This is a genomic window from Haloechinothrix aidingensis, from assembly GCF_013450155.1.
In the GTDB taxonomy this organism is placed as follows: Bacteria; Actinomycetota; Actinomycetes; order Mycobacteriales; family Pseudonocardiaceae; genus Haloechinothrix; species Haloechinothrix aidingensis.
In genome coordinates, this window is record NZ_JACCKD010000010.1 from 1 (window position 1) to 115,343 (window position 115,343).

Annotated in this window: 104 protein-coding genes, 1 tRNA gene and 1 pseudogene; 32 read left to right on the plus strand and 74 right to left on the minus strand. The window is 69.2% G+C overall.

Annotation, left to right across the window (positions count from 1 at the left end; genetic code table 11):
- Nucleotides 1-609: 609 nt before the first annotated feature.
- The 11 genes from H0B56_RS21595 to argC all read right to left on the minus strand — a co-directional run bounded on the left by H0B56_RS21595 (nucleotide 610) and on the right by argC (nucleotide 13,366).
- A complete protein-coding gene (locus tag H0B56_RS21595) occupies nucleotides 610-2,544 on the minus strand; it encodes an acyl-CoA dehydrogenase family protein (RefSeq protein ID WP_180894963.1) in 1,935 nt (644 codons plus the stop codon).
- Between the two features lie 216 nt (nucleotides 2,545-2,760).
- On the minus strand, nucleotides 2,761-4,032 hold the full coding sequence (gene tyrS, locus H0B56_RS21600; protein WP_180894964.1) for a tyrosine--tRNA ligase: 1,272 nt from the start codon (nucleotides 4,030-4,032) through the stop codon (nucleotides 2,761-2,763).
- A gap of 5 nt (nucleotides 4,033-4,037) precedes the next feature.
- A complete protein-coding gene (locus H0B56_RS21605; RefSeq protein ID WP_180894965.1) occupies nucleotides 4,038-4,715 on the minus strand; it encodes a DNA-3-methyladenine glycosylase in 678 nt (225 codons plus the stop codon).
- Nucleotides 4,712-6,157, minus strand: coding sequence for an argininosuccinate lyase (argH, locus tag H0B56_RS21610; RefSeq protein WP_180894966.1), 1,446 nt, complete (start codon nucleotides 6,155-6,157; stop codon nucleotides 4,712-4,714). Before argH ends, H0B56_RS21605 begins: the two co-directional genes overlap by 4 nt.
- Nucleotides 6,158-6,212: 55 nt before the next feature.
- On the minus strand, nucleotides 6,213-7,409 hold the full coding sequence (locus H0B56_RS21615) for an argininosuccinate synthase (protein WP_180894967.1): 1,197 nt from the start codon (nucleotides 7,407-7,409) through the stop codon (nucleotides 6,213-6,215).
- 47 nt (nucleotides 7,410-7,456) lie between these two features.
- A complete protein-coding gene (locus H0B56_RS21620) occupies nucleotides 7,457-8,053 on the minus strand; it encodes an arginine repressor (RefSeq protein WP_180894968.1) in 597 nt (198 codons plus the stop codon).
- Between the two features lies 1 nt (nucleotide 8,054).
- Nucleotides 8,055-8,990 (minus strand): ornithine carbamoyltransferase, encoded by a 936-nt coding sequence (argF, locus tag H0B56_RS21625; protein WP_180894969.1) that lies wholly within the window; start codon nucleotides 8,988-8,990, stop codon nucleotides 8,055-8,057.
- Nucleotides 8,990-10,177, minus strand: a complete 1,188-nt coding sequence (locus tag H0B56_RS21630) for an acetylornithine transaminase (RefSeq protein ID WP_180894970.1) — start codon at nucleotides 10,175-10,177, stop codon at nucleotides 8,990-8,992. Before H0B56_RS21630 ends, argF begins: the two co-directional genes overlap by 1 nt.
- On the minus strand, nucleotides 10,177-11,103 hold the full coding sequence (gene argB, locus H0B56_RS21635) for an acetylglutamate kinase (RefSeq protein ID WP_180894971.1): 927 nt from the start codon (nucleotides 11,101-11,103) through the stop codon (nucleotides 10,177-10,179). Before argB ends, H0B56_RS21630 begins: the two co-directional genes overlap by 1 nt.
- Nucleotides 11,100-12,305, minus strand: coding sequence for a bifunctional glutamate N-acetyltransferase/amino-acid acetyltransferase ArgJ (gene argJ, locus H0B56_RS21640; RefSeq protein ID WP_180894972.1), 1,206 nt, complete (start codon nucleotides 12,303-12,305; stop codon nucleotides 11,100-11,102). The genes argB and argJ overlap by 4 nt, the downstream gene beginning before the upstream one ends.
- Nucleotides 12,306-12,322: 17 nt before the next feature.
- Complete coding sequence (argC, locus tag H0B56_RS21645; protein ID WP_180894973.1) at nucleotides 12,323-13,366, minus strand: N-acetyl-gamma-glutamyl-phosphate reductase; 1,044 nt, start codon at nucleotides 13,364-13,366, stop codon at nucleotides 12,323-12,325.
- A 175-nt stretch (nucleotides 13,367-13,541) separates the two neighbouring features.
- On the opposite strand from argC, the gene H0B56_RS21650 reads away from it, so the two are divergent.
- Nucleotides 13,542-14,036, plus strand: coding sequence for a GNAT family N-acetyltransferase (locus tag H0B56_RS21650; protein WP_180894974.1), 495 nt, complete (start codon nucleotides 13,542-13,544; stop codon nucleotides 14,034-14,036).
- A gap of 153 nt (nucleotides 14,037-14,189) precedes the next feature.
- On the opposite strand, the gene H0B56_RS21655 is transcribed toward H0B56_RS21650, so the two are convergent.
- The 7 genes from H0B56_RS21655 to infC all read right to left on the minus strand — a co-directional run bounded on the left by H0B56_RS21655 (nucleotide 14,190) and on the right by infC (nucleotide 21,358).
- Nucleotides 14,190-15,143 carry a type IV toxin-antitoxin system AbiEi family antitoxin gene (locus H0B56_RS21655; RefSeq protein WP_246361422.1) on the minus strand — a complete coding sequence of 318 codons (954 nt, stop codon included), beginning with the start codon at nucleotides 15,141-15,143 and terminating at the stop codon, nucleotides 14,190-14,192.
- Between the two features lie 167 nt (nucleotides 15,144-15,310).
- Nucleotides 15,311-17,851, minus strand: a complete 2,541-nt coding sequence (gene pheT, locus H0B56_RS21660; protein WP_180894975.1) for a phenylalanine--tRNA ligase subunit beta — start codon at nucleotides 17,849-17,851, stop codon at nucleotides 15,311-15,313.
- Nucleotides 17,852-18,919 carry a phenylalanine--tRNA ligase subunit alpha gene (gene pheS, locus H0B56_RS21665; RefSeq protein ID WP_180894976.1) on the minus strand — a complete coding sequence of 356 codons (1,068 nt, stop codon included), beginning with the start codon at nucleotides 18,917-18,919 and terminating at the stop codon, nucleotides 17,852-17,854.
- 68 nt (nucleotides 18,920-18,987) lie between these two features.
- Entirely contained in the window at nucleotides 18,988-19,824 is an 837-nt protein-coding gene (locus tag H0B56_RS21670; protein ID WP_343063998.1) for a TrmH family RNA methyltransferase, read from the minus strand.
- Between the two features lie 7 nt (nucleotides 19,825-19,831).
- Nucleotides 19,832-20,212 (minus strand): 50S ribosomal protein L20, encoded by a 381-nt coding sequence (gene rplT, locus H0B56_RS21675; RefSeq protein ID WP_180894977.1) that lies wholly within the window; start codon nucleotides 20,210-20,212, stop codon nucleotides 19,832-19,834.
- 76 nt (nucleotides 20,213-20,288) lie between these two features.
- Nucleotides 20,289-20,483, minus strand: coding sequence for a 50S ribosomal protein L35 (gene rpmI, locus H0B56_RS21680; protein ID WP_180894978.1), 195 nt, complete (start codon nucleotides 20,481-20,483; stop codon nucleotides 20,289-20,291).
- A gap of 206 nt (nucleotides 20,484-20,689) precedes the next feature.
- Nucleotides 20,690-21,358 (minus strand): translation initiation factor IF-3, encoded by a 669-nt coding sequence (gene infC / locus H0B56_RS21685; protein ID WP_246361423.1) that lies wholly within the window; start codon nucleotides 21,356-21,358, stop codon nucleotides 20,690-20,692.
- Between the two features lie 175 nt (nucleotides 21,359-21,533).
- On the opposite strand from infC, the gene H0B56_RS21690 reads away from it, so the two are divergent.
- Nucleotides 21,534-21,935 (plus strand): DUF1844 domain-containing protein, encoded by a 402-nt coding sequence (locus H0B56_RS21690; RefSeq protein ID WP_180894979.1) that lies wholly within the window; start codon nucleotides 21,534-21,536, stop codon nucleotides 21,933-21,935.
- Nucleotides 21,936-21,947: 12 nt separating this feature from the next.
- Here H0B56_RS21690 and H0B56_RS21695 read toward each other — a convergent pair whose 3' ends face one another.
- Together H0B56_RS21695 and uvrA are read right to left on the minus strand one after the other, a co-directional pair.
- Nucleotides 21,948-22,406, minus strand: a complete 459-nt coding sequence (locus H0B56_RS21695) for an SRPBCC family protein (protein ID WP_180894980.1) — start codon at nucleotides 22,404-22,406, stop codon at nucleotides 21,948-21,950.
- A gap of 62 nt (nucleotides 22,407-22,468) precedes the next feature.
- On the minus strand, nucleotides 22,469-25,324 hold the full coding sequence (gene uvrA, locus H0B56_RS21700) for an excinuclease ABC subunit UvrA (protein ID WP_180894981.1): 2,856 nt from the start codon (nucleotides 25,322-25,324) through the stop codon (nucleotides 22,469-22,471).
- A 167-nt stretch (nucleotides 25,325-25,491) separates the two neighbouring features.
- On the opposite strand from uvrA, the gene H0B56_RS21705 reads away from it, so the two are divergent.
- From H0B56_RS21705 to H0B56_RS21725, 5 genes are all read left to right on the plus strand, one after another.
- Nucleotides 25,492-26,169: an MBL fold metallo-hydrolase gene (locus H0B56_RS21705; RefSeq protein WP_180894982.1), complete on the plus strand. Its 678-nt coding sequence runs from the start codon at nucleotides 25,492-25,494 to the stop codon at nucleotides 26,167-26,169.
- A 205-nt stretch (nucleotides 26,170-26,374) separates the two neighbouring features.
- Nucleotides 26,375-27,658 (plus strand): serpin family protein, encoded by a 1,284-nt coding sequence (locus H0B56_RS21710; protein WP_180894983.1) that lies wholly within the window; start codon nucleotides 26,375-26,377, stop codon nucleotides 27,656-27,658.
- A 116-nt stretch (nucleotides 27,659-27,774) separates the two neighbouring features.
- Nucleotides 27,775-28,638 (plus strand): SCO6745 family protein, encoded by an 864-nt coding sequence (locus H0B56_RS21715; RefSeq protein WP_180894984.1) that lies wholly within the window; start codon nucleotides 27,775-27,777, stop codon nucleotides 28,636-28,638.
- A gap of 133 nt (nucleotides 28,639-28,771) precedes the next feature.
- Nucleotides 28,772-29,353 (plus strand): DNA-binding protein, encoded by a 582-nt coding sequence (locus H0B56_RS21720; protein WP_180894985.1) that lies wholly within the window; start codon nucleotides 28,772-28,774, stop codon nucleotides 29,351-29,353.
- A gap of 15 nt (nucleotides 29,354-29,368) precedes the next feature.
- Complete coding sequence (locus tag H0B56_RS21725) at nucleotides 29,369-30,025, plus strand: RES family NAD+ phosphorylase (protein WP_180894986.1); 657 nt, start codon at nucleotides 29,369-29,371, stop codon at nucleotides 30,023-30,025.
- A 169-nt stretch (nucleotides 30,026-30,194) separates the two neighbouring features.
- On the opposite strand, the gene H0B56_RS21730 is transcribed toward H0B56_RS21725, so the two are convergent.
- Nucleotides 30,195-31,169: a TerC family protein gene (locus tag H0B56_RS21730; protein ID WP_180894987.1), complete on the minus strand. Its 975-nt coding sequence runs from the start codon at nucleotides 31,167-31,169 to the stop codon at nucleotides 30,195-30,197.
- 244 nt (nucleotides 31,170-31,413) lie between these two features.
- Here H0B56_RS21730 and H0B56_RS21735 point away from each other — a divergent pair, with 244 nt between their 5' ends.
- Complete coding sequence (locus H0B56_RS21735; RefSeq protein WP_180894988.1) at nucleotides 31,414-34,371, plus strand: alpha/beta fold hydrolase; 2,958 nt, start codon at nucleotides 31,414-31,416, stop codon at nucleotides 34,369-34,371.
- On the plus strand, nucleotides 34,368-35,336 hold the full coding sequence (locus tag H0B56_RS21740; RefSeq protein WP_180894989.1) for an ABC transporter permease: 969 nt from the start codon (nucleotides 34,368-34,370) through the stop codon (nucleotides 35,334-35,336). Before H0B56_RS21735 ends, H0B56_RS21740 begins: the two co-directional genes overlap by 4 nt.
- A 2-nt stretch (nucleotides 35,337-35,338) precedes the next feature.
- Here H0B56_RS21740 and uvrB read toward each other — a convergent pair whose 3' ends face one another.
- Nucleotides 35,339-37,498 carry an excinuclease ABC subunit UvrB gene (uvrB, locus tag H0B56_RS21745; RefSeq protein WP_343063999.1) on the minus strand — a complete coding sequence of 720 codons (2,160 nt, stop codon included), beginning with the start codon at nucleotides 37,496-37,498 and terminating at the stop codon, nucleotides 35,339-35,341.
- A gap of 58 nt (nucleotides 37,499-37,556) precedes the next feature.
- On the opposite strand from uvrB, the gene H0B56_RS21750 reads away from it, so the two are divergent.
- Nucleotides 37,557-38,084, plus strand: a complete 528-nt coding sequence (locus tag H0B56_RS21750; protein WP_246361424.1) for a ribonuclease FAU-1 family protein — start codon at nucleotides 37,557-37,559, stop codon at nucleotides 38,082-38,084.
- Between the two features lie 60 nt (nucleotides 38,085-38,144).
- Here the strand turns inward: H0B56_RS21750 and coaE are convergent, their stop codons facing one another.
- Nucleotides 38,145-39,338, minus strand: coding sequence for a dephospho-CoA kinase (gene coaE / locus H0B56_RS21755; protein ID WP_180894990.1), 1,194 nt, complete (start codon nucleotides 39,336-39,338; stop codon nucleotides 38,145-38,147).
- Nucleotides 39,339-39,507: 169 nt separating this feature from the next.
- On the opposite strand from coaE, the gene H0B56_RS21760 reads away from it, so the two are divergent.
- Entirely contained in the window at nucleotides 39,508-39,717 is a 210-nt protein-coding gene (locus H0B56_RS21760) for a hypothetical protein (RefSeq protein WP_089303081.1), read from the plus strand.
- Between the two features lie 296 nt (nucleotides 39,718-40,013).
- On the opposite strand, the gene rpsA is transcribed toward H0B56_RS21760, so the two are convergent.
- A complete protein-coding gene (rpsA, locus tag H0B56_RS21765; RefSeq protein WP_180894991.1) occupies nucleotides 40,014-41,534 on the minus strand; it encodes a 30S ribosomal protein S1 in 1,521 nt (506 codons plus the stop codon).
- 281 nt (nucleotides 41,535-41,815) lie between these two features.
- Between rpsA and H0B56_RS21770 the strand changes: the two genes are divergently transcribed.
- From H0B56_RS21770 to H0B56_RS21785, 4 genes and pseudogenes are all read left to right on the plus strand, one after another.
- Nucleotides 41,816-42,709, plus strand: coding sequence for a methyltransferase domain-containing protein (locus H0B56_RS21770; protein WP_180894992.1), 894 nt, complete (start codon nucleotides 41,816-41,818; stop codon nucleotides 42,707-42,709).
- Nucleotides 42,710-42,735: 26 nt separating this feature from the next.
- Nucleotides 42,736-43,707 carry a GNAT family N-acetyltransferase gene (locus tag H0B56_RS23565; RefSeq protein ID WP_180894993.1) on the plus strand — a complete coding sequence of 324 codons (972 nt, stop codon included), beginning with the start codon at nucleotides 42,736-42,738 and terminating at the stop codon, nucleotides 43,705-43,707.
- Nucleotides 43,708-43,816: 109 nt separating this feature from the next.
- Entirely contained in the window at nucleotides 43,817-44,596 is a 780-nt protein-coding gene (locus tag H0B56_RS21780; RefSeq protein WP_180894994.1) for an ABC transporter ATP-binding protein, read from the plus strand.
- Nucleotides 44,597-44,604: 8 nt separating this feature from the next.
- Nucleotides 44,605-46,500, plus strand: a pseudogene (locus H0B56_RS21785) (YhgE/Pip family protein).
- An 80-nt stretch (nucleotides 46,501-46,580) separates the two neighbouring features.
- On the opposite strand, the gene polA reads toward H0B56_RS21785, so the two are convergent.
- A complete protein-coding gene (polA, locus tag H0B56_RS21790) occupies nucleotides 46,581-49,316 on the minus strand; it encodes a DNA polymerase I (protein ID WP_180894995.1) in 2,736 nt (911 codons plus the stop codon).
- A gap of 81 nt (nucleotides 49,317-49,397) precedes the next feature.
- On the opposite strand from polA, the gene H0B56_RS21795 reads away from it, so the two are divergent.
- Together H0B56_RS21795 and H0B56_RS21800 are read left to right on the plus strand one after the other, a co-directional pair.
- Nucleotides 49,398-49,853: a hotdog fold thioesterase gene (locus H0B56_RS21795; protein WP_425484571.1), complete on the plus strand. Its 456-nt coding sequence runs from the start codon at nucleotides 49,398-49,400 to the stop codon at nucleotides 49,851-49,853.
- A 202-nt stretch (nucleotides 49,854-50,055) separates the two neighbouring features.
- Nucleotides 50,056-51,297 (plus strand): ABC transporter substrate-binding protein, encoded by a 1,242-nt coding sequence (locus H0B56_RS21800; RefSeq protein WP_180894996.1) that lies wholly within the window; start codon nucleotides 50,056-50,058, stop codon nucleotides 51,295-51,297.
- Nucleotides 51,298-51,464: 167 nt separating this feature from the next.
- Here H0B56_RS21800 and H0B56_RS21805 read toward each other — a convergent pair whose 3' ends face one another.
- The 5 genes from H0B56_RS21805 to H0B56_RS21825 all read right to left on the minus strand — a co-directional run bounded on the left by H0B56_RS21805 (nucleotide 51,465) and on the right by H0B56_RS21825 (nucleotide 56,417).
- A complete protein-coding gene (locus H0B56_RS21805) occupies nucleotides 51,465-52,277 on the minus strand; it encodes an ABC transporter ATP-binding protein (RefSeq protein ID WP_180894997.1) in 813 nt (270 codons plus the stop codon).
- On the minus strand, nucleotides 52,274-53,131 hold the full coding sequence (locus H0B56_RS21810) for an ABC transporter ATP-binding protein (protein ID WP_180894998.1): 858 nt from the start codon (nucleotides 53,129-53,131) through the stop codon (nucleotides 52,274-52,276). Before H0B56_RS21810 ends, H0B56_RS21805 begins: the two co-directional genes overlap by 4 nt.
- The gene (locus H0B56_RS21815) at nucleotides 53,121-54,113 is read right to left on the minus strand and encodes a branched-chain amino acid ABC transporter permease (protein WP_180894999.1); all 993 of its coding nucleotides are present in this window, start codon (nucleotides 54,111-54,113) and stop codon (nucleotides 53,121-53,123) included. Before H0B56_RS21815 ends, H0B56_RS21810 begins: the two co-directional genes overlap by 11 nt.
- A 10-nt stretch (nucleotides 54,114-54,123) precedes the next feature.
- Entirely contained in the window at nucleotides 54,124-55,518 is a 1,395-nt protein-coding gene (locus H0B56_RS21820; protein WP_219633051.1) for a branched-chain amino acid ABC transporter permease, read from the minus strand.
- 305 nt (nucleotides 55,519-55,823) lie between these two features.
- Nucleotides 55,824-56,417, minus strand: coding sequence for a response regulator (locus H0B56_RS21825; RefSeq protein ID WP_180895000.1), 594 nt, complete (start codon nucleotides 56,415-56,417; stop codon nucleotides 55,824-55,826).
- Between the two features lie 186 nt (nucleotides 56,418-56,603).
- Here H0B56_RS21825 and H0B56_RS21830 point away from each other — a divergent pair.
- Nucleotides 56,604-56,680, plus strand: a tRNA-Leu gene (locus H0B56_RS21830).
- A 189-nt stretch (nucleotides 56,681-56,869) separates the two neighbouring features.
- Here H0B56_RS21830 and H0B56_RS23720 read toward each other — a convergent pair.
- The 4 genes from H0B56_RS23720 to H0B56_RS21850 form a co-directional block, all read right to left on the minus strand.
- Nucleotides 56,870-57,205, minus strand: a complete 336-nt coding sequence (locus H0B56_RS23720) for a leucine zipper domain-containing protein (protein ID WP_180895001.1) — start codon at nucleotides 57,203-57,205, stop codon at nucleotides 56,870-56,872.
- Nucleotides 57,206-57,227: 22 nt separating this feature from the next.
- Nucleotides 57,228-58,493, minus strand: a complete 1,266-nt coding sequence (locus H0B56_RS21840) for an ATP-grasp domain-containing protein (RefSeq protein WP_343064000.1) — start codon at nucleotides 58,491-58,493, stop codon at nucleotides 57,228-57,230.
- A gap of 292 nt (nucleotides 58,494-58,785) precedes the next feature.
- Nucleotides 58,786-60,225 (minus strand): MFS transporter, encoded by a 1,440-nt coding sequence (locus tag H0B56_RS21845; protein ID WP_180895003.1) that lies wholly within the window; start codon nucleotides 60,223-60,225, stop codon nucleotides 58,786-58,788.
- Nucleotides 60,226-60,669: 444 nt separating this feature from the next.
- Complete coding sequence (locus tag H0B56_RS21850) at nucleotides 60,670-62,124, minus strand: PhoX family protein (RefSeq protein WP_180895004.1); 1,455 nt, start codon at nucleotides 62,122-62,124, stop codon at nucleotides 60,670-60,672.
- A gap of 355 nt (nucleotides 62,125-62,479) precedes the next feature.
- Between H0B56_RS21850 and H0B56_RS21855 the strand changes: the two genes are divergently transcribed.
- Entirely contained in the window at nucleotides 62,480-63,526 is a 1,047-nt protein-coding gene (locus tag H0B56_RS21855; RefSeq protein ID WP_180895005.1) for a sugar-binding transcriptional regulator, read from the plus strand.
- A 26-nt stretch (nucleotides 63,527-63,552) separates the two neighbouring features.
- Here the strand turns inward: H0B56_RS21855 and H0B56_RS21860 are convergent, their stop codons facing one another.
- Entirely contained in the window at nucleotides 63,553-64,068 is a 516-nt protein-coding gene (locus H0B56_RS21860; RefSeq protein WP_180895006.1) for a VOC family protein, read from the minus strand.
- Nucleotides 64,069-64,171: 103 nt separating this feature from the next.
- Nucleotides 64,172-64,516, minus strand: a complete 345-nt coding sequence (locus tag H0B56_RS21865) for a hypothetical protein (RefSeq protein ID WP_180895007.1) — start codon at nucleotides 64,514-64,516, stop codon at nucleotides 64,172-64,174.
- A 240-nt stretch (nucleotides 64,517-64,756) separates the two neighbouring features.
- Between H0B56_RS21865 and H0B56_RS21870 the strand changes: the two genes are divergently transcribed.
- Both H0B56_RS21870 and H0B56_RS21875 read left to right on the plus strand, forming a co-directional pair.
- Complete coding sequence (locus H0B56_RS21870; RefSeq protein ID WP_246361432.1) at nucleotides 64,757-66,736, plus strand: Stk1 family PASTA domain-containing Ser/Thr kinase; 1,980 nt, start codon at nucleotides 64,757-64,759, stop codon at nucleotides 66,734-66,736.
- Between the two features lie 68 nt (nucleotides 66,737-66,804).
- Entirely contained in the window at nucleotides 66,805-67,692 is an 888-nt protein-coding gene (locus H0B56_RS21875) for a transglycosylase SLT domain-containing protein (RefSeq protein WP_180895009.1), read from the plus strand.
- Between the two features lie 40 nt (nucleotides 67,693-67,732).
- Here the strand turns inward: H0B56_RS21875 and H0B56_RS21880 are convergent, their stop codons facing one another.
- The 4 genes from H0B56_RS21880 to H0B56_RS21895 all read right to left on the minus strand — a co-directional run bounded on the left by H0B56_RS21880 (nucleotide 67,733) and on the right by H0B56_RS21895 (nucleotide 71,413).
- Entirely contained in the window at nucleotides 67,733-68,887 is a 1,155-nt protein-coding gene (locus H0B56_RS21880; protein ID WP_180895010.1) for a sulfotransferase family protein, read from the minus strand.
- Nucleotides 68,888-68,908: 21 nt separating this feature from the next.
- Entirely contained in the window at nucleotides 68,909-69,685 is a 777-nt protein-coding gene (locus tag H0B56_RS21885) for an SDR family oxidoreductase (protein ID WP_180895011.1), read from the minus strand.
- A gap of 6 nt (nucleotides 69,686-69,691) precedes the next feature.
- Entirely contained in the window at nucleotides 69,692-70,870 is a 1,179-nt protein-coding gene (locus tag H0B56_RS21890) for a DUF1214 domain-containing protein (protein WP_180895012.1), read from the minus strand.
- 63 nt (nucleotides 70,871-70,933) lie between these two features.
- Entirely contained in the window at nucleotides 70,934-71,413 is a 480-nt protein-coding gene (locus H0B56_RS21895; protein ID WP_180895013.1) for a nuclear transport factor 2 family protein, read from the minus strand.
- A gap of 129 nt (nucleotides 71,414-71,542) precedes the next feature.
- Between H0B56_RS21895 and cysD the strand changes: the two genes are divergently transcribed.
- Genes cysD through H0B56_RS21910 form a run of 3 tightly spaced genes read left to right on the plus strand, consistent with a single transcriptional unit; the run spans nucleotide 71,543 to nucleotide 75,014 of the window.
- A complete protein-coding gene (cysD, locus tag H0B56_RS21900; protein ID WP_343064001.1) occupies nucleotides 71,543-72,457 on the plus strand; it encodes a sulfate adenylyltransferase subunit CysD in 915 nt (304 codons plus the stop codon).
- The gene (gene cysC, locus H0B56_RS21905; protein WP_180895015.1) at nucleotides 72,457-74,280 is read left to right on the plus strand and encodes an adenylyl-sulfate kinase; all 1,824 of its coding nucleotides are present in this window, start codon (nucleotides 72,457-72,459) and stop codon (nucleotides 74,278-74,280) included. Before cysD ends, cysC begins: the two co-directional genes overlap by 1 nt.
- Nucleotides 74,277-75,014 (plus strand): 3'(2'),5'-bisphosphate nucleotidase CysQ, encoded by a 738-nt coding sequence (locus tag H0B56_RS21910; RefSeq protein WP_180895016.1) that lies wholly within the window; start codon nucleotides 74,277-74,279, stop codon nucleotides 75,012-75,014. Before cysC ends, H0B56_RS21910 begins: the two co-directional genes overlap by 4 nt.
- 48 nt (nucleotides 75,015-75,062) lie before the next feature.
- Here H0B56_RS21910 and H0B56_RS21915 read toward each other — a convergent pair whose 3' ends face one another.
- Nucleotides 75,063-75,560 (minus strand): COG4315 family predicted lipoprotein, encoded by a 498-nt coding sequence (locus H0B56_RS21915; RefSeq protein WP_180895017.1) that lies wholly within the window; start codon nucleotides 75,558-75,560, stop codon nucleotides 75,063-75,065.
- Between the two features lie 486 nt (nucleotides 75,561-76,046).
- On the opposite strand from H0B56_RS21915, the gene H0B56_RS21920 reads away from it, so the two are divergent.
- The 5 genes from H0B56_RS21920 (at nucleotide 76,047) to H0B56_RS21940 (ending at nucleotide 80,423) form a co-directional block, all read left to right on the plus strand.
- A complete protein-coding gene (locus H0B56_RS21920; RefSeq protein WP_180895018.1) occupies nucleotides 76,047-76,556 on the plus strand; it encodes a mycothiol transferase in 510 nt (169 codons plus the stop codon).
- A 208-nt stretch (nucleotides 76,557-76,764) separates the two neighbouring features.
- The gene (locus tag H0B56_RS21925; RefSeq protein WP_180895019.1) at nucleotides 76,765-76,938 is read left to right on the plus strand and encodes a hypothetical protein; all 174 of its coding nucleotides are present in this window, start codon (nucleotides 76,765-76,767) and stop codon (nucleotides 76,936-76,938) included.
- Nucleotides 76,939-77,014: 76 nt separating this feature from the next.
- A complete protein-coding gene (locus tag H0B56_RS21930) occupies nucleotides 77,015-78,193 on the plus strand; it encodes an NAD(P)/FAD-dependent oxidoreductase (protein WP_180895020.1) in 1,179 nt (392 codons plus the stop codon).
- A 123-nt stretch (nucleotides 78,194-78,316) separates the two neighbouring features.
- Nucleotides 78,317-78,751: a DUF6319 family protein gene (locus H0B56_RS21935; protein WP_180895021.1), complete on the plus strand. Its 435-nt coding sequence runs from the start codon at nucleotides 78,317-78,319 to the stop codon at nucleotides 78,749-78,751.
- Nucleotides 78,752-79,025: 274 nt separating this feature from the next.
- The gene (locus H0B56_RS21940; RefSeq protein WP_180895022.1) at nucleotides 79,026-80,423 is read left to right on the plus strand and encodes a mycothione reductase; all 1,398 of its coding nucleotides are present in this window, start codon (nucleotides 79,026-79,028) and stop codon (nucleotides 80,421-80,423) included.
- 39 nt (nucleotides 80,424-80,462) lie between these two features.
- Here H0B56_RS21940 and map read toward each other — a convergent pair whose 3' ends face one another.
- The 8 genes from map to dxr all read right to left on the minus strand — a co-directional run bounded on the left by map (nucleotide 80,463) and on the right by dxr (nucleotide 89,436).
- Nucleotides 80,463-81,320, minus strand: a complete 858-nt coding sequence (gene map / locus H0B56_RS21945; RefSeq protein WP_180895023.1) for a type I methionyl aminopeptidase — start codon at nucleotides 81,318-81,320, stop codon at nucleotides 80,463-80,465.
- Between the two features lie 65 nt (nucleotides 81,321-81,385).
- Nucleotides 81,386-83,200, minus strand: a complete 1,815-nt coding sequence (locus tag H0B56_RS21950; protein WP_180895024.1) for a penicillin-binding transpeptidase domain-containing protein — start codon at nucleotides 83,198-83,200, stop codon at nucleotides 81,386-81,388.
- Nucleotides 83,201-83,273: 73 nt separating this feature from the next.
- A complete protein-coding gene (locus H0B56_RS21955) occupies nucleotides 83,274-84,128 on the minus strand; it encodes a GNAT family N-acetyltransferase (RefSeq protein ID WP_180895025.1) in 855 nt (284 codons plus the stop codon).
- 134 nt (nucleotides 84,129-84,262) lie between these two features.
- Nucleotides 84,263-84,664, minus strand: coding sequence for a VOC family protein (locus H0B56_RS21960; RefSeq protein ID WP_180895026.1), 402 nt, complete (start codon nucleotides 84,662-84,664; stop codon nucleotides 84,263-84,265).
- Between the two features lie 2 nt (nucleotides 84,665-84,666).
- Nucleotides 84,667-85,503: a helix-turn-helix domain-containing protein gene (locus H0B56_RS21965; protein ID WP_180895027.1), complete on the minus strand. Its 837-nt coding sequence runs from the start codon at nucleotides 85,501-85,503 to the stop codon at nucleotides 84,667-84,669.
- Nucleotides 85,504-85,595: 92 nt separating this feature from the next.
- Complete coding sequence (gene ispG, locus H0B56_RS21970; protein WP_089302404.1) at nucleotides 85,596-86,750, minus strand: flavodoxin-dependent (E)-4-hydroxy-3-methylbut-2-enyl-diphosphate synthase; 1,155 nt, start codon at nucleotides 86,748-86,750, stop codon at nucleotides 85,596-85,598.
- A 206-nt stretch (nucleotides 86,751-86,956) separates the two neighbouring features.
- A complete protein-coding gene (locus H0B56_RS21975) occupies nucleotides 86,957-88,195 on the minus strand; it encodes a M50 family metallopeptidase (protein ID WP_343064002.1) in 1,239 nt (412 codons plus the stop codon).
- Between the two features lie 2 nt (nucleotides 88,196-88,197).
- Nucleotides 88,198-89,436, minus strand: coding sequence for a 1-deoxy-D-xylulose-5-phosphate reductoisomerase (gene dxr, locus H0B56_RS21980; RefSeq protein WP_180895029.1), 1,239 nt, complete (start codon nucleotides 89,434-89,436; stop codon nucleotides 88,198-88,200).
- A gap of 109 nt (nucleotides 89,437-89,545) precedes the next feature.
- Between dxr and H0B56_RS21985 the strand changes: the two genes are divergently transcribed.
- Nucleotides 89,546-89,815, plus strand: coding sequence for a DUF2631 domain-containing protein (locus tag H0B56_RS21985; RefSeq protein WP_343064003.1), 270 nt, complete (start codon nucleotides 89,546-89,548; stop codon nucleotides 89,813-89,815).
- 58 nt (nucleotides 89,816-89,873) lie between these two features.
- Here the strand turns inward: H0B56_RS21985 and H0B56_RS21990 are convergent, their stop codons facing one another.
- From H0B56_RS21990 to rpsB, 7 genes are all read right to left on the minus strand, one after another.
- A complete protein-coding gene (locus H0B56_RS21990) occupies nucleotides 89,874-90,032 on the minus strand; it encodes a hypothetical protein (protein ID WP_180895031.1) in 159 nt (52 codons plus the stop codon).
- Between the two features lie 70 nt (nucleotides 90,033-90,102).
- Nucleotides 90,103-91,227: a dual-specificity RNA methyltransferase RlmN gene (gene rlmN, locus H0B56_RS21995; protein ID WP_180895032.1), complete on the minus strand. Its 1,125-nt coding sequence runs from the start codon at nucleotides 91,225-91,227 to the stop codon at nucleotides 90,103-90,105.
- A 34-nt stretch (nucleotides 91,228-91,261) separates the two neighbouring features.
- Nucleotides 91,262-92,101, minus strand: coding sequence for a phosphatidate cytidylyltransferase (locus H0B56_RS22000; RefSeq protein WP_343064004.1), 840 nt, complete (start codon nucleotides 92,099-92,101; stop codon nucleotides 91,262-91,264).
- A 49-nt stretch (nucleotides 92,102-92,150) separates the two neighbouring features.
- Nucleotides 92,151-92,708 (minus strand): ribosome recycling factor, encoded by a 558-nt coding sequence (gene frr / locus H0B56_RS22005; protein ID WP_089302409.1) that lies wholly within the window; start codon nucleotides 92,706-92,708, stop codon nucleotides 92,151-92,153.
- 68 nt (nucleotides 92,709-92,776) lie between these two features.
- Complete coding sequence (pyrH, locus tag H0B56_RS22010; protein WP_180895062.1) at nucleotides 92,777-93,520, minus strand: UMP kinase; 744 nt, start codon at nucleotides 93,518-93,520, stop codon at nucleotides 92,777-92,779.
- Between the two features lie 201 nt (nucleotides 93,521-93,721).
- On the minus strand, nucleotides 93,722-94,546 hold the full coding sequence (tsf, locus tag H0B56_RS22015) for a translation elongation factor Ts (protein ID WP_089302411.1): 825 nt from the start codon (nucleotides 94,544-94,546) through the stop codon (nucleotides 93,722-93,724).
- 94 nt (nucleotides 94,547-94,640) lie between these two features.
- Nucleotides 94,641-95,522, minus strand: a complete 882-nt coding sequence (rpsB, locus tag H0B56_RS22020) for a 30S ribosomal protein S2 (RefSeq protein ID WP_180895034.1) — start codon at nucleotides 95,520-95,522, stop codon at nucleotides 94,641-94,643.
- 463 nt (nucleotides 95,523-95,985) lie between these two features.
- On the opposite strand from rpsB, the gene H0B56_RS23115 reads away from it, so the two are divergent.
- Entirely contained in the window at nucleotides 95,986-96,534 is a 549-nt protein-coding gene (locus H0B56_RS23115) for a M23 family metallopeptidase (RefSeq protein WP_343064005.1), read from the plus strand.
- A gap of 85 nt (nucleotides 96,535-96,619) precedes the next feature.
- Here H0B56_RS23115 and H0B56_RS23365 read toward each other — a convergent pair whose 3' ends face one another.
- The 3 genes from H0B56_RS23365 to H0B56_RS22040 all read right to left on the minus strand — a co-directional run bounded on the left by H0B56_RS23365 (nucleotide 96,620) and on the right by H0B56_RS22040 (nucleotide 101,425).
- Nucleotides 96,620-99,304, minus strand: coding sequence for a S8 family serine peptidase (locus tag H0B56_RS23365; RefSeq protein WP_219633054.1), 2,685 nt, complete (start codon nucleotides 99,302-99,304; stop codon nucleotides 96,620-96,622).
- 209 nt (nucleotides 99,305-99,513) lie between these two features.
- Nucleotides 99,514-100,410: a FliA/WhiG family RNA polymerase sigma factor gene (locus tag H0B56_RS22035; protein WP_180895036.1), complete on the minus strand. Its 897-nt coding sequence runs from the start codon at nucleotides 100,408-100,410 to the stop codon at nucleotides 99,514-99,516.
- On the minus strand, nucleotides 100,385-101,425 hold the full coding sequence (locus H0B56_RS22040; protein ID WP_180895037.1) for a tyrosine recombinase XerC: 1,041 nt from the start codon (nucleotides 101,423-101,425) through the stop codon (nucleotides 100,385-100,387). Before H0B56_RS22040 ends, H0B56_RS22035 begins: the two co-directional genes overlap by 26 nt.
- A gap of 293 nt (nucleotides 101,426-101,718) precedes the next feature.
- Between H0B56_RS22040 and H0B56_RS22045 the strand changes: the two genes are divergently transcribed.
- Nucleotides 101,719-102,474 (plus strand): hypothetical protein, encoded by a 756-nt coding sequence (locus tag H0B56_RS22045; protein WP_180895038.1) that lies wholly within the window; start codon nucleotides 101,719-101,721, stop codon nucleotides 102,472-102,474.
- A gap of 11 nt (nucleotides 102,475-102,485) precedes the next feature.
- Here the strand turns inward: H0B56_RS22045 and dprA are convergent, their stop codons facing one another.
- The 15 genes from dprA to ffh form a co-directional block, all read right to left on the minus strand.
- A complete protein-coding gene (dprA, locus tag H0B56_RS22050; protein WP_180895064.1) occupies nucleotides 102,486-103,634 on the minus strand; it encodes a DNA-processing protein DprA in 1,149 nt (382 codons plus the stop codon).
- Nucleotides 103,634-105,145, minus strand: coding sequence for a YifB family Mg chelatase-like AAA ATPase (locus tag H0B56_RS22055; RefSeq protein ID WP_180895039.1), 1,512 nt, complete (start codon nucleotides 105,143-105,145; stop codon nucleotides 103,634-103,636). Before H0B56_RS22055 ends, dprA begins: the two co-directional genes overlap by 1 nt.
- Nucleotides 105,146-105,502, minus strand: a complete 357-nt coding sequence (locus tag H0B56_RS22060) for a YraN family protein (protein ID WP_180895040.1) — start codon at nucleotides 105,500-105,502, stop codon at nucleotides 105,146-105,148.
- Nucleotides 105,503-105,679: 177 nt separating this feature from the next.
- On the minus strand, nucleotides 105,680-106,003 hold the full coding sequence (locus tag H0B56_RS22065; RefSeq protein WP_089302420.1) for a DUF2469 domain-containing protein: 324 nt from the start codon (nucleotides 106,001-106,003) through the stop codon (nucleotides 105,680-105,682).
- 214 nt (nucleotides 106,004-106,217) lie between these two features.
- Complete coding sequence (locus tag H0B56_RS22070; RefSeq protein WP_425484572.1) at nucleotides 106,218-106,853, minus strand: ribonuclease HII; 636 nt, start codon at nucleotides 106,851-106,853, stop codon at nucleotides 106,218-106,220.
- Nucleotides 106,854-106,928: 75 nt separating this feature from the next.
- On the minus strand, nucleotides 106,929-107,720 hold the full coding sequence (lepB, locus tag H0B56_RS22075) for a signal peptidase I (RefSeq protein ID WP_180895041.1): 792 nt from the start codon (nucleotides 107,718-107,720) through the stop codon (nucleotides 106,929-106,931).
- Between the two features lie 42 nt (nucleotides 107,721-107,762).
- On the minus strand, nucleotides 107,763-108,125 hold the full coding sequence (gene rplS / locus H0B56_RS22080; RefSeq protein ID WP_089302421.1) for a 50S ribosomal protein L19: 363 nt from the start codon (nucleotides 108,123-108,125) through the stop codon (nucleotides 107,763-107,765).
- A gap of 335 nt (nucleotides 108,126-108,460) precedes the next feature.
- The gene (gene trmD, locus H0B56_RS22085) at nucleotides 108,461-109,255 is read right to left on the minus strand and encodes a tRNA (guanosine(37)-N1)-methyltransferase TrmD (RefSeq protein WP_180895042.1); all 795 of its coding nucleotides are present in this window, start codon (nucleotides 109,253-109,255) and stop codon (nucleotides 108,461-108,463) included.
- 9 nt (nucleotides 109,256-109,264) lie between these two features.
- Nucleotides 109,265-109,774: a ribosome maturation factor RimM gene (gene rimM / locus H0B56_RS22090; protein WP_180895043.1), complete on the minus strand. Its 510-nt coding sequence runs from the start codon at nucleotides 109,772-109,774 to the stop codon at nucleotides 109,265-109,267.
- 67 nt (nucleotides 109,775-109,841) lie between these two features.
- Complete coding sequence (locus tag H0B56_RS22095; RefSeq protein WP_089302424.1) at nucleotides 109,842-110,081, minus strand: RNA-binding protein; 240 nt, start codon at nucleotides 110,079-110,081, stop codon at nucleotides 109,842-109,844.
- Complete coding sequence (gene rpsP, locus H0B56_RS22100) at nucleotides 110,078-110,572, minus strand: 30S ribosomal protein S16 (RefSeq protein ID WP_180895044.1); 495 nt, start codon at nucleotides 110,570-110,572, stop codon at nucleotides 110,078-110,080. The genes H0B56_RS22095 and rpsP overlap by 4 nt, the downstream gene beginning before the upstream one ends.
- 331 nt (nucleotides 110,573-110,903) lie before the next feature.
- Nucleotides 110,904-111,650, minus strand: coding sequence for a CPBP family intramembrane glutamic endopeptidase (locus tag H0B56_RS22105; protein WP_180895045.1), 747 nt, complete (start codon nucleotides 111,648-111,650; stop codon nucleotides 110,904-110,906).
- Nucleotides 111,650-112,348 (minus strand): CPBP family intramembrane glutamic endopeptidase, encoded by a 699-nt coding sequence (locus tag H0B56_RS22110; RefSeq protein WP_343064007.1) that lies wholly within the window; start codon nucleotides 112,346-112,348, stop codon nucleotides 111,650-111,652. Before H0B56_RS22110 ends, H0B56_RS22105 begins: the two co-directional genes overlap by 1 nt.
- Before the next feature lie 74 nt (nucleotides 112,349-112,422).
- Nucleotides 112,423-113,550 carry an amidohydrolase family protein gene (locus H0B56_RS22115; protein ID WP_180895047.1) on the minus strand — a complete coding sequence of 376 codons (1,128 nt, stop codon included), beginning with the start codon at nucleotides 113,548-113,550 and terminating at the stop codon, nucleotides 112,423-112,425.
- 18 nt (nucleotides 113,551-113,568) lie between these two features.
- Nucleotides 113,569-115,107, minus strand: a complete 1,539-nt coding sequence (ffh, locus tag H0B56_RS22120) for a signal recognition particle protein (protein WP_180895048.1) — start codon at nucleotides 115,105-115,107, stop codon at nucleotides 113,569-113,571.
- Nucleotides 115,108-115,343 lie beyond the last annotated feature (236 nt).

Genomic DNA, 115,343 nt, shown 5'->3' on the forward strand with positions numbered 1-115,343 from the left:
CAAGCACACACTAGCTCAAAAAACTTAGAGCAAACACAAGCACACTGTTGAGTTCTCAAACAACACACCGGAGCGTGACTTCACCAGCCATTTTCCAGCATTTTTTCTGTTCACGAAGCCAGTCCGCTTTCCCGCGCTTGACCGCAACCCTTTCCGGGCTGTGTCGCTCGGGAATCGACTCAACTTCCTGAAACTGCCGAAACAGTCTATCGGTCCGTTTCGCGGTTTACCGCTCGGCCCGTTCCCTGCCTGGCTCGTTCTAGCTTAGCAGGCCGGTCAGTGGCTTCTTTCAGGGGGGTTAACCCCTGGCCGCTGGCCAACCCTGCGTCCGCTCGATCAAGCTTAGCAGCATCGCCGCCGTCCTGGCCAGGTCCGGGTCGCGTTACCGCTCTGCCACCCGGGCCTCACCGCTGTTGCGGCGATGAGGAGAACACTACACGGCTCGGAAAGGGCCGCACACAGGGGGGTCAGTTGGTCTCGTCGTTCCAGTTCACGGACCTACACGGTGCCGGGAACCGGGAACCGCGGTCACCCGCGGCGCGATCACCGGTACCGGGCCTCCATCCCGCGAGTGTCACCGCACCCCGCCCGCCTTCGGGTTGCCGTCCTTCAGCGGGTGCTCGGCAGATACCGCCGGGCGAGGTTGTCCTCGGTGGACTCTCCGGCCTGCCACGTGGTGATCCACGGCCCGGTTCCCTCACTGATATCGAGCACCCCGCCCTCCAGCCAGGTGTACTCACCGGACAGAGCGGACTTGGCGATGCGCCGATCGACGTCGTCGGTGTTGTCCCACAGCCGGTGGAACAGGCTCTCGATCCGCCCCCTGGCCTGCTCGCAGAACGCATCCGCGAGGTCGTACGCCTGCGCACCCGCGGCCGGATCCTCGTTGCGCTGCATCTCCGCGCGCACGCAGGATGCCGACATCGCGAACAGCTCCGCGCCGATATCGACCACGCGCGCCAGGAAGTTCTGGCGAACCTCCAGCGCGGCCTGCCACCGTGCCATGCCGTAGAACGTGCTCCTGGCGAGCTTGCGCGCCGACCGCTCGACGTACCGCATGTGCTTGGCCAGCGAGCCGAACTCGGTGAACGAGCTCGGTACCTGCCCCTTGCCGGTCACCAGCTGGGGCAGCCACCTGGCATAGAAGCCGCTCGCCTTGGCCGCGGCCTTGGCCTTGCTCTGCAGATCCGACTCCGGGTCCGCGAGCTCGCCCGCGGCACTGAGATGCGCGTCGACGGCCTCCCTCGCCACCAGCAGGTGCATGATCTCCGTCGACCCCTCGAAGATGCGGTTGATACGAAGATCACGGAACAGCTGCTCGACCGGAGCGGCCCGCTCGCCGCGTGCGGCGAGCGAGTCGGCGGTCTCGTATCCCCTGCCGCCGCGGATCTGTACCAGCTCGTCGGCGATCTGACATGCCATCTCGCTGGCCCACAGCTTCGCGAGTGCCGCCTCGATACGGATGTCGTTGCGGTTCTCGTCACTCATCTGCGCGGACAGGTCGAGCACGCTCTCCAGCGCGTAGGTGGTGGAGGCGATGAACGAGATCTTGCTGCCGACCGCGGAGTGCTCACCGACCGGCTTTCCCCACTGCACCCGCTCGGCCGACCACTCCCGTGCGATCTTGAGCGCCCACTTGCCCGCACCGGCGCACATCGCGGGTACGGACAGCCGACCGGTGTTCAACGTACCCAGCGCGATCTTGAGGCCGTCCCCCTCCCGGCCGACCACGTTCTCCTTCGGTACCCGCACCTTGTTGAAGCGCGTGACACCGTTCTCGATCCCCCGCAGCCCCATGAACGCGTTCCTGCGCTCGACGGTGATGCCCGGCGAGTCGGCCTCGATGACGAACGCCGTCACCCCGCCTCGACGCCCTTCGCTCTTGGGTACCCGCGCCATCACCACGAGCAGCTCGGCCACGACACCGTTCGTGGTCCAGAGCTTGACGCCGTCGATCTCGTAGGCCTCGCCGTCCTCGGTGGGCACGGCAGATGCGGCGAGGCGAGCAGGATCCGACCCCACGTCCGGCTCGGTGAGCAGGAATGCCGATACCGCACCCTTGGCGCAGCGGGGCAGGAAACGCTGCTTCTGCTCCTCGCTGCCCGCGAGCTTCAGCGGCTCAGGCACGCCGATCGACTGGTGCGCCGACAGCAGCACGCCCAGGGTCGAGTGCACCGAGCCCACCAGCATCAGCGCCTTGTTGTAGGCGACCTGGGACAGCCCGAGCCCGCCGTAGGACTCCGGAATCTTGATACCGAAGCACCCGAGCTCGGCCAGTCCCTTGACGTACTCGTCCGGGATCCGGGACTCGCGCTCGATGAGCCCGCCGTCCAGCGTCCGGCAGTAGTCGCGCAGCTGCTGGAGGAACCGTTCGGACTTCGCGGTGGCCTCCGCGGTCGGCTGCGGGTACGGGTGAATCAGGTCGGTACGGAACTTCCCGAGAAACAGCTCCTTGGCGAACGACGGCTTCGTCCAGCCGCTCTCGCGCGCCTCCTCGGCGACCTCACGTGCTTCCTGTTCGGTGACGTTCGCCTGCTGGACCACGGGTACCTCCTCGTCGACGGCTGGCAGGAGTACTGGGTAGGTGCGCGTACCGCAGAACTGTGACGTACGTTACCCATCAGTAAGGTTCCTGCAAAGCCCCCGGCCCCGAGATTCCCCGATGTGAGGCCACCGCTCAACGAGCGAGGGCGAGCCGAAGGACCCCATCGGTACACATGTGGTACGCGAGGAGTCCTTCGGCTCGCCCCGGAGTGACGGCTAGCGCAGCTGGACACCCGCGAGGTTGCGCTTGCCCCTGCGCACCACCAGCCACCGGCCGTGAAGCGCGTCGGTGGAGCCCGGCTGCCACGTATCGTCGGTGATCTTGACGTTGTTCACGTAGGCGCCGCCCTCGGCGACGGTGCGGCGCGCGGCACCCTTGCTCTGCACGAGGCCCGCGGCCAGGAGCAGCTCCACGATCGACGGCTCCTCGGTCAACCGGACCTCCCCCGTCGGCACCTCGGCCATCACCGCGTCGAGGGTCCGCGCGTCGAGGTCGGCGAAGTCGCCCTTGCCGAACAGCGCGTCGCTGGCCGCGGTGACCTTCCGGGTCTGCTCCGCCCCGTGCACGAGTGTCGTGAGCTCCTCCGCGAGCCTGCGCTGGGCGGCCCGGAGCTGCGGTTTGTCCGCGGTGAGCTGCTCGTACTCGGAGATCTCCTCGCGGGTGAGGAACGTGAGCATCTTGAGGTAGTCGATGACGTGCGAGTCGGGCGTGTTGACGAAGTACTGGTACCAGGCGTATGGCGAGGTCAGTTCAGGGTCGAGCCAGACGTTGCCACCACCGGTCGACTTGCCGAGCTTCTGCCCATCGGCATCGGTGACCAGCGGCGTGGTCAGCCCGTGCACGCCCGCGCCGTCGACCTTGCGGACGTACTCCACACCACCGACGATGTTCCCCCACTGATCCGAGCCGCCGACCTGCAGCTTCGTGCCGTACCGCCGGTACAGCTGCAGGTAGTCGTAGGACTGCAGCAGCAGGTAGCTGAACTCCGTGTAGGACATCCCGTCCGAGGCCAGCCTCCTGCGCACGGTATCCCGCGCGAGCAGGACGTTCATCGAGAAGTGCTTGCCGACGTCGCGGAGGAAGTCCAGCGAGCCCAGATCGCGGAACCAGTTGAGGTTGTTCTCCAGCACCGCACCGCTCGGCGAGTCGTCGAAGGTCACGAGCTTCTCCAGCTGGACGCTGATCGACGCCAGCCGCTCGGCGACCACGTCGGCGCTGACGAGGCTGCGCTCCCCTACCTCACGCGGATCACCGATCTGCCCGGTCGCCCCGCCCGCGAGCAGCACGGGCCGGTGCCCGGCGCGCTGGAACCGGGTGAGCGTGAGCAGCTGCACCAGGTGCCCCGCGTGCAGGCTCTCGGCGGTCGGGTCGAATCCCGCGTACAGCGTGACGGGTCCGCTCGCGAGGTCGGCGTGCAGGGCTTGCCGGTCGGTCGACTGCGTGATCAGACCACGCCAGGACAGCTCGTCAAGAATGTGCTCGCTCACGACACTCATCCTTCCAGCCTGCTCGTCGCTACCGGATCCGGGCCGTTCGCGCCGCCCCGCCCGCCGGGGCGGTACCGCGAGACCGCACGCGAGCCCGGCAGCCAGAACCGCCACGGCACGTCCCCTGCTGCCGCGACTCCCACCCGGGGGCCGCGTTCGACCTCGCCGGGCTCGACCTGCTCGCCGGCACGCAACCGCACCGGCGAGTCCGGGGCGGTGAGATCGACACCGTCGTGCTCGCGGGTCAGCCCCAGCGCCGCGGTCAGGCGTGCCGGGCCGCGCGCGAGGTCGCGTGCCGTGCGCGCCGCCGGTCGGCGTGCCGCGGCGAGGTCCTGCCCGTCGGTGATCTCCGCCGCGCGCAGCAGGACGGCTCCTGCCTGCCCGTCGCCCGCGCACACCACGTTCGCGCAGAAGTGCATGCCGTAGACGAAGTAGACGTACAGGTGTCCCGCCGGTCCCCACATCACCGCGTTGCGCGCGGTCCTGCCCCGGTACGCGTGCGAGGCGGGGTCGTCCGCACCACGGTAGGCCTCGACCTCGACGATGCGCGCCGTCACGGTCCCGTCGGTGCTCGTGGCCTCCAGCACGCCACCGAGCAGCACGGGGCACGCCGCTACGGGGTCGATACCCAGGTCCGCGCGACCGAACTGGCGCCAACCGGCCGCCTGCCCCCGCTGGTTCACGAGTCACCGCCCGCCCACGCGCGCGCCCCGGCCGACCGCCTGCGTACCCCGTCGAGCTGCTCGGCGACGCGCGTCGGGGCGGTGCCGCCGCGCGCGTCGCGGGAGGCGATCGACCCAGCCACTGTCAGCACCTCGCGTACGTCGGGTGTCAGCCGGGGATCGATCGCACCGAGCTCCTCGTCGGTGAGCTCGGCGAGCCCCACCCCGTTGCGCTCCGCGACACGCACGCACTCCCCGGAGATCTCGTGGGCCCTGCGGAACGCGACACCCTGCCGCACGAGCCACTCGGCGATGTCGGTCGCCAGCGTGAACCCCGCGGGCGCCAGCTCTGCCATCCGCTCGGTGTGGAAGGCCACGGTGTCGATCATGCCGGCGATCGCGGGCAGCAGCAGCTCCAGCTGCTCGACCGAGTCGAACAGCGGTTCCTTGTCCTCCTGCAGGTCCCGGTTGTAGGCCAGCGTCTGTGCCTTCAACGTGGCTAGCAGGCCGCTGAGGTTGCCGATGAGCCTGCCTGCCTTGCCCCTGGCGAGCTCGGCGACGTCGGGGTTCTTCTTCTGCGGCATGATGGAGCTGCCGGTCGCCCACGCGTCGTCCAGCGTGACGTACCCGAACTCGGCCGTGTTCCAGATGATCACTTCCTCGGCGATGCGTGACAGGTTCACCCCGAGCATCGCCACCGCGAAGGCGAACTCCGCTGCGAAGTCCCTGCTGGCGACACCGTCGATGGAGTTGTCCACGGCGCGCGCGAACCCGAGCTCGGCGGCCACGGCGTCCGGGTCCAGGTCGAGCGAGGAGCCGGCGAGCGCCCCGGAACCGTACGGGGACTCGTCCGTCCTGCGGTCCCAGTCGCGCAGCCGGTCCACGTCACGCAACAGTGCCTGCGCGTGCGCGAGAAGGTGATGTGCCAGCAACACCGGCTGCGCGTGCTGGAGATGCGTACGGCCGGGCAGTACCGCGTCCGGGTGCCGTTCCGCCTGGGCGGTCAGGGCGTCGACGACAGCGAGGGTGCCCCGCGCGACGCCCCGTGCGGCGTCGCGCAGCCACATGCGCATCTGCGTGGCCACCTGGTCGTTGCGTGATCGGCCCGCGCGCAGCTTGCCGCCGAGGTCGGAGCCCGCACGCTCCAGCAGGCCACGTTCCAGCGCGGTGTGCACGTCCTCGTCGGCGACCGTCGGGGTGAACGTCCCGCTGACCACATCGGACTCGAGCCGGTCCAGCGCGGCGAGCAGTCCCGCCAGCTCCTCCTCGGTCAGCAGCCCCGCCGAGCGGAGCACGCGTGCGTGCGCGCGCGAGCCCGCGATGTCGTGCCTGGCGAGCCGCCAATCGAAATGCGTTGACGCGCTCAGCGCCGCCATCGCCTCCGCAGGGCCGCTCGCGAACCGGCCGCCCCACAGCTGGACCGGACCCACCTCGCCCGACCCTGCCGAACCGGACCCTGTCACCTGCTCACTCCCGTTCTCGCGGTCGATACCTCCGGCCACAGCGCGTGACCGGGCATCACGCCTGGTCCCGCCGGGCCGCGATCTTGCTGGGCAGACCCCACAGGTGCACGAAACCCTTGGCCTGCGACTGGTCGAACGAGTCGCCCTCGTCGTAGGTCGCCAGGTTGAAGTCGTACAGCGACTGCGCGCTGCGGCGCCCGTTCACCGTGGCCGCGCCGCCGTGCAGCACCATCCGGATGTCGCCGGTCACATGCTCCTGGGTGCTCGCGATGAAGTCGTCCAGCGCGTACTTCAGCGGGGAGAACCACAGGCCGTCGTAGACGAGCTCACCCCAGCGCTGCTCGACCTGACGCTTGAAGCGTGCGAGGTCGCGCTCCACCGTGACCGCCTCCAGCTCCTGGTGCGCGGTGATCAGCGCGATCGCTCCAGGGGCCTCGTAGACTTCCCTGCTCTTGATCCCGACCAGCCGGTCCTCGACCATGTCGAGCCTGCCGACACCGTGCTCCCCTGCACGCTTGTTGAGCTGCTCGATCGCCTCCAGCACCGTCACCGGCGTGCCGTCGATCGCCACCGGAACGCCCCGCTCGAAGCTGATGACGACCTCGTCCGGCTTGCCGGCGTTCAGCGCGGGATCCGAGGTGTAGGAGTAGACGTCCTTGGTCGGCGCGTTCCAGAGGTCCTCGAGGAAGCCGGTCTCCACGGCGCGACCGAACACGTTCTGGTCGACCGAGAACGGCGAGGACTTGGTGACGTCGATCGGCAGGTCCCGCTGCTCGGCGTAGGCGATCGCCTTCTCCCGCGTCCAGGCGAAGTCCCGCACCGGAGCGATGACGTCCAGGTCCGGCGCGAGCGCGCCGATACCGACCTCGAACCGGACCTGGTCGTTGCCCTTGCCGGTGCAGCCGTGCGCCACGGTGCTGGCCCCGTGCTGCTTGGCGGCGTCCACAAGGTGTTTGACGATCAGGGGCCGGGACAGCGCGGACACCAGGGGGTAGCGATCCATGTAGAGGGCATTGGCCTGCACGGCAGGCAGGCAGTACTGCTCGGTGAACTCCTGGCGCACATCGGCGACGACCGCCTCGGCCGCCCCGCAGTCCAGCGCGCGCTTGCGGATCGTCTCCAGGTCCTCGCCACCCTGGCCGACGTCCGCGGCCACGGCGATCACCTCGGCACCGGTCTCCTCGGCGATCCATCCGATCGCGACCGAGGTGTCGAGCCCACCCGAGTAGGCGAGCACCACACGCTTCGTCATTGACTGTCCTCCTCGCGTCTCGTTGCGCTGCGCGTGTCGTGGTTGTCTCACGCGCGGTTCGCTGATTCCGCATCAGCGTCGTCCGTGTTCTGCCCGGAGCTCGCCTCGGCGCCGTCCGGGCCTGTCGCGGTCCTCGCGAGCGCCCTGAAGCGTTCGGCCAGGTCAGCTCCCCGTAGCGGCTCCCGCGCGATCACCATGACCGTGTCGTCCCCGGCGATCGTCCCGACGACCTCGTACAACGCTGCCCTATCGATCGCGCTGGCCAGGAACTGGGCCGCCCCCGGCGGCGTACGCAGCACCACGAGGTTGGCGGACCCCTCCGCCGAGACGAGCAACTCGCTGAGCAACCGGGACAGCCGCGTGGTCCCGCCTTGCACGCCCTTGACCGGGCTCCCGTCCTCGGGAATGACGTAGACCGGGGCGCCACCGTCGGCGCCACGGAGCTTCACTGCCCCGAGCTCGTCGAGGTCCCTGGACAGCGTAGCCTGCGTGGCCTCGATGCCCTCCGCGACGAGCATCCGGGCGAGCTCGGACTGGCTGCGGATACCCATGCTGGACACGAGTTCGGCGATGCGTGCCTGGCGCGCGGCACGGGTGATCGCATGTCCGGTGGCCGGGCCCGCGTGGTGATCGGGCTCATTCATCTCATGCAGCCTCCTGCTTTCCGAGCAACCACACGAGTAATGCCTTCTGCGCGTGGAGACGGTTCTCCGCCTCGTCCCACACAGCACTGGCCGGCCCGTCGATGACCTCGTCGGTGATCTCCCACCCGCGATGGGCAGGCAGGTCGTGCAGCACGATCGTGTCATCCTTGCCTGTCTTGCCCAGCAGCTGCGTACTCACCTGGAACGGCCGGAACGGTCCCACCCTGTCCTTGCCGTCGGTCTCCTGGCCCATGGACGTCCACGAGTCGGTGGCGAGTACATCGGCGCCGTCCACCGCCTCGACCGGGTCGCTGAACACACCGACCGAGCCCCCGGTCTCCGCGGCACGCCGCCGCACCAGATCGAGCACCCACGGCACCGGATGGAACCCCTCCGGCGCGGCGATCCGCACGTGCAGGCCCGCGGTCACGCCGCCGAGCAACAGCGAGTGGGCCATGTTGTTCGCGCCGTCGCCGAGGTAGGTCAGCGTCTGCCCGCTCAGCGTGCCCTTACGTTCCCGGATCGTCTGCAGGTCGGCGAGCACCTGGCAGGGGTGGAACTCGTCGGTGAGCGCGTTGACGACGGGCACCCGCGAGACGCTTGCGAAAGAGTCCATGCGCGCCTGCGCGAACGTCCGCCACACGACGGCGTCGGCGTAGCCGGACAGCACGCGCGAGGTGTCCTCGAGCGTCTCCTCCCGACCGAGCTGCATCGAGCGCCCGTCCACCACCATGGCGTGGCCGCCCAGCTGGGCGACGCCTGCCTCGAACGAGAACCGGGTGCGCGTGGAGTTCTTCTCGAAGATCACCGCTACCAGGCGGGGACCGGCGAGCGCGTCGCTGCCGAGCGGGTCGGCCTTGAGCTGGTCTGCCAGGTCGAGAACGGCCTCCTGCTCGGCGGGATCCAGGTCGTCATCCCGGAGAAAGTGTCGTGGCATCACACGTCCTTCGCAGCGTCGTCGAGAATCTGTGGCAGGTCGGACACGAACCGGTGCGCGTCGTCGGCGGCCAGCACCAGCGGCGGCGCCAGCCGCAGCGTGTCCGGTGTGACCGGGTTGACCAGGTAGCCTGCCCGCCGCGCCGCGCCTGCGACCGCGGCGGAGGACTGCTCGCGCAGGGCGATGCCGAGCAGCAGCCCCGCACCGCGCACCCCCGCGATCGACGGGTGCCGCAACGCCTCGACGCTCGCGGCGATGTCCTTACCCACGGTGCGGGCGTGCTCGGCGAGCGACTCGGACTCGATGGTGCGCAGCACGGCCAGGCCCGCCGCACAGCACACCGGGTTACCGCCGAACGTCACCCCGTGCTGGCCCGGCCGCAGCAGGTCGGCCGCGCCGCCGACGCCGATCACCGCACCCAGCGGGAGCCCCCCGCCCAGCCCCTTGGCGAGGGTGACCACGTCGGGAACGATCCCCGCCTGCTGGAACGCGAACCAGCTGCCGGTTCGGCCGATGCCGGTCTGCACCTCGTCGAGGACCAGCAGCGCACCGTGCTGTTCGGTGATCTCCCGCGCGGCCCGCAGGTACCCGTCGGGGGCGGGAATCACACCGGCCTCGCCCTGGATGGGCTCGACGAAGACCGCGGCGGTGTCACCGTCCACGGCCGCGCGCAGCGCGTCGATATCGCCGAACGGCACGTGGTGGATGCCGGGAACGAGCGGCGCGAAGGGTTCCTGCTTGGCAGGCTGCCCGGTCAGCGTCAGGGCGCCCATGGTACGGCCGTGGAACCCGGACTCGCAGGCGACGACGGAGCCGCGCCCGGTCAGCCTGCTGATCTTCAACGCGACCTCGTTGGCTTCGGAGCCGGAGTTGACGAGGAGCACCTTGCCATCGCCTGCCAGCCCGGCCACCTCGAGCAACGTCTCGGACAGTTCCAGCGCCATCGGGTTGGCGACCAGGTTCGAGGTGTGCCCGAGCGTGGCGACCTGGCGGCTCACCGCGTCGACGACAGCGGGGTGAGCGTGCCCGAGGGCGTTCACCGCGATACCGGCCAGCAGGTCGAGGTAGGTGTTGCCGTCGGCGTCCCACACCCGGGTGCCATCCCCGCGCACCACCTCGACGGGCGGGGTGCCGTAGTTGTTCATCAACGCCGACTCCCACCGGAGCCGGGCCTGCTCGTTGGACATCACGCGCCCCCCTCGGGCTCCTCGGCCAGCACCATCGTCCCGATCCCGCTGGAGGTGAACACTTCCAGCAGCACCGAGTGCGCCAGCCTGCCGTCGATCACATGCGCTCGTGGCACTCCGCCCCGGACGGCACGGACGCAGGCCTCCATCTTCGGGATCATGCCGCTGTCCAGGCCCGGGAGCATGTCCTCGAGCCGGTTCACGCTCACCTGGTCGACGAGTGAGGCGCGGTCCGGCCAGTCCGCGTACAGGCCCTCCACATCGGTCAGGACGACCAGCTTCTCCGCCCGCAACGCTGCGGCGAGCGCCCCCGCTGCGGTGTCGGCGTTGACGTTGTGCACGACGCCGTCGGCGTCCGGAGCGACCGTCGACACCACGGGTATCCGGCCGGCGTTCATGATGTCCAGCACGGCATCCGGGTCGACGTCCGACACCTCGCCGACCAGTCCGATGTCGACGGACTCACCATCCACGGTGGCGTGCTTGCGGGAGGCGGTGAACAGCCTGGCGTCCTCGCCGGAGATGCCGACGGCGTAGGGACCGTAGGCGTTGATCAGACCGACGAGCTCCCGGCTGACCTGCCCGGTCAGCACCATACGGACGACGTCCATCGTCTCCGGAGTGGTCACGCGCAGCCCACCGCGGAACTCCCCCTCCATGCCGAGCCGGGTCAGCATCGTGGTGATCTGCGGGCCACCGCCGTGCACCACGACAGGCTTGAGCCCAGCGAGCCGCAGGAAGACCATGTCCTGCGCGAATGCCTGCTTGAGGGTGTCGTCGACCATGGCGTTGCCGCCGTACTTCAACACCACGCAGGCACCGTGGAACCGCTGCAGCCAGGGCAGCGCCTCGATCAGCACGCCCGCCTTCTCCGCCGCGGTGGCCAGACGCTCGTCCGCGGAGATCTTCCGCTCGGTAGAACTCATGAGGAGTACGCGCTGTTCTCTTCGACGTAGCCGTGGGACAGGTCGGTGCTGTAGATGGTCGCCTGGTCGGTACCGGCGCCGAGATCGATGGTGATCTCGACTCGCGCTCCGGACAGGTCGGCCTCCGAGCGGTCCCGGCTCGCGAGCCCGTCCCGCATCAGCTCGACGCCGTTCACGGTGATGCCGAGCCGGTCCGGGTCGGCGGCGAACTGGCTGCGGCCCACCGCCATCGCGATACGGCCCCAGTTGGGGTCCGAGCCGAACAGGGCGGTCTTGACCAGGTTGTCCTCGGCCACCGTCCGGCCGACCTGGATCGCGTCCGTCTCGCTCGGCGCTCCCCGAACGGTGATGTCGACCAGCTTCGTCGCACCCTCCGAGTCGGCCTGAAGCTGCCGTACGAGGCTCAGTGACATGTCCGAGAGCAGGTTGGTGAACTCCTCGACGGACGGCACGATCCCGCTCGCGCCGGAGGACAGCAGGAGCACCGTGTCGTTGGTGGACGTACCCCCGTCGACATCCAGGCGGTCGAAGGTGACGCGACTCGCCGCACGCAGCACGGTGTCGAGTGCTTCGCCGCCGAGGACGGCGTCGGTCGTGATCACCGAGAGCATGGTCGCCATGTTGGGCGCGAGCATGCCGGCGCCCTTGGCGAAACCGCCGATACTCCACCCGTCGGCGTGCGTCACCGCCGCCTGCTTGGGCCTGCTGTCGGTGGTCAGCACGGCGGTGGCCGCGTCGGTCGCAGCGGAGGGGCTCGCCGACAACGACGCGGCGCACGTATCGATACCCGGCAGCACCGCCTGCATCGGAAGGCGCTCGCCGATCAGCCCCGTGGAACACACGGCGATCTCGATCGCCCCGGTCCCGAGCACCGCGGCGGCCTTCTCGGCCGTGGCGTGCGCGTCCTGGAACCCGGGTGGACCCGTGGCGGCGTTCGCGCTTCCGGAGTTGAGTACCACCGCGCGCAGCCTGCGCTCGGTCAGTACCTGTTTCGACCACAGCACGGGGGCGGCCTTGACCACGTTGCGGGTGAACACACCGGCCGCGTCCACGTTGGGGCCGTCGTTGACCACCAGCGCCAGGTCCGGTTTGCCGCCACCCTTGATCCCGGCGGGAATCCCCGCGGCACGGAACCCGCGCGCGGCGGTCACGCCCGCGGAGACGTCGACGCCGTCCACGGTCACCGGCGTGAGCCCGCTCATCGCTCCTCCTCCCGCGTTCACGGCGCCACCCCCGCCACGGGCAGTCCCACCGTCTCCTCCAGACCGAGTGCGAGGTTCATGCACTGCACCGCCCCGCCCGCGGTGCCCTTCGTGAGGTTGTCGATCGCGCCGATCACCACGAGCACCCGTGCATCAGGGTCCACTGTGACCTGCAAGTGCACGTGGTTGGACCCGAGCGTGGCCGCCGTGGCGGGCCAGGATCCCTCCGGCAGCAGCCGCACGAACGGCTCGTTCTTGTAGGTATCCTCGTACACCGACCGCGCCGTCGCCGCGTCCACCTCACCCCGCAGGGGGGCCGTCGCGGTCGTCAGGATGCCGCGCGGCATCGGTGCCAGGACGGGCGTGAACGAGACGCCGACGGTGTCACCGGCCGCCGCGCCGAGGTTCTGCACGAACTCGGGTGTGTGCCTGTGCGCACCACCCACGCCGTACGCGCTCGTCGATCCCATCACCTCGGAGCCGAGCAGGTGTGGCTTCAGGCTCTTACCCGCTCCGGAGGTGCCGGTGACCGAGGTGACCGTGACGTGGCGCTCGACGAGGCCGGCCCGCAGTGCCGGAGCCAGCGCCAGCGAACCCCCTGTGGGGTAGCAGCCGGGCACCGCCACCTGGCCGGCGTGGCGTAGCCGGTCCCGCTGCCTGGTGTCCCCGGCGAGCGGCAGCTCGGGAAGGCCGTAGGGCCACGTGCCCGGATGGGTGCCGCCGTACCACCGCTGCCACGCGTCCGGGTCGGTCAGCCGGTGATCGGCCCCCATGTCGATCACCACGGTGCTCTCGCCGAGGCTGCCTGCCAGCTCGGCCGAATGCCCGTGCGGCAGTGCCAGGAAGACCACGTCGTGGCCCGCCAGCACGTCGGCGCGCGTCTCCTCGAGACTCCGGTCGGCGAGCGGAACCAGATGCGGATGGTGCTCACCGAGAAGGGACCCCGCGTTCCCGCCTGCGGTGAGCGCACCGATCCGCACGTCCGGATGCGACAGCAGCAGGCGCAGGAGCTCACCTCCCGCGTACCCGCTGGCCCCGGCCACAGCCACATCGATCGTCATGCGAATGATTATGCACCACCCTGCAACCTCACTCAACTTGGGGGTGGGGCCCAATGTCACGTTCGGCTCCATAGAAGGAACCAAGGTCACCTTCGGCTCCCCGGCTTGGCGTCACACATCCGCACGACCGGGGAGTGACGGAAAATTTCCTGGACGAACGTGCCATGCTGATGCAATGGGTACCAGCCTTGCCGAGATCGATGTGCGACACACGGCAGTCGACAACCCCGAGGCCGCCGAGCTGCTACGCGAGTACGTCACCGACCTCGTGCGGCGATCCAACGGCAGCGAGCCAACCGCCGCCGAGGTCGACGCGGCGCAGGCGGAGCAGCCGAACGACGACCTCAGCCCGCCGGACGGCGCCTTCCTGTTGGCGTACACCGCGGGACGGGCAGCGGGCTGCGTCGGCATCCGCCGTCTCGACACGCACACCTGGGAGCTCAAGCGCATGTTCGTCCGCCCGTCGGGTCGCGGGCTCGGCATCGGCCGCGCCCTGCTCGAGGCGGCAGAGGAGCGCGCCCGCGAGTCCGGTGCCCACACGATGGTGCTGGATACGCGCAGCGACCTGATCGAGGCTCGCACGCTGTACGCCGCGCACGGCTACGCCGAGGTCAGCGACTACAACAGCAATGTCCACGCCGACCACTGGTTCGCCAAGCTCCTTACCTGACCTTCCGCACCCCGAACCGGTACCCGGGGTCGGCATGCCGCACGACTCCGCGCCCCGGGCGCGTTGCCGTCCGGTGTGGGGAGCCCGATGTCACATTCGGCTCCATAGAAGAACCCGCTGTCACCTTGGGCTCCCTCCCCGCACCGATACCGCTCACCGCCGGTCGACGTACACGTCCGGGGCCGGGCACCGGGCGGCATGTTCGTAGGCCGCTCGCAGCTCCACGATCACCGCACCCGGTTCGCTGCGCAAGCGCGCGGGAAGGGTGTGCAGCACGACGATCCCGGCACCGGTCATGGCGGCATGGCGTTCCAGCGTTCGCGCGTAGTCGGCCGGGCTGAGATGCCACTGGTACGAATCGATCTCCCACGCAAGGCCGACGTCGGCGAACCACGCGTCGGGCACGAGCGGCGTGTCACGGCCGGGCAACCGCACCCGCACGTTCCACGCCGGCTGCGGGAGGTGGGCCCGGGCGACCAGCCGAACGGCATCCGCCTCGGGAACGGAACGCGCGCCGCGCGTGATCGCGCGCAGCACGGCACGCGGCAGCGCCGAACCCCGGTCGGATCCGGCTTCGAGCTCGGTGGACAACCGCCGGGGCGTGGTCAGTCCACGCTGTACCGACTCGGCGAGCACGGCCTCGACGGCATCCTTGCCGGACATCCGGCGTGCCGCATCGAGAACGGCCCGGGTCACCTCGGCTGCGGGGATACCGTCACGGTAGACGACGCGGGGCATCCGCGTCGTTCGCTCGACCAGGACGTACCCGCAGGTGTTGGGCTGGACACCGTGCGGGACGAGCAAGTGCACCTGATCGGTCTCCGGAACCTGCCGGAGACCGTGCAACCGGGATGCGCTGGCACCGGTGACGACGGCGTCGGCTCCGCCGTAGCGCAGCGCCGCGCACAGGCGCTGCCTGCGCGTCGGTACCCCGCTGCGGAGCATGATCACCCCGGGCAGCACCCCGCGCCACGGCCCGCCGGCACGCGTGCGTGCCCAGATCATCTTTTGCGTGACGCCGAGCGAGTGCAGCTCGTGCCGCGTGAGGATGTCCTGCTCCGCGGCGGCGGCTACGGCGTCCCAGTCGACTGCTGATCGGCGAGGCATGCCTGCACGATGCCCACGCCACACCGGACCGCACCAGCACGTCCTGCGTCGCCTGTGGAACACCGGCAGGATGTGGACAAACCCGATGGGAGCCGAAGGTGACCTTGGCTCCGTCTAGGGAGCCGGACGTGACATTCGGCTCTCACCCCACGGGTGGGGTGCGGGGGTTACTGGCGCAGGGTGGCGCCGCACTGCTCGGCTGCCGCTGCGATGGCGGAGTCGCGGGCCCCGGTGGCCTCTTCAGCCGTCAGCGTCCGGTCAGGTGCGCGGAACCGCAGGCTGTAGGCCAGTGACCGGTTGCCGGCACCCACCTGCTCGCCGGTGTAGACGTCGAACAGCGCCACGTCCTCGAGCAGGTCACCACCGCCGCTGCGCAGCGCGGCAGCCACGTCAGCCGACGGGACCTCCGCGTCGACCACCAGTGCCACGTCCATCAGCACCGGCGGGTACGGGGACAGCTCCGGCGCGGGCCGCCTGCGCCGCATCGGCACCGCATCGAGGTCCAGCTCCATCGCTACCGCGCGCTTGGGCAGACCCATCGCCTCGAGAACCTTCGGGTGCAGCTCACCGGCATGCCCCACGCAGGTGCCCTCGACACGCAGCTCGGCACAGCGGCCAGGATGCCACGGCATCATCTCGGCCGAACGCACCTCGAGCTCGGCCCCGGCGGCCGCCGCGACGGTACGTGCCGCCTCAACGGCGTCGCTCCAGGTCGCGGGCTCCCCGCGACCCCACCATCCGGAACGCATGCGCTGACCGGTGAGTACCACGGCCACGTGCAGTGGCTGGTCCGGAACGGCCTGTTCCAGGGCATCGACCTCCGCGTCGCTGGGGCGCTGCCGCACACCGGGATCCGGCGCGGACGGCTCCCCGGGCGTCGGGGCGACAATCTGACCAATGTGGAACAGCGAGAGGTCCCGGAAGCCCCGCGAGATGTTGCGGTGCACGGTCTCCAGCAGCCCCGGCAGCAGCATCGTCGCGAGCTGGTCCTTCTCCGCCTCCAGCGGGTTGAGCACCCGCACCGCGTCGCGCCGCTCGTCGTCGGCTGCCAGGCCGAAGTCGTCCCACACCGAGGCCGCCGTGAACGGGAACGGCAACACCTCGACGTAGCCCGACTCGGCCAGTGCCCGCGATACCGCCCTACGCCTACGCTGCACCTCGGTCAGGCCGGTGCCCGCCGACGCCGCAGGCAGCTCGGACGGGATGCTGTCGTAGCCTTCCAGGCGGAGGACTTCCTCGACCAGATCGGCAGGCTGGTTCAGGTCCGCGCGCCAGCTGGGCGGCTCCGCGGTGACCTCGGCGGTCCCATCGGCGCCGGTACCGATGCTGACCTTGCAGCCGATCTGGGTCAGCCGGCGGGCGGTCACACCCCGTGCGTAGCGCACACCGGCCGTGCGGTCCGGCAGATCGATCGGCATGGTGACCGCCCGGGCGGGGGTGACCTCACCCTCGTCGGTACGCCCTCGCTCGACCGTGCCGCCGCCGTACTGCTGCAGCAGCGTAGCGGCCAGCTCGACCGCCACGGGGGGAAGGGCCGGGTCGGTGAAACGTTCGAACCGTTTCGCCGCCTCGGAGAACAGCCGGTGGCGCCGCGCGGTCCTGCTGATCGACGCCGGGTCCCAGTGCGCGCCTTCGAGTAGCACGTCGGCGCTGCTGTCACTGATCTCGGTGCTGGCTCCGCCCATGGTGCCCGCAAGGGACACCACACCCGTGTCGTCGGCGATGACCATGTCGTCCGGGTCGAGCTCACGCTCGACCTCGTCCAGTGTGGTGAGGGTCTCGCCGTTCTTGGCGCGGCGCACGACCAGGCCGCCGCTGACGCTTGCCGTGTCGAAGGCGTGCAGCGGCTGGCCGAGCTCCAGCATCACGTAGTTGGTGACGTCGACCGCCAGCGAGATCGGCCGCATCCCTGCCAGCATCAGCCTGCGCCGCATCCACCACGGTGCGACCGCGCGTGTGTCCACACCGGTCAGTCGCCGGAGCACGAAACGGCTGCAACCGTCGCGATCCTCGATACGCACCGGCCACGCGTCCTCGCCGACCTGTTCCAGCTCGCGCGTACCCGGGTCGCCGAACGGAGCCGCGTAGGCACAGGCGAGCTCGCGCGCCAGCCCGCGGATCGACATCGCGTGCCCCATGTCGGGCGTCGGCTCCACGTCCAGTACCGCGTCGTCCAACCCGAGGATCGTCCGCGCGTCGTCGCCCGGCAGGGCACTGCCCGGGTCCAGAACCAGGATGCCGGAGTGGTCGTCACCGAGGCCGAGCTCGCGGGCCGAGCACATCATGCCTTCGCTGACGTGGCCGTAAGTCTTGCGCTCGCTGATCGTGAACTCACCCGGCAGCACCGTGCCGGGCAGCGCGACGACGACGAGGTCGCCCTCCACGAAGTTGGTCGCGCCCGCCACGATCCCCCGGGTTCGCTGCTCCTCGTCGTAGCTGCGTTCGGTGACGGCGAAACCGAGACTCGTGTTGGTCTCGGGCTCGGACCCACCGGTGTCGACCTTGCAGTACCGGATCGGCTTGGCGAACTCGGTCAGCTCGGTGATCTCGGTGACCCTGCCGACCACCAACTCCCCACGGACGGCATCGAGCGAGTGCACATCCTCGACCTCGATACCGACCCCCAGCAAGGCGTCGGTCAGTTCCTGCGCACCGACGCCCTCACTCAGCTCGAGATGCTCGGTCAGCCAGCTGACGGGAACTCGCACTCACGCCTCCGTTCCGAAAGGCAGGGTGAACCTGATGTCACCTTCGACCATGTCGCGCATATCCGGGATGCCGTTGCGGAACTGCAGGGTGCGCTCCAACCCCATACCGAACGCGAACCCGGAGTAGACGTCGGTGTCGACCCCGCACGCGCGGAGCACATGGGGATTGACCATGCCGCAGCCACCCCACTCGACCCAGCCCGGGCCGCCCTTGCGTTCCTCGAACCAGACGTCGACCTCCGCGGACGGCTCGGTGAACGGGAAGAAGTGTGGCCGCAAGCGGGTCACGGCACTCTCGCCGAACATCGCGCGCGCGAACGCGTCCAACGTCCCCTTCAGGTGGGCCATCGTGATGCCCTTGTCCACCGCCAGTCCTTCGACCTGGTGGAACACGGGCGTGTGGGTGGCATCGAGCTCATCTGTCCGGTAGGTCCGACCTGGACAGACCACATACACCGGAGGCGCGGTATGCAGCAAGGTGCGCGCCTGCACCGGCGAGGTATGGGTACGCAGCACCAGCCCGGAGTCCTCCGGGGCGATGTAGAAGGTGTCCTGCATCAGGCGAGCCGGGTGGTCCTTGCCGAAGTTCAACGCATCGAAGTTGAACCACTCGGCTTCCAGCTCCGGGCCCTCGGCGACCTCGTACCCCATCCCGATGAACACGTCACCGATGCGCTCGGCCAGGGTCGTCATCGGGTGGCGCGCGCCGCGCGGCACCCGGCCCCACGGCAGCGTGACGTCCACGGCCTCCTCACGCAGCACGCGACGGTCACGCTCCTCCGCCAGCACCGCGTGGCGCTCGTCGTAGGCGCTCTGAACGGCGGCCCGCGCGGCGTTGACCCGCTTGCCGGCCTCGGCCTTCTGCTCGGCGGGCAGTGACCCGATCATGCGACGGGCGCGCAGCACGGGCGCCTGCTCGCCGAGATGAGCCGGCTTGACCGACGCCAGCTCATCCAGATCCGATGCCCCCGCGAACGCTGCCGTGGCCTCGGCCACCGCAGCGTCGAGGGTCTCCTCGGCAAGCACCGAATCCGGCTCGCTGCCCTGCGTCTCGTCTGCTCCTGGCATAGCCCTCGACTCACAACTCCTCGATACTGCCGCGCAACTACCCCAGATCGTGCCGTACGGCACGCACGCTAGTCGGACCGGCCCTCCTGTCGACGCGCCATCGCGCTGGAGTACAGGCATACGGTCGCCGCGCTCGCCAGGTTCAGGCTCTCCGCCCCGCCGTAGATCGGCACACGCACCGCCTCGTCCGCGGCTGCCACCGTGTGCCCGTCGAGGCCGTGCGCCTCGCTGCCGAACAGCCACGCCGTCGGGCGCCCCAGCCGGGCGCTCCGCTGGTAGCCGACAAGGTCCTGGTGCGCCTTGCCGTCCGCGGCCACCGTCGTCAGTCCGGCCGAACGGCATGCGGCTAGCACGTCATCGAGTCGCTCGGCCCGCGCGATCGGCACGTGGAACACGCTACCGGCCGAGGCCCGCACGCTCTTGCCGTTGTGCACATCGACGGAATCACCGAGGAAGACCACCGCGTCGGCGCCGGCCGCATCGGCGGTGCGGACGACCGTGCCGGCATTGCCGGGGTCGGTCACGCCGACCAGGACGGCGACGAGGTGCGCCTGTCCGGCCAGCGCGGCAGGCAACGGCACGTCCACGGAGTCGCACACGGCCACGAGCCCCTGCGGGGTGACCGTCTCGGACAGTAGCTCGCCTGCCCGTTCCGTGACGGCCGACACCGTGATGCCACGGTCACGGGCGCGCCGCACCAGCGTGCCGTGCCGCTGGGCCGCTACCGGGGTGACGAAGAGCTCCTGAACCCGGTGCGCCGAGGCCAGCGCCTCGCCAACAGCCTGGGCACCCTCTGCCAGGAAACGGCCCGCCTTACTCCGGCCGGACCGCGTGGTCAGGCGCCGGGCAGCAGCAACCCGAGGCGTCTTGTGCGTGAACACCTCAGGTTGCTGATCGGCCGGCACCGGACGCTCACGCGGGCTTCTTGGCTTCCTGAGGGTCCGCCTGCTTCTTGGCGACGTCGACGAGCGCGGCGAACGCGGCCTCGTCGTGCACCGCGAGCTCGGCGAGGTTCTTCCGGTCGACCTCGACACCCGCGGACTTGAGCCCCTGGATGAGCCTGTTGTACGTGATCCCGTTCTGCCTGGCTGCCGCGTTGATACGCGTGATCCAGAGCTGCCGGAAGTCGCCCTTACGGGCCTTGCGGTCCCGGTAGGCGTAGTTGAATGAGTGGAGCGTCTGCTCCTTTGCCCTGCGATACAGCCGCGAACGCTGTCCCCGGTACCCCTTGGCCCGTTCGAGAGTTGCGCGACGCTTCTTCTGGGCGTTCACTGCCCGCTTGACGCGTGCCACGAATCCATCCTGTCGATCGGGGGACGGTCTCCCGCCCCGGCGGTTTCGTTCCGGTCTGTGATGTTCGGCGAGGCCCTCAGCGGCGAAGCAGTCGCCGGATCATCCGGTTGTCGCTGGGGGCGACTTCGGTCGTCCCCTCGAGACGCCGCGAGACGCGGTTCGACTTCTTCTCCATGAGGTGCCTGCGGCCGGCCTTCTGGCGGCGGAGCTTGCCACTGCCGGTGACCTTGATCCGCTTCTTCGTGCCACTGTGGGTCTTCTGCTTCGGCATCTGTTCCTCTTTCCTGTCCAACACACGAACGCATACGTGTGTTGCACCCGTGTAGGAGCTGCCCCGCGCCGGCACGTGACCGCTCCGGCCACTCCGGCCCACATTCGGCGGGGCCGTGGGGAGACTGGCAGCCTCCCGGTCAGGTCGATTCCCGGCCGCGCGACGAGCCTCGCGTCTCCGCGACGTTCCCGCGGCCGTCCTCTCCCCTACGGCGTGGCTGTGCTGTTCTTGTTCGACTTACTCTTCGCCTTGGCGTTCTTGTGCGGAGCCAACACCATGATCATGTTGCGGCCGTCCTGTTTCGGGGACGACTCCACGAACGCGATGTCGGACACATCCTCGGCGAGGCGCTCGAGCAAGCGGAAACCGAGCTCCGGTCGCGATTGCTCCCTGCCCCGGAACATGATCGTGACCTTGACCTTGTGTCCCTGACCGAGGAAGCGGGACACATGGCCCTTCTTCGTCTCGTAGTCATGCGGGTCGATCTTCGGCCGGAGCTTTTGCTCCTTGATCACGGTCGCCTGCTGGTTACGGCGCGACTCACGGGCCTTCTGCGCACTCTCGTACTTGTACTTGCCGTAGTCCATGAGTTTCGCGACCGGCGGCCGCGCCTGGGGGGCGACCTCTACGAGGTCGAGGTCCGCTTCATCGGCGAGCCGTAACGCGTCTTCGATACGGACGATGCCGACCTGCTCGCCGTTGGGTCCGACGAGGCGGACTTCAGGAACGCGAATGCGCTCATTGATGCGCGCGTCAGAGCTGATGAGGCCTCCTTGGTCCGAGCATTGCCTGCGCTGTACAGACACGGATGTGTCTTGGTTGTCGTTGTCTCCCGGGCCCCAAATACTTCGGGCCCCACTACCGTCCAGCGGCATGCGGGGCCCTCATCCGATCGACATCCGTGACAACGCACGAATGCCTCCGTGAGTTCCCGCGGGAACTCACGTGACCGGACCCGGACGCCTGAGACGGCGACGCGGGTGGGAGCGGGGCTCCACTTGCTCACCCCCGATTACTCGGGAGCTGGTCGCGCATGGAAGGGTATCAGACGTGGTTGACAGCAACACCGAACAGCCCCAGTTTTCCTCCGAATGGCAGAACCCGGGCGAACGTGACCTGGCTGACATTCCCAGTGTCGAGGTGATCAGTCGCGCCGCCGTCATGCTGCTGTCCGCCTCGGCAGAACGCCTCGGTCTCGCCGACGATGACCCGGAGAACAGCCCGTACCGCGACCTCGACGAGGCGCGGCGCTTGATCACGGCACTGGCCGGGCTGGTCACGTCTTCCGCCGAGTATCTCGGTGCGCACGCCGGCCCGTTGCGGGAGGGTCTGCAGTCGCTGCAGCGCGCCTTCCGGGAAGCCTCCGTCGTGCCGGACGAGCCGGGCCAGGGTCCGGGCGAGAAGTACACCGGCCGCGTGCCGGCACGCCCCGCCAACGACAGTGGTGCCTGACACGGCGCCGCACTACCGCCCGGCGTGACCGTTGGCGAGGTAGGCGCGCAGGCCACGCCGGCCACGCCACATCATGGCGGTGTGGTTCGCGCGGTACAGCGGACCGAGAGCGCGTTCCGCACGCCGCAGCAGCGACTTGCGGATCTCGACAGCCTGGTACACCTCCACACGCGCGCCGTGCCCGTCGGGCGCCACACGGCAACGACAGAAACCCTCCAGGTCCCCGGTGAGGTCGACGCGCAGGTGCCCGGAGCGCTCGTCCTCCTCGGCGCGATGCAGCCGCAGGTCCAGCGAGTACGGCAGGAGTGCCCGGCACATCACCCGCGCGGTGTCGTCGTCGAGCCGCGCGACGGTGCGCACGTCCCGCCACCACCGCGGGTAGGACGCGAGATCGGCGAGCGCGGTGAACACCTCGGCAACAGGTGCCTCGAGTAGCCAGACATTGCGGAACCGGTACGTGCGGGAAGACACCTGCCAGCGTACCGGGTGCGGCGTGGTGGCTCGGCCTTGCCGCCCGTGGCCTGCGCGGGGCATCAGCCGAGAATCGGCGCGAGGAACTGTCCGGTGTAGCTCGCGTCGGTAGCCGCGACGTCTTCCGGCGAGCCCTCGGCCACGACCGCGCCTCCCCCGGCACCGCCCTCGGGGCCCATGTCGATGATCCAGTCCGCGGTCTTGATCACGTCCAGGTTGTGCTCGATCACGATCACCGTGTTGCCCTTGTCCACCAACCCGTTGATCACCCCGAGAAGCTTGCGGATGTCCTCGAAGTGCAGCCCGGTCGTCGGCTCGTCGAGGACGTACATGGTCTTGCCTGTGGAACGCTTCTGTAGCTCCGCTGCGAGCTTCACCCGCTGGGCCTCACCGCCGGACAGCGTCGGCGCAGGCTGGCCGAGCCGCACATAACCGAGACCGACGTCGACCAGGGTCTTCAAGTGGCGGTGCACCGCCTTGATCGGCTCGAAGAACTCCGCCGCCTCCTCGATGGGCATATCGAGAACCTCGGCGACCGTCTTGCCCTTGTAGTGCACCTCGAGGGTCTCCCGGTTGTACCGGGCGCCCTTGCACACCTCGCACGGGACGTACACGTCCGGCAGGAAGTTCATCTCGATCTTGATCGTGCCGTCGCCCGCGCACGCCTCACAGCGGCCGCCCTTGACGTTGAACGAGAACCGGCCCGGCTGGTACCCGCGCACCTTCGCTTCCGTGGTCGCGGCGAACAGCTTCCGGATGTGGTCCCACACCCCCGTGTAGGTGGCCGGGTTCGACCGTGGTGTTCGCCCGATGGGCGACTGGTCCACCTGCACCAGCTTGTCGACGTGATCGAGCCCGCGCACCCTGGTGTGCCTGCCGGGCACCTGGCGGGCTCCGTTGAGCTTGTTCTGCAGCACCCGCGCCAGGATCTCGTTGACCAATGTGGACTTGCCCGATCCGGAGACTCCGGCGACCGTGATCAGGCAACCCAGCGGGAACGACACGTCGATACCGCGAAGGTTGTGCTCACGCGCACCGACGACGGTCACCTGCCGCTTGCTGTCGCGTTTCCTGCGCGAGGCCGGAACCGGGATCTCCTTACGGTCGGCGAGGTAGTCGCCGGTCACGGAGTCGTGATTGGACAGCAGATCCGCGACGGGCCCGCTGTGCACGATCTTGCCCCCGTGCTCGCCCGCGCCCGGGCCGAAGTCGACCACCCAGTCGCTCGCGCGGATCGTGTCCTCGTCGTGCTCGACGACGATCAGCGTGTTACCGAGGCTGCGCAGCCTGCTCAGCGTATCGATGAGGCGGTGGTTGTCACGCTGGTGCAGCCCGATCGACGGCTCGTCCAGCACGTACAGCACACCCACGAGGCCCGAGCCGATCTGCGTGGCCAGCCGGATGCGCTGCGCCTCGCCCCCGGACAACGTGCCGGCTCCCCTGTCGAGCGAGAGGTAGTGCAACCCGACGTCGAGCAGGAACCGCAACCGTGCCCGGATCTCCTTGAGCACCGCGGCGGCGATCATGGCCTCTCGCTCACCGAGCACGAGATCGTTCAGGAACTCCTCCGCGTCGGCCACCGACAGCGCGCAGAGCTCCGCGATCGACAGCGCGCCCCAGCTGGCGTGGCTGAGCGTGACGGCGAGGATCTCCGGCTTCAGGCGCGCGCCCTGGCAGGCGGGGCACGGCACCTCCCGCATGTAGCCCTCGTAACGCTCCCGCATGTAGTCCGACTCGGTCTGCTCCCGTCGCCGTTCGAGGAACGGGATGACCCCCTCGAAAGTCGCGTAGTACGAACGCCTCCGCCCGTAACGGTTGCGGTAGCTGACGTGCACCTGCTCATCGACGCCGTGCAGCACGGCCTTCTGCACCTTGCCCGGCAACGAACGCCACCGGGTGTCCATCCGGAAGCCCATGGCCTCCGACAGCGACGTCAGCAGCCGCTGGAAGTACTCGGCGTTGTGCCCGGACGCCCACGGCGCCACCGCCCCCTCCGCAAGCGAGAGCTCCTCGTCCGGCACCACCAGCTCGGGGTCGACCTCCTTGCGGACGCCGATACCGGTGCACTCGGGGCAGGCCCCGTACGGGGAGTTGAACGAGAACGAACGCGGCTCGAGGTCCTCCACCGCGAGCGGGTGGCCGTTCGGGCACGCCAGATGCTCGGAAAAGCCCCTGATCCGGTGCGCGTCGTTCTCCGGAAGGTCGACGAACTCCAGCTCGACCAGGCCGTTGGCCAGCTGTAGCGCGGTCTCCACCGAATCGGTGAGTCGCTGCTTCGCGCTCGCCTTGACCGCCAGCCTGTCGACGACCACGCCGATGTCGTGCTTCTCCTGCTTCTTCAGCTTCGGCGGGTCGGTGAGGGGGTGCACCGCACCGTCGACGTGTACCCGGGAGAAGCCCTGTTGTTGCAGGTTGGAGAACAGGTCGACGTACTCGCCCTTGCGCCCGCGCACCACGGGGGCGAGCACCTGAAAGCGGGTCCCCTGCTCCATGTCGAGCACCTGGTCGACGATCTGTTGCGGGGTCTGCCTGCTGATGCGCTCACCGCAGCGAGGGCAGTGCGGCGAACCGGCCCTCGCGTAGAGCAGCCGGAGGTAGTCGTAGACCTCGGTGATGGTGCCCACCGTCGAGCGCGGGTTGCGCGAGGTGGACTTCTGGTCGATCGACACCGCGGGGGACAAGCCCTCGATGAAGTCGACGTCCGGCTTGTCCATCTGCCCGAGGAACTGGCGCGCGTAGGCCGACAGCGACTCCACGTACCTGCGCTGCCCTTCGGCGAATATGGTGTCGAAGGCAAGGCTCGACTTACCCGAGCCGGACAGCCCGGTGAACACGATCAGGCTGTCCCGTGGGAGGTCGGCGTCGACGCTGTCGAGGTTGTGCTCGCGCGCACCACGAACCACAAGATGATCGGACACACCAGGTCCTTTCGCTAGCGGAATTCGGCTGCCGGATCGCATCGATGAAGCGGCCGTCTTCCATGTTAGGCCCCCGCCCCGACAGAGTTGCGGGCCTCATCCCCACGTTCCGACCCGCCCTGTCGAGCACCTTCTGCATACTGCATCCCACGCATTACGATAGGGGCGTGAAGATCGTTGACGAGTACACCGGACACGTCACGCCCGGCGGCGACGCCACGCGACGCGTCCTGAGCGCACTGACCATCACCAAGCTGTCCGTCGGCCCGATGGACAACAACGCGTACCTGTTGACCTGCCGCGACACCGGTGAGGCCTTGTTGATCGACGCGGCGAACGACGCGGAACGCCTCACCGATCTCCTCGGCTACGACGACGACCGCGCGAACCTGCGCACGATCGTCACGACACACCGGCACGGCGACCACTGGCAAGCCCTCGGCGCGATCGCCGGTGCGCACGGCTGCTCCACCGCGGCCCACCCCGTGGACGCGCCCGAGCTGCCGGTGACACCGGACGTGCTGGTCGAGCACGGTGACACGATCCCGGTCGGCAACTGCCGGCTCGAGGTGATCCACCTCCGCGGGCACACACCGGGGTCGATCGCCCTGCTCTACCGGGACCCCGCGGGACACCCGCACCTGTTCACCGGAGACTCGCTGTTCCCGGGCGGGGTCGGCAAGACCACCTCGCCGGAGGACTTCGCCTCGCTCATCGACGACGTCGAGCAGCGCGTCTTCGCCGAGCTTCCCGACGACACCTGGTTCTACCCCGGCCACGGGGACGACTCCACGATCGGCGCCGAGCGCCCCAAGCTCGGCGAGTGGCGCGAACGCGGCTGGTAGTACCGCACAGCGCCCCGCGATCGGGTGAACCGGGCTTTCTCGACACATCGTGCCTGAGTACAGTCCTGTCCAGTCGCCGTTCAACGGCACCGGGTAGCCGGCAGGCCGCTGGCACCGGACAGCTGGGCGCGCCAGCTGTCCTACCGAGGCAACCCCTGGCCCGGAACGTGCGTGAGCACAGTACGTCGACAAGCCGGGAGGTGGCATGAAGCCCGCACGGACCGTGAGCTGCCTGATTTCCGCCGCGCTGATTCTGGCCGCTGGCGGATGCGGCACGGATGCCTCGAACGGCGGTGAGGGTGCCGCCAACACGTCGGCCGATACCGACAGGGTCGAACCAGCCGAGGAAGCTCCCGTCGACGAGACAGTCGCGGGCATCCGCTCGTTCACCGGGGCTTTCGGCGAGCTCCTCGCCGAGAGGGGTGCCGGCGAGACGGAGAACACCGTGTTCTCGCCGTTGAGTCTGGGTTATGCCTTCGCCATGCTGCGCGCCGGAGCGGACGGGGTTACGGCCGATCAGCTCGACGAGGTCTTCGGCTTCCCGCAGGGCGTGCACGCGGCGTACAACGCGCTCAGTACCGGCGTGGTCAACACGGGCGAAGCCGCGGACCAGACCGGCCCCGACGCGACGCGCGAGCCGGACGAGCAACCGCCGGACCCGGTCGTGAGCATCGCCAACGGCCTGTTCGTGCAAGACGGCATCGAGCCGGGTGAGGACTTCCTCAACACCCTGGCCCGGCAGTACGGCGCCGGCGCCGAGTACGTCGACTTCAGTACGGGGTCGGCAGCCGAAAAGATCAACGACTGGGTGTCGGACCGGACGAACGAACGCATCGACACCCTGTTCGACGAGCTCGACCCGCGGACCGTCACGGTGCTGGCCAACGCCGTGTACCTCAAGGCAGGCTGGGAGTCGCCGTTCGACGAGTCCCGCACGACCGACGAGCCGTTCCACCTGGCGGACGGCACCACCACGGAGGTGCCGATGATGAACAAGGAGGCCGCCGAGCTGAGCTACGTCGACGGGGACTCCTGGGAGGCCGTGCAGCTGCCGTACGTCGGTGGCGAGCTGGCGATGTGGGTCGTGGTGCCCGCCGGGGAGCCGGGGCAGGCACCGACGGTCACCGCCGGGATGCTCGAGGAGTTCGACCACGGCGAACCGACCGAGCTCGACATCGCGTTGCCACGCTGGGACTACGGGGCGGATGCCGAGCTGCTACCCCTGCTCGCCGAGCTCGGCCTGCGTGATCTCGACGACCTCGGCGGCATCGCCGAGGAGGTCGTGGTGGATGACGCCGTGCATCGGGCGAACATCACCGTGGACGAGTCGGGAACGGAGGCGGCTGCCGTGACCGGCATCGCCGGTGTCGTGTCGGCTCCCCTGCCCGCGGACAAGACGATCCGGGCCGACCAGCCGTTCTCCTACGCCATCACGCATGAGCCGACCGGCGCACCGCTGTTCGTCGGCTCGGTGGCCGACCCCGGCTGAGTCCCGGGACGGGGCACGTCCCGGACGCACCGCACAGCACGGCCGTTCTCCCGCACGGGTCGGCAGCCCGCCGGGCGAGGGTTGCCCGAACGCCGACTATCACGCAGGATCCCACTATGGATCATGGTCAGTTCGCCGACCTCGCGGCCGCATGCCATCGAGCCGTCGACCCGCTGCACGCGATGTTGTACTTCGCACCCGAGGCCGAGGAGGAGCTCACCGGCATCGGACTTCACCGTGGGCGGATGAGCTACTTCGCCAGCCGAGCGGCCCCGATGGGCCCGGTCGGTGCCGGGACCGTGACAGCGACCTTCTACAACTTCAACCCCCAGCTGGTCGCCAAACACATCCCGCACGCATGGACGCTCGCCTCTCCGGAACAGGTCATTGACGCGCGGTATCGCGCAGCAGGCGCCGCGCTGCGGCGCCTGCTCGGCGAGGCTGCTACCGACCCCGAGGTCGCCGAAGCAGCCGAGCTCGCCCGCGAGGCCACCCGTGGCTGCACCCCGGAAGGGCGCCCGCTGTACGCCGCCCACGCCGACCTGGACTGGCCGAGCGATCCGGTGCTCGTGCTGTGGCATGCCATCACCCTGCTGCGGGAGTTCCGCGGCGACGGGCACGTCGCGGCGCTGGTCGACTCCGGGCTCGACGGGCTGTCCGCGCTGATCACGCATACCGCGACCGGCAGGGGATTCACCGAGTCCGCCGCGCAGGCCACCCGTGGATGGTCGGCCGACGAGTGGGAAACGACGGTGCGGGCCCTGCAGGCCGAAGGTGTCCTCGACAGCGACCGAGCACTGACCGAGCAGGGCGCGGCGCAGCGTGACCGTATCGAGGTCGCCACCAACAACGCCGCTTCCGCACCATGGATCCACCTCGGTGCCGACGGGGCCAACCGTCTCCGGGAGATCTGCCGTGGCTTGAGCAAGCGAATCACGGCGGCGGGAGCGTTCCCCGCCGAACTCTTCGGGGGAAACTGAGCGGCACCGGAACACACCGGCCCGGTGGACACGCCAGGTAGCCGGACCGGCGCCGACGGTGGTGACGAATCACATCCGGCACACCCTGCCTCACCAGCACCTACGATGCGCCCGCTCGTGCTACTTTGGAAACGTGACTATGGCGCTCGAGGCTGTTCTGGCAAAGGCCGGGCTCAGGGTCGATGCCGACGAGTTCCTCCGGCTCGTCGAGGACACCGCGCGGATCGTGTCGGTGCCGCACCCCGAGCCAGCGGAGCTGTTCTCCACGGAGCAGCAGGCTGCGCTGACCGATGTCGGCTTCGATCTGGCACCCTACGCCGAGGACGAGCCGTGCCCACGCGCGAAGTCCGTCGTGGCGCACGCCGTGTTCAGCAAGTCCTCCTACTCGGTTGGCCAGGCCGCGCAGCTCCTCCAGCTCACCAGCGGCGAGGTGCGCGAGCGCCTGCGAAACGGCAGGCTGTTCGGCTGGAAGGACGGCGAGTGGCACCTACCCGCCTGGCAGTTCACCGATGCCGGCACGCTTCCTGGCCTGGAGACCGTACTGCAGGCGATCCCGGCGGATCAGCCACCGATGGTCGTGGCCGCGTTCATGAATACCCAGCAAGCGGACCTCGAGATCAACGAGCAACGAGTCACGCCACGCGACTGGTTGCTCGCCCATGGTGACCCCCAGTCCGTCGCTCGTTTGGTGACCTCACTCGGTACGGCCGCATAGCCTCGCCGGTACTGCATGTCACGACTCCCGCTGCCTCCTTCGGCCGCAGCGCTGGCTACCGGGCTGCGGCTGGATGAGGATATTGTCGCGGTGCATCCGGCAACCAGGGTCGTACGGATCTTCACCGCCGCCGGAAGGCATCCACAGAACTGGGACACGTTCCGGTACACCGGTCCACTCCCGCACGGTCGCTTCGACCCGCAGGAGCCGGACAACGGTGGGGCTCCGGTGTCCGACCCGCACAACGGGGTGCTGTACTTCGCGCTCTCCGCGCGTACCGGTATCGCCGAGGTGTACCAGTCGACGTCCACGGTCGACCGGATCACAAGGGAGCCGCACGTCGTCGTGATGCGCCCGACCCGGACGCTGCGGCTGTTGGACCTCACCGGCCTGTGGCCCACCCGGATGGGCGCTTCCCAGGAGATCGCCAGCGGGCCCAAGAAGGTGACACAGGTGTGGGCGCGGGCGATCCGGAAGGCCTACCCTGACCTGGACGGGCTCTGGTACCCGTCGTCGATGGACTCGGGGAATCCGGCGATCTGCCTGTGGGACCCTCCTGCGCGCTCGGCGCTGCCGGGCACACCCGACCTGTTGCTCCCGCTGAGCCACCCCGGCCTCGACATGCCGCTGGCACGCGTCTGCAACGAACTCAACTTCGTTATGTACGGCTGAGCCGGCGCGGGCAAGCTCAGTCATGTACGGCTGAGCCGACGCCAGCAAGCTCAGCTATGTACGGCTGAGCCGGCGCGGGCAAACTCAGTCATGTACGGCTGAGCCGACGCGGGCAAGCTCAGTCATGTACGGCTGAGCCGGCGCGGGCGTGGCCGCGCAGCAGCCGGGGTCACTGGCCGTGTGACCCGGACTCGACACGCCGACCGTCGACGCGCCGGGTCCTGATGATACTGGCCATTGTGGTGACAACGAGGATCAGCACGATGACGCCGAGCGAGACCCAGGTGTTGATGTCCATCCACGCCGGGACCATCTCGTACTCGTGGAACGCGTGCAGGAACAACTTGGCGCCGATGAAGATCAGGATGATCGCGAGCCCGTAGGTCAGGTACGTCAGCCGCTCCACGAGCCCACCGATGAGGAAGTAGAGCTGGCGCAGTCCCATCAGGGCGAACGCGTTCGCCGTGAAGACCAGGAAAGCCTCCTGCGTGATACCGAAGATGGCCGGTATGGAGTCCACTGCGAACAGCACGTCGGCGGTGCCGACCGCGATGATGACGATGAACATCGGCGTGATCAGCCGCTTGCCCGCGCGCTTGACCAGCACCTTGCCACCGACATAGTCCTCGGTTACCGGGAAGATCTTGCGCGCGCGCCGGACTACCCAGTTCTCGTGGTACTCGTCGTGCCCGTCGCCGCGTACCATGCTGATGGCAGTCCACACCAGAATCGCGCCGAACACGAAGAATATCCAGGAGAACTGCGCGATCAGTGCCGCACCGATGGCGATGAAGATCCCACGCAGCAGCAGCGCGAGCGCGACTCCGACAAGCAGCACCGTGTGACGCTGTATGGCGGGGACTCTGAACGCCGTCATGATGAGCATGAAGACGAACAGGTTGTCGACGCTCAACGACTTCTCGGTGACGTAGCCCGCGAAGAACTCGGCACCGTAGACCGGGTCGACGAGGAACCACACGCCGGTCCCGAAGGCGAAGGCGAGTAACACGTAGAACGTCGACCACCACGCCGCCTCGCGCAGGCTGGGTGTGTGGGGGCGCCGCACGGTGAACACGAGGTCCACGAGGAGCACGGCGCTGATGACGCCTACGGTCACCAGCCAGCCCCACAGCGGCACATTCATCGACGAAGCTCCTCCGGTACAGCAGTTGGCACCGCTACCGGAGGTCTCTTCCGCCCGCGTCGCCGCAAGCCGATGATGCCGGGTCCGCCACGATCGTTCCGACCGGGTAACCGTACTGACGGCATCATCGCAGAGGAATACTCCCCTCCACGTAACGTATCCATCCTGACACGGCACCGCCCGGGACGCCACCGACCGTATCGAGTATCACGATCCGCGCAAGAAACCGGCAACCCCGGCACGGATGCGTGGCCGCTCGTCGTCGTGGTCACATACGGTTCTCCTCGTGTTGCGATCCACACGGTCCCGGAAGGCTGTGCAGCGCGCCGTCGCAGTGGTCGCGGTCCTCCTCGGCGCGGCATCGGTATCGGTCCTGCTCGGCGAGGACGAACAGCCTGACGTGCACACGCAGGAAGCGATCATCGATGTGCCGCGTTCACCCGATTCGGTGGAGAACATCGCGCTCGACGTGACCCTGTACGAACCGCAGTCCACTCCGGCGCCCGCGGTGCTCGTGCCGCACGGGTTCGGCGGCAGTAAGGACAGCGTCCAGCGGGAAGCCACCGAGCTCGCCGAGCACGGTTTCGTCGCCCTCGCCTATTCCGCGCGCGGTTTCGGGGACAGCGGCGGAACGATCTCGCTCAACGACCCGGACCGCGAGGTCGCCGACGCCGCGCATCTGATCGACTTCGCGGCGCGGCAGCCGTCCGTCACCACGGACAGCGACGGCGACCCGGTGATCGCGGTAACCGGCTCGTCCTACGGCGGAGCCCTCGCCCTGCTCCTGGCAGGCACCGACGAACGGGTCGACGCGATCGCCCCCGTGATGACCTACCACGACCTCGAACACGCGCTCCTGCCCAACGCGCTGATCCGCGGGCAGCGCGGCAGCGACACGCCGGCTCACGGCGCCGAACGCGGCGACGGGGTGTTCAAACAGGCATGGGCCGGTGCCCTGTTCACCGGCGGCATGGGTGGGATCTCCACCCCCGGTCAGGAGGCACCGGAACCGGGAGACCGGCCGGACTCCGAGGTGGACCGCAACGGCTCCCCGGCAGGCGGCGACCAGGACCAGCCGCCGTCGACGCTGCCCGAGAACGCCGGGCTCGACGGGCCGTGCGGGCGGTTCGCGAAGCCCGTCTGCCGGGCGTACACCAGGCTCGCCACCACCGGAACCGCAGGCGACCAGGCACGGGAACTGCTGGAAAGGGCCTCCCCTTCCTCCGTGACCGGCGACATCACGATCCCCACCCTGCTGGTCCAGGGCACCCAGGACACGTTGTTCGGTCTCGAGCAGGCCGAGGCCAACGCGCGGCGGATCGCCGAGGCAGGCGGCGACGTGTCGATCATCTGGTACGCGGGAGGTCACGACGGCGGAGCGCCGGGTCCGCAGCTGCGCGAGAAGATCGCCGGCTGGCTGTCCCACCAGCTGACCGGCGACGGCGACCGGCTACCGGAGTTCAGCTACGACGTACGGGGCAACTTCGACGCCACCCGTGCCCCGTCGGTGCGCACGGTCGAGGTCGGCGAGTATCCGGGACTGCGCGGCGGCAGCACACCCCGCAGGGAGATCGAGCTGACCGGGCCGGAGCAGACCGTCATCAACCCGCCAGGCGGGGTGCCGGCGGCGATCAGCAGCATGCCGGCGCTGCGAGGCCCGATCCCCACCGCGCTCGGTGGCACCGACCTGCCCGGCCAGTTCGCGAGCTTCAGCTCGCACACCCTGGATGACCAGCTACTGATCACGGGATCGTCCACGGTGACGCTCGAGGTGGCCTCGGCGACCGGGGACGCCGAGCCGCCCGCGTCCGAAACGGGGATCGACGACGCCGAACGACCTGAACAACCCGGGTCCGGCCAGCGGGCCGGCTCGGACGCGGTGCTGTTCGTCAAGCTCTACGACGTCGGCCCGGACGGCACGCGGAGGCTTCCCGGCGGCGCGGTCGCACCGGTGCGCGTGCCGGACCTGCCACCCGACGGCAGTGCCGTGACCGTCACGGTGAGCCTCCCGGGAATCGTGCACCCTGTCGAGCCCGGGCACCGGCTGCAGCTGGTCGTGGCCACCACCGACCAGGCATACGACCGCTCGCCCGAGCCCGCCGCCTACCGCGTGTCGCTGAGCGGCGCCGACGGCGTGTCCGTGCCCTCGGTCCCTGGCACCGAGACCGGAACGGGGCTGCCGGTCGCGCAGCTGTTGGGCATCGCGGGGGTGCTGCTCGCGGCGGCGCTGGTGGCGGTGTTCGCGGCGCTGCGTCGCGCGGGAACCAGCGACGTGGCCGAGGACCTCGCCGAGATCCCGTTGTCCATCGACGGCCTGACCAAGACCTACCCCGGCGGGCTCACCGCTGTCTCCGAGCTGTCCTTCCGGGTCGAGCGGGGGCAGGTACTCGGGCTGCTCGGTCCGAACGGTGCGGGCAAGACAACGGCCCTGCGCATGCTGATGGGGCTGGTAACACCGACATCCGGGGAGATACGGGTGTTCGGTCACCGCGTGTATCCGGGTGCGCCCGTGCTCTCCCGCGTCGGGTCTTTCGTGGAAGGGCCGGGGTTCGTGCCGCACCTGTCCGGCCGGAAGAACCTCGATCTGTTCTGGGCGGCGACGGGGCGTCCCCGCCGCCAGGCCCATGTCGGCGAAGCACTGGAGCTCGCGGGGCTCGGCGACGCGGTCGACCGCAAGGTTCGCACCTACAGCCAGGGCATGCGCCAGCGGCTCGCGATCGCGCAAGCCATGCTCGGCCTTCCGGACGTGCTGGTGCTCGACGAACCCACCAACGGGCTCGATCCGCCCCAGATACACCAGATGCGCGAGGTGTTGCGGCGCTACGCGGACACCGGCCGCACCGTGCTGGTCTCCAGCCACCTCCTCGCCGAGGTCGAGCAAACCTCCACGCATGTCGTGGTGATGCATCACGGCACGGTCGTCGCCGACGGCGCCGTCGGCGAGATCGTAGCCGCAGGAGGCGAGGCCACCTTCACCGTCGACGACCCCGGCACGGCCGCCGAGACCCTCCGCGGGGTGGACGGCCTGACCGGTGTCGAGGTCGACGGCGAGAACGTGCATGTCAACCTGCACGGCATCCCCCGCTCGGTGGCGGTCACCGCGCTGGTGCACGCGGGTGTCTCCGTCGAACGGGCAGGGCCGAGGCGCAGGCTCGAGGACGCGTTCCTGCAACTCGTCGGTGAGGAGGGCGATACCCGATGAGCCCCGACCAACGTCCCGATCACGCCGGCCGGCCGGGCGAGCCGGACCACACCGTGCACACCGACCCGGCCGCGCTGACCGAACTCACCGAGGCGGCCCGGCGGGAACAGCCCGAACACGCCCCCTCCGGCGCGGTGCTCGGTTACCAACCCGGCCGTACCGTCCGGTTCCGGGTCGAGCTGCGCAGGCAGCTGAGCAGGCGACGTACCGTGTGGATCCTCGCGCTCGCGGTCCTGCTGCCGTTCGTTCTCGTCGGCGCCTTCGAGCTGGGCGACGAAGGCGAAGGCGGCCCATCCGGAGGGATCGTCGACCTGGCCACGACCAGTGCGCCGAACTTCGTGATATTCACGTTGTTCGTCTCGATCTCGTTCCTGCTTCCGATGATCGTGGCCCTGTTCTTCGGCGACACCATCGCAAGCGAGGCCTCGTGGTCAAGTCTGAAGTACCTGCTGGCGATCCCCGTGCCGCGGCACCGCCTGGTACGGCAGAAGGCGCTGGTGGCATCCGCGCTGTCGGTGCTCACGCTGCTGGTGCTACCCGGCACCGCGCTCGGCGCGGGACTGGCCTTCTACGGTGCGGGGCAGGCGGTTCGACCGACCGGGGACGCGATCGCGTTCGACACCAGCCTGGTGTCGCTCCTGCTGGCGATCTGCTACATCATCGTGCAGCTCAGCTGGGTGGCGGGGCTCGCGCTGCTGCTCAGCGTGCTGACCGACGCCCCGTTGGGCGCGGTAGGCGGGACGGTCCTCGCGGCGATCCTGTCCCAGATCCTCGACCAGATCACCGCGCTGGGCGACCTGCGCGCGTTCCTGCCCACCCACCACGCCACCGCGTGGCTCGATCTGATCGCGACGGACATCGCCTGGACCGACGTTGCCAGCGGGACGCTCATCTCGCTGTGCTACGCCACCGTGCTCGGCCTCATCGCCGCCCGGGTGTTCAGCACCAAGGACATCACCAGCTGAGGTTACGTCACCCCGGCCTCGTCCATACCCCTGAGCTCCTTCTTCAGCTCCGCGATCTCGTCGCGGAGCCGGGCTGCCAACTCGAACTGCAGGTCGCGCGCGGCCTGGGTCATCTGCTCGGTCATCTGGTTGATCAGATCGGCCAGCTCGGCGCGCGGCATCGTCGAGACGTCCTTGTCCGTGAGCAGACCGGAGCTGGCCGTGCCCGCTCCCTGCTCCGGCTGCTTACCGCGCGAGGTGTTGCGTCCCGACCCGCCTACCGCGACCTCCTGCTCGGAGTCCTCAGCCTCGGTGTAGACACGGTCGAGAATGTCGGCGATCTGTTTGCGCAGCGGCTGCGGGTCGATGCCGTGCTCGGTGTTGTAGGCGATCTGCTTGGCGCGCCTGCGATTCGTCTCGTCGATCGCGTACTGCATCGAGTCGGTCATCGTGTCGGCATACATATGCACCTGGCCGGAGACGTTCCGGGCGGCCCGGCCGATCGTCTGGATCAGGCTGGTACCGCTACGCAGGAACCCTTCCTTGTCGGCATCGAGAATCGACACCAGGGACACCTCGGGAAGGTCGAGCCCCTCACGGAGCAGGTTGATCCCCACCAGCACGTCGTAGTCCCCCGATCGCAGCTGCCGCAGCAGCTCCACGCGCCGCAACGTGTCCACTTCCGAATGCAGGTAGCGCACCCGGATCCCGAGCTCGAGCAGGTAGTCGGTGAGGTCCTCGGCCATCTTCTTGGTCAGCGTCGTGACCAGTACCCGCTCGTCGCGCCCGGCGCGCTCCCGGACCTCGTGCACGAGGTCGTCGATCTGCCCCTCGGTCGGCTTGACGACCACCTCGGGATCGACCAGGCCGGTCGGCCGGATGACTTGCTCGACGAACTCACCGCCGGACTGGCCCATCTCGTACGGGCCGGGAGTGGCGGAAAGGTACACGGTCTGCCCGATCCGGTCGGAGAACTCCTCCCAGGTCAACGGACGGTTGTCCAGCGCGCTCGGTAGCCGGAACCCGTGCTCGACCAGCGTGCGCTTGCGTGAGGCGTCCCCCTCGTACATCCCGCCGACCTGCGGGACCGTGACGTGCGACTCGTCGATCACGACCAGGAAGTCGTCCGGGAAGTAGTCCAGCAGCGTGGCAGGTGCGCTACCCGCGGGCCGGTCGTCGATGTGGCGGGAGTAGTTCTCGATGCCCGAGCAGAACCCGACCTGGCGCATCATCTCGATGTCGTACTGCGTCCGCATGCGCAGGCGCTGCGCCTCGAGTAGCTTGTTCTTGCCTTCGAGCTCCGTCAGGCGTTCCTCGAGCTCGCCTTCGATCGCGCGGATGGCCTTGTCCATCCGCTCCGGTCCCGCGACATAGTGGGTCGCGGGGAAGATGCGGACGCTGTCGAGCTCCTGCACGACATCGCCGGTGAGGGGATGCAGGTAGTACAACCGGTCGATCTCGTCGCCGAAGAACTCGACGCGGATCGCCAGTTCCTCGTAGGCGGGGATGATCTCCACGGTGTCCCCGCGCACCCGGAAGGTTCCGCGCGCGAAAGCCACGTCGTTGCGCGTGTACTGCACGTCCACCAGGGCGCGCAGGAACGCGTCCCGATCGAGCTCGTCGCCGACGGCCAGGCGCGACGACCGGTCCAGGTACGACTGCGGCGTACCGAGACCATAGATACACGACACACTGGAGACGACGATGACGTCCTTGCGGGAGAGCAGGTTCATCGTGGCCGAGTGCCGCAGCCGCTCGACGTCGTCGTTGACCGAGGAGTCCTTCTCGATATAGGTGTCGGTCTGCGGTACGTAGGCCTCCGGCTGGTAGTAGTCGTAGTAGCTGACGAAGTACTCGACCGCGTTGTGCGGGAAGAAGCCGCGCAGCTCGTTCGCCAGCTGGGCGGCCAACGTCTTGTTGTGCGCCATGACCAGGGTCGGACGTTGCACCCGCTCGATCAGCCAGGCCGTTGTCGCGGACTTGCCCGTCCCCGTCGCGCCGAGCAGCACGACATCGCGCTCACCGCGGGTCAGCCTGCGTTCCAGGTCGTCGATCGCCTCCGGCTGGTCACCGGACGGCGAGTAGTCGCTGACCACCGTGAACCGGTTCTCGGACCGCGGGATGTCTGACACGGGCCGGAACTCGGAATGAGCCAGGACAGGGTGCTCCGATGCGAATGCCACACGACCAGGGTAGGGGCGTACCCCGACAGAACGCCGCCCGGTCGCACCGTGCGGCAGCATGGACGTCATGTTCGGCCAGCCCCACCCGCCCAAGACCGAGACCTTCGACCTCGTCGGCATGACCAACACCGACCCGAAGGGCTTCGTGCGCCCGGTCGAGGAGTACCGGTCCCGGCCGTTCGGCCTGTACATGGCCCGGCCCGCACCGGGCCGCGCCCAGTTCCACTACCTCGAGTCATGGTTGCTACCCGAGGTGGGCCTGCGTATCACGGACTTCTGGTACAACCCTGGCCACGAGCGCGACTGGGACCTGTACCTGGACGTCGTCACCGTCGAACGGGGTGAGCGGTACTGGGTGGCGCGGGACCTGTACCTGGACATCGACCTGCGTACCGGCACGCGGGCCGCGGTCCGGGACTCCGACGAGCTGCTGTCCGCCCACCGCGCCGGGCTCGTGGATCTCACCGATGCCACGGCGGCGATCGACACGGCGGTGCACACCGTCGACGCCCTCGCCAGGCACGGCTACGACCTCGACCGCTGGCTGGCCTCCCTCGACATCACCCTCGCCTGGCGTGGACGCTGAATGACGCTGTCAGTCCACGAGACGGACTGACAGCGTCATTCAGCGCACCCAGCGGGGGGGTTACGGGGTCCAGCCGGTGTAGTGGGCCCATCGTTCGGCACGCTCGATCGCATCGGCGATCCACGGCTGCTTGTCCTCGGCATAGCCGTCGACCGAGCCGTCCGCCTGATGGGAACGGGCCAGCGAACGCTTCACCTTCGCGTACGCGTCGCGCTCGTCAGGGTGCCGGCGCAACCATTCCGGGAACAGCAGAGCGGCCCGCCAGTGCCGCGTCCCGTGCGCACGCACGTGCAGGTTCACCGGGCGTGCCGGATCGGCGCCGGTGTGCAGGCGTTTCTCTCCCGGCACCGACTCCGCTCCCCGACCCAGCGGAGCGTCCGCCCACTCCCCCTCGCTCCGCGGGAAGCCCGCCGAGGCCAGCGCCTCGGCGACCGAGTCCGCGACATCCAGGTCCGCCACCGTCAGCTGGATATCCAGCACGTCCTTGGCAGGCAGCCCGGGCACGGCGGTCGACCCGACATGGTCGACCCGGAGCGCGGCCTGCCCGACCGCTTGGCGGATCCGCGCGATCGCGCGCCCGGCCTGCTCCGGCCACGTGTCGTCATAGTCGACGATCTCCGGTGAGCGCGGCGGCCTGGTGCGTCGCAGGCGCAGGTTCGCCTCGAACGTCAGCAGCCGGTCGGCCCACAGCGCGTCCACGGCCGAGAGCAGGACATCCGGGGTGGCACTGTTGTCCAGCCACACGTCGGCTGCCGCGCGCCGCATGGGCGTATCGGCCTGCGCCGCGATACGGGCGCGGACGTCGGAGGGGTCCATACCGCGTTCCCCGGTCAGCCTGCGCACCCGAACGTCTTCCGGAGCATCCACCACGATCACCAGGTGGTAGTGCGGTTGGAGCCCGTTCTCGACAAGCAACGGCACGTCGTGCACCACGATCGCGTCCGCACCGGCGGCGTTGACCAGCTCCGCGGTCCGCTCGCCGACCCTGGGGTGCACGATGGCATTCAGCCGGGCCCTGGACTGCTCGTCGGCGAACGCCTTCCGCGCCAGTGCGGCCCTGTCCAGCCCGCCACCCGGCTCGAGTACGTCCGAGCCGAACGCGGCCACGATCTCCTCGAGCGCGGGCTCGCCCGGCTCCACGACCTGCCGGGATATCGCGTCGGCGTCGACGAGTACGGCACCGTGCTCGGCCAGGCGGTTCGCCACCGTGGACTTCCCCGAACCGATCCCCCCGGTAAGACCTACGCTGAGCATGGGGGCATTCAATCAGTACCGCGCCGGGGCATCGCCACCGGCTGCTCACGATTGGATCTCAGAGATCACGCACCGGCAACGATGTCGATGACACGCCGCACGTCCTCCCGGCCGCCTCGTTGATCATTGCGTATCTTGTCGTTCGGACTATCGCCCACATGGAGGACCGATGCGAACGCGGCATACCGGGAGGCACCGGCTTGGTACGCCTGGGCTAGTCCATTGTGTCGAGCATCGCCAAGTGTCCGACGCGCTCGCCGAACACCGGCGCAACTGGCTTACCGCGATGTTGGTTCCGGCCAAGCACAGCATCGCGGGCCTGCGCCGGCGGGCACGCGTGGCCGCGTACGAACGTGCGCTGGCGCCTGCGACGACATAGTGTGAGACAGCCAGAGGGTTATTCACCGGTCAGTGGACGCGAGCCGGCCGCACGGTCGGCTCGCGTCCACTGATCCCTGACCAGGCACCTACCGTGGCCGCCTGGAGCCCGCGACGCACGCCCGGACACCCCTCCCCCTGCGGGCGCGTCCCCTGCGGCGCATCCCCTGCCGCGTGCCACCCGCACCCGCCCAGCACGGATCGCACGAGCCCGTCGGGTTCGCTCCCATACGTAACTCGGCCCCGCTCCAGCGTCGTGGAGCGGGGCCGAGAACGTTCGTGCCGGGAAGCGGGCTCTCACTCCCCGCCGGAGAGCTTCTCCCGCAGGGCAGCCAGCTGCGCGTCGCTGGCAAGCGTGCCGCTGTTGGTGTCGGCGGCCTGCGACTGGCTCGCCCCGCCGTAGTTCTGCTGCTCACCGGAGTCAGCCTCACCTTCGGGCTCACCGGCTCCGGCCTCGGCGACAGCGGCGGCGGCATCGGCCTCACGCGCTTCCGCGACCTGCTTCATGTGCTTCTCGTAGCGAGCGTGTGCCTCGGAGTACTGCCGCTCCCACTCCTCACGCTGCTTGTCGTAGCCCTCTTCCCATTCCTGGGTCTCGGGGTTGAAGCCTTCGGGGTAGATGTAGTTGCCCTGCTCGTCGTACTCGGCAATCATCCCGTACTGGGTCGGGTCGAACTCCGCGTCCGGCGTGAAGCCCTCGTTGGCCTGCTTCAGCGACAGCGAGATACGCCTGCGGTCGAGGTCGATGTCGATGACCTTGACCATGACCTCGCCGTTGACGTCCACGACCTGCTCAGGCAGCTCGATGTGCCGCTCCGCCAGCTCCGAGATGTGCACCAGCCCCTCGATGCCGTCCTCCACGCGGACGAAGGCACCGAACGGCACGAGCTTGGTGACCCGTCCCGGCACGATCTGGCCGATCGCATGTGTGCGGGCGAAGTGACGCCACGGATCCTCCTGGGTCGCCTTCAGCGACAGCGAGACCCGCTCGCGGTCCATGTCGACGTCGAGCACCTCGACGGTGACCTCCTGGCCAACCTCGACGACCTCGCTGGGGTGGTCGATGTGCTTCCAGGAGAGCTCGGAGACGTGCACCAGGCCGTCCACCCCGCCGAGATCGACGAACGCACCGAAGTTGACGATCGACGAGACGACGCCCTTGCGAACCTGACCCTTGCCGAGCGCGTTGAGGAACTCGCTGCGCACCTCGGACTGGGTCTGCTCGAGGTAGGCACGACGGGAGAGCACGACGTTGTTGCGGTTCTTGTCCAACTCGATGATCTTCGCTTCGAGCTCGCGACCGACATACGGCTGGAGGTCGCGCACCCGGCGCATCTCGACGAGCGAAGCGGGCAGGAAGCCGCGCAGACCGATGTCCAGGATGAGACCGCCCTTGACGACCTCGATAACGGTGCCCGAAACCGGCGAGTCGGTCTCCTTGAGCTGCTCGATGGTCCCCCAGGCGCGCTCGTACTGCGCACGCTTCTTGGACAGGATCAGCCGTCCCTCTTTGTCCTCCTTCTGCAGGACCAGCGCCTCGACCTCGTCACCAACAGCGACAACCTCTGCCGGGTCGACATCGTGCTTGATGGACAGCTCACGCGAAGGGATGACCCCTTCGGTCTTGTAACCGATGTCGAGCAGGACCTCGTCCCGATCGACCTTGACGATGGTTCCCTCCACGATATCGCCGTCGTTGAAGTACTTGATCGTCTTGTCGATGGCAGCGAGGAAGTCTTCCTCCGACCCGACGTCGTTCACGGCGACCTGCTTGGCCTGCTCGGGGACTGTCGGGGCGATGGTGGTGTCGGTGGACATGAGTGTAGGGTGCTCCGGTTATGGCTGGGGTCGTTGATTCGTTCTCTTCGGTCGTGCAGCGACAGTGGGTGCCACACGGTCGATGACGGATGGCCGAGAGTAAGTTGACCGCCGAGATCACCGCGCTCGGTGCGCGGCCCGAGTCCCGGCCAGCGAGTGCCGAGAGAAAGGCAGCGCAAACCCACTGCGCCTGAAACATCCTACGCGGCAGCTGTACCGAGGTACAAACCGGGGCCGCCTATCGTGAGTGGCGCGCACCACACGGAGAAAGGAGCCGCCACGTGGCTGACTCAGCGCCGGACGAGACACCGCGATTCACCCGTGCCGAACAGGCCCTCGGGGTCGTCGGACCGGCACGGCGCACGGTGACGGCCCAGGAGGCCGTCGCCGCCAGTAGCGCCTGGTGGGACGCCGACGCCGAGGAGTACGTCGCCACGCACGGGGACTTCCTCGGGGACGCGGACTTCGTCTGGTGCCCGGAAGGCTGGCGTGAGTCCGACCTCCAGCTCCTCGGCCCGGTCACCGGACTGCGGGTCCTCGAGGTCGGCTGTGGCACGGCAGCCTGCGCGCGCTGGCTCACCGGGCAAGGCGCCCTCGCGGTCGGCGTCGACCTGTCCGCGGAGATGTTGCGGCACGCGCGCGCAGCCGACCGCCGGTCGGATCTGCCCGTGGACCTGGTACGCGCCGACGCCCAGCGGCTGCCGCTGCGCAGCGGCAGCGTCGACACCGCGTTCTCGGCGTTCGGAGCCCTACCCTTCCTGCCGTCACTGGCCACCGTGTTCACCGAGGTCAACCGGGTGCTGCGGGACGGTGGCCGCTGGGTGTTCGCGGTCACCCACCCCATGCGCTGGGTGTTCCCGGACGATCCGGGGCCTCTCGGTCTCACGGCCACGCACTCCTACTTCGACCGCGAGCCCTATGTCGAGGTGGACGCGCAGCACAACGCGACGTACGTCGAGTACCACCGCACCCTCGGCGACTACGTGCGCGCGGCGCGACAGTCCGGGTTCCGGCTCGACGACCTGGTCGAGCCCGAGTGGCCGGACGACCAAACCCGCATCTGGGGCCAGTGGAGCCCGCTACGCGGCACGCTCTTCCCCGGTACCGCGATCTTCTGCTGCCACAAGACGGACGCACCGAACACCGGGCCCGCCCGGCCCGCTACCGCATCCTGAACGACCAGACGTCACCGGAGGCCGCCGTGCGGGAGCTCGAGGCCGCCCAAGCCGAACACTTCGCCCGGACCGACCCCTTGCTACCGCGAACGGTCTCGGTCCCGGAAGGCACGAGCATCAGCGCGGGGCTGCCCGGCGGCGGCCTGGTCCGGGGTAACGCCTACCGGGCCGTGCACGGTCCCCGGTCGATGGAGAGCCTGTGGCACACCCGAGTGACATGGGAGTTCAGCCCGCTGATCGGCGACTCCGGCGCGGCAGGCATGCACGCCGTGCTTGCGGCGTTCGCCCGCTGGCTGGGGCCGATGCCCGATGACCAACCGCGTGACGAGACCGCGGTGCTACTCGGCTGGCCCAGTCGTGATGTCGCCGCGTCGGCCGTACTTCGGCGGCACGGGTTCACCGCAGGCACCGTGCTCGCCGTGCGAAGCGCCGAAGGCACCGGTGAGGTACGCGCCGGCTCGGCCGCTGCCGTCCCGGCCGGAACCGGCTCGCCGCGCGTCGCCGTGCGGCACGCATCGGTAACCGACATCGACGCGCTCACCGCTCTCGAGCTGACCGAGTTGCGCTACTCGCGGGCCGTGCTCGGCAGGCGCATGCGAGCCGAGGCGGCGGAGCTCGTCGACGCGGCACTGCGCGACGCCCTCGACGCGGGCGAGCCGATCTTCGTCGCCGAAGACGCCGGGCAGGTCATGGGGATGGCGCGAGCCGGGTGGACCTCCCCCGAACGGAACTCCTCGATCGCACACCGGCTGCCGGCAGGGACGTGGGCGCGCGTCGACACCCTGTCCGTCGCGCCGGAGGCACGCGGCCACGGGGTGGGACAGCGGCTCATGTCGGTGGCGCACGCCGAGCTCGTCACCACGGGGGTGCGAGGCAGCTACCTGTACTACGACACGGCCAACCCACTGTCCTCAGTGTTCTGGCCGAGACAAGGGTACCGTCCGCTATGGACATTATGGGCCACCTCCCCGGACATCCTGTTCTCCACTGCCGAGTGAGGTGACGCCCGGCACACGCTGCGCGGCCGATATCACGTCACGACAAGTTGCCGGTCGACCGATACCGCCCTAGCGTGCAGGAGGGAACTCGGCGCGCCAGGGAGCCTTCATGCACGTAACCGCGGACCGGGTGGTCATCGAGGGGCCGCACGCCACGCTACTACCCGCGACGTCCCTGCATGTCGCGACAGGACAGCTGGTCGTGGTTCAGGGTCCTCCCGGACGGGGACTCACCGGGCTCGGCCTCGCTCTCGCCGGCAGGATGCGTGTGACCGCGGGCTCGGTCGCCGTGTACGAGCAGCCGGGTGGTGAATCGGACGCGGACGGGCCCGACCGCGGCGGTGCGCACCGGCTGCGCGAGCGTGCCGCGGTGATCGACGCACCTGGCGTGAGCGAACCGGACGGTGCCCTGCCCTTGCGTGTCGTGGTCGGTGAGGAGCTGGCGCTGGCACGCCGGCCCGCGTCCCGGACCGATGTCGCCGAGTGGTTGTCCGCGCAGGAGCTCACGGGCCACACCGAGACCCGGTTCGAGGACGTGCCCGCCGACGTACGGACGTTCGTCCTGACCACGCTCGCGGCCACCCGACCGGGGGTGCGGCTACTGGTGCTGGACACTCCGGACAGGCACGGTTGGGACGCCACGCAGTGGTCGGAGACCGCCCGCCGCTGCGCCGAACGCGGCTTCGCCGTCGTCGCGCTGGTCGCCACCACTCACCCGTCCGTGTTGCCGGTCCCGCCTGCCCGTGTCGGGGCGGACGACCAACCTCCACCACTGACCCTGCGCGAGGGCACCGATACCGGCAGCGGCGAGTACGACGGCAACGGCACGGACGAACACACCGGCTCCTCGACGAGCACGACCGGCGGCACCGGGGAAGGAGATCGTTGATGCGCTCGATGAGCTCGGTGCGGGTCGCCGCGGGAGAGCTGCGCCGGATCAGCAGCGGGACCCTGCCCAAACTGGCCATCCTGGCGCTGATCCTCGTTCCCCTGCTCTACGCCTCGCTGTACCTGTTCGCGAACGAGGACCCGTACAACCGGCTCGGCGAGCTACCCGCGGCGGTGGTCAGCGAGGACGCCGGAGCCAGCGACCCCGACGGCGCGCATCGCGTGCTCGGCGACGAGGTCGCCGAGGAGATCGTCGGCTCCGACACGTTCGACTGGCATGAGGTCTCCCGGCAAGAAGCCGAGGACGGCGTCCGCGACGGCACCTACGCCTTCGCCATCACCGTTCCCCGGGACTTCTCGGCGGCGCTGCTGGCCACCGCCGAGTTCGACCCCCGGCGCGCGACGATCACGCTGACCACCGACGACGCCAACAACTACATCGCGGGCACCATCGCGAACAAGGTCGCCGAGCAGGTGCGTGCCGCGATCACCGAACGGGTCGGTGAGGAGGCGGCGGACCGCTTCCTGCTCGGCCTCTCCACCATCCACGGGGCGGTGTCCGACGCAGCGGACGGCGCTCGCGAGCTGGCAGGCGGTACCGACGAGCTGCTCGAGGGGCAGCAGCAGCTCGAACAGGGTGCGGGTGAGCTGGCGCGCGGCAGCGACGAGCTGGCGGCCGGGCTGGACACCCTGCGCACACGCTCGACGGCGCTTCCGGAGAAGGCAGGCGAGCTCGCCGACGGCGCGAATGAGGTGGCCGAGGGCAACGAGCAGCTCGCCGAGCGCGGTAACGAGCTCGCGCGCCATTCCACGGCGCTGCAGGACGCTCTCGACGACGCCGGCGAGGAGCTGTCCGAGCAGTTGCGTGCCGACGGTTTCGACGAGCAGGAGATCGACCGGATCCTCACCGTGCTTGCCGAGCTTCGCTAGCCGATCGACAGGGCGGATCAGGAGGTTCAGAGCGCGTCCGAGAAGCTCGACACCCTCGCCGCCGGGTCCCGAGCGGTCGCCGACGGGTCCGGGGAGCTGGCCGACGCGGCCCCGGAGCTGGTCGACGGCATCGAAGAAGCCGCGAGCGGCGCCGCGGAACTCGCGCAGGGCGCGGACGAGCTCGCGCAGGGGCAGGCCGAGGCCACCAACGGTGTCAGCGCGCTGCGCGACGGTGCCTACGACCTCGATGACGGCCTGCACGACGGGCTCGGCCGCATTCCCGACCCGGACGACGACGAGCGCGCGGCCACGGCCAGCACCATCGCCAACCCTGTCGGGATCGACTCGCACAGTCTGGCCTCGGCCGGCAGTTACGGTGCCGGGCTGGCCCCGTACTTCATGGCCCTGTCTGCATGGGTGGGTGCGTTCGTGCTGTTCCTCCTGCTGCGCCCGCTGTCGGTGCGGGCGCTGGCCGCAGGGGCCTCGTCGCTGCGGGTCGCGCTCGGTGGCTGGTTACCGGCCGCCGCGCTCGGTATCGCACAGATGATCGTGCTGCTCGGCGCCGTCAGCCTGCTGGTCGGTATCGACGTCGCGCATCCGGTCGGTGCCGTTGGCTTCCTGATCGTCACGACCCTCGCCTTCACAGCGGTGGTTCATGCGCTGAACGCCTACTTCGGCGCCGTCGGGAAGTTCCTGGCGCTGGTGGTCCTCGTACTCCAGCTGGTCACCGCGGGCGGCACGTTCCCGTGGCAGACGATCCCCGAGGTGCTGCAACCACTGCACCACATCCTGCCGATGACCTATGTGGTCGATGGCCTGCGGGAGCTACTCTACACCGGAGCCTCGGCGAGCGTGGCCACCGACGTGGCCGTACTGGCGGCCTACACCGCCGGAGGGCTGCTGCTGTCTACACTCGCCGCACGCAAACGGCGAGTGTGGACAGCATCCGCACTCAAACCGGAACTGGCGCTGTAGCCCCGCCCGCCCACCAACGCTGAATGACGCTTTCGGTCCACGTGGCGGACTGAGGGCGTCATTCAGCGCATCCCTTGCCGTCAGTGGGCAGCGGCGTTCCAGGACTGCCCGACGCCTACGGAGACCTCGAGGGGAACCGACAGCTCGTATGCCGAGCCCATCTGCTCGCGGACCAGGGCTTCGACGCTCTCGCGTTCGCCCTCGGCTACCTCGAGCACCAGCTCGTCGTGCACCTGCAGCAGCACCCTGCTGCGCAGCCCACGCTCGCCGAGTGCGCGGTGCACGCCGAGCATGGCAACCTTGATGATGTCCGCGGCGCTGCCCTGGATCGGCGCGTTGAGCGCCATGCGCTCGGCCATCTCCCTGCGCTGCCGGTTGTCGCTGCCGAGGTCGGGTAGGTAGCGGCGCCTGCCGAAGATGGTCTCGGTATAGCCGACCTTGCCCGCTTCGGCAACCACCGTGTGCAGGTAGTCGCGCACGCCCGCGAACCGCGCGAAGTAGGTGTCCATCTGCTGCTTGGCCTCCTCGGCCGAGATCTGCAGCTGCTGAGCCAGACCGTAGGCGGACAACCCGTAAGCCAGCCCGTAGGACATCGCCTTCACCCGGTACCGCAGCTCCGGGGTGATCTCGGCCGGCTCCATCCCGAACGCCTTCGACGCCACGTACGTGTGCAGGTCCTCGCCCGAGTTGAACGCCTCGATCAGCCCCTCGTCCCCGGACAGGTGCGCCATGATGCGCATCTCGATCTGGCTGTAGTCGGCGGTCATGAGCTCGGCGTAGCCGGACCCGACGACGAACGCGTCCCTGATGCGCCTGCCTTCCTCCGTGCGCACCGGGATGTTCTGCAGGTTCGGGTCCGTCGAGGACAATCGCCCGGTCGCGGCCACCGTCTGCTGCAGCGAGGTGTGGATCCTGCCGTCCTCGGCGACGGCCTTGAGCAACCCCTCGACCGTGGTCTTGAGCTTGGTCGCGTCCCTGTGCTCCAGCAGGTGCTGCAGGAACGGGTGCTCGGTCTTGGCGTACAGTGCCTGAAGCGCTTCGGCGTCGGTGGTGTATCCGGTCTTGGTGCGTTTCGTCTTGGGCATCCCCAGCTCGTCGAACAGCACCACCTGCAGCTGCTTGGGCGATCCCAGGTTGATCTGCTTGCCGATCACGCCGTAGGCCTCCTCGGCTGCCTGCTTGACGCGGTCGGCGTAGTGCGCTTCCAGCGCCGTGAGCTGCTCGGCATCCACGGCGATACCGAAACGCTCCACTTCGGAAAGCACCTGCAGCAGTGGCATCTCCATGTCGCTGAGCAGCCTGCCGGCGCCGATACTGTCGACTTCCTCGGCCAGCGCTCCGGACAGCTCCAGGGTGGCGCCGGCCCGCAGCAGCTCCACACGCACCAGCTCGTCGTCGCCGGAGCCGGAGTCGAGCAGGGACAGCTGTCCCTGCTCCGCCGCGCCGTCCGAGCGCAGCTCCCTGCCCAGGTAGCGAAGCACCAGGTCGTCGAGCGTGAACGAGCGCTGCCCGGGGCGCACCAGGTACGCCGCCAGCGCGGTGTCCACCGTCAGGCCCGCCACAGGCCAGCCACGACCGTGCAGCGCATGCAGCGTGGTCTTGCACGCGTGGCCGACCTTGCTGGCCTCGGGATCGGCCAGCCACGCCACCAGCGCGGACTCGTCCGCGGCGTCGAGCTCCGTGACGTCCAGGTAGCACCCCTCGCCGTCCTCGCAGGCCAAGCTCAGCGACAGCAGGTCGGCGGCCAGCACCTCCCCGGAGGTCCGCGCGGCCAGCCCCGTGGTGCTGCCGGGGGCGGCGTGCGCACGCAGCCACTCCCCCAGCGTCCCCGGTTCGAGCTTGCCACCCCGCACCTCGAACCCTTCCTCGGCCTCCGGCTCCGAGCTGGACAGCGTCGCGAACAGCCGGTCACGCAGGACACGGAACTCGAGCTCGTCGAACAGCCGGTGTACCGCGTCGCGGTCCCAGGTCTGCACGTGCAGGTCCGTCGGGCGGAGTTCGAGGTCGAGGTCGCGCACGAGCTCGGTGAGCTGCCGATTGCGCAGCACGCTGTCCAGGTGCTCCCGCAACGCCTCACCCGCCTTGCCCTTGACCTCGTCGACCCGGTCGACCAGCTCGCCGAGGGAGCCGAACTGCTTGATCCACTTGACTGCCGTCTTCTCCCCCACCCCGGGGATGCCGGGCAGGTTGTCCGACGGGTCGCCGCGCAGCGCGGCGAAGTCCGGGTACTGGCTCGGCGAGAGCCCGTACTTGTCCTGCACCGCCTCCGGGTCGAAGCGATCCAGCTCGGAGACCCCCTTGCGCGGGTACAGCACCGTGACGCCGTCGCCGACCAGCTGCAGTGCGTCCCTGTCCCCGGTACAGATCAGGACGTCGTAGGCATCCGCGCGCGCCTGCGTGGTCAGCGTGGCGATGATGTCGTCGGCCTCGTAGTTGTCCTTGCGCAGGATCGGGATGTTCAGCGCCTCCAGCACCTCGGTGATCAGCGATACCTGCCCCTTGAAGTCCTCGGGGGTCTCCGAGCGGGTTGCCTTGTAGTCGGCATAGGTCTCGGAGCGGAACGTCTGGCGCGACACGTCGAAGGCGACCGCGAGGTGCGTCGGCTGCTCGTCACGCAGGAGGTTGATGAGCATGGAGGTGAACCCGAAGACCGCGTTGGTGACCTGCCCCGTCGTGGTGCGGAAACGGTCGGCGGGTACCGCGTAGAACGCGCGGTAGGCCATCGAGTGGCCGTCGATGAGCAGCAGCCTCGGTGTCGCGGGCTGCTCGGCTCCAGCTGTGTCGTTCGCTACCTGGGTGTTCTGCTGTGGGCTCACACCCGGGAGTCTAAGCTCCGGACCCGACACACGAACGTGCCGTCGGGAGAAGTACGAGACACGAAGCGCAAGGAGTCATTGGTGAGCGAGCCAACCGCGTCGCACGAGGCGCCCCCGTCTCTGGCCGACGTCCCCGGCGCCGACCCCGGCGCAGCCGACCAGCAGCTCAACGACAAGCTGGGCATCACCGTCACGGAGTGGGATCCGCAGCGAGTCGTCGCGACGATGCCGGTCAAGGGCAATCTCCAGCCGTACGGGCTGCTGCACGGCGGTGCCAACGCGGCGCTGGCCGAGACGCTGGGGTCGATCTGTGCCGGTGTCAACGCCGGTGCGGGCCGGGCCGCGGTCGGGCTCGAGCTGCACTGCACACATCACCGCGCGGTGCGGTCCGGCACCGTCACGGGCGTGGCCACGCCGGTGCACGTCGGCCGCGGCACGATCACCGCGGACATCGTGATCACCGACGAGCACGACCGTCGCACCTGCACGGCACGCCTCACGTGTGTGATCAGGGAAAACGCGCCGGGAGCGACATAGCACGGTCAGGTCGTGACCGTGTTGCGAAAAGATCGCGATTACTTCGAAACCCTCGTTCGTTCCCCTACGCAGCGTTAGGATCCGCACGGATCATACGGAATGGGGCACACCGGCGACCAGTGTGGCCGTCCTGTGCGGAAGGCCCCGTCCGTGCAGGTACAACCCCCGGAGGCAGATAGTGGGATTATCCAATGGTTTGCGCATGGCGGCCTTGGTGGCCGCCACCGCATTGGTAGTTACCGCGTGCGCAGATGACAACGGTGACGGTGCGGACACGGGGGAGGACTCGGCCGAACCGTTGGAGCTCGGCTACGTCCTCCCCGAGACGGGTGATTTGGCGTTCCTGGGGCCGCCCCAGATCGAGGCACTCGGCTTCGCCATGCAAACCATCAACGACGCTGGTGGTGTACTGGACCAGGAGCTGCCCTCAGTGGTCGGCCGGGACGAGTCCGATCAGGAGTCGGTGGCGTCCCAGTCGGCGGACGAGGTGCTCCGTGAAGGCGTGGACGCGCTGATCGGAGCGGCATCCTCGGCCAAGTCGCTGGCCTTCGTCGACAGGGTCATGGACGCGGGCGTCGTGCAGTGTTCGGGTTCCAACACCGCGCCGACGTTCACCGACCTGGAAAACGGCGACTTCTACTTCCGCACCGCCCCCAGCGACGTCATGCAGGGTCCGGTGCTGGCCGACACCATCGTCGGCGACGGGCACAGCCGCGTCGCGCTGGCGGCCCGTGCCGACGACTACGGGCGTGGCTTGCTGCAGGCGACAGAGAACTCCCTCGAGGAGGCGGGCGCCGAAGTCGTGAACACCACCACCTACGACCCGAAGTCGACCAACTTCGATCCGGTGGTCAGCGACCTCACCAATGGCGACCCGGACGCTGTCGTGATCGTCAGCTTCGAGGAGGGCGTGCAGGTGCTGCAGGGCCTGATCGAGGGTGGCTTCGGTCCGGATGAGATCGGCATATACGGCGCCGACGGGCTGAAGGAGGAGAACCTCGGTGAGCTGGTTTCCTCCGAGGACCCGGGCGTGCTGGAAGGCATGAAGGGCACCGCTCCGGCGGCCCCTGAGGACGAGCAGTTCCAGGAGGACCTGCAGGAGTACGCTCCGGACCTCGAGGGCTTCCAGTTCTCGCCGCAGGTGTACGACTGCGTCATCACGATCGCGCTGGCGGCCGAGGCGGCAGGCAGCACCGACCCGGCCGACATCCAGCAGGAGATGGTCGGTGTCACGCGCGACGGCACCGAGTGCACCAGCTTCGAGGAGTGCAAGGGCCTGCTGTCCGACGGTGACGACATCGACTACAACGGTGTCAGCGGTCCGCTGGACTTCACCGAGAACGGTGAGCCCAGCACATCCACCATCGGCATCTACGAGGTCGATGAGGAAGGCACCACGGCGGACGTCGACCAGGAGACGGTCACCATGGAAGAGGCCGAGTGAGAGTGACACTCGACCTCTGATACCGCACACGAATCGGGGCCCCGGCGTCACGCCGGGGCCCCGATTCTTCGCTCGTGCGAGCTCGCTCGTGCCGCGGATCCTCGTGCTGGGGTTCCTCGCGCTGGGGTTCGGCCGCACGGCCCGGTGCGGTGACCGGCAGCCCGTCCCTAGTCGACAGTGGCGAGTGTGCCGAGGTAGTACTCGATCACCTTCGGGTCATGCAGCAGGTGGTGCCCGGTGCCGGAGTAGGCGTTGCGCCCCTGGTCGAGCACGTAGCCGCGGTCGCAGATCTGCAAGCAGCGGCGGGCGTTCTGCTCGACCATGACGATGGACACGCCGGTGTCGTTGATGCGCTGGACCTGCTCGAACACCTGGTCCTGGTTCGCAGGGGACAGCCCGGCCGAGGGCTCGTCGAGGAACAGCACCTCGGGCTCAGCCATCAGCGTGCGCCCCATAGCCAGCATCTGCCGCTCACCACCGGACAGCGAGCCGGCGCGCTGCTTGCGGCGTTCGGCCAGCCTGCTGAACAGCTCGGTGACCCAGGCGAACCGCCGCTCGAACTCCCTCGGCTTCAGGAAGGTCCCCATCCGCAGGTTCTCCTCCACCGTCAGCGCGGGGAAGACATTGTCGCGCTGCGGCACGTAGCCGATGCCTTGCTGGACCAGCGTGTGGGTTTGCGCGCCGGTGATATCGGTTCCCCGGAAACGCACCGTTCCACCGCGGACGGGGACGAGGCCGAACATCGCCTTGATCAGCGTCGACTTGCCCGCCCCGTTCGGCCCGATCACACCGACCAGCTCCCCCTGGGCCAGCTCGAGGCTGCACCCGGTGAGCACGTTGACCTCGGGGACGTAGCCTGCGATCACCTCCACGGCATCCAGGATCACGTCGTTGCCGGTGGAGGGCCCCGCCGAGCCGTCGCCGTCGGGCGCGGCCGTACCCTCACCGTGCTCCTGCTGCGCCGGTTCCTCTGTGCTCATGACGTCAGTTCCTCCGCTGGTGGTGCTCCGTGCTGCTTGCCCAGGTAGGCATCGATCACTGCGGGGTTGGAACCGATGGCCTGCGGGGGCCCTTCGGCGATCACCTGGCCCTCTGCCAGGCACACCACCCAGTCACTTGTGCCCATCACCATGTCCATGTCGTGTTCGACGAAGCAGATCGTCGTACCTTCGTCGCGCAGGTCGGTGATGTGCTCGAGGAGGGACTGCGTCAACGCGGGGTTCACCCCGGCCATGGGCTCGTCGAGCATGAGCATCCTTGGACGCACCATCAAGGCGCGGGCCAGCTCCAGCAGCTTGCGTTGCCCGCCGGACAGTGTCCCGGCGAACTCGTCGCGCAGGTGGTCGAGACGGAACCGGGCGAGCAGCTCATCGGCACGCTCGATGATCTCACGTTCCTGGCGTCGCCACAGTGGTCGCACCACGGACGCGAACATCTCTTCGCCACGCTGCTCGGTGGCCCCGAGCTGAAGGTTCTCCAGCACGGTCAGCCGGGACAGGGCTTTGGTCAGCTGGAAGGTACGTACCATGCCCCGGTGCGCGACGCGGTGCGCAGGCAGGCGGGACATCTTCTTGCCCTCGAACCGCCAGTCGCCGGATCCACCGCGGTCGAACCCGGTGAGCACGTTGAACAGCGTGGTCTTTCCCGCCCCGTTCGGCCCGATCAGTGCGGTGATCGCGCCGCGTTGCATCTCGAGGTGATCCACGTCGACCGCGTGCAAGCCACCGAAGGAACGCTGCACGTTGTCGGCGACGAGAATCGGATCCGGCTTGGCCACGCCGGGTTCGGCGGCGACGTCGGCAAGGGCGGCGGTGGCGTTATTCCTATCGGACATCGAGCACCATCTCTCTCCTGTTCCCCAGGATCCCTTGCGGCCGGAACGCCATCAACAGCAGTAGTCCCAGCCCGACCAGTGCGAGCCGCAGCGCCCCGACGTCGGACGGCACGAGGATCTCCGGCGGGATGTACCCGGTGGCCATCAGCTCCCGCAGGAACGCGTCGAAGGAGAGCATCAGGAACCAGAACAGCAGCCCACCCAGTACCGGGCCGAGCACGCGGCCCGCACCACCGAGCACGAGCATGGTGTAGAGGAAGAAGGTCACGACCGGGTCGAAACCGTCCGGGTGCGCCGACTGCTGGTGGATGGTGAACACCATCCCGCCGAGCGCGCCGATCACGCCACCGAGCACCAGGCTCTGCAGCTTGTACGCGTAGACGTTCTTGCCGAGGCTGCGCGCGGCCTCCTCGTCTTCCCGGATGGCGCGGATCACCCGGCCCCACGGGCTGTGGATGAGCAGGTAGACGACGATGACGACCAGCGCCACCAAGCCCCAGCCGACGCTCATGAGCCATACGTCCCGCGCGGTGAACGCGAGCGGGCCGACCTCGTAGATGCCAGGAGGCACGGGGTTGAGGTCGAGGAGTTCGTCGCCGAACCGCTGGAGCCCGTAGACACCGCCGGTCAGCGGTTCGGCGACGCTCGATCGGTAGAACAGCCGGAGCACCTCGCCAGCGGCGATGGTGGAGATGGCCAGGTAGTCCGAACGCAGCCGAAGCGCCGGGATACCGAGGATCAGTGCGAGCACGGCCGCGGCGAGAATGCCGACCAGCACGCCCACCCACATCGACAGGCCGAACGTCGACACGGAGATCGCCACACCGTAGGCCCCGACGAGCATGAAGGCCACCTGCCCGAAGTTGAGCAGGCCCGTGTAGCCGAAGTGGATGTTCAACCCGATGGCCGCGAGCACGTACCCGATCGCGACCGGGCCGAGGGCACCGTATACGCCGCTGGTCAGGATCGACGAGTAGTCCATGTCTTCCCCCTCACCCGACCCGTTCCTTGCGGCCGAGGATGCCCTGCGGCCGCACGATCAAGACCACGATCAGCACCAGGAGCGCCCAGGCGTTCCACAGCTCCGGTGGGAACCACAGCGTCGACAGGTGCGCGACGATGCCGACGACGAAGCTGCCGACCATCGCTCCGTACGCGCTGCCGAGGCCGCCGAGGATGATCCCGGCGAACATCAGCAGCAGGAGTTTGAAGCCCATATCCCAGGACACGACCTCGGTCAGCCCGAACATGACCCCGCCGAAGGCCGACAACCCGCCTGCGAGCATCCACACGACCAGGATCACGTAGTTGACGTTGATGCCGGAGGACGCCGCGAGGTCCCTGTTGTCCGAGACCGCGCGGATGGCCGTGCCGATGCGCGTGCGCTGCAGCATGAGCGCGACCGCGAACAGCACGATCACCGACACGACCAGGATCGTCAGGTCCCGCGGGGTGATCTCCGCCCAGCCGAGCGAGATCGTGCTCTGGATCTGGTACTCGGCGTAGGAGTTGGGGCGGGACCCGTAGATGACGAGGAGGAGGTGCCGCAGGAACAGTGCGAGACCGATCGAGATGATGAACATGTTGATCCGGCCGGTCCTGCGCATGCGCAGCGGCCGCCAGAGACCTCGGTCGAGCCCGCCGCCCAGTAGCGCGCCCGCGATGACAGCGACCACGATCGCCAGGATGAGGTGCAGTCCCGGCCCCGCGGCCGCGGCGTTGACGAAGAACGCCACGATAGCGCCGAAGGTCACCAGCTCACCGTGCGCGAAGTTGATCAGGCGGGTCGTGCCGAAGACCAGGGACAGGCCGACAGCGGCGATCGCGATGATGCCACCGTACTGGAGGCCATTGAGCAGGACCTGCGCCAGCCGCTCGTGGAACGGCGCGTGCTGCGGAGGAACGGGGGTCTCGAGGTCGGTCTCGGTCTCGCCGGGCACGCCGGTATCCGAGTCGGTTTCGGCCCCTTCAGGCGGAGCTTCCTCTTCCTCGGCCGGCTCCTCCGGTTCGGTGGCCGGGTCCTCCTGCTCGTCCTCGGGGACGATCTGGAAGATGAGTGTCCGTTGCTGGCCTTCGTCGACCTCGACGCCGCTGAGTACCTCGCCGCCGACCTCGCGCGGCGCCAGCCCCTCCGGCAGCGTGTCCAGGTCGAGTTCGACGTCGTAGCTTCCCGGTTCGGGAAGCTCGATCTCCCACTCTCCCTCCTCGTCGGTGGTATCGCTGCCGACCTCCGCGCCGTCGCGGTTGGCTGTGATCGTCAGGTCGGCGAGCGGCTCACCGTCGGGGTCGGTAATGGTGCCTTGTACCGCCTCGTGTTCGTCCGCCAGCGCCGCACCGGGCGCGAGTACCGCTAGCGCGATCAGCGCTATCACGGCAAGCGCACGCACAAGAACGCTCCGTGCTTTCACAGACCGAATCCCGTCTACTTTCTCAGTCCTCGAACTCCGGCGGATCACACCGTAGTACGAAGCATCGCATGTTTCCGGCGACTGAACGTAGCGTCGATGCCCCGTGTTGCCCAGAGTTGTTCACTGTCCGTTCTCACATCGTGATTGAGTCCGATGGGACCGGAACGGACGTGCCCAGCTCAACGACCGGGACGGGTACGGTTCAGGCCAGTGCCTTGCGACGAATGGCCTACGCCGACCGGCGTGCCGCCCGCGTGAACAGCTCCACCCGTGCAGGGGACGTACTACTTCCCGATACCCTCCACCACGGCTTCCGCGACCGCCTTCATGGTGGTCCTGCGGTCCATGGCGGTGCGCTGGATCCAGCGGAACGCTTCCGGCTCGCTCAAGCTCTGCTCGCTCATCAGCAGCCCCTTCGCCCGGTCGACGACCTTGCGGGTCTCCAACTTCTCGTTGAGACCTTCGACCTCGGCTTCGAGCGCCTGCAGCTCCGCGAAGCGGCTCACCGCCAGCTCCACGGCGGGCACCAGCTCACGCTTGGCGAACGGCTTCACCAGGTAGGCCATGGTCCCGGCGTCGCGCGCCCGCGAGATCAAGTCACGCTGACTGAACGCCGTCAAGATCACGACCGGGGCGATACGATCACCGGTGATCTTCGACGCGGCTTCGATGCCATCCATCTTCGGCATCTTGACGTCCAGGATCACCAGATCCGGCCTCAGCTCGGTTGCCAGCGAGATGGCTTGCTCTCCGTCTGCAGCTTCACCGACGACGGTGTAGCCCTCTTCCCGCAGCATCTCGACAAGGTCGAGCCGGATCAGAGCCTCATCCTCCGCGACGAGCACTCGACGCTGGGCTTCGGTGGCCGATTCCGTCACCGGAGTCCTCCTGCGTACGTGGGTGGGGGGCGATGGGTGTGCGCAGCCAGCCTACCGGGAGTAGACCTGGGATGGGGAACGGTGCACGTCAACCGTGAGCCACGGCTCATGCGCAGGCCATCAGCCTCGGTCGGGGCGACCTGAATGACGAACGTGATCAAGCATCGCGTACAGTCGAAGCGCATCGCCCCCGTAGCCCAAACGGCAGAGGCGGCGGACTCAAAATCCGTGTAGTGTGCGTTCGAGTCGCACCGGGGGCACCACCAACGACCAGCACGAACGGCCTCTCACCAGGGGAGAACCCGGTGAGAGGCCGTTCGTGTCTTGCCTGGTTGTGTCCGGCTGTCACCGGCCGTCGTCGACGAGCTGTGGACTATTCGTGGACACGCTCATGGCGCATCCAGTCCGAGCGCCTGCCCGATCCGTTCGCGGGCACTGTCTACTTGGCGGTCTCACCCGTGCCAGCCGTGCCAGAACGGCGTGCGGTCGTCCCCGGCCCTAACGAGGACAGTCTTCAGAGCGCACAACCGCACCGAGGAAACCCGCGATCGTGGCTTCAGTGCCGAGCCGGTGCGCCGCCACCGCAGCGGCACGATCGTGCGCACCACCTTCGGCGGCGTCCGAGTCGGACTGCCGTGCGGACGTAAACCGCGGTCGGTCATCCCGGCAATGCCGTCGGCACTGTACCGCGCGGCCCACTTCGTGACGGTGCGTGCCGAGACCATGAAGGTCGTGGCCGCGGCCGCACAGGTCCAACCCCGGTCGGCAGTCAGCCGAGCCAGGCGCAACGCGAACCAACCTCCCTGAACATCACATCTCGGGCGTCACATCGTCGATTTCGTACACCAATGCCGCGGCGACCTGATCGAACTTGGCGGCCAGGTCCGTCTCGTCGGCCGCACCGATATAGACGCTGGCCACGTGGTAGCTGTAGCTGTCGCGATGTGGCTGCTCGGAGAGCACGTCGCCGGTGTGCGCGATGAGGTCGATGGTGACGCCGGGCACGATCCGCTCGATCGCCTGGATTTCCTCGCCCGTAGGGTGGCGACGGACATAGCCGTCGGTGAAGCGGCGCACGAAGCATTTCGCTGCCATCGGATACCGACCTTTGCGGTGCGGGAAATCGGGGTCGCGGCCGAGGGCCAGGCGCAGCATCACTTCGTGATTGGACATGCCGTCGACGTCGGCGAACAGTTCCGCGTGGGACTGGGAGTGCCGGGGGTTGATCTCGAGGAGTGTGATCGCGTCGGTGCCGGGGTCCCAGAAGTACTCGATGTTGAAGGTCATGGTGTCGAGCCCAATGGCGGTGACCAGCCTGGTGGAGATGTCCTCCAGCCGGGCGATGACCTGTTCGGGCAGCGTAGAGGGGTACTGAAACCGTAGGAAGCTGGGGCTGTTGTCGTAACGCACCGAGTCGATCACTCCGTAGAGCACGACCTCGCCGTCATAGCGGTATCCTTCCACGGTGAGCTGGCGACCGGCGATCGCTTCCTCGGCCAGACACATCTGACCACCGACCGCGGCGATCTCAGGCGGTAGCTGGAGGTGTTCGAGGAGGGCGTCGAACGGTTCGCCGATGCGGCCGATGCCCTCGCGAATCGTGCCCAGCGCCTGGCGAAACGCATCCTGGTCGGCGACGCCGAAGGCGAGCACCGAGGAAAACGACTTCACCGGTTTGATCCACAGCGGGTAGCGCAGGTGTTGCGGTGGGTTCTGGTCGTGTGCGGGATCGACCAGGCCGAAGGGCGGGTACTCGTCGAGGACCTCCCGTTGGATCAGGCGGCTCCAGTACTTGTGCTCGCACTTGATCAGTTCCTCGAGGCTGGCCGCAGGCAGGCCGTAGCGTCGGCGCAGCAGCGGCACCATCGCACTGACCGGGAAGTCCCAGAACCCGATGATCGCGTCGATCGGGCCATCGAAGGAGTCGAGCACCCGTTGGGCGGCCTGCAGCGCGCCGTTGAACGAGATCTGCGGCCCGTAGATTTCCTCGTAGGCCAGCACAGAGTGGAAGCGGTACTGTGCGGCGTCGTTCACGCCCTCGAGGATCTGCCGGTTGTGCTCGTCGAGCCCGATCACGAACACGTTCTTACGTGCGTCCATACACCGGTTTACCCAGATCGTGCGCCGCCTACACCAACGCGATAACGAATCGTGTTGGTGTAGGCGCTGCCGTCACATCACAGGCGACAAGCGTTTCGGCTGCTCCGGCCAGTCGAACTTGAACGAGCGACTGTCACGAGCAGGCCCCGTCCCGCTTCGCCAAGAGCCAACGATCCCCGTACTATGGCCGAAGATGCGACACGGGCGGTGCGAGCATCGCACGGCTCGGCCCGTTGCGGACCAGAATGCTCAGCTCTGGTGGCGGACTTCAGCCGGTGGCGGGAGCGCTTTCCCCGCGTACCGGCGCGCGTGTCCAGGTGACGGTCATCGCGACAATCCCCAGTAGCGTGCACACCGCCAGCACGATGACGCTCGTGTTGAATCCCGGGGTGCTCCCGCCACCGATCGTCCATGCCAGCGCCGCGATCGCCGGTCCGATCGTCGTGCCCAGTGTGCGGGCCAGGTTGGTCACCCCTCCCGCGGCGCCGGCCTGACCTTCCGGTGCGGCGTGCAGGATGGCGGTCATCGCGGGCGGGCTGAACAGACCTATGCCCGACCCCAGCAGCCCGAGCCGCCAGCCCAGGTCGATCACCCCCGCGTCCGCGGTCAGCGTGAGCAGCGAGAGCACGCCCAGTGCAGTCACGATTCCCCCGCTGATCGCGACCGGCGATGGCCCGTAGCGGTCGGCGAGTGTGCCGGCGAGAGGCGTGAACAGGGCTGCCGCGCCCATGAAGAACAGCATGGCCAGGCCGAGCAGGTCGGGACTCTGCCCCATGACCTCGGAGATGAAGAAGGGAAGCGAGTAGACCGGCAGCCCCACGGTCGCGGCCGTCAGCAGAAGCGCCAGGGCAGGCAACCCCAGGGCGAGCCTGCCGACCAGGGTGAGCACCGGTCGCGACGTGGACGTCCGTGCCCACAGTGCCAGCAGCGCCAACGCTGCCACACCGAGCGCTCCGGCGACCGCCCAGCGGTCGAGCTGCTCGACCTGCTCTACGGCCAGCAGTGCGGCCGTGATCGCGCTGCCCAGCAACACCACGTCGGTGAGCTGGGATCGATCCGGCCGCGGCAACGCGCGCCGACCCTCGGACCCGGAGTGGGGGATGGCGCGAAATCCGGCGAGCGCGATCGCCACCAGTAGCGGCACTTTGACCAGAAAGAGCGCCCGCCATCCCCAAGCGGCGGCGACAAAACCGCCAAGCGGAGCCAACGCGATGCTGCCCAGCATCATGATCGTGCTGATGTAGCTGATGGCCCGGCCATGGTGGTCGCTCCGCACCGCGCTGGTGACAACCGGCAGGTACGCCGCCAGATAGAGCGCCGATGCGGCCCCTTGGACCACCCGAGCGGCAAGCAGGGTCCAGAACACGGGCGCGGCGGCCGCCGCCACGCTGGCACCGCCGATGACGAGCAACGAGAAGACGAAGACGGAGCGAAGATCCGCCTGATCGATCCATCGACCGGCCGGTAGCGCGAGCGCAGCGAGCGGCAGGGAATACGCCAGCACCACCCACGTCGTGCTCGCCGGGTCGACCCCGAGCTCCGCGGCCACCAGCGGCAGCGCGAAGGCAGCCATGCTCAGCTCGCTGGTGACCAGCAGCGTCGCCACACCGAAGGTGACCACGGCCGACCAGCGCGTCCGAGCAACCGGCGCGGCAGCGTCGGTCGCCGGACAGCCCGCACTGTCGCTGCCGTCTCCATCACTGGTCACTAGCATCCTTCCGACGTCGGTGCGCCGATGATTCCCGTGACGTCTCGGACCGGTTCCCCAGTAGCGCATTCCATATTGGATGCCCTCAGGCGCCCCATGCTCCTGACCGTACGGGTTGGCCACGTCGAATCAAGCGCAAGAGTGTGGATTCAGCTGGTCGTAGCAGGACCTCGGTAATGGAGGTGCTACGGCGACCTGTCGAATCCACAACGCGACGGGAGAAGGTATCGGCGGGCCGCACCGGCCGAGGGGCTGATGCGAACGGCACCGGTACGGCATGCGTTTACCGGCGGCCATCGGCGGGTAGCCGGACGATGGGTGAGGGTCGGCACACGCGAGCCCGCCGGGTCCGTTGCTGCGCCGTTCCGACCCGGCGGAATCCTCACCTCGTGCGGGTACGGGCCGGGTCACTGCCGCGCCGGCGACCCGGCCCGATGCGCGTGCCTAGAAGCCGCCGGAGCCCCACGGGCCCCAGATCGCGCAGGTCAGTCCGCTGGAAGACTGGATGTTGACGTACAGCGTCTGCTTGTCGGGACTGAACGTGGTGCCCGCGAACTCGTCGCCGGTCTGGCCCTCGATGTTGTTCTTCGCGAAGTCGACGATCTCTCCGTCGGTGGTCAGACCGCGCAGGTACTGCGTGTCGTTCACGCCGTCCTCGCACAGCACCAGCGTGTTCCTGCGACTGGTGGTGACGTTGTCGGGCATGTCGAGGACCTCCTGCGAGGGTGACTCGTAGACGAGCCGGAGGGTGGACGTCGGTGCGTGGTATGCCCAGATCTGTCCGCGACCGTTACCGTAGCCGGGCGGCGCCGGTGCGTCCGAAGGCTGGTTTCCGCCTTGCGTGGAGCAGAAGTAGATCGTGTTCCGGTCCTCGACCGCGCCTTCGAGCCGGGCGAACAGCGCCGCCCCGGCCGCGCGCCCCTGCTCGCCGACCGCGACGACCGCCTCGTCATTGCTCGGGGTGCCCGTGAACGTGGGATCCGGGTCGTCGATGGTCACCCACTCGCAGTCGAAGACCGAGCCGACCTCGGGAGCCGGGCCGTCCACGCCACCCAGGTCGGCATTCGGCCGCCCGGTGATCGCCAGCATCTCCAGCCGGCCACCGTCGACCAGCCGTCCCGCGCTTCTCGGGTTGACCGGTGGACGGTAGCGGTAGAAGCCGGACGGGAAGCCGAAGTTGTCCTCGGTGAGGTAAACGGCACCGTCGTGCGGGCAGTAGGCAGCGGCCTCGTGGGCGAACCGGCCCGCAGCACGGACCGGCTCCGCCGCCGACCGGCCGCCGGAGGGGACATCGAATATGTAGCCGTGCTTCTCCTCCAGCTTGGTGTTGTCCCCGCCGGTGAAGTCCGGCCCCACATCGGGGCCGTTGACGGTCTCCTCGCAGGTGATCCAGCTTCCCCACGGCATGGGCCCGCCCGCGCAGTTCATCTGCGTACCGTTGAGGCTCACGAAGCTGTCCTCGACGTTGCCGAAACCGTCCACGAGCACGGTCGTCGTGCCGCCTCCGGCCATCGCGTCGTACGCGTCGCCGGTGTCCCCGAACGCGCCGACCGGGCCGTTGACCTCGTGGTTGCGGACGAGCGCGGTGCGTCCCCGCGACCCGCGGAAGGCCGCCATCCCGTCGTGAAACCCGGGAACCGTCACGCCGTCACCGAGGCTGTCCCCGCTGGGATGAAACGAGCGATAGCGGAACCCGCGCGGTAGCAACAACCGCTCCGCTCCGTCCCGCTCGTCGGGTGTGGGCTCGAGCGGACCGTATCCGAGCGGGTGGTTGCCGTGCCGCGATCGCGACCCCTGACTCGCGTGCGCGACGAACCCGTGAAACGGGCCACCGGCGAGGAGGCTGCCTGCACCGGCCACAGCCGCGCGCCTCATGAAATCGCGACGATCAATAGCCATCGAACTCACCTTCTCCTGTACGTGTAGCTCCGTATCCGTCCCCGACGACGTGGCAACGGCCCCCTCGGACACCTCAGGGCGGCCCACGGAACCCCCTCCGCGGTATGTCCAGAAACGACGTCGACGCTCCAGCCACCCCGGAAGTGGCACGTTCGCCCGCCCCGCTCCCGGCGAGCAGCGCGGAATCCCGCGCTGCTCGACCCCGGCGCGGTGATCTCGCCGAGGTCGGCTCGCGCCAGGCGCAGGCTGCTGCTCATGGCCGCAACTCTAAGCGCGCGACCGCCCTGCCGCGCCGGTGCTGCTCATGTGAGCAGCGTCGATTGTCGTGGCGGTGGCTATCGGTGACACTGTTGTGATGCCGGGCACTGCTTACGACGAATCGCTGACCATCCGGGCAGCCGAGCTGTACTACGGCAGTCATCTGACGCAGGGCCAGATCGCCGAGCGGCTGGAGGTCAGCAGGTTCAAGGTCGGCAGGCTCCTCCGGCGGGCACGCGAGATCGGGTTGGTCCGCATCGAGATCAGCCACCCGGCGGCCCGGGTCATCGACGTGGAGAACGACCTGCTCACATCGTTCGGGTTGCGTGCCGCGCACGTCGTGCACACCGAGTCGGACCCGGCGGCGACCCGCTGCCAGGTCGGCAGGACCGCGGCCGAGTTCGTCAGCTCGCTCCGGCCCCCGCCTCGACGTCTCGGTCTCTCCTGGGGAACGGCGATCGCGGCCTTCGCGCGTGCGCTTCCCGCCGACTGGTGCCGCGGGGTCGATGTGGTCCAGATCAAGGGAGGAGCCAGCCGCAGCATGACGCTCACCTGGTCGCACGAGATCCTGCTCCGCACAGCCCAGTCCACGCACGGCACGGTCCACGAGCTCTCCGTCCCGGCGATCGTCGACCAGGAAACGGTCCGGGACTCCCTGGAGCGGCTACGCCCGGTAGCGGCCACGCTCGCCGCGGGGCGCCGCGCCGACGTCAAGCTCGTGACCATCGGCGCACTCCAGCGCGAGTGTTCACTCGCCCAGGTCGGCTACCTCGGGGAGGAGGAGATCGAACGGTTGCGGGACAACGGTGCCGTCGGTGACGTCAACAGCCGCTTCATCACCGCGGACGGCCGGCTCGCCGACCCCGCGCTGGATGCACGGACGTTGGGGCTGTCCCTCGACGACCTCAGCTCCGGCGGGAACACCGTCGGCGTCGTGACGGGAACGGCCAAAGCCACGGCCATAGCCGCAGCGCTACGCAGCGGCGCTATCGACGTCCTCGTCACCGACGAGGCCACCGCAAGAGCCGTCCTCGACCAGGCACGGCAGGCGGCCGACGATCCCGCAGGCACCGCACCCCCGCGCGAGGGCGCCGTCGCGTGCGCCAGGCAGGCGACGAGCACAGTGGCAACCAGGATCGGCTAGGTCAGCAGCCCGGGAACGCGGATGCGTCAGGTGAGCGGGTCGCCGTCGAAGACACCGAGGTCTTCGCGATAGAACTCGAGGCCGACGCCGTTGGGATCACGGATGTAGAGGCTGTCCTCGACGCCCCGATCCGGACCGAGGTAGTCGACGCCCGCTTCGTCGAGCTTCGCCTTCATGGCCGCGAAGTTCTCCGCGGATGTCGATAGCGCGATGTGCTGTACCGCGCCGATCGTCTCCCGGAACTCGGGATGGTCATGTCCGGGGAAGTCGAAGAACCCGAGCAGGTTGCCGTTGCCGACGTCGAAGAAGAAGTGACTCGAGCCCGCGTAGTCCCGGTTCTCGACCAGCTCGACCAGCGGGAACCCCAGGAATTCCTGGTAGAACTCGATCGTGGTCGCCACGTCGCGGCAGATCAGCGCGACATGGTGGAACCCACCCACCGGACTCGTCCCACGCTCGCCCCTCGGGTGCAGGTACGTCGCGCGCAGCTCCTCCCTGCGGGCGCGAATGGCGTCCAGCTCGGCGCCTGCGGGTTGCGGCATGATGCGCTCCTCGATCGGCGACCTCCGCGGCTGCTACCCACGGTAGCTGTGGGACGCCCGCCCGGCACGCCGGTCGCGGTGACGGGTCAGGCGCTGCGCGGCCTCAGCCGCGAACCGCGCGGTTGATCAGGTCACCGCTGCTGTCCAGGCACTCAGCGCACAGCACCGTTCCGCTACGGGGGAACGTCACCCTGGCCAGCGAGCGCCGGCGGAAGCCGAGAAACGAGTCGCGGGAGCTGCGCTCGCACGACTCGCACGCCGTGGTGTCGTGCCTGCCGAGGCGCACGGGCAACGCGTCATCGGCCGCCCCCTCGTCCGCACCGGACGAGACCGCGTGGAGACCGGCCTCGATGCAGCTCGCGCAGATCGGTCCCGACGGGCCGGGTGCGCGGTGTTGCCGCGCGCTCTCGGCGCGTGCGCAGAGCTGGCAGAGGGCAGGGGCATCCATAAGGCCCTGACCATACCAGCAGCTACGCTTGCCGTACCCGGCCGAGCGCGGCGGGAATCGCGCACATCCATCGCCGATGACGGCCCGCGCGGCCGGGTGGCGCGACACGATCCGATCGGCGCGGAAGAGTGATGATTCCCGGGGCGCACTCGTTTACCTGGTAGGAATGCCGGGAACAGGAGGTACGTGCCCATGACAGTGCCATCGCTGGAATGGGCCCAGTGAGTCCCCGTGAGCGTCATGGACCGATTCTTCGAGCGCTACGAGCTGAGCCAGCACCTCGGCACCGGTAGCGTGACCGAGGTCTACCGCGGCCACGACATGCAGCTCGAACGCGATGTCGTGGTCAAGGCGCTGCGCTCGGATCTGGCGGGCGACCAGGACACGCGTGAGTGGTTCCTGCGGCAGGCGCGTATCGCCGCGACCCTCGACCACCCCGCGATCGTTCCGGTGCGCGGCACCGGCGAACGCGACACCCCGGAAGGGCCGCGGCCCTACCTCGTGACCGACGACATCGACGGCAGGACGCTGCGCGAGGTGATCGCCGCCAACGGTCCCGTCGCCCAGCAACAGGCCCTGAAGATCATCGCGGACGTCTGCGTCGCGCTGGACCACGCGCACCGGCACGGCGTCGTGCACGGCGCCGTCGACGACCGGTCCGTGATACTCGGCAGGGGTGGGACGGTCATGGTGACGGACTTCGGCCTGACCGGCACCGTAGCCGGCGATCACACACCGGCCCGGTCAACCGGTGAGGCGGGCGGCCCCACCGCGCACACCTCCCCCGAGCAGCTGCGGGGACGGCCGGCCGACGAACGCAGCGACGTCCACGCCGTCGGCGCGCTGCTCTTCCAGCTCCTCACCGGCACGGACCCCAGCGCGCTCGACCCGGCGAACGGACCTGCCGGGGAGCATGTCCAGCAGGATCACAGGCCGCCGTCCTCGGTCGATACCGCTGTACCGCGCACCCTCGACGCGGTGATCCTGACCGCGCTCGCCGACCACCCCGACAGGCGGTACCAGTCCGCCCTGGCGCTGCGCGCGGACCTCGTGCGGGTGCTGTCGGGGCACGGACATGCGGCGGCTCCCGGTTCGTCCTCCTCGGCCGCGGCCGAGGAGGACGAACCCGAGCGGCGCAGCCGGCTGGTCCCGGTGCTCGCGGCGGTGGCGATCGCGGCGATCGCGTTCGCCATGTGGCTGGCGGGCCTGTTCGACTCGGGAGAGCACGACGCCGAGATTCCGGTCGTGGTCGGCCAGCAGTACAGCTCGGCCGAGCGTAGCCTGCGCGAGGCCGGCTTCCATGACCTGGAACGTCAGGCCGTACCGTGCTGGCCGGAAACCTACGGGGCGGAACCGCCCTGCGATGGCGACTCCGTCGGCAGGGTGATCCGCACCGACCCCGAACACGGCACATCGCATCCGCTCAACACCCGGATCGTCGTCCACGTGGGCGCCCCGCCCGAGGTGTTCGTCATGCCCGACCTCACCGAGATGACCGTGGAGGAGGCGGAGCAGGAGATCGAGGACAACGACCTCCTGCTGGACCCTGCCAAGGAGAAGGTGGACAACTCCGACCCCGACCGCACGGGGCAGGTAGCCGAGCACACGCCCGAACCGGGTTCGGTCACCGAGCAAGGCCAGGTCGTCACGCTGTCGATCTACGACGAACCCGAGATGGTCGAGGTCACCGACTACGTCGGCAAGAGCTACCGCGTCGCCCGCACCGGGCTGGAAAGCGCGGGGTTCGACGTCGTTCGCGAGGATGTGGACTCGGCCGAGCCCGAGGACACCGTCGTGGGGCAGTCGCCACGCCGTGGCGAGGCCGTCGAGGGATCCGAGGTCACCCTGCGCGTCTCCCGCGGTGGCAACGAGCGCTTCGACATGCCCGATGTGGTGGGCCTGACCGAGGGCGCGGCCCGCTCCGCACTCGACGACGCCGGGCACAGTGGCAAGGTCAAGACTCGACGGCGGGCCGTCGGGGACTCGGCCGAGCACGGCAGGGTCACCTCCACCATCCCGTCGGCCGACCGGTCCGTGCGCGCCGACCGCACCGTCACCCTCTACATCGGCCGCTATGAACGCAGGCTCGACACCGACGCCCCCGAGGCCGGCGACACGAGTGACGACACGGACGACGGCGACCACCACACCACGAGCCCTCCGGCCGCGAGCTCCGAGCCACCGCCCGGTTCCGCTCCCGAGAATCCCGACGAGCGGTAGAGCCGGCCGGCCACGCGCACTGTCCTCGTGCTGTCCCGCACGCCTGCACAGCGACTATGCTGCCCGCAGTGGCTCGACGTGCGACGACCTTGATGCTGCTGCTCGCGCTCGCGGCGGCGCTGTCCGGGTGCGGTTCCGCCCCGGACGGCGACTCGACGCCGACCCCGACCGCGACGTCGCAACAGACCGCGACCTCACCGGCCGAATCGGACCCCTCGCCGGAGCCCCCGCGACGGATCGCACCGTTCCCCGGCCCGGACGACCTCGCTGAGGTTCTCGGCGACGCCGAGCGAGCCCTTGCCGATCCCGGCACGCCCGAAGCCGAGCGCACCCGGTGGGCGCACGCGCACCAACAGGCCTACCGTGACCTGGCGGCCAACCCGGAGTGGCGCGAGCCGGTCCGGAACGCCCTCCCGGATGCCTTCCGGGAGACGTTCGACGCCACGTTCCGCGCCGTACGGCAGCTGCGGCAGCTGCACACCCCGGAGTCCGACGTTCCGTCCGGCTGGGAGATCCATCCGCCACCGCCGCTCGACGAGCTACGTGGCTACTACGAGGAGGCCGAACAGGCCCACGGTGTTCACTGGTCCGTGCTGGCGGCCATTCACCTGGTCGAAACCCGGTTCGGACGCATTCACGGCGACAGCTACGCGGGTGCCCAAGGGCCGATGCAGTTCGTGCCCGAGACATGGCAGGCCTACGGCGACGGCGACGTGCACGACCCGCGGGACGCGATCATGGGCGCCGGACGCTACCTGTCCGCCAGCGGCGCCCCGGACAACCTCCGGCAGGCCCTGTTCGCGTACAACCGCAGCGAGCACTACGTGGCCGCGATCCTGGCGCACGCCGAGGCCATGCGGCTCGCGGACCACTACGCGGACACCTACCACCGGTGGCGCGTCTACTTCCGCACCGACGACGGAGACGTCGTCCTGGAAGAGGGCTACGGAACCTGACACGGCCGTGCCTGCCCCGACGCCGGACGGCCTGCCCGGCTCAGCCGAGGTCAGCTGTTTCGGCGAAGCGTGCGTCGACGTCCTCCCCGGTCAGCCCGAAGTCGGCGAGCGCGTAGCGGTGTGCGGGCTTGCGAGCTCCCGAGGTGCTCTCGCGCTGCATCCGCAGCATCGCGTCGCGGGCCCGCTGGCTCATCTCCAGCCCGAAGTGGGTGTAGATTCCCTCGACGGTGCCGACAGGGTCGGCGACGAAGTCCTCGTAGGCGACGTCGCAGAACTGTGCCGGGTCGTGCTTGGCACGCTCCGCGGTGAACCGCCGCAACCCCCTGCTCCACAGCTCGAGCTGGTCGCGACCGATCACGTCACCGGTGAACCGTTCCGACCATCCCTCGGTGGCGTGTGCGGCCAGGCTGCACACCGAGGCGATGGCGGTGCGCGGTGAGCGGTGTGTCTGGATCACCAGCGCGTCGGGGTAGGTCGCCATCAGCGCGTCCAGCGAGAACAGGTGGCTAGGGTTCTTCAGCACCCACCTGCGATGCGCGTCGGGCAGCCCGATCAGCTGAAGGTTCCGCCGGTGCCGCTGGTAGGCAGGCGTCCAGTCCTGCTCGGCGAGCCATGCCGAGTAGGTCGGCACGTGCGCGAGGCACTCGTAGGACAGCGAGCGCAGCGACTGGCGCAGCAGCTGCCAGCATTCCTCGACCATGTCCGCCGACACGTAGTGCAGTCCCATGAACTCGGGATGCTCGATATGGTGCTGCTCGCATCCCGCCTGGATCTGCTGGAAGATCGGATTGTCGTCCCAGGTTTCCCGCGGCGGCCGGGGTTGCGGCATCTCGGCGAGCCACAGCTCCAGTCCCTGGTTCGCCGGGTCGGCCGTGAGCAGCCGGTGCAGCGCGGTCGTTCCGGTGCGGGGCAGGCCGGTGACGAAGATCGGACGTTCGATCCGGACGTCGGCGTGTTCCGGGTACTGCTTCCACGCCTGTTCGGCCAGCAGCCTCGCCACCAGCGCCCCGCGCAGGAACGACCGCTTGATCTTGTTGCCGCGCGGGGTCAGCCGCGCGTCTCTGGCATACGAGTCGAGCAGGACCCGCAGGCCGTCCGTGTAGTCGTCCGTGCCGAAGTCGTCGAGCCCGGTGAGCCGCATCGCCGACTCGTGCAGGTCCTCGACCGTGCCGACGCTGTCTCGCACTGCTGTCATCGTTGACCGGTTCCTTTGTGGCTAGTGGTGGTACTCGCCGCCGTTGACGTCCAGGCACTGCCCCGTGACCACCCGTGCCAGGGACGAGGCCAGGAACACCACGGTGTCGGCGATCTCCTCGGGTTCCGGGAGGGCACGCAGGTCGAGCGTTTCCGCTGTCTCGTCATAGATGTCCTGCGGGGTGACCCCGCGTTTGCTGGCCAGGTAGTCGAAGTACCACTTGAGGTTGTCGCCCCAGATGTAGCCGGGCGCGACCGAGTTCACCCGGATCCCGCGTGGCCCGAGCTCGGCGGCCAGGCTCTGGGCGAGCGAGAGCAACCCGGACTTGGCCAGCTTGTAGGCACCGAACGTGCGCCGGGAGTGCCGCAGCACCGCTGAGTTGATCATGACGGCGGAACCGGATCGCTCGGCGAGCGCGGGGGCGAACATCCGCGTCAGCCGCAGCGCGGCCAGCACGTTGACATCCATCGCGCTCCGTACGTCGTCGAGGTCGATGGTGGCGAGGTCGCTCAGCGGCGGCATGGCGAAGGCGTTGTTGACGAGCGCGTCCACCCGCCCGAACTGGGTGAGGCTGGAATCCAGCAGGTTCTGGCAGGCCGCGTCGTCGGTGATGTCGGTCGGCACGCTCAGCGCACGGCGCCCGAGGTCGGCGACCTCCCCGGCCACATCCGTGAGCCGGGACTCGGTACGCGCGGCGAGCACGACGTCGGCACCGGCCCTCGCGCACTGCACCGCGATGGCGCGGCCGAGCCCGGAACCGACCCCGGAGATCACGACGACCTTGCCGTCCAGCAGCATGCCCGCTCACCCCAGCATCCGTGCCGCGACATCCTTCTGCCGTTGCGCTATGCGTTCGGCCCACTCCTCACCGGTGACCCGCTGCCGCTCGTAGTACGGCAGCCGTTCCGGCAGCTCGTCGAACGCGAGAACCTCGACCTCGGGGCCGTCGGCGGGACCGAGGTCCCTGGCAAGCCGCTGCCAGCGGATCTGCAGGTACCCGCGGCTGTGCCCGGTCCGCTCGACCCAGTTGGCGAGCCCTGGGTCGCGCTCGCTGACCACGTAGCGGATCCTGCCGTCCGGGTCCACCCTGGCCTGGTCGGCAGTGAGGCTGGTCTGGTGGTTGATGTAGTCCAGGGAGATGTACCACATGCTGCCGAGCTGGAACCCCTGGTACGGGGCGTCCTCTTTGGAGGCCGCGGGAACGGTGATCACCATGACCCGGTCGTCGTCCAGCTCGTAGTGGCCCACGGCGGAGTACTGCGTCGTGAGGCCGCCGGGTGTCGGCCGCGGTTCGGTCATGGTGTTGACCGGAAGGTGCAGGTAGTGCCATTCGGGAAAGGCGAGGAAGGTCTTGAGCCGGTTCACCAGCATCTTTCCCGCGACCTCGTAGCGCTTGGCAGTCAGCCGCGTGCTGGTCGGCTCGGGGGACGAGCCGAGGGTGTCGGCGCGGTGGATGCGGATCCGCCCGCTGCGCTCGGCGCTCCAGTCGCTGTAGGCCTCCCGCACCACCAGCATGGCCGAGCCGGCGCCGAGGGTGACGTAGTTGCTCCTTCCCCTGCTCGGCTCCGGGCCGAACCGCACTTCATAGCTGCCGTCCGCGGCGATGTCGATGTCGCGGTCGTCGAACGCGGTGACGCTGTCCGGCGACTCCGCGGGGGTGTAGTCCCCGCCCAGCACCTGGAAGCTCAGATCGGCCGTGCTGCCGCGGGTACCCGTCACCACGTACTCGGCGTCGTCGCGCAGGTAGGCATGGAAGTACAGGGTGTCCGGGTTGTCCAGGCCGAGCTTGGTGTGCGGGCCGGTCGAGGTGACGAAGAACGGGAAGTCACGCTCGTAGGCCCAGGCCATCTGTAGCGACGCCCGGATACTGCCCGCGAGATAGTCGTATCCCTCGGCCAGGTCCTGCTCGGTACGCACGTGCGGTGCGCTCTTGATGATCTCCTCGGCCTCGGCGACCGCATCCGCGAAAGGCTTGGTGACCACGGACAACTCCTCGGACCGGATGGCGTCGGACGCACTGAGACTAGAACGAGTTCTAGTGAATGGTCAATGCGCGACCTCCGCCCACCGGTTCGCCGTGAACCGCAGGCTCGGCATGTCGTCGAGCGAGTGGGTGAACTCGTAGATCCGCTCGTAGCCGGTCGCGGCGATCCGCCAGGCGCCATCGGAGCAGCGCCGGTAGCTGTCCTCGTAGTACGCGGCCCCGCGGATGACCACGCGGTACTCGGTGGCGATCACCGTGTCCTCGAACGCCCACAGGCCCGTCGCGGTGTCCCCATCCACGGTGATCTCGGGATGTTTGGCCGCGTGCACGGTGATGATGTCCGGCCCGAGGTTGTCCCGCATGAAGGCCACGATCGCGTCCCGCCCGTCGAGTTCGAGCGGCTCACCGAGCGCCTCCGTGCCGTAGCGGGCGACGGCATCCTCGGTGAACGTGTCACCGAGTTCGTCCCACCGCTTCAGGTCGATACAACGCAGGTACCTGTACTTTAAGTTGCGAATCCGTTCCAGGGTCGCTACATCCATACCCCGAGCATCCCGCACTACTTGACCCAATACAAGAACAAGTTCTAGCTTCAGTTCATCCGGGGAGCTGTGCACGGCCCGATGAAGCAGTGGCCCCGGAGGACACCCAGAGCGGCGAACGGGAGCATCGTGACCGCGACAACCTACGAGCTCAGCCATCTGCACGCCCTCGAAGCCGAGGCGGTGCACGTCTTTCGTGAGGTCGCGGCCACCTTCGAGCGTCCGGGCCTGCTGTTCTCCGGCGGCAAGGACTCCGTGGTCATGCTGCACCTCGCCACGAAGGCGTTCGCACCCGCCCCACTGCCCTTCCCCGTCGTGCATGTGGACACCGGCCACAACTTCGACGAGGTCATCTCCTTCCGCGATCGCCTGGTCTCCGAGCTCGGGCTCCGGCTGATCGTCGGTCGCGTGCAGGACGACATCGACGCCGGCCGCGCCGTCGAGGAGGCAGGCAACCCAGCGGGCCGCAACCGGCTGCAGTCCACCACCCTGCTGCGGGTGATCACCGAGAACGGCCTCGGCGCGGTGTTCGGGGGCGCGCGCCGCGACGAGGAGAAGGCGCGGGCGAAGGAACGCGTGTTCAGCTTCCGGGACGAGTTCGGCCAGTGGGATCCGCGCAACCAGCGGCCCGAGCTGTGGCGCCTCTACAACGGCAGGCACCGGCCGGGCGAGCACATCCGCGTGTTCCCGCTGTCCAACTGGACGGAGCTGGACGTCTGGTCCTACATCCTCGCCGAGGACATCGAGCTGCCGGCGCTGTACTACGCCCATCAGCGCCCTGTGGTCCAGCGCGACGGCATGCTGCTGGCCCACACCCGGCACCTGACACTCCTGCCGGGCGAGGAACCGGAAACCGCCACGGTCCGCTTCCGCACCGTCGGCGACGCCACCTGCACCGGCTGCGTCGAGTCCACCGCCACCACCGCGCGGGAAGTGGTGGCCGAGGTCGCGGCTACCCGGGTCACCGAGCGGGGCGCCACGCGAGCCGACGACCGGATCTCCGAGGCAGGTATGGAGGACCGCAAGAGGGAAGGATACTTCTGATGTCCACCCAGCTGCTCCGGTTGGCGACCGCCGGAAGCGTCGACGACGGCAAGTCCACCCTGATCGGCAGGCTGTTACACGACTCGAAAGCCGTCTTCACCGACCAGCTCGCCGCGGTGGCTCGCACCAGCGCCGAACGCGGCGCCGATCAACCCGACCTCGCGCTGCTGACCGACGGGTTGCGGGCCGAGCGCGAGCAGGGCATCACCATCGACGTCGCGTACCGCTACTTCGCTACGCCCAAGCGCAAGTTCATCATCGCCGACACGCCCGGGCACGTCCAGCACACCCGCAACATGGTCACCGGAGCGTCCACAGCGGATCTCGCGCTCGTGCTCGTCGACGCGCGCAACGGCGTGCTCGAGCAATCCAAGCGGCACGCCTCCATCGCCAGCCTGCTCGGCATACCGCACCTGGTGGTGTGCGTGAACAAGATGGACCTCGTCGGCTTCTCGGAGGAACGCTTCGCCGAGATCCGCGAGGATTTCCGCCGCTTCGCGATGAAGCTGGACATTCACGACCTGAGCTTCGTGCCGATCTCGGCACTGCACGGCGACAACATCGTGCACCGCAGCACCGAGATGCCCTGGTACGAGGGAACGTCGCTGCTGCACCAGCTGGAGGAGGTGCACACCGCCTCCGACCGCAACCTGATCGACGCGCGGCTCCCCGTCCAGTACGTGATCCGCGATGCGGACTTCCGCGGCTACGCCGGAACGATGGCAGGCGGCACGCTTCGCCCCGGCGACGAGGTCGCGGTTCTGCCGTCCGGCTTCACGTCCACGGTGCGGTCGGTCCGGGGCCCGGGCAACGTCGCACTCGACGAGGCGTTCGCCCCGCAGGCGGTCACCGTCCAGCTCGATGACGACATCGACATCAGCAGGGGTGACCTGATCTGCCGCCCGGGAAACCGACCCCACGTCGCCTCGGACGTCGACGCCATGGTCTGCTGGCTGACCGAGCAGTCCGAGCTCACGCCGGGCAGCCGGTACGCCGTCCAGCACACCACCCGGTCCACGCGGGCCACCGTAGGGCAGCTCGACTACCGCCTCGACATCGACTCGCTGCATCGCGACAAGACCGCGGAAGGGCTGGCGCTCAACGAGATCGGCCGCATCCGGATGCGCACGCAGCACCCGCTGCTGTTCGACCCGTACCGCCGCAACCGCGACACCGGCAGCTTCATCCTCGTCGACGAGGCCACAGACAACACGGTCGCGGCAGGCATGATCACCGGCCCGGCCGTGACCGGCTCCGACGTGGTGTGGCACTCGCCCGCCGTCACCCGGGAGCAACGGGCAACCACGGGCATGACCGTGTGGCTGACGGGGCTGTCCGGCTCCGGCAAGTCCGCGGTGGCGGCGGAGCTGGAACGCAGGCTGGTCGCATCAGGGCGGCCCGCCTACGTACTCGACGGGGACAACCTGCGGCACGGGCTCAACGCGGGGCTGGGCTTCACCGCCGCCGACCGGGCCGAGAACGTCCGCAGGGCGGGCGAGGTCGCCCGGCTGTTCGCCGACGCGGGCGTCGTCGCCGTGGTCTCGCTGATCAGCCCCTACCGCGAGGATCGTGACCGGGTGCGTGCCGCGCACGACGCCGACGGCCTGCCTTTCGTCGAGATCTTCGTGGACACCCCCGTGGAGACCTGTGCCGAGCGCGACCCGAAGGGGATGTACGCCAAGGCGCGCGCGGGCGAGATCACCGGTTTCACCGGGATCGACGACCCGTACGAGGCGCCCCGCACCCCGGATCTCGTGCTACGCCCCGAGGACGGCGACGCGGCCACCCAGGCCGCCATCCTGCTCGAGTACCTGGAACGATGAACTCCGACATCGGACTCGCCATCGACCTGGCCGAGCGCGCGGGTACGCTGCTCCGCGAGCTGCGCGGAAGCGGCGCCACCGAGCTCGGCGCGCGCGGCGACGCGAGCGCCGATGCCTTCCTGCTCGACCAGCTCGCACGCGCCCGTCCCGCCGACGCGGTGCTGTCCGAGGAGTCCGCAGACGACCCGGCACGCCTCGGGGCCGACAGGGTGTGGATCATCGACCCGCTCGACGGCACGAGGGAGTACGCCCAACCGCACCGCACCGACTGGGCCGTGCACGTCGCGTTGTGGGAACGCGGCAGGGAGATCACCGCTGCCGCGGTCGCCGTCCCCGCCCTCGACGTCGTGTACAGCAGCGGCGACAGCCTCCGCAGGAGCACGGCAGCATCCGAACCCGGGTCGCCGCGGATCGCGGTGAGCGAGTCCCGGCCGCCGGCCTGTGCCGGGTCCCTGGTGACCGACCTGGGCGGCACGCTCGTACCGATGGGCTCGGCAGGCGCGAAGGCCGCTGCCGTGCTGCGCGGCGACGTCGACGCGTTCGTGCACGCCGGCGGCCAGTACGAATGGGACTCGGCGGCCCCTGCGGGCGTCGCCGCGCACGCCGGGCTGCACGCCTCCCGCATCGACGGCAGCACGCTGCGCTACAACCGGCCCGACCCGTACCTGCCGGACGTACTCATCTGCCGGCCCGAGCTGGCCGGGCCGATCATGGCGAGTATCCGGCGCGGATAACCGCCCTGCCGGTGCACGACCTCGACCGGCATGGCCCTGGCCGAGCCCTCAGTAGCCGGAGTCGCTCCCGGGCATCTGATGGATGGCGTTGCCACTGGGGGCGACCACCCACCAGGCGTCGTTGACGCCCTGACCCTTCAGATCGCCGGGCCCGGCGTCCTCCGCGTAGTAGTACAGCGGCCAGTCGTTGTAGGTCGCCTGCACCGTCCCGTCCGGGCGCTCGATCGTATCGAGACGCTCGGCTTGGACGCCTTCGCCCGCCTCGGCCTCGCCCTCGAGGATCGGCCACGCCTTCAGGCAGTCGTCCTCGCACGCGCTCGTGCCCGACGAGTCCTCGGTGAACAGGTACAGCGTGTTTCCCTGGCCGTCGGTGAGGATCGTGCCGACCTCCGAGTCGGATGTGACGACGGTGGATTCCGCGGACTCCGCACCCTCCTGCTGGGTTCCCGGGTCCGTGCCGTTGCCGTCCCCACCACACGCGCCGAGCGCCGCGGTCAGTGCTGCCGCGGACAGCACGCCCACGACGCTGCTCCTCCAGCGGTTCATGATCGTCCTCCATGCGATGCGGAGCATACGGCGGCCGGTCGGCACGGACGCCGTGCGCGGGTATCGGAGGCCTTCGGCCACACCCACCCGAACTCACTCAACGACGTTAGAACCCCGCGGGGATCCGGGCAACTCGGACGAGCGCCGCGATCGGACCGGGGTCGCTCCCCGCCGTCCATCCCGGCACCGCGTGCCTCGCCGGGGATCGATCGGCACGGGCCGGCACCCGATACTGACGTGCCTCATCGGTTCCCGCAGCTGCCGTACGAACACCATGGTGGTCGGCCACGGCTCCAGGTGCCGGCCCGTACCGCGGCTTGCGCGGGCGACATCGCCCGGCGACGTCAGCGGCCCCGGCAGCACCGGGGGAACGACCCCGCGAATCACCCTGCCGAACGTCGTCACGTGCCGATGGCCGCCACCTGTCAGGGGGTCGCGGCACAATCGGGAACGCAGCCCCCGTCGACTACACAGGTGGAGCCATCAATGACCAGCGCAGACTTGCTCACCGACGCGTTCGGCCGGATCCGGGAGGCCGTGCACGAGGCCGTCGGCGGCCTCCCCGCCGAGACGCTGAACGCGCGTATCGACAGCGAGGCCAACTCGATCACCTGGCTGGTGTGGCACCTGACCCGGGTGCAGGACGACCACATCGCCGATGCCGCGGGGTTCGAGCAGGTGTGGACCGCACACGGGTGGTCGCACCGGTTCGGCTTGGCACTGCCGGACGAATCCATCGGATACGGGCACACCAGCGAGGACGTGGCCGCCGTGCGGGTGGACTCGCCGAAGCTGCTCACCGGCTATCACGACGCGGTGCACGAGCAGACCGTCGCGTTCGTCTCCGGCCTGGCCGATGCCGACCTGGCGCAGGTCATCGACGAAGGCTGGGACCCCCCGGTGACGCTCGGCGTGCGACTGGTCAGCGTGATCGGCGACGACCTGCAGCACGCGGGCCAGGCCGCCTTCCTGAGGGGTTTGCTGTCGCGGCGGTGAGCACGGCGCGCTCCGTGGGTGTCGTGAGCCGGTCGAGCGGGTAGCCCGGACGTACGGACCGGTGCGGGAGGTACCGCCATGCGTCACGACCCGAGGCTCACGGGCGGCACGGCGGTACGTATGTGCCAGGCGTTCCCGTCCGGTGCGACACCGAACGGCGGCCGCGACGCGAGCCGGTTCGGCGTGGTCGACGCAGCGAGGGGCGGAGATGAGGACATACGAGAACCCGGGAGAGCTCGATCAGGCGGAACTCGCCGAGCGGGCACACGACGTCGGCATCGACGACACAGCGCACCTCAACCCCCAGGAGCTCGTCGAGGCGGTTCGCCAGCAGGAGCCCGACGGGCAGGACGGCGCGGAGCGTCCGCTGAGCGCCACCTGACCCGGTAGCCTGCCGGAATGGTCGAGGCAACCACGGCACGTGACGGACCCGCCCGGCGACAGCCGAGGAACGCGCGATGCGCGTCGCGGTGATCGGCGCCGGAGTCGTCGGCGCGGCCGTAGCCAGGGACCTGGCGGTGCGGGGCGCGACGGTGACCGTCTTCGAGCAGCGGCATCCGGGCGACGGGACGTCCGGGACGTCGTTCGCGTGGCTCAACTCGCACGACAAACACCCTGAGATCTACCACCGGCTCAATGTCGAGGGATGCCTCGAGCACGCACGGCTCGCGGCCGGCTTCCCCGGTGGAGCCCCGTGGTACTTCCCCACCGGCAACGTCGCGTGGGCGGGTGACCCGGAAGGCCGTGCCACGCTCGAACGCCGGGTAACACGGCTCGACCGGCTCGGTTACCCGTGTCGCTGGGTCACTCACGACGAGGTCGGCCGCCTCGAACCCGATGTGCGCGTGCCGGAGGATGTCGAGCGGATCGCCTACTTCCCCGGCGAGGGGCACGTGCTACCCGCGGTGCTGCTTGCCCACCTGCTCGGCCAGGCCCGCGAGTGCGGCGCACGGTTGCTCTTCCCGGCCGTGGTCACCGCGGTGGAACCGCACCAGCGGGGAGTCGACGTGCGTCTCGACGGCGGCGAGAGCCACCGGTTCGACCGGGTCATCAGTTGCGCGGGCCGGTGGACCGAGGCGCTCGTGGCCACCGCGGATCGCACCGTGCCCATGGCCGAGGCCACCCAGCCGGGTGGCGCGAATCTGGGGCTGCTCGCCTACACGCGTCCGCTACCGGTGCGGCTGTCTCGCGTGCTGACCACACCGCGCCTCAACGTCCGCCCCGACGGGGGCGGACGTCTGGTCATGCAGGGACTCGACCTGGACGCCGGCACCGAAGCCGACCCGGCAGCCGTCGGCGACGCCGCTGCCCCACCCGCGGACACCCTGATCCAGCGGCTCGGCGAGGTCCTCGCCGGCGGGGAGTTCGCCACGATCGAAGCGCTGCGCGTGGGGCGACGGGCACTGCCCGCCGATGGGCTCACGGTCGCCGGCTTCGCCGACGGCGAGACACGGCGTTTCTACGTCATCGCCACGCACAGCGGAATCACACTGGCGCCACTGCTGGCCCGGCTGGCCGCGGGTGAGGTGCTGGACGAGCAGGCGTCGCCGCTACTCGCGAGTTTCCGGCCGGACCGCTTCCGGCACGCAGCCGGTACCGGACCGGTCACACCCGCCCGGCGACCCGGCGAGCAGTAGAGCCGTCCGGCTGCCGCACCCACTCCGACGGGCCCGGCCCGTGCTCCTCCTGGACATACCGAACGGGTGTTCTATACTCTGGCGCGGCCAACGTACCCATCCGGCGAGGAGACGACAACCACTATGACCGTGGAACCCGACACCCAGCAGCAGGGCGACACCGCGTCCGAAGCGACCGCAACCACCCCGGAATCCGGCGCCTCCGGGGAAGCATCCGGCCAGGCAGGCGGCAACGGTGAGCAGGCGGGAGCCAAGCGCGGACGCCAGAAGGGCACCACGGCGAAGAAGACCCGAACCGTCCAGCTCACGCTGACCGTCACCGGCACGGCCGACGGGACATGGCAGGCCGAGCTCAAGCACGGCAGCACGTGGGTCGCCCGGGGCGTCGACGTGTCCGCCGCGGCCGTCTCGCGCGCGGCCAACGAACTGCACGACGAGCTGTCCGGCCCGATCGACGAGGTGATCACCGCCGCCCGCGAGCAGCAGCAGGCGAAGGTGGCCGAGCTGGAGGCGGAGCTGGAGCAGGCCAAGAAGGCACTGGCCGAGCTGGACACCTGAGCCGGTCCGGCGTGCCGACCGCAGCGGCACCCGCCCGACCGGCTCACGGAGCTTCCGTACGGCACAGGCACACCCCGGCGGAGCCGCGCGGCTCCGCCGGATGCGAATCGCGCGCCCAACGCGGTGTGCCGGCGCGCCCGACGCGGTCTGCCGGCGCGCCCGACGCGCTGGTGCAAGCTCGGCTGCCACCCGGCCCGGCACCGTGCCCTCTGCTGCTCCGGGACGCGTGCTGCACAGCAGGAATGCACAACGCCCGCACGGAGTTGACGACACTGTGACGCACTACGACTTGATCATCATCGGGACCGGTTCGGCGAACTCGATCCTCGATGACCGCTTCTCCGACTGGCGAGTGGCGGTCGTGGAGAAGGGCGTGTTCGGTGGGACGTGCCTCAACGTGGGGTGCATCCCCACCAAGATGTTCGTGCACACCGCCGACGTCGCGCGCACCACCGACACCAGCGCCCGCTTCGGTGTCGACGCCGAGCTGCGCGCAGTGCACTGGGCCGATGTCCGCGACCGGATCTTCGGCCGGATCGATCCGATCGCGGCGAGTGGCAGGGACTACCGGCACACCCACCCGGACAACGCGCACGTGACCGTCTACGAGGGCGAGGCGCGCTTCGTCGGCGAGCGGACGCTGCGCGTGCGCCCGAGCGACGGGACGGACGACGAGGTGATCACAGCCGACCGTTTCGTACTCGGCGCGGGTGGCCGGCCGACCGTGCCCGATGTCCCCGGGCTGTCCACGGTCGGCTACCACACATCGGACACGGTCATGCGGATCGACAAGGTTCCGGAGCGCGTGACCATCCTCGGGGGCGGCTTCATCGCCGCCGAGTTCGCCCACGTCTTCGCCTCGTTCGGTGCGGACGTGACCGTCGTCGTACGCTCCGGAGCCATGCTGCGCGCGCAGGACGCCGATGTCAGCAGCCGGTTCACCGAACTAGCCGCGCAGCGCTGGGACCTCCGGCTGCACCGCGCGCTCCGGTCCGTGTACCGCACCGAGTCCGGCGCCGCACTCGAGCTCGACGGGCCGGACGGCAGCGAGACCGTCGACACCGACCTGGTGCTGGTCGCCACGGGCAGGCAGCCCAACTCGGACCTGCTCGACGTCGCCGCGACCGGCGTGGACACCACGGCAGGCGGCTACGTCGCGGTCGACGAGTTCCAGCGCACCTCGGTGCCGGGGATGTACGCGCTTGGCGATCTCAGCTCGCCGTACGAGCTCAAACACGTCGCCAACCACGAGGCGCGCGTCGTGCAGCACAACCTGCTGAACCCGCACCAGCCGGAGCCGGCCGACCACCGCGTCATCCCGCACGCCGTCTTCACCTCGCCGCAGATCGCCACCGTCGGAGTCACCGAGCAGCAGGCGCGCGAGCAAGGCCTGACGTACGTGGTGGCGAACCAGGACTACGCGGGCATCGCATACGGCTGGGCGATGGAGGACACAACCGGCTTCGCCAAGCTGCTCGCGGACCCGGACACCGGCCTGCTGCTCGGAGCCCACATCATCGGCCCGCAAGCGCCGACGCTGATCCAACCGCTCGTCCAGGCCATGAGCTTCGGGCTGGACGCGTCCTCGATGGCACGCGGCCAGTACTGGATCCACCCCGCCATGCCCGAGCTGATCGAGAACGCGCTGCTGAACCTGCCACTGAATCGCTGAGTGGCACCGCTGCACCCTGGGCCGGGTCCTGCCCGCGCGTCAGGGCAGCGTCAGGATCTCCGCCCCCGACTCGGTGACCAGGATCGTGTGCTCGAACTGGGCGGTCCACCTCTTGTCCTTGGTGGTGACCGTCCAGTCGTCCTCCCAGACGTCGTAGTCGATCGTGCCGAGCGTGATCATCGGTTCGATCGTGAAGGTCATGCCCTCCTCGATCACCGTGGTCACCGCGGGTTCCTCGTAGTGCAGCACGGTCGGGGCCGTGTGGAAGGCCGGTCCCACACCGTGCCCGGTGAAGTCACGGACGACGCCGTAACCGAACCGCTTCGCGTAGGACTCGATCACCCTGCCGATGACGTTGAGCTGCCTGCCGGGCCGCACCGCGTTGATCGCTCGCATCGTCGCCTCGTGCGTACGTTCCACGAGCAGCCGAACCTCCTCGGAGACATCTCCGGCAAGGAACGTGCAGTTGGTGTCGCCGTGCACACCGCCGATGAACGCGGTGACGTCGATGTTGCAGATATCCCCGTCCTGGATCACCGTCGAGTCCGGGATCCCGTGGCAGATGACCTCGTTGAGGGAGGTGCAGCACGACTTCGGGAAATGCCGGTACCCCAGGGTGGAGGGGTAGGCACCGTTGTCGATCAGGAACTCGTGCACCACTTTGTCGACGTCATCGGTGGTGTTTCCCGGCTTGACCGCCTTACCCCCTTCCTCGAGTGCCTGCGCGGCGATACGCGACGCGACGCGCATGGCCTCGATCACCTCGGGAGTACGCACGCCATTACCCGGCTCCGCGCGGGGGGCGGGCTTGTCGACGTACTCGGGACGGACGATCGACTCCGGCACCGGACGGCGCGGAGTCTGCACTCCAGGCTTCAAGGGCTCACGCATCGGCATGTCACCACCCTACGACGCCCGTACCGGCTCGGTCGTGTGGCCGTTGGTTACGCAACACCCGCACGTCACGGCACTGCCGACGGCAGCCCCTCGAGGAAGTTCCTGGTCACCTCAACCGCGGGCTGGGAACTGCCGCCTCCGACAAGCAACACCGCGAACGCGAGATCGTCCTGGTAACCGACGAACCAACCGTGTGCGTCGGAACCGTCGCCGAACTGAGCCGTCCCCGTCTTGCCGTGCACCCCGTCCAGCGCGTCCAGCTCACCGGCCGTGCCGTCGGTGACCACCGCGCGCATGAGGTCGCGCACGGCACCGTTGACCTCGGTGTCCAGTGGGTCACCGAGGCCGGAGACCTCGGTGTCCGGCCCGTCGATCACCGACGGCGTCGGGGTGCTCCCGTTCGCCACCGCCGAGGCTGCCAGCGCCATACCGAACGGGCTGGCCAGCACCGTTCCCTGGCCGAACCCGTTCTCGGCGCGCTCGGCGACGTTCTCCGGTTCCGGAACCGAGCCGGTGAACACGTCCGTTCCGGGGATATCGAACTCGGCTCCGATGCCGAGCGATGCAGCGGTGTCCGGCAACGCGTCGTCGTCCAGCTCGGCGGCCAGCTGCGCGAAGGTGGTGTTGCACGACCGCGCGAACGCCGTGGTGAGGTCCGTTGTTCCCAGGTCGAACTCGTCGTCGTTGGTCACCATCCTGCTGCCGACCGCCGTGGAGCCGGGGCAGTCGACCTCGCCGTCCGGGTGTACCTCTCCCGCGGACATCCCTGCCGCGGCTGTGACGATCTTGAAGGTGGACCCCGGGGGGTACTGTCCGGTCAGCGCGATGGGCCCGTGCTCGTCGGCGGCCGAGTTCTGCCCGACGGCCAGGAGATCACCGCTCGAGACGTCCATCGCGACCAGCGCACCCGGTGTGCTCGCCTCCTCCAGCGCCTCCTCGGCAGCCGACTGCGCAGGCAACAGCACCGTACTGTCGACTGCCTCGACCGGCTCGGGTCGTTCCGAAGCAAGCTCCCGTGCCTCGGCGCCCACCGCGTCGAGCGTGATGACCCGCCAGCCGGACCGCTCGGCCGCGCGCTCCTCGACCATCCTGCGCAGCGGCGGCAGGATGGCCCTGCCGAAGTCGCGTTCCGGCGCGAGCAATCGCTCCTGCCAGGTGAACCGGACCCCGGGGATGCCGGCGATGGTTTCCTCGACGGCCTGGAAGTCGTCCTCCCGCAACGCAGCGACAACGTAGGGCTCGCCGTCCTCGGTGTCCCCGGCACCGGACATGATCGACTCGGTGGTGATCTCCTCGTCGAACCGGGACAGCTCGCTCGCCAGGCCGCTGGCCGCCTGCTCGAGGCCACCGGAGTCATCGAGCTTGTCTACCTCCAGCAGCACCGACGTCACTCGCTGCGCGGACAGCAGCTCCCTGCCGTCCCTGTCGAGCACCGGCGCCAGCTCCGGTTGCATCTCGAGCAGGGCGATCGTGTGTTCCGGAGCCAGGTCGGGATGCAGCACGGCCGGTGTCCAGCGCACACGCCACCCGTCATCCGAGTCGACCAGCTCCGCCGATGCGCTGTAGCTCCACGTCCGCTCGTCGCCGAGGTGCCAGGTCAGCTCGTAGTCGACCGAGCTGCTCGCCGAGTCCGGGACGTCCTGCGACTCCTCGACGGACACCTCGATCGATTCCGGCTCCAAAGCCTCCAGCGCCTGGTCCAGCACCCGAGACGCGCGTTCCGGAGCGTCGGTCAGCTCGGCGGCACGGGACACGTCCCCATCCGCGACGGCGAGGAAGAACTCCTCGGCCCGGTCACCGGCAGGGTCGGAGAAGATCCCGCATCCGGCGGTCACACCGAGTACGGTCGCGACGGCCAGCACGCGTGTTGTCGATCGCACGGTGCCCCAGTATGCCCGTCGCGGTCGCTGTGCGGTGACATGTCGCGTTTTCCGGGCACGCCGCGGGCGGGTGTCAGAACAGCACCGTCGCGTACTCCCCTACCCGGCGGAACCCGATCTTGCGGTACACCGAAAGGGCCGCCGAGTTGTACTCGTTGACGTACAGGCTGGCGATGCGGTTCAGCTCGCGCACCAGGACGGCAGCGACGCCGGCGGTGCCCGCTGTGGCCAGTCCCTCTCCCCTGCGGTCCGGGGGCACCCACACACCCTGGATCTGACCGACCCGCGACGACAGCGCCCCGATCTCGGCCTTGTACACCACGCGACCGTGCTCGAACCGGGCGAACGCCCTGCCCTTCTGGATGAGCTCGGCCACTCGGGCGCGGTAGTTCATGCCGTTGTCGCCGTGCCGCGGGTCGACACCGACCTCCTCGATGAACATCGCCACCGCTGCCGGGAGGTAGCGATCCAGCTCGTGCGGCTGCACACGCCGCACGCTCGGGTCGACAGCCGTGGCCGGGGCACGGTCCAGCGCGAGAAGCGGTTGGGGCGATCGCAGATCACGCGGCGGTCCCCACTCCTCGGCCAGCTCGTCCCAGAGTCCCAGCACTTGCTCGGCCGGGCCGACCACGGACGAGCAGGTACGCGCGCGCCGGAGCGCCCGCTCGGCGAACGAGCGCAACGCGGCCGCGTTGCCGGACAGCGGGATGAGGTTCGGCCCGGAGAAGCACAGGCCCTGCAGGCGTCCGGGCCACAGCGGCCGGGAGTCGGCCGCCCAGAGCTCCCCACCCAGCCGTAACGGGTCGAGGCCCGCGGACTCGACCCGCGCGCTGACCATGCATGAGTTGACCGGGTCGGCCGACAACGCGGCATCCACAACGGAGTAGTCCCGGTCCTCGAGCAATCGTGTCCCTGCAAGCCGCAACACGGGTTAAGCCTGCCAGACAACCCGCATGCGCGGGTAGCGATCACCCCGTTACCCCGGCGCCGAATGACGCTTTCAGCCCGTCTCGTGGACCCGAAAGCGTCATTCGGCCTTCCCCTATACCCGGTTCGGCGGCTTCACGCCCCGCGGTAGGTACCGAAGGTCCAGAGGTTGCCTTCCGGGTCGCGAGCGGTGAACGTGTGCGACCCGAAGTCGGTGTCGTGCAGCTCGGTCGCGATATCGGCCCCGGAGGCCACGGCGCGCTGGTGTACCTCGTCGACGTGGTCGGTCACCACGTACACCGTGGTGACCCCCGAGCGCATCACATCGTGCGCCGTCCCCCGCTTGTGCCGGGTCGTGCCGAACATGACCGCTCCCCCTTCCGGCCAGCCCAGCTCGGCGTGGCTGATGTCCCCGTCCTCCGCGGGGACGACGAGGCGCTCGGTGAATCCGAACACGTCCACCAGGAAGCGCAGCGCGCCCGGCGCGTCGTCGTAGCGCAGGCACGGCCATACGGTGATCTGTGGTCCATTCGTCATGGTCACCAGTCTGAGTCCGGCCCCGGGATGCTTTCTTGGAGAAACGGGAGCTCTTCTGCCATCCAGGTGCCCGGTGTGCAACCGGCGAGCGCACGCCACTCGTGGGTCAGGTGTGCCTGGTCGTAGTAGCCGCACTCCGCGGCGAGATCGGCGAGCGCGGTGCGCGGCCTGCGCCGCAGCGCCGTGCTCGCCCGCTCGAACCGTACGACCCGCGCGGCTTGCTTCGGTGCCAGGCCGATCTCCCTGCGGAACCGTTCACCGAGGTGGCGGGTGCTCCAGCCAACGTCGCCTGCCAGCGCGCGCACCGGGGTACGGCCACCCGCACGCAGCAGGCGCGACCAGGCCCACTCGACCTCGGGGGCGGCCCGGACGGTCTCGACCAGCACACCGAGCAGCACCTCGTCGAGCACCGCGAAGCGCTGCCGCCAGCCGGTCGTACTCGCCAGGCGATCCGGCAGGGTTGCCAGCGCGGGGCGGGGCAGGCGGCCGAGCTCGACAACGGCACCCGAGAGGTCCTCGGCGCTGACGCCGAGCAGGCCGCGGGCTCCGAGCGGGTCGAGCTCGAGCTGCAGTCCGTACTGGTGGTCGGTCTGTCCGATGAGCGCCGGGCCGGACTGCATCCCGCCGACCAGCCCCTGCAAGGTGGCCGAGGACGAGCGGCCATCGGGCGAGGAGATGACGTGGACGGGTTCCGCGAGGCTGATGACCACGACGATGTGGCGCGACGGCAGGCCGCGATGCACAGCAGGAAGGGTCCCGTCCTGGCGGTAGCCGATGTAGCGCGACACGTACCCACGCAACCCCGGGTGCGGCCGGCCGACCACGAACTCGCCACTCACACACCCACTCTAAGCGCCACCCCAGTGCGTGTGCTGAACGACGCTTTCGGTCCGCCTCGTGGATCGAAAGCGTCGTTCAGCACATCGGCGGGTCAGGAGGTGACGGTGACGGTGGGTTCGCCGTCACCGATGGACTCGCCGGACTCCTCGGCGATGCGCATCGCTTCCTCGATCAGCGTCTCGACGATCTGGTGCTCGGGCACGGTCCGGATCACCTCGCCCTTGACGAAGATCTGTCCCTTGCCGTTGCCCGAGGCAACACCGAGGTCGGCCTCACGCGCCTCCCCCGGACCGTTGACCACGCAGCCCATCACGGCCACCCGCAACGGGATCTCCATGCCCTCCAGGCCCGCGGTGACCTCGTCGGCCAGCTTGTACACGTCGACCTGCGCACGCCCGCACGAGGGGCAGGACACGATCTCCAGCTTGCGCGGGCGCAGGTTCAGCGACTCCAGGATCTGCGTGCCGACCTTGACCTCTTCCACAGGCGGCGCCGACAGCGACACCCGGATCGTGTCGCCGATCCCCTGCCGCAGCAGCGCGCCGAAGGCCACCGAGGACTTGATCGTGCCCTGGAAAGCCGGGCCTGCCTCGGTCACACCGAGGTGCAGCGGGTAGTCGCACTGCTCGGCGAGGATCTCGTAGGCGCGCACCATCACGACCGGGTCGTTGTGCTTGACCGAGATCTTGATGTCGTGGAAGTCGTGCTCGGCGAACAGGCCCGCCTCCCACAGCGCGGACTCGGCCAGCGCTTCCGGGGTCGCCTTGCCGTGCTTCTGCAGCAGACGCTGGTCGAGCGAGCCGGCATTCACCCCGATGCGGATGGGCGTGCCGTGGTCCTTGGCGGCCTGGGCGATCTCGCCGACCCGGTCGTCGAACTTCTTGATATTGCCGGGGTTGACACGCACGCCCGCGCAACCGGCCTCGATCGCGGCGAACACGTAACGGGGCTGGAAGTGGATATCGGCGATGACGGGAATCTTGGACTTCTGCGCGATCGCCGGCAGCGCCTCGGCGTCCTCCGGGCGCGGGCAGGCTACCCGGACGATGTCGCAGCCGGCCGCGGTGAGCTCGGCGATCTGCTGCAGCGTGGCGTTGACGTCCGAGGTCTGGGTGGTCGTCATCGACTGCACCGACACGGGGTGCTCGCTGCCGACCCCCACGGGGCCGACCATCAGTTGCCTGGTCTTGCGGCGCTCCGCGAGTACGGGTGGCGGGCTGGTGGGCAAGCCAAGATCGACCGACATCGAGTCCTCTGCATTCTGCGTCGCGCGTCCTGTGGTGACGAGGTGCTACCCGAACGATACCGTGCCGCCGCCATGGCCGGTCCTGCACAGCGCCGCCGAGATGTGAGCAACGCAACCCACCGGGCCGGGTGGGAGCCGAAGGTGACCGCGGTTCCTTAGAAGGAGCCCGATGTCACATTCGGCTCCCACCCCTGGGGCGGCTACGGCTAGTCGGTGAGGCGGATCGGGTTGACGATGTCGGCGGTGACGGTGAGCAACACGAAACCGCCGCCGATGATGATCACGACCATGGTCACCGCGGAGAGCTTGGAGTAGTCCACCGGACCGCCCGCGGCCTTGCCGCGTAGCTTGCGCAACCAGTCCCGCGCTCGCTCGTACCAGGTCACCGCGATATGGCCACCGTCGAGCGGCAGCAGCGGCAGCAGGTTGAAGATCCCGACGAAGAAGTTCAGGCTTGCCAGCAGCAGGAAGAAGACCTCCCACATCCCCTGCTGCACCGTCTCGCCACCGAGCCTGCTGGCCCCGACCACGCTCACCGGCGTGTTCGGGTCGCGCTCGGCGCCGAAGATGGACTCCACGACGAGCGGGATCCGTTCCGGCAGTCGCAACAGCGCGTTCCAGGTGCGGTGGAACATGTCCCCGGTGAACATCACCGTGGCCGGGGCGGCCTCGACGGCGCTGTACTGCAGGTACTGCGCGAACCCGACACCGATCATGCCGACGGTCACCGTCTCGGGCGCCCCCTCCTCGACGGCGGCCTCGTCCAGGTTCGGCCGCTGGATGCGCTCGACATCGACCACGGTCTCGACCGTGGTCCCGTCCCGGTCGACCGTGATCGGGGTCGGCCCTTCACGCTCCTGCACCAGCGAGGTGGTCTCGCCGATGTCGGCTACGGGCTCGCCGTCGACGGCGGTGATGACGTCCCCGGACCGCAGACCGGCCTCCTTCGCGGGGGCCGGGTCACCGGGACCACACGCCTGCTCGTCGAACTCCGCGAGCTGCTCGCGGTCCTGGACGTCGCGCACGCATTCGGACACCGCCTGCACCTTGGGGTCCCCGTCGAGGTTCGGCAGGCCGAGCGAGCCCGCCATCACCAGCAGCACGAGGAAGCCGATGAGGAAGTGCATGCCGGAGCCCGCCGCGAGCACCACCGTGCGCTTCCAGACCGGGTAGCGCCACATCGCGCGCTTGGCCTCCTCCGGCTTGACCTCGTCCAGCGCGGTCATGCCCGCGATGTCGCAGAAGCCGCCGAGCGGGACGGCCTTGACGCCGTACTCGGTCTCTCCCCTGCGGAAGGAGAACAGCGTGGGGCCGAAGCCGACGAAGTACCGGCGCACCTGCATGCCGAACTTCTTCGCCGTCCACATGTGCCCGGCCTCGTGGAGTGCGATGGATACGCAGATGCCCAGCGCGAAGAGCACGACCCCGATGGTGTAGGCGAGCACTCCTAGTCCCTTCCCTGACGGTTCAGCTCGGTGGCGCGCGCACGCGCCCATTCCTCGGCGGCGAGGACGTCGTCGATGTCACGCGGTCGACCGTGCCAGCCGTCCGCCACGGAGACCACCTCGGACACAGTGTCCACGATCGAGGTGAAGCTGGTGTTCTGCCGCAGGAACGCCGCCACCATCTCCTCGTTCGCGGCGTTGAGGACCGCGGGCACACACCCACCGACCCGCGCGGCGTGCCTGGCGAGCTCGACCGCGGGGAAGGCCTCGCCGTCCAGCGGTTCGAAGGTCCATTCGGTCGCGGTGTCCCACCGGCACGCCGGCGCGGCGCCGGGCACGCGGCGCGGCCAGTTCAGCGCGAGCGCGATGGGCAGGCGCATGTCCGGAGGGCTCGCCTGCGCCAGCGTGGAACCGTCGGTGAACGTCACCATCGAGTGCACGATCGACTGCGGGTGCACCGCCACGTCGATGCGCTCGCTCGGCACGTCGAACAGCAACTGTGCCTCGATGAGCTCGAGGCTCTTGTTCATCATCGTGGCCGAGTTGACGGTCACCACCGGGCCCATCTGCCAGGTGGGATGCGCGAGCGCCTGCTCGACGGTGACCTCGGCCAGCTCGGCACGGCTGCGGCCGCGGAACGGACCGCCGGATGCGGTCAGCACCAGCCGTTCGACCTCCTCGGCACGGCCGCCGCGCAGCGCCTGCGCCAGCGCCGAATGCTCCGAGTCCACCGGAACCAGCTGCCCCGGCGCCGCCGCGTCCAGCACCAGCGGACCGCCCGCGATCAGGGACTCCTTGTTGGCCAGCGCCACCGACGCCCCGGTGCCGAGCGCGCGCAGCGTGGGCGCCAGCCCCGCGGACCCGGGCATCCCGTTGAGCACGACGTCCACGGTGATCGCGTCGATCAGCTCGAGCACCGCCCCCGCTCCCGCGAAGATACGGGGCATCCGGTACCGCCCCATGGCGTATCCACGGCGTTGCGCCTCGGTGTAGATGGCCAGCTGCACGTCCTCGACGGCAGTCGGCTTGATCACCGCGATCGCGTCGACCTGGTGGGCGATGGCCTGTGCCGCGAGGGCGGCCGGGTCGCTGCCGCTCGCGGCGATCCCGGAGACCCGGAACAGGTCGGGGTTGCGCGTGGCGACATCCAGCGCCTGGGTTCCGATCGACCCGGTGGAACCGAGCACGAGAACGGTACGCACGCCTGCGTGAGACGGGTCTGCGAGGTCGGATGACGTCATCGCGTCCTATTGTCGCCGATGCCCGTGGCGGAGCCTCAGCCAGCCACCGATGAACGGTGTGGGATCATCGACCCCGAGAAGAGTGATATCCAGGCAGGAGGAGAACGTGGTGGCGAGTACGGAGCTCGAGCACCGGCCCGGGACGGGAGTGGCCCAGGTCGACCCCCGCGACGAGCCCTCGGCGGAGTGGGGCTGGCACGGCACGTTCCCGAAGGGCAGGCAGCTCGCGGGCTGGATCGTCGCGATCATCCTGCTCGGCATGCTCAACGGCCCGCACGAGAGCAACATCGAGAACTACATCCTCGTGCTCACCGCGCTGACCATCATGGCAGGCCTGCTGTGGGACCTGCGCAGGCAGCGTTCCCCCTGGCGCCACTGAGCCTCGCCGCGAACCCTGCCGGAGAACGATGCCCCGCCGAACCACGTGAGCCCCGGCCTCAGCCTGCGGGCTCCGGGTCCGGCAGCTTGGCCAGCAGATCCTTGACCGACCGCTGCAGGTCCGCCTCGTCGTGACCGAAGTCGGCAAGGTACGACCGTAGAGCCGCGGTCAGCAGGGAGAGCTCCGCGTCGGTGACTTCAATCACATATCTGTCCATGTCTCTACGGTAGCGCGACGAACAGCGCCGTGACAGCCGGAGCACGTGCCGCCACGGCGCTGCCGCTCGGCTACTGCTCGCTGCCTGCCAGCTGCCCGCAGGCCGCCGCGATCTCCTGGCCGCGCGTGTCGCGCACGGTGCAGGTGACCCCTCCGGCGTTGACCCGGCGGACGAACTCCTGCTCGACCGGTTTCGGGCTGGCGTCCCACTTGCTGCCCGGCGTCGGGTTGAGCGGGATGACGTTGACATGGGCCAGGTGGCCGAGATGCTCGCGCAGGGTCGACGCCAGCAGGTCCGCCCGCCACGGCTGGTCGTTCATGTCCCTGATCAGCGCGTACTCCACGGAGATCCGCCTGCCGGTGCGGTCCAGGTAGTAGCGCGCCGCGGAGAGGATCTCGTCGACCGGCCAGCGGTTGTTCACCGGTACCAGCTCGTTGCGCAGCTCATCGTCGGGCGCGTGCAGGGAGAGCGCCAGGCGCACCTGCATACCCTCGTCGGCGAGCTTGCGCATGGCAGGTGCCAGTCCCACCGTCGACACGGTCACCGACCGCTGCGCGATACCCAGTCCCCGCGGCGCCGGCTCCGTGATGCGGCGCACGGCCTCCACCACGCGGTTGTAGTTGGCCAGCGGCTCGCCCATGCCCATGAACACGACGTTGGACAGCCGCCCCTCGCGCGGCTCACCCTCCGGGCCGGGCATCAAGCCGTCCCGCATGACCGCGGCGGCTGACCGTACCTGGTCGACGATCTCGGCCGTGGACATGTTCCGGTCCAGCCCCCCTTGGCCGGTCGCGCAGAACGGGCACGCCATCCCACAACCGGCCTGGCTGGAGATGCACAGCGTCACCCGGCCCGGGTAACGCATCAACACGCTCTCCAGCAACGTCCCGTCGTGCGCCCGCCACAGCGTCTTGCGCGTGGCTCCCGCGTCGCAGTCCAATGCCCGGATCTCGGTCAGCAACCGCGGCATCAGGGCCTCGACCAGCTCGGCGCGCGAGCCGGCCGGTATATCGGTCATCTCGGCGGCGTCCGTGGTCAGCCGGGAGAAGTAGTGGTGGGACAGCTGCTTCGCGCGGAACGGCTTCTCCCCCAGCTCGGCAACTGCCTCGGCACGCGCCGGCATGGCGAGGTCAGCGAGGTGGCGCGGCGGCATGCCGCGGCGGGGGGCGTCGAAGACGAGCGGAAGCGAGGTCATCACCCCCCAGCATCCCACTTCGCCCGATACGGCGTTACGCCGGTATGAACAGCCCGAGCAGCAACCAGGCCACTACGGCTGAGGGCAGCAACGAGTCGAGGCGATCCATCAACCCACCGTGCCCCGGCAGCATCGTGCCCATGTCCTTGATGCCGATATCACGCTTGATCACCGACTCGACGAGGTCGCCCAGTGTCGCCGTGAGCACGATCGCCGCGCCGAACAGCACGCCGTGCCAGATCTGGCCGTCCAGCAGGTGCGGCAGGGTCAGCGCGCCGACGGCCATCCCGGCGAGCAGCGAACCCGCGAACCCCTCCCAGCTCTTCTTCGGGCTGATCGACGGGGCCATCGGGTGCCTGCCGCTGAGCACGCCTGCCGCGTAGCCACCGACATCCGACGCGATCACGCCGAGCATGAACGCGATCACCCTGCCGACGCCGTCCGCGGGCAGCACGAGCATGGCGGCGAACGCGCCGAACAGGGGGACATAGGCAGCGACGAGTACCGATGCCGCGGAGTCCTTGACGTAGCCTTCCGCGCCCCGCGCCAGCCCCCACAGCAGGCAGATCAGCACGGTCGCCGCGAACGCGACCAGCACACCCTCTGTGCCGAACGGCCAGCTCAGCCAGATCATCGCCTGGCCACCGCCGAGCACGGGTACGAGCTGGATGCGGATGGTCGCCGCCTCGCGCAACGCGCGCGCGAGCTCGACCGTCCCGATCAGCAGCGCTGCGGAGACCACGACGATGAAGAAGTGCCGCTGCACGAGCAGGGACGCGAGGATCGCCGCCCCGAGCACGACACCGACGGCGATCGCCGCCGGCAAGTTCCGTCCAGCGCGGGACGTCTTGCGTTCCTGATCCTGCACCGTCACGACCGCCTCACCCACCGACTAGCTGCGATTGCGCAACACTCCCACCTGCTCACACCTCGAGCAGTTCGGATTCCTTGTGCTTGACCAGCTCGTCCACCTGGTGCACGTAGGTGTCGGTCAGGTTCTGCAGCTCCTTCTCGGCGCGCATCACCTCGTCCTCACCCGCTTCGCCGTCCTTGCCGATCCGGTCGAGCTCGTCCTTGGCCTTGCGGCGAACGCCCCGGATGGAGATCTTGGCGTCCTCGCCCTTGGACTTGGCGAGCTTGACCATCTCCTTACGGCGTTCCTCGGTCAGCTGCGGGATCACCACGCGAATGATGGTGCCGTCGTTGGTCGGGTTCACTCCGAGGTCGGAGTCCCTGATGGCCCGCTCGATCTCACCCAGCTGGCTGGCGTCGTACGGTTTGATCACCGCCATCCGGGCTTCCGGGATATTGATGCTGGCGAGCTGGTTCAGCGGGGTCTGCGCGCCGTAGTAGTCGATGTGGATCCGCGCGAACATGGCGGGCGTGGCACGGCCGGTGCGCACCGTGGACATGTCTTCCTTCGCGACGGACACCGCTTTTTCCATCTTTTCCTCGGCGTCGAGGAGGGTCTCGTCGATCACGGCAACTCCTTGAGGTCTGTGCCGACACGCGCTCTAACGTGATCGTGCTTGTGCCGATCCCAGCAGGTCTAGGGCACTGCCTGTGCAGCGGGGGTGGCGACGAGCGTGCCGATCGACTCCCCCCGTACAGCGCGGGCGATATTCCCGTCGACAAGCAGGTTGAACACGATGATCGGCATGTTGTTGTCCATGCACAAGCTGAACGCCGTCGTGTCGGCCACCTTGAGCCCCTTCTCGAGCGCCTCGCGGTGGCTGATGGCTCCGTAGAACTCGGCGTCCGGGTCGACCTTCGGGTCCGCCGAGTACACGCCGTCCACGGCCTTCGCCATGAGCACGACCTCGCAACCGATCTCGAGCGCGCGCTGGGCAGCGGCGGTATCGGTAGAGAAGTACGGCATCCCCACGCCCGCCGCGAAGATGACGCAACGCCCCTTGTCCAGGTGGCGTTCCGCCCGGCGCGGGACATAGGGTTCCGCGACCTGCCCCATCGTGACGGCGCTCTGCACGCGCGTCTGCACATCCAGCTTCTCGAGAAAGTCCTGCAGCGCGAGACAGTTCATGACGGTACCGAGCATCGCCATGTAGTCCGCACGGTCCCGGTCCATGCCTCGCTGGCTCAGCTCGGCGCCGCGGAAGAAGTTCCCGCCGCCGATCACGACCGCGATCTGTGTCCCGCTCCGGACCACCTCGGCGATCTGGCGCGCCACGTCGTGTACGACGTCCGGGTCGACGCCGAGCGAGCCGCCGCCGAACATCTCACCGCCGAGTTTGAGCAGCACTCGCCGGTAACCGTGCACGGGTCGGTCTGTCATCATGCCGTCTCCACTGCAGCCGGTGCGGGTGAGGTTCGGGGCCGATCGTGCTGTGCTCCGCCCCCGCGGGGGCGGAGCACAGCACGATTATCTCTCAACACGATCCGTGATCACGGCCAGCCTGGCACTGTCCGTCCCAGCCGGGTCGTCGACCGCTGTCACAGTGCCGGGCACGGTGCATCACCAGTAACCAGCCGCGGGTCAGGACTGGCCGACCTCGAAGCGCGCGAAACGTGTCAGCGTGACGCCCGCCTCGTCGAGCAGCTGCTGCACCGTCTTCTTGTTGTCGGTGACGGACGGCTGTTCGAGCAGCACGTTGTCCTTGTAGAAGGCGTTGACCTTCCCCTCGATGATCTTGGAGATGGCCTGCTCGGGCTTACCTTCCTCACGGGCATTCTGCTCGGCGATGTTGCGCTCGCCCTGCACGACATCCTCCGGCACCTCGTCCCGGGAGAGATAGTGCGGCTTGAGCGCAGCCACCTGCATCGCCGCACCGCGCGCCGCGGCGGCGGCCTCCTCACCCTCGCCGGTGTACTCGACGAGCACGCCGACCGCGGGCGGCAGATCGGCACCCCTGCGGTGCAGGTAGGTCTCGACGTTCCCGTCGAAGGAGGCGACCCGGCGCAACTGCAGCTTCTCCCCGATCTTGGCGGCGAGCGACTGCACGGCGTCGTCGACGGTGCCGCCGTCGAGGGGGGCGTCCTTCAACTGCTGCACGTCATCGCTGCGCAGGTTCTTGGCCACCTCGATGATCCGTGCGGCCAGTGCCTGGAACTCGTCGTTCTTCGCGACGAAGTCCGTCTCCGAGTTCATCTCGATCAAGGCACCGCCGTCTCCGGCGATCAGCCCCTCCGCCGTCGCGCGTTCGGCACGCTTACCGACGTCCTTGGCCCCCTTGATGCGCAGGAACTCGACAGCCTTGTCGAAGTCCCCTTCGCTGTCCTCGAGCGCCTTCTTGCAGTCCATCATGCCGGAGCCGGTCAGCTCGCGCAGGCGCTTGACGTCTGCTGCGGTGTAGTTCGTCATCGTGGGTAATCCGTTCCTTCACGAATGATGAGGTCGGGTTGTCGGAAAGGCAGCGCGCCCCGCGCGCCGCGACGGGGCGCGGGGCGCGCCGGAATCAGGAGGTGGGCTGCTCGGTCTCCTCGCCGACCTTGCCGGACTCTGCCTGCTCGGCCTGCTCACCCTCGGCCTCGGCGCCCTCGGCGGCTTCGCCGCTGAGCAGCTCCTTCTCCCACTCGGCGAGCGGCTCGTCGCCTGCCACACCGGGTTCGGGCTTGTCCTCGTCCTCACCGGCGGTGCCGTTGCGCCCTGCCGAGCGGGCGAGCAGCCCCGCGGCGGCGCCCTCTGCCACGACCTTGGTCAGCATCGCCGCGGAACGGATGGCGTCGTCGTTGCCCGGGATGGGGTAGTCGACCTCGTCCGGATCGCAGTTGGTGTCCAGGATCGCGATCACCGGAATGTTGAGCTTGCGCGCCTCACCGACGGCGATGTGCTCCTTCTTGGTGTCCACGATCCACACGGCACTCGGCACCTTGGCCATGTCGCGGATACCGCCGAGTGTCTTCTCCAGCTTGTCCTTCTCACGGGTGAGGGTGAGGATCTCGCGCTTGGTCAGCCCCTGGAAGCCGCCGGTCTGCTCCATGGCTTCGAGCTCCTTGAGCCGCTGCAGGCGCCTGTGCACCGTCTGGAAGTTCGTCAGCATGCCGCCCAGCCAGCGCTGGTTGACGAACGGCATCCCGACGCGCTGCGCCTCGCGGGCGATCGCTTCCTGGGCCTGCTTCTTCGTCCCGACGAACATGATCGTGCCGCCGTGCGCCACCGTCTCCTTGATGAAGTCGTAGGCACGATCGATGTAGTTCAGCGTCTTCTGCAGGTCGATGATGTAGATGCCGTTGCGCTCGGTGAAGATGTAGCGCTTCATCTTGGGATTCCAGCGCCGGGTCTGATGCCCGAAGTGCACGCCGGAGTCGAGCAACTGCTTCATGGTGACGACGGCCATAGCCTTGTTCGCACCTCTATCTGTCTCGGCGTGCCGCTGGCATCGCGGCACGCACGCGGTCGGTTTGCCGCGGTCGAGCGCGCTCGACCGCCCTGGTGCGCTGCCGGCTACCCAACCCCTGGCCGTACCGGAGGGGAACCGCGGGTGGCCGTCGGCGGTCATGCCCCGAGTAGCGTCGCACCAGGCGGCGGCCGCGCCCCTCGGCGCGAACTCGCCACGGTGCCGCGGCGCCCGGAGAACGCACCGCCGTGCACGCGCACGCGAAGTCAACCCACCTGTGGCGGGTTGCGGGAGTCAGTGTACGCGTCGCCGGCATCGCGCGGTGTGCGGGCTCGGTAGCGCGTTCCCGGTCACGGGGTCGCGTCCACGGGGTCGGGGAGCGAGTCGTACACAGCACCGGCAACGCTCCACGGATCCGGCGCCGAGCACGCACCGCCCCCGCCGGTTGCGCCACGATAGCCGCGTGCGTCCCGTTCTCATCCTGGTACTGGCGGCCTGTGTGGCGGCACCGCTGCTGGCGGCACCCGACGCGCGGCCGGTGACCGCCCCGGAGCCGGCTGTGCCGGAGCACGCGCCGTCCGGTACCGGAACCGGGTTCGTCTGGCCACTGCGCCCACGGCCGCGCGTGGTGCGGCCGTTCGAACGACCGGAGTGCCGCTTCTGCCCTGGTCACCGCGGGGTCGACCTGGAAGGCACGCACGGGCAGCCGGTGCGCGCCGCGCGGGACGGCACGGTCGTCTACGCGGACCGGCTCGCGGGGCGAGGGGTGATCTCGGTCGAGCACGGGCAGCTGCGTACCACGTACGAGCCGGTCACACCGCGCGTGGCCGCCGGCGACCGGGTACGCGCCGGCCAGCGGATCGCCACCGTCGTTGCCGGGCATCCCGGTTGCGTGGTGTCGAGCTGCCTGCACTGGGGCCTGCGCCGGGGCGAGGAGTACCTGGACCCGCTGGCCGCGGTCGGGGCCGGGCCGCTACGCCTGAAGCCGGTGCCGCCTGCCGCCGGGTCGTGACCCCGGGCCCGATCCCGGACACGACCGCGGCCGTGGTCGCGCACGGTCCGCCCGCGCGCGACCACGGCCGCCGGACGAGGAACGCTCAGCCGCGGTCCAGCGTGATCACCGGGGACGTCCACGTCTCCCAGTGCTCGTCGTTCCACCGGTCACCGAGTGCCTGCAGCGCCCGGACCTCGATCCGGTAGTCGCCGTCCGGTACCGGCCACGACCAGCCGAACATGCCGCTCACCGTGCCGTCCCACGGGTAGGTGAAGTAGGACGTGCTCGTCGCGTTCCGCTCCACGTGCTCGAGATCCACGACCTTGTCGGCGACCGGGTACACCGGCATGCCCGTATCGGCGTCGCGCACCACCATCTCGAGCTTCTCCACCTGATGACGGAAGTGCACGAGCATGTACGGGATGTCGGGCAAGCCGTCCACCGTCTCCATGGAGTACGTCGCACCGTCCGGCTGGTTCTCGAACTCGCCACCCTCCACGCACTCGTTCTCGATGAAGACCTCGCACTCGGTGATCCTGGTCAGCCACGGGACGTCGTGCTCGACGACCTCGCCGTCCTCGCCGACCTCCTCGAGCGGGGGCATCACCTCGATCGACTGGTACTCGCCCGCGTAGCCGGCGTAGGGCACCCTTGTGGTCTCCTCGCCGTCCTGCCCGTCAGCCGCGACCACCTCGATATAGCCGCCGTACTGCAGGTTCTCGAGCTCGTCCTCGGGAGGGGTGATGCGCAGCAGCGCGTTGACCGACCGGCCCGGCGGCACGGTAACGGTGTCCCGCCGGAACGACACCTCCGCGAAGGCGTCGTTGAACGACGGCTCGACCGTGCTGCCGTGCGTGCCCAGCGCGGGGACGTGCTCCAGCTCGTAGGTCACCGCCTCGCTGCCGTCATTGGTGATGCGCAGCTTCTGCCGCCGCGCACCGGGTTCGCTCTCGCCGAGCGCGAGCTTGCCCGGCGTCACCGTGGTCGTCGCCTGCACCGCTCCCGGCACGTCGAGCATGCCCGCGCCCTGCCGGTGCACGTTGTCCAGCAGGCCCAGATCCGGGTTGCCCCACCACGGCGCCGGGTCGGCACTGTTCTGCAGCAGGTCACGCACCTCGGAGGCATCGAGGGACGGCTCGGCCTCGAGAAGCAGCGCGACACCACCGGCCACGTGCGGCGAGGACATCGACGTGCCGCTCACCGTCGCGTACTCCCCGCGGTGCATCGGGTAGGTCGAGCGGATCAGCCCGCCCGGCGCACCGATATCCGGTTTGAGATCCAGGTCGGGGGACAACCCGTAGGAGCTGAACGAGCTGATCAGCCCGCCGTTCGGGTTGGGGACCTCGGTCTGCTCGTCGCTCCAGGTCAGCGTCACCGGCTCGGCACCGTCCAGCAGCTCGCGCAGGTGCGCGCCACCGGTGTCGGGGATACCGACCGCGAACCCGCCACGGTCGGTGATACCGCCGCCTGCGAACATCCCGCTGACGTTGTTGGAGATCACCACGCCTTCGGCGCCTGCGTCCATCGCGGCGGCGTACTTCTCGTCGAAGGTGCACGTGCCACGTTCGATCAGCGCGACCTTGCCCTCGGGGTCGCTGCCGAGCTCATCGTCTTCGGAGTCGACGCACGCGCGCCCCACGTCGGTGAGCTCCGGTGAGGTTCCCTCGGTCGGGGGCTCGGGCGCGTCGGACATCGGCATGTACGGCACCGGCTCCCCACCGGGGTTGGCATCGAACGTGTTCACCGTGATGCGCGCGTTGTCATAGGAGGCCACGCCGATGACGTCGGCGCCGAGCCCCGGCGCGCTCGCCGAGTACACGCCGTTGGCACCGCTGTTGCCGATCGAGGAGACCACCACCATGCCCTCGTCGACGAGCTCGTCAGCGGCCTTCGCCGTGGGGTACTGCGGCCAGGAGAACGCCGAACCGATACTCATGTTCAGCACGTCCATGTCGTCGTCGAGCGCGCGCTCCATCGCGGCGATCATCACGTCCGCCGTCGTGCTTCCCGAGCAGCCGAACACCTTGTAGGCGCCGAGCTCGACGTCGGGCGCCACACCGGTAACCTCGCCGTCGGCGCCGACGATGCCGGATACGTGCGTGCCGTGCCCGTGGCAGTCCATGGGGTCGGCATCGGGGTCGGGCTCCAGCGTATCCGGGTGTCCGGCGTCGAAGTCGTCGCCGACGAAGTCCCATCCGGTGACAACCCGTCCGGTCGGGAACGAGCCGGGTCCACCCAGGTCGGGGTGGGTGTAGTCGATGCCGGTATCCATCACCGCGACCCGCAGCCCGTCACCGGACAGCCCGAGCTCGGACTGCGCGATGTCGGCGCCGGTCATGCCGAGCGCGGCGGAAAGCTCCGGGTCGGCCTCGGCGGTCTCCGGGATCGCCACCCGCTCCACGGGGTAGAGCGCCTTGACACCGGGTACCTCGCGCATCTTGCCGACCTCGCCGGCATCGAGCTCCACCGATAGCCCGTTCCACAGCGAGTCGAACCGCATCCGCTCGCGGAACCGCACGTCGTGCTCGCGAGCGTTGTCGCGGAACTCCGCTCGCTCGCTGCTCAGCTGCGAACGCGCCGTCCCGGCCGCACGTGGCGGGCTTTCCAGCTCGACGAACCACAGCCCCTGCGCCTCATGCGTCATGGCGCCGTCCTCGGCAGCGGGCGCCGGGTAGACCGGCGCGATCTCCGCACTGTCACTGGCGCCTGCCGGGGCGGCGAGCACGCCGAACACCAGCGCCAGGCCAGTCAGAACCGCGAACCTTCTGCGGTGCGGTGACACCGTCACAACATCACGTCCCTTCCACCGGAGTCGCGCGCCGGGACGCGGTTGTCGACACACCTTGTCCCCCAGTAGCGGTTCTCGCACATCCGGGACGTTTCTACACCAGTGGTGTCATCCGGGTCCTCGGCGCGGGTCGTCCGAGATCTTCGATCAGTCCCGCTGGAATGGCAATACGCCGACCAGCCGAGTTTTCACTCGAATGGGGGACGACCTTAGGCGTTGGCTTGCTCGGTGAGCTTCGCGCGCAACCGCAGCACCGCGCGCGTGTGCAGCTGGCTCACGCGGGACTCGGTCACGCCGAGCACACGACCGATCTCGGCGAGGGTCAGGCTCTCGAAGTAGTACAGGCTGACGATGATGCGGTCCCGCTCGGCCAGCTGCGCGATCGCGTCGGCGAGCTGCTTGCGGTTGTCCCGGTCCACCAGCACCGACACCGGGTCGATCGCGTCGTCGTCCGCGATCGTCTCGGCGATCGGGCCGTCGCCCCTGTGCCCCCCGACCAGCCCTTCCAGTGCCACCACGCTGGTCAGCTGCAACTGCCCGTAGAGATCGCGCAACTCGGCGACCGAGATCTCCAGCTCGTGCGCCAGCTCGGCGTCGGTCGGAGTGCGATGCAGGCGGGCGCCGAGACGTTCGAGCGCGCGCTCCACCGCCCTTGCCCTGCTCCTGACCGCGCGGGGAACCCAGTCCTGCGAGCGCAGGTCGTCCAGGATCGCGCCGCGGATCCGCTGCATCGCGTATGTCTCGAACTTCAGCCCCTTGTCGGGGTCGAACTTCTCGATGGCGTCGACCAGCCCGAATATCCCCGACTGCACGAGATCACCGACATCGACATGAGTGGGCAGCCCGGTGCCTACACGCCCGGCGACGTACTTGACCAGCGGGGCGTAATGCAGCACGAGACGCTCGCGCACGCTCTGGCACGGCGCGCGGGCGAACTCGCGCCACAGCGCGTCGATGCCGTCGGGGCCGTGGTGATCGTCCCTCGCCGCCGTGCTCCGGTCCGGCTCGGTGCCGCTCGCAGGCTCGGAGTAACGGTCCGAGCTCGCGACCGAGCTCACCACACTGCCCCCGGTGTCCCTGTCAGGCTCTGGGGTGCGTTCGATCATGGATCGCCTTCAACCGCTCGACTGTGACATGAGTGTAGAGCTGTGTGGTCGCTAGCGTAGCGTGACCGAGTAACTCCTGAACGCTACGAAGGTCGGCACCGCCTTCGAGCAGGTGGGTCGCGGCGGTGTGACGCAGGCCGTGCGGTCCCATGTCCACGGCTCCCTCCACCGGCCCGACGGCCTCGTGCACGACGCGGCGTGCCGCGCGCGGGTTGAGCCTGCCGCCCCGCGCGCCGAGGAACAACGCCTGTTGCCGATCACCCTCACCCGAGGGCACCAGCTCCGGGCGCCCCCTGGACAGCCACGCGCGCAGGGCATCCGCCGCCGGCCGGCCGAACGGCACCATGCGTTCCTTGCGCCCCTTGCCGAACACCCGGACCAGCTGGTCGGTCGGGTTCACGTCACCGAGGTCGATGGCGCACAGCTCGGAGACCCGCACCCCGGTCGCGTAGAGCAGCTCGACCACGGCGCGGTCGCGCAGCGTCAGCGCGTCGGCCCCCTCGTCGGTAGCCGCGTCGCCGTGCCCACCGGCGTCGCCGCCAGGCGAGTCGCCTGCCCGCATGGCCGCGCTCGCCTGCGCCGGACTGAGCACCCCCGGAAGCGTGCGGTGCACCTGGGGGGACGCCAACCGCAGTCCCGGGTCGGTGGGGAGGTAGCCGCTGCGATACGCCCACGCGGTGAACGTGCGCGCCGCGGCGGCACGCCTGGCCAGGGTCGTCCGACCGGCCCCTGCCGCATGCTGCGACGCGAGCCAACCGCGCAGCTCGGCGATATCGAGACCGACCAGATCGGCGTCCTCGGCGGGGCCACCCTCGGGTGGAGCGGACTGATCGACGCCGTGCAGGTGCGCGATCAGCGAGATCACGTCCCCAGTGTAGGCCCGCACGGTGTGCTCGGACAGCCCGCGCTCACCGCGTAGATGGCGTTCGAAGCCGTCCACGACTCGCGCGCACGTACCCGGCAACACCGCGCGGAGCCCGCGCGTGGACACCCGGTCGGACGAAGAGGATCGCATGATGGCAAACGCTGCGCGAGCGAGAGCCGCGGGTCAAGGATCGCCACACCGTCACAACCGACTCGCGCCCGGGAGCCGCAGCTGATCGGCCCCTCCGGCACGCATGCGGACATATCACCCAGTTGGATTACGATGGGCTGCCGTCCGCCCCGGAGGGCCGTGCACGAGTGGCCGGGCGAGGGTCTGCCGGCGGGAGGCTCGCGACCGGCGGCTGCCGGTGACCGGCAACACCGGCGACCCACGCGTCGGGAACATCCCGACAGAAGAACAGGTCTCAGGTGAGGAGTTCCCGTATGGCACCCGACTGGTCGCAACATCCCAGCGCCGATCTCGCGATCCCCGAGCAGCCACGGTCCGGGCGGACGAGCGGCCGGCGACGCGGACCGTGGGTCGCGGTGATCGCCCTCGCCTGCTGCCTGCTACTGATCGGGTTTCTCACTCTCCGTGCCGGCACCGAACCGGAGCGCCTCGCGGGTGAGGCGGTCCCCGCGACGACCGTGCCGACCTCCGCTGCCGAGACGGACCCGCCCGCCTCCCCCGGCGACACCGACGAGCGCCCGGAAGAGCGCCTGGACGAGCCCGGTGAGCTGCTGTCGGACACCGTGGTGGCCAGCGACGGCTTGAGCCAGGTCCGGGTTCCCGGGTACTGGGCCGAGGTGCCGGACGAGTTGCGGGACGTGGAGGCGGTGATCGCCATGGGCGAGCCACTCGCCAGGGCCTCGGTGGAGGTGTTCACCTACCCGAAGGAGGACTACACCAGCTTCGACGACTACGTGTCGCTGACCGAGGACTGGTTGCGCAGCGACGAGTTCGGCGAGTCCACGATCGACGACGTCAGCGAGGTGACCGCCGACGGCAGGCCCGCCATGCGTTTCGAGGTCACCGCCAGCAGCGGAGGGGTCAACCAGGTCATGTGGTGGGTCCTCGTGCACGGCCAGCACGCCTACTACGACGTCGTCGGCTGGACGGTCCCCTCGGAGCGTGACCAGACCGAACCGGTGATCGCCGAGGTCATGGCATCCTTCGAGGAGATCGAGGACGAGATCTAGCGCTGCGGCTCTCAGCGCACGGACCGGCCGCGCAGCCACCCGTCCTCGCGCCGCAGGCTGAGCCCGTCCAGCTCCAGCTCGCAGAGCACCGCACGCGCCGTGCCGACCGGGAGCCCGGCCTCCGTAGCGAGCTGCTCGGCCGAGCGGCCGCTGCGGGCGTCCAGCGCGTCGTAGATCCGCACGGCCGTACGGGACAAGCCGTCGAGCTCGCGCCCCTGTTCGGCAGGGCGCTGCTCGGGGTCCACCCCTGACCCGCCGACCTCCTCGGCCACCTCGGCAGCCGAGGCGACAAGCGTGGCCCCTGCGGAACGGACCAGCTCGTGACAGCCGCGCGACATGCGCGACGTGACCGGCCCCGGTACGGCCATCACGGACTTGCCGAGCGATGTGGCCGTGCTCGCGGTGTTGCGGGCGCCGCTGCGCAGGTCGGCCTCCACCACGACGGTTCCTGCGCTCAGCGCGGCGAGCAGCCGGTTGCGCACCAGGAAGCGGTGACGCGCGGGACGGGTCCCCGGCGGGTACTCGCTGAGCACGAGACCACGCTCGGCGATCCGGCGCAGCATCGCCTCGTGACCGGCCGGGTAGCCGGCATCGACCCCGCACCCCAGCACCGCGACCGTGCCGCCCGTGCTCGCCAGTGCGCCGCGATGGGCGGCGGCGTCGACGCCGTACGCGGCGCCGGAGACGATCGTGACACCCTGCGCGGCGAGCGTGTACGCCCACTCCGCTGCGGTGTGCTCGCCGTACCCGGTGGCGGCCCGCGCACCCACGATCGTGACCGACTGCCGGACGGTGCGCTCCAGCGGGGACTGCCCGCACGCCCACAGGGCGAGCGGGCTGAGCATCCCCGCGACACCGCGGCCCGCGGCTACCTCGAGGCTCAGTAACGGCCACGCCGGCCACTCCTCGTCCTCCGGGACGATCAGCCGCATGCCCGCTTGCCGCGCCCGGTCCAGCTCGGCCGGGCTCACGGTCCGGTGCGCGCGTGCCCTGGTCAGCTCGGCGACCTCGCGAGGGACGTCGCCCCGGTGCACACGCTCCGCGGCGGCGACGGCTCCCTGCTCGGTCACGAGGCGTGTCAGTGCAGGCGCGGGAGGCTCGGCGACCCCGAGAAGGTATGCGCGCGCGGCCCGCACCCGTTCATCGGCCGCGACGTCCATCACACCGCCCTCCTGTCCCGGAACTCCAGTGCCGCGGCGACGTCCTCGGGTTCGGGGCGATCCCGCGCGGCCAGGTCGGCGAGCGTCCATGCCAGCCGCAGGCACCGGTCGGCTCCCCGCGCCGTCACCGCGCTGCGCTCCAGTGCGCGGTCGAGCACCGCGGTCACCGTCGCCGGTAGCGCGAACTCCTGCCGCAGCGCCGGTCCGGGTACCTCGGCATTGGTCCGCCAGCCGTGCTCCGACCAGCGCCGTAACGCCCGGTCGCGCGCCCGTAGCACGCGCCCGCGCACCACATCGGTACTGTCCACGGTCGGCCCCGAGTGCGCATCCATCGCCGTGACCGGCCGCATACGGACCTGGATATCCACCCGGTCGAGCAGCGGCCCGGAGAGCTTGCCGAGGTAGCTCCTGCGCACCGCGGGCGAGCACGAGCATTCCGACTCGCGTGCAGGGGCGCACGGGCACGGGTTCGTCGCCAGCACGAGCTGGAAGCGGGCCGGGTAGGTCACCGCGCCGCGTGAGCGGGCCAACCGCACCTCCCCCTCCTCCAGCGCGGTACGCAACGACTCGAGACGCTCCGCCCCGTACTCGCAAGCCTCGTCGAGCAGCAGCACCCCTCGGTGTGCCCTGCTGATGGCCCCCGGCGCCGCGATGCCGCTGCCTCCGCCGATCAGCGCGGCCACCGAGGTCGAGTGATGCGGCGCCACCAGGGGCGGCACCCGGATCAGCGGGGCTCCGGGCGGTAGCGAGCCGTCGACCGAGCGCACCGCGGTGGCCTCGAGCGCCTCGTCGTCGTCCAGCAGCGGCAGCAGCCCGGGCAAGCGGTGGGCGAGCATGCTCTTGCCGACGCCGGGCGGGCCGATCAGCAGCAGGTGATGCCCGCCGGCCGCGGCGACCTCCAGCGCGTGACGAGCCTCGGGCTGGCCGACCACGTCGGCGAGGTCCCCCGCAGCGTCGGGGACCTGCGCGGCGGCCTCGGGCGCCGTGTGAAGCTCGCGGTCCGCGCGCAGCCAGTCGAGCACCTCGGACAGCTCGGCGGCCCCGTACACCTCCATTCCGGGGACGAGCCCGCCTTCGGCGAGCGACTCCGCAGGCACGACGGCGCGGGTCATCCCGGCTTCCCGCGCCGCGAGCAGGCTCGGCAGGACCCCGCGCACATGCCGGATCCGCCCGTCGAGGGCCAGCTCGCCGAGCAGCGTGGTCCCGGACAGCCCGGAATCGGGCGCCACACCCGCGGCCACCAGCGTGGCGATGGCGATCGCCAGGTCGTAGGCCGATCCGACCTTCGGCAGGTTGGCCGGGGACAGGCCGAGGATGACCTGCTTGTCGGGCCAGCTGTTTCCGGAGTTGCGTACCGCGGCACGCACGCGGTCCTTCGCCTCGCGCAAGCCCGGGTCCGGTAGGCCGAGCAGCTTCGTCCCCGGCAGGCCCGCGCCGATGTCCGCCTCGATCTCCACGACCGTGCCGCGCAAGCCGAGCAGCGCGATGGACCAGGCGCGACCGAGGGCCATCTAGAACGCCCCCTCGATGTGCCGGATCGCCGGGCCGTCGCCCGCACGCCAGACGATCGCGAGGACATCGAACCGGACCGGCACCCACGGCACGCAGTAGATCGACAGCCAGCGGTACGCCAGCCTGCGGATACGTGCGACCTTCGCGGCGCTCACCGCCTCGGCCGGCTGGCCGTACCCGGTCCCCGACCGTGTCTTGACCTCGCAGACGATCAGGCTCTCGCCATCCGTCGCGATGATGTCCAGCTCGCCGTCACGGCACCGCCAGTTGCGTTCGAGCACGACGACGCCGCACGCCTCCAGGTACTGCTGGGCCAGCTCCTCACCGTCACGTCCCAGCCTGTTCCGGCCGCCCACCGTTGCCGCCCCCTCGAGTCCCGCACGACCAGTTACGTCCGGGACGACACTGCCGTGCGCCTCGGGTGGGGCACCAGTACGTCCGGTGGTGGCTGTGGACAACCCCCCACCGGTGGACAACTCGATACGGAACGCTGGATGACGCCGTCAGCCCGTCTCGTGGACCGAAAGCGTCATTCAGCCCGCGAAGGGGCCGTCGTCAGGCAGCTTGAGGTCGGGCTTGTCCAGCTCCTCGACGTTGACGTCCTTGAACGTGATGACCCGAACGTTCTTGACGAACCGTGCCGGCCGGTACATGTCCCATACCCACGCGTCGGACATCGCCACTTCGAAGTACACCTCGCCGCCCGCGTCACGCACCTGGACATCCACTGCGTTGGCCAGGTAGAAGCGCCGCTCGGTCTCCACGACGTAAGCGAACTGGCCGACGATGTCGCGGTACTCGCGGTACAGCGACAGCTCCATCTCCGTCTCGTACTTCTCGAGGTCTTCCGCGCTCATCCGGGTGGCGTCCCTCCTCGGCTGTCCAGCTGCGTCACGCCCGTCCGCGCAGTTCGCGTCACCGCTCACCGGCGAATGCTCGTAGGATACTCGTGACCGCCGCGTCACCAATACTCATGTCCATTCTTCACCACACCGCCACCACTCGAACAGGGCGAGGGGCGCGCGCCGGCAGGTCTCCCACCACGCGGGCGACGGACCGCGACAGTGTCCGCTACCCTGCCCCGGAGCGCGCGGCCGCCGCGACGTTGGCGTAGGACCACCTGTGCACCGCGCTCGGCCCGTACTCGGCCAGCGTTCTGGCGTGTTCGGCCGTGCTGTACCCCTTGTGGGTGGCGAACCCGTACATCGGATACCTCGTGTGCAGCTCCGCCATCATCCGGTCCCTGGTCACCTTGGCCAGTACGGATGCGGCCGCCACGCAGGCCGCTGCCTGATCACCCTTGATCACGGGCACGCTCGGCGCGGCGAGGCCGTCGACCCGGAACCCGTCGGTCAGCACGTAGCCGGGATGCGGCTCGAGACGTGCCGCCGCCCTGCGCATGCCGCTGATGTTCGCGGCGTGCACACCGTCGGCGTCGATCTCGTCGGGTCCGATTACCACCACGGCATAGGCCGCGGCCAGCGCGACGATCTCGTCGTACAGGCGTTCCCGCGTGGCCTCGCTCAGGCGCTTGGAGTCGGTCAGCTCATCCAGTCCCGGTTCCGGCCGCGCAGGCAGCGCGCACGCCGCGATGACCAGTGGACCCGCACATGCCCCGCGACCGGCTTCGTCCACGCCCGCGACAGGTCCGAAGCCGCGTCGCGCGAGCGCTCGCTGCACACCCCAGGTACCCGAGTCCCGCCGGATCGGCACGCGGCCGGGCCGGAGTGCTTCCCGGTACGGCCGGCCGCTCGATGTGGTGCCCTTCACCACAACGGGCTCCTAGTCGTGCTGCGGATTGAAGTCGCTGACACTGCCCCAACGACCGGGGGGCAGGACGATCACGCGCGCCTTGCCTACGACGTGGTCCTCCGGCACGGCACCCTGCTCACCACCGCCGCCCTGGATCCGCGAGTCGCTGGAGTTGTTGCGGTTGTCGCCCATCATCCACAGGGAGTCCTCCGGCACCTCGACCGGGCCGAAGGACCGCTGCTCACGTTCCCGGCCGGGTTCCCAGTGCAGGTACGGCTCGTCGAGCGGACTCCCGTCGACCAGCACGCGGTTCTGCTCGTCGCAGCACTCCACCGTCTGACCACCCTCGGCGATGATGCGCTTGACGAAGTCCCGTTCGTCCGGTGGGGCCATGCCCACCACGGCACCGAGCTGCCGCAGGAACCCCGCCACGGGGTTCGCGGGCTCCGCCACCGGAGCATCGGTCTCGGTCCAGGCCCGTGGCCCGTGGAACACCACCACATCACCCGGCTCCGGGTCGGTGAAGTTGTACACGAGCTTGTCGACCAGCACACGATCCGGCGTACAGCCGGGACACCCGTGCAACGTGGTCTGCATCGAACCGGACGGGATCATGTACACCCGCGCCACGAAATGCTGGATGGTGAACGTCAGGACGAGAGCGACGAGGATGAGGATGGGCAGCTCTTTCCAGAAGGAACGCTGCTTCTCCGGCTTACGTTTGCGATGCGCGCCACCACTGCGCGACGCCTCGCCGGAGGCTGACTCCTTGTCGAACCGTCCCCGGTCATCGGGACTGTCGCCGGATCCACTCGCAGGCACGGGCTTGACCACGGGGCCAGAACAGGTTCTCGACCAGGCGCGTCAGGAACGCGCGACGGCCGACTCCCGACGCTCCGGAATACGTGCCTTCTTACCGCGCAGGTTGCGCAAGTAGTAGAGCTTGGCGCGCCGGACCACACCGCGCTTGGCCACCTCGATCTTGGCGATGTTCGGTGAGTGCAGCGGGAACGTCCGCTCCACGCCGACACCGAACGAGACCTTGCGCACGGTGAACGTCTCGCGGACACCGCCGCCCTGGCGGCGGATGACCACACCCTGGAAGACCTGGTTCCGCTCCCGGGTGCCCTCAATGACGCGGACGTGAACCTTCAACGTGTCGCCTGCCCGGAAGTACGGGATGTCGGAACGCAGCGACTCGGCGTCAAGAGCGTCCAGGGTGTTCATCGTCTTGGTCCGTCCTCGTTCATCGTATGGCTTACCTACATCCAGGCACGTGGGACGCGGTGTCCAACGCGGGGCCCCGGCATGCGGTCGAGTCGTACTCGCTCGCTGCTGCCGTGGAGACCGCCACACCCCCGCTCTACGGCGCGAGTCACCGTGCGGCGTGACGCTCGGCGACTCCTGCCCGCTGGGTCGTGAACAACTCACCCGGCCTGGAGATTTACAGTGACATGTCGCGCGCACCGCGCGATCACGCCGACGGTGTCAGTATTACAGATCCCACTCCCCGCGGCGCACCCGGGGGAGGTCACCGCGCAAGCGTGCCGCGGACCGGCACCTCACCGGTCCGCCCGCAACGACTCGAGCAGTGCACGATCCCGCTCGTCGAGCGCCTCCTCCGGCAGCCGGTCCACCAGGTCCGGACGGCGGTGGAAGGTCCGGACCAACGCCTGATCCCTGCGCCACCGGTCCACGAGTGCGTGGTTACCGGACAGCAGCACGTCCGGAACGGCGAGGTCGCGCCACACCTCGGGGCGCGTATAACTCGGACCTTCGAGTAACCCGTCCAGTGCCGTGGAGAACGAGTCCTGCGCGGCCGAGCTCGGGTTGCCGAGCACCCCGGGCAGCAACCGCGCGAACGCCTCGACGATCACCAGCACGGCAGCCTCGCCGCCGACCAGCACGTAGTCCCCGATCGATACCTCGTCGACCGGCATCCTGCGCGCCGCATCGTCGATGACACGCTGATCGATGCCTTCATAGCGGCCACACGCGAAGATCAGATGTTCCTCCGCCGCGTACTCCTGGGCGCATCGCTGGGTGAACGGGCGCCCGGCCGGGGTCGGCACCACGAGACGCGGGCGGCGCCCCGTCCCGTGCTCGGTCCCGTGCTCGTCGCTCTCCGTCCGCGGTGCGACGGCATCCAGTGCCTCGCCCCACACCTGCGGCTTCATCACCATGCCCGGGCCACCGCCGTAGGGCGCGTCGTCCACGGCGCGGTGCACGTCGTGCGTCCAGTCACGCAGGTCGTGCACGTCGAGACTGATCAGACCCCGCTCGATGGCCTTCCCGAGCAGCGCAGCACGCAACGGCTGGAGGTACTCCGGGAAGATCGTGATGACGTCGATGCGCATCGTTACGGGTTACTCCAGAAGGCCTTCCGGGGGGTCGAGCGCCAGCCTGCCCCCCTCGACGTCCACCGTCGGCACGATCGCGCGTACGAACGGGACGAGCACCTCGTGACCATCCACGTCGAGCACGAGCAGGTCGCCGGCCGGACCGTGCGCCACGTCCCGAACGGGACCGACGGGCGTGCCGTCGGCGCGTTCGGCGCGCAGCCCGATCAGCTCGTGATCGTAGAACTCCTCGGGGTCCTCGGCAGGCGGCAGCTCTGCGGTGTCGACGACGAGCAGGCAGCCGCGCAGCGCCTCGGCGTCCTCCCGTGTACTGACCTGATCGAACCGGACGAGCAGCCGGTTACCGTGCCACCGGCTGCTCCGCACGGTCAGCGCGGTGGACGGTCCGTGCTTGCGTCGCGCGGTGAGCCCCGCCTCGTCCGCGAAACGTTCGTCCGGCGCGTCGGTACGCACATCGACCACGAGCTCGCCGCGAATGCCGTGTGCCTTGGCCACCCGCCCGACGACGACGTCCACGCCTCACCTTCCTGCGGCTGCGCCCGCTCCCCGCCACTACGCGAGGGGTGGGTGCGCGGACGCGGGGTCACCGATCCGTATCGATCACGTCCACGCGAACGCCACGACCACCGACCCCGCCCATCACGGTCCGCAACGCCGTAGCCGTGCGCCCGCCTCGACCGATGACCTTGCCGAGGTCATCGGGATGGACGTGCACTTCCAGCGTACGTCCGCGCCGGTTCGTGACCAGCTCGACGCGCACCTCGTCGGGATGTTCGACGATGCCACGAACGAGGTGCTCGAGGGAGTCCGCGAGAAAGCTCACGCCCCGTCCTCGGTAGCGGCGTCCTGCCCGGTCGCTCCGTCGCCCGCGTCATCGGCCGTGGCGGAAGCACCGCCACCGGACTCCTCCGACTTGGCGGACTTCTTGCCGCCCTTCTTCTTCGCCGTCCCCGCCTCCGCGGTGGACTCGCCATCGGCCTCGGCGAGAGCCTTGTTGAACAGCTCTTCCTTGCTCGGCTTGGGCTCGGCGGCCTTCAGGCGGCCTTCCGCACCGGGCAGGCCCTTGAACTTCTGCCAGTCACCGGTGACACGGAGCAGACGCTGGACCGGCTCCGTCGGCTGCGCGCCGACACCGAGCCAGTACTGCGCGCGCTCGGAGTCGACCTCGATCAGGCTCGGCTCGTCCTTCGGGTGATACTTCCCGATCGTTTCGATGGCCCTGCCATCCCTGCGAGTGCGGGCGTCGGCCACGATGACCCGGTAGTAGGGCGCACGGATCTTGCCGAGACGCTGCAGTTTGATCTTGACGGCCACGGGTGTGGAACTCCTTGTGTGTTAACCGAAGTCGAGTCGTTCACGACTGGACCGGGCGGGGACGCGTACCCGTTCCCGCTGGACTCAGCGACAGCGGGTCGGCAGCACCACCCGCCGGTTCGTGAATAACCCTCCTTGTGTCTGTCCGTTCGATCGTGGTCGGCCACGCGCCATCCGAGTGGGGGGCGGACGCCGCAGCCGGAAGGCTGTGTTCATCAGAACCTCGACACGGTGAGAGGGCCCGGTCGAGGCAGGCAAGGATTCATTGTGCCAGACGTCGTCCCCGTACTCGTCGACCACCCTCGGCATCCGGGGCCCGGCCCGCCTGCCCCTACAGCTGCAGCACGCCCAGTGCGGTCAGCAGGATCGCCAGCGCCGGAAAGAAGTTGTTGACCTGGTGCGCGATGATGCTGGCGAGCAACCGTCCGGTGACCAGCCTGGCGAGCCCGATCGGGATGGCGATCACCAGCAGCAGCGTGGTCCGCAGCGGTTCGAGGTGGCTGACGGCGAAAACCGCCGTGGAGATCACGAACGCGGCGAACCTCCCCCACAGGATCGTCTTCCACTGCAGGCGCTCGATGGCACTCCACAGCAGGCCGCGGAAGATGATCTCTTCACAGATGGGGCCGACCAGCCACAGGTAGAAGAACACGGTCAGCGCGGCATACACCGACAGCGGCCGGTCGGCCACCAGCGCACCGATCGCCGACTGCGCGTCGTCCTCGCCGACGAACCGGGTCCACACGGCGACGCCGAGCGTGGTGATCACCAGGCCGAGCGCACCGAACCGCAGGCCTGTCTTGACGTCGTCCCAGCGCGGCTGGAGAGCGAGGTCCCGGACGGGGCCGTTCCCGCGCACCACTGTGACGAGCAACGCGACGGCCACCGCGACCAGGGTCGGCGCGATGGTCCCGATCAGCACGTGCTGGGTCGGGATGCTCTCCCCGCCCGATGACGACCCCAGCAGCGCGGAGACGAAGGCCGCCGTGGTCAGCAGCACTGCCTCCACCAGCAAGAACGCGCCGAACCCCCAACGGGGGCTCGGCAGCGGCTCTGTTCGCACCTGAACGGACGCCATCAGGACACCAGGAAAAGCAGGATCGCGGGTGGGAGGTTGTTCGTACCATGCGCGACCACGCTCGCGCCGAGGCGGCCGGTGACGTAACGCGCGAGGCCGATCGCGACACCCTGCCCGAACAGCGCGAGCGTTCGCGCCGGTTCGGCGTGCAGGTACGCGAACAGCACGGCGCTGAGCACCACGATGGCCCAGGCAGGTACCCGGTAGTGCGCGAGCGCGTTCCACAGCGCGCCCCGCACGAGCAGCTCCTCGGTGAGCGGGGCCACGATCACCAGCGCGCCCGCGAACACCAGCAGCCACACCACGTCGTCTCCCAGCCCTTCGGCGAGCCCGTGCAGCGGGCTGTCCGTGAACTCGTCCGCCCCGTAGACAGTGATCGTGAGCAGGTTGATCAGGTAACCGGCGAGCAGGGCGAAGCCACCGCAGGCGACGCCGATCTGCACGTCACGCCAGTTCGGGAGCAGCGCGTAGTCGGAGCGCGGCCCCTGCCCCCAGAGCCGGGAACCGAGCACGGGCCCGACGCCGAGAAGCAGGTTCGGCACGAAGGCGAGCAGGAGCACCGGCCCGAGCTCGGGTACGGTCAGCGGCCCCACTCCCGGTTCGGCCCCGGTCACCACCAGCCCCACCAGCAGGCCCGCGAGGTGATACCCGCCCAGCCCGATGAACAGCGCCAGCAGGCCCCAGTGCGTGCCGAGCACGAGGCCGTCGCCCGTGGGCGCCCGCGGCCCGGCAGGCTCCCGCCGCCCCGGCTCGCCGTCCCCCGTAGGTGTACTCACCGGACAACCGTGCCCCGGAGTACCACGCGCGCCGGTGTGCGCACCACACCGACGTCGACGCGCGGGTCGCGATCGAACACGAGCAGGTCGGCCTCGGTCCCGTCGTCGAGCCGGTGGTACCCGAGCCACTCCCGCGCGCTCCAGGACGCGGCCCCCAGAACCCGCTCGTCGGGCATCCCGGCGTCACGTAACGCCACCATCTCGTCGGCGAGACGGCCGTGCGCGATCGTCCCGCCCGCGTCGGTCCCGGTGTAGATCGGCACACCGGCCTCAAGCGCTGCCCGGACCATCTCGCCCGCGCCCGCGTGCAGTGCCCGCATGTGGGATGCGTATGTCGGGTACTTGTGTGCCTGGTCCGCGATCGCCGGGAAAGTCTCGATGTTGATCAAGGTTGGCACGACCGCGACACCGCGCCGCGCGGCCTCGTCGACGAGCCCTGCCGACAGCAGCCCGGTGGCGTGTTCGAGGCAGTCCACCCCCGCTTCGAGCAGCCCGGGTAGCGCGTCCTCGCCGAACACGTGCGCGGTCACCCGCGCGCCAGCGCCGTGCGCCACCCGGATCGCTTCCGCAAGCACGTCATCGGGCCACAGTGGGGCGAGGTCGCCCACCGACCGGTCGATCCAGTCGCCGACGAGCTTGACCCAGCCGTCCCCCGCGGCGGCCTGCTCGGCGACTGCCTGACCGAGCAGCCCGGGATCGTCCAGCTCGATACCGAGACCGGGGATGTATCGCTTGGCCAGCGCCACGTGCCTGCCTGCACGGATGATGCGCGGCAGGTCCGGTTGGGATTGCAGGGGACTGTTGTCCATCGGCACGCCGCAGTCGCGCACCAGCAGCGTACCGCCGTCCCTGTCGGCGATGGCCTGCTCGCGTGCCTCGTCGAGCGTCGCGGCCGTCGTGTCCCCGGTACCGATACCCGGGTGGCAGTGCGCGTCGACCAACCCCGGGAGCACGTAGCCGGACTCGGCGATGGTGCGCGCCCCCGGGACCGGGGTGTGCCAGACCCTGCCGTGCTGGACCCACAGGTCACGCTCGTCACCGTCCGGCAGCACGACGCAGCGCAGGTGCAGTGCGGGCTGCGAGGGCTCCGGACCGTCCTGGCTCGACCCTTGCGGCTCCGTCATCAAGCGGGCAACACTCGCTTACTTCTTCTTCGGCAGGTTGAGCTTCGACGGATCGAACCCGGGGGGCAGCTCGTTCATGCCGCCGCCGAGCTTGGACATGTCGGGCGCGCCCTCGCCGCCACCGGCAGGAGGCATCGGCATCCCGCCCGGCATACCGCCCTTGACCTTGGGCGGCGTGGGGCCGCGGCCCTTGCCCTTCTTGCCCTTCTTGCCCTTGCGGTTCTTCTTGCTGCCGCCCGCGCCGCCTCCGAAGCCGAAGCTGCCCGCCATCTGGGCCATCATCTTGCGCGCTTCGAAGAACCGGTTGACCAGATCGTTGACATCGCGTACCGCTACGCCGGACCCGTTCGCGATACGCAACCGCCGCGAGGCGTTGATGATCTTCGGGTTCGCGCGTTCCGCGGGCGTCATGCCCCTGATGATCGCCTGGAGCCGGTCCAGGTGGGAGTCGTCGAAGTCGGCGAGCTGCTCCTTCATCTGACCGCCGCCGGGGAGCATGCCGAGCAGGTTGCCGATGGGCCCCATCTTGCGCACCGACAGCATCTGCTCGAGGAAGTCCTCCAGAGTGAGCTCGCCGGTGCCGATCTTCGCGGCGGTCTGCTCGGCCTGCTGCTGGTCGAAAGCCTGCTCAGCCTGCTCGATCAGCGTGAGCATGTCGCCCATGCCCAGGATCCGGCTGGCCATCCTGTCCGGATGGAACGCGTCGAAGTCCGCCAGCTTCTCGCCGTTCGACGCGTACAGGATCGGCTGCCCGGTCACTTCACGAACGCTCAGCGCAGCACCACCACGCGCGTCGCCGTCGAGCTTGGTGAGCACCACACCGCTGAAGCCGACGCCGTCGCGGAACGCCTCCGCGGTGGTCACGGCATCCTGACCGGTCATAGCGTCGACCACGAACAGGGTCTCGTCCGGCTGCACGGCGTCCCGGATGTCGGAGGCCTGCCGCATCATCTCCTCGTCGACACCCAGCCGCCCCGCGGTGTCGACGATCACGATGTCGTGCTGCGCGCTGCGGGCCTCATCGACACCGCGCCGCGCCACATCGACCGGGTCCCCCACCCCGTTGCCCTCTTCCGGGGCGAACACCGGCACGCCCGCACGCTCGCCGACAACCTGCAGCTGCGTCACCGCGTTCGGGCGCTGCAGGTCGCAGGCGACAAGCAGTGGCGTGTGCCCCTTGCCCTTGAGATGCATCGCCAGCTTGCCTGCCAGCGTGGTCTTACCGGACCCCTGCAGGCCGGCGAGCATGATCACGGACGGCGGGTTCTTGGCGAGGTTGAGCCTGCGGCTCTCCCCGCCGAGGATGCCGACGAGTTCGTCATTGACGATCTTGACGACCTGCTGCGCCGGGTTCAGCGCCTGCGAGACCTCGGCACCCTTGGCCCGCTCCTTGACCTGGCCGATGAAGGAGCGAACCACGGGCAGCGCCACGTCGGCTTCCAGCAGCGCCACGCGGATCTCGCGCGCTGTCGCATCGATATCGGCTTCGGTCAGTTTGCCCTTGCTGCGCAGGTTCTGCAGGACCGACGTGAGGCGGTCGGAGAGGGTGTCGAACACAGGTCGCACTCCAGCTGGTCGTGGTTGCTCTGCCGGGACCGTTCGGCCGCGAGGTACCCAGCCACCCCCACAGTATCCCGACGGCTCCCGGTTCGTGCGAGGGCCGGATCGAGCACGCCGTTCGAGTCCGCAGGCGACCGGTCGTCAGTCACCGGCCGCCGCGCCGGGTGGGCGGGAACGCCGCGCGCGGGGTCGCGTTCCGGCACGTGTCCCGTGAGCCTACCCGGCGGGAGGGC

What these genes read in the sequence shown, in the direction of transcription:
- H0B56_RS21930 (WP_180895020.1), top strand. Translation starts at nt 77,015, where the DNA reads ATGCGCGTCGCGGTGATCGGCGCCGGAGTCGTCGGCGCGGCCGTAGCC.
- H0B56_RS21730 (WP_180894987.1), bottom strand. Translation starts at nt 31,169, where the DNA reads ATGAATGTGCCGCTGTGGGGCTGGCTGGTGACCGTAGGCGTCATCAGC.
- cysC (WP_180895015.1), top strand. Translation starts at nt 72,457, where the DNA reads ATGTCCACCCAGCTGCTCCGGTTGGCGACCGCCGGAAGCGTCGACGAC.
- H0B56_RS21760 (WP_089303081.1), top strand. Translation starts at nt 39,508, where the DNA reads ATGCGAACGCGGCATACCGGGAGGCACCGGCTTGGTACGCCTGGGCTA.
- H0B56_RS21920 (WP_180895018.1), top strand. Translation starts at nt 76,047, where the DNA reads ATGACCAGCGCAGACTTGCTCACCGACGCGTTCGGCCGGATCCGGGAG.
- H0B56_RS21935 (WP_180895021.1), top strand. Translation starts at nt 78,317, where the DNA reads ATGACCGTGGAACCCGACACCCAGCAGCAGGGCGACACCGCGTCCGAA.
- H0B56_RS21735 (WP_180894988.1), top strand. Translation starts at nt 31,414, where the DNA reads ATGCGTGGCCGCTCGTCGTCGTGGTCACATACGGTTCTCCTCGTGTTG.
- H0B56_RS21810 (WP_180894998.1), bottom strand. Translation starts at nt 53,131, where the DNA reads ATGTCCGATAGGAATAACGCCACCGCCGCCCTTGCCGACGTCGCCGCC.
- H0B56_RS21800 (WP_180894996.1), top strand. Translation starts at nt 50,056, where the DNA reads ATGGCGGCCTTGGTGGCCGCCACCGCATTGGTAGTTACCGCGTGCGCA.
- H0B56_RS21855 (WP_180895005.1), top strand. Translation starts at nt 62,480, where the DNA reads ATGCCGGGCACTGCTTACGACGAATCGCTGACCATCCGGGCAGCCGAG.
- H0B56_RS21620 (WP_180894968.1), bottom strand. Translation starts at nt 8,053, where the DNA reads ATGAATGAGCCCGATCACCACGCGGGCCCGGCCACCGGACATGCGATC.
- rlmN (WP_180895032.1), bottom strand. Translation starts at nt 91,227, where the DNA reads ATGACCTCGCTTCCGCTCGTCTTCGACGCCCCCCGCCGCGGCATGCCG.
- H0B56_RS21815 (WP_180894999.1), bottom strand. Translation starts at nt 54,113, where the DNA reads ATGGACTACTCGTCGATCCTGACCAGCGGCGTATACGGTGCCCTCGGC.
- infC (WP_246361423.1), bottom strand. Translation starts at nt 21,358, where the DNA reads ATGCCGCTGGACGGTAGTGGGGCCCGAAGTATTTGGGGCCCGGGAGAC.
- H0B56_RS21915 (WP_180895017.1), bottom strand. Translation starts at nt 75,560, where the DNA reads ATGAACCGCTGGAGGAGCAGCGTCGTGGGCGTGCTGTCCGCGGCAGCA.
- H0B56_RS21860 (WP_180895006.1), bottom strand. Translation starts at nt 64,068, where the DNA reads ATGCCGCAACCCGCAGGCGCCGAGCTGGACGCCATTCGCGCCCGCAGG.
- H0B56_RS22065 (WP_089302420.1), bottom strand. Translation starts at nt 106,003, where the DNA reads ATGAGCGCGGAAGACCTCGAGAAGTACGAGACGGAGATGGAGCTGTCG.
- coaE (WP_180894990.1), bottom strand. Translation starts at nt 39,338, where the DNA reads ATGCTCAGCGTAGGTCTTACCGGGGGGATCGGTTCGGGGAAGTCCACG.
- trmD (WP_180895042.1), bottom strand. Translation starts at nt 109,255, where the DNA reads ATGCGCATCGACGTCATCACGATCTTCCCGGAGTACCTCCAGCCGTTG.
- dxr (WP_180895029.1), bottom strand. Translation starts at nt 89,436, where the DNA reads ATGACGTCATCCGACCTCGCAGACCCGTCTCACGCAGGCGTGCGTACC.
- H0B56_RS21615 (WP_180894967.1), bottom strand. Translation starts at nt 7,409, where the DNA reads ATGACGAAGCGTGTGGTGCTCGCCTACTCGGGTGGGCTCGACACCTCG.
- tsf (WP_089302411.1), bottom strand. Translation starts at nt 94,546, where the DNA reads ATGACGAACTACACCGCAGCAGACGTCAAGCGCCTGCGCGAGCTGACC.
- map (WP_180895023.1), bottom strand. Translation starts at nt 81,320, where the DNA reads ATGCCGATGCGTGAGCCCTTGAAGCCTGGAGTGCAGACTCCGCGCCGT.
- argB (WP_180894971.1), bottom strand. Translation starts at nt 11,103, where the DNA reads ATGAGTTCTACCGAGCGGAAGATCTCCGCGGACGAGCGTCTGGCCACC.
- rpmI (WP_180894978.1), bottom strand. Translation starts at nt 20,483, where the DNA reads ATGCCGAAGCAGAAGACCCACAGTGGCACGAAGAAGCGGATCAAGGTC.
- argJ (WP_180894972.1), bottom strand. Translation starts at nt 12,305, where the DNA reads ATGAGCGGGCTCACGCCGGTGACCGTGGACGGCGTCGACGTCTCCGCG.
- H0B56_RS21870 (WP_246361432.1), top strand. Translation starts at nt 64,757, where the DNA reads ATGGACCGATTCTTCGAGCGCTACGAGCTGAGCCAGCACCTCGGCACC.
- H0B56_RS21805 (WP_180894997.1), bottom strand. Translation starts at nt 52,277, where the DNA reads ATGAGCACAGAGGAACCGGCGCAGCAGGAGCACGGTGAGGGTACGGCC.
- H0B56_RS21630 (WP_180894970.1), bottom strand. Translation starts at nt 10,177, where the DNA reads ATGTCCAACGAGCAGGCCCGGCTCCGGTGGGAGTCGGCGTTGATGAAC.
- dprA (WP_180895064.1), bottom strand. Translation starts at nt 103,634, where the DNA reads ATGGACGTCGCGGCCGATGAACGGGTGCGGGCCGCGCGCGCATACCTT.
- H0B56_RS21740 (WP_180894989.1), top strand. Translation starts at nt 34,368, where the DNA reads ATGAGCCCCGACCAACGTCCCGATCACGCCGGCCGGCCGGGCGAGCCG.
- H0B56_RS21850 (WP_180895004.1), bottom strand. Translation starts at nt 62,124, where the DNA reads ATGGCTATTGATCGTCGCGATTTCATGAGGCGCGCGGCTGTGGCCGGT.
- H0B56_RS21655 (WP_246361422.1), bottom strand. Translation starts at nt 15,143, where the DNA reads ATGCCTCGCCGATCAGCAGTCGACTGGGACGCCGTAGCCGCCGCCGCG.
- H0B56_RS22045 (WP_180895038.1), top strand. Translation starts at nt 101,719, where the DNA reads ATGGCACCCGACTGGTCGCAACATCCCAGCGCCGATCTCGCGATCCCC.
- H0B56_RS21750 (WP_246361424.1), top strand. Translation starts at nt 37,557, where the DNA reads ATGGACGTCATGTTCGGCCAGCCCCACCCGCCCAAGACCGAGACCTTC.
- pyrH (WP_180895062.1), bottom strand. Translation starts at nt 93,520, where the DNA reads ATGACAGACCGACCCGTGCACGGTTACCGGCGAGTGCTGCTCAAACTC.
- H0B56_RS21880 (WP_180895010.1), bottom strand. Translation starts at nt 68,887, where the DNA reads ATGACAGCAGTGCGAGACAGCGTCGGCACGGTCGAGGACCTGCACGAG.
- H0B56_RS21990 (WP_180895031.1), bottom strand. Translation starts at nt 90,032, where the DNA reads ATGGACAGATATGTGATTGAAGTCACCGACGCGGAGCTCTCCCTGCTG.
- ispG (WP_089302404.1), bottom strand. Translation starts at nt 86,750, where the DNA reads ATGTCGGTCGATCTTGGCTTGCCCACCAGCCCGCCACCCGTACTCGCG.
- H0B56_RS21895 (WP_180895013.1), bottom strand. Translation starts at nt 71,413, where the DNA reads ATGGATGTAGCGACCCTGGAACGGATTCGCAACTTAAAGTACAGGTAC.
- H0B56_RS21925 (WP_180895019.1), top strand. Translation starts at nt 76,765, where the DNA reads ATGAGGACATACGAGAACCCGGGAGAGCTCGATCAGGCGGAACTCGCC.
- H0B56_RS21910 (WP_180895016.1), top strand. Translation starts at nt 74,277, where the DNA reads ATGAACTCCGACATCGGACTCGCCATCGACCTGGCCGAGCGCGCGGGT.
- rplS (WP_089302421.1), bottom strand. Translation starts at nt 108,125, where the DNA reads ATGAACACCCTGGACGCTCTTGACGCCGAGTCGCTGCGTTCCGACATC.
- H0B56_RS22105 (WP_180895045.1), bottom strand. Translation starts at nt 111,650, where the DNA reads ATGGCGTCCGTTCAGGTGCGAACAGAGCCGCTGCCGAGCCCCCGTTGG.
- H0B56_RS21865 (WP_180895007.1), bottom strand. Translation starts at nt 64,516, where the DNA reads ATGGATGCCCCTGCCCTCTGCCAGCTCTGCGCACGCGCCGAGAGCGCG.
- rpsB (WP_180895034.1), bottom strand. Translation starts at nt 95,522, where the DNA reads ATGGCCGTCGTCACCATGAAGCAGTTGCTCGACTCCGGCGTGCACTTC.
- H0B56_RS21710 (WP_180894983.1), top strand. Translation starts at nt 26,375, where the DNA reads ATGAAGCCCGCACGGACCGTGAGCTGCCTGATTTCCGCCGCGCTGATT.
- rpsA (WP_180894991.1), bottom strand. Translation starts at nt 41,534, where the DNA reads ATGTCCACCGACACCACCATCGCCCCGACAGTCCCCGAGCAGGCCAAG.
- argC (WP_180894973.1), bottom strand. Translation starts at nt 13,366, where the DNA reads ATGACGATCGATGTGGCTGTGGCCGGGGCCAGCGGGTACGCGGGAGGT.
- H0B56_RS21780 (WP_180894994.1), top strand. Translation starts at nt 43,817, where the DNA reads ATGCACGTAACCGCGGACCGGGTGGTCATCGAGGGGCCGCACGCCACG.
- H0B56_RS21715 (WP_180894984.1), top strand. Translation starts at nt 27,775, where the DNA reads ATGGATCATGGTCAGTTCGCCGACCTCGCGGCCGCATGCCATCGAGCC.
- H0B56_RS21650 (WP_180894974.1), top strand. Translation starts at nt 13,542, where the DNA reads ATGGGTACCAGCCTTGCCGAGATCGATGTGCGACACACGGCAGTCGAC.
- H0B56_RS21725 (WP_180894986.1), top strand. Translation starts at nt 29,369, where the DNA reads ATGTCACGACTCCCGCTGCCTCCTTCGGCCGCAGCGCTGGCTACCGGG.
- H0B56_RS21960 (WP_180895026.1), bottom strand. Translation starts at nt 84,664, where the DNA reads ATGACGAATGGACCACAGATCACCGTATGGCCGTGCCTGCGCTACGAC.
- pheS (WP_180894976.1), bottom strand. Translation starts at nt 18,919, where the DNA reads ATGCCAGGAGCAGACGAGACGCAGGGCAGCGAGCCGGATTCGGTGCTT.
- argF (WP_180894969.1), bottom strand. Translation starts at nt 8,990, where the DNA reads ATGCCACGACACTTTCTCCGGGATGACGACCTGGATCCCGCCGAGCAG.
- H0B56_RS22035 (WP_180895036.1), bottom strand. Translation starts at nt 100,410, where the DNA reads ATGATCGAACGCACCCCAGAGCCTGACAGGGACACCGGGGGCAGTGTG.
- H0B56_RS21885 (WP_180895011.1), bottom strand. Translation starts at nt 69,685, where the DNA reads ATGCTGCTGGACGGCAAGGTCGTCGTGATCTCCGGGGTCGGTTCCGGG.
- H0B56_RS22040 (WP_180895037.1), bottom strand. Translation starts at nt 101,425, where the DNA reads ATGCGATCCTCTTCGTCCGACCGGGTGTCCACGCGCGGGCTCCGCGCG.
- H0B56_RS22055 (WP_180895039.1), bottom strand. Translation starts at nt 105,145, where the DNA reads ATGGCCCTCGGTCGCGCCTGGTCCATCGCGCTGCTCGGCTTGCGCGGC.
- H0B56_RS22115 (WP_180895047.1), bottom strand. Translation starts at nt 113,550, where the DNA reads ATGACGGAGCCGCAAGGGTCGAGCCAGGACGGTCCGGAGCCCTCGCAG.